The sequence below is a fragment of the Geobacter grbiciae genome (genome assembly GCF_018531165.1).
GTDB classification, from domain to species: domain Bacteria; phylum Desulfobacterota; class Desulfuromonadia; order Geobacterales; family Geobacteraceae; genus Geobacter; species Geobacter metallireducens.
On record NZ_JAHDIW010000012.1, the window covers coordinates 57,672 to 142,710 of the forward strand.

The window sequence follows — 85,039 nt, forward strand, 5'->3', positions numbered from 1 at the left end:
GTTACCGAGGTGGTGAATCCCGAGACGGCGGATCTCGTGGCCGAGTACTCTGACATCCTCCAGATCGGCGCCCGCAATGCCCAGAACTTCGCCCTGCTCAAGAAGGTCGGGCAGCTCCGGCGGCCGGTGCTCCTCAAGCGGGGCATGTCCATGACCATCCAGGAGTTCCTCATGAGCGCCGAGTACGTCTTGAGCGAGGGAAACCAGTCGGTGATCCTCTGCGAGCGGGGAATCCGCACCTTCGAGACGGCAACTCGCAATACCCTTGACCTCTCCGCCATCCCGGTCCTCAAGGGGATGACGCACCTGCCGGTCATTGCCGATCCCTCCCACGGTACCGGTAACTACCACTACGTGGCCCCCATGGCGCTGGCCGCCGTTGCCGCCGGGGCCGACGGGCTAATGATCGAGGTGCATCCCGATCCGGAACGGGCCTCGTCGGACGGTCCCCAGTCCCTCAAGCCCAAGAAGTTCGATGCCCTTATGACGAAGCTCAGGCTTGTTGCCGAGTCGGTGGACCGGGCGATATAGGACGTCAGGTACTGAGCAAAACCCTTGCGCCCTTCCCGATGCTGCGCTAGGATTGAGTTTTTTTAACCATAATGGATAGCTCAAGCTGAGGGAGGGGTATATGCATATCATTCGTCGTATGGTGGCGGTCGCGGTCGTCATGCTTGCCGTTGCCGGTCCGGTCCATGCCCGCACGGCACGGACCGCCGATCCGGGGGTGGCTGCCGAGGCCCGGCAAAGCCTGGAGGAGATTCTCGATACCTGGCGCGACGGCAACTACGAGCTTCTCTATGACCGGACGAGCGTGAGCGGTCGGGAAAGCCGGGAGGGGTTTGCCCGCAAGCTGGCCAAAGCCTCTCGCCGCCCCGCCTGCTGCTGGGAGAAGCTCCAGGAGGTGACGGTATCGGCCCGCAGCGGCGATGCCGTCACGGTTCGGGGTCGTTTCGGGCTGGACGGGGGGCCGGGAGGGACCGAGTATGCAACCAGATCGGTTCGCCTCGTGCGGGAGGATGGGGTGTGGAAGGCGTCCCGGGCAGATATCCTCTCCCTTGCCGGCGAGAAGCGCAGACGGTAGCGCCACGGGGGAGGAGCTTTCAGTGGGGCGTTTCGGTGATATAGTTGTATCCCATGAAGGCGCTCGTTTTCTTCCTGATAGTGCTCGTCTCGCCGCTGGTGCTCTTTTCCGCCTGCACGGCCCGGGGCGAGGTCCGGTTGCTTCGCCAGGAGATAACGGTCCGCCTGGAACCGGAGCGCCATCTCCTTCTCGGCACGACCGTTCTGGAGCTACCCCGGGGCGCTTCCGGGCGGCTCACCGTCTCCCTCAACCAGAGGGCTGCGGTGGACGGGGTGACCGTCGACGGGCGGAAAGCGGATTTTAGCCGGGCCGGCGAAGCCGTTGCCGTGGCGCTTCCCAGAGAGAGCGGTACCTCGCCCCGTCGGGTCTTGATCCGCTACCAATGCACCTTCAACGATCCGGCGCCGGAGCGGCCGGTTGATAGCGAAGACCCCTCCTACGGCGTGAGCGGCGCCATAACCGCCAGGGGAACCTATCTCGGCAGCGACGCCGGTTGGTACCCGGCTCCGCAGACTCTGCCGGAGAGCCGGCGCGTGACGGTTACGGCCCCTGCCGGGATCGAGGCCATTACTGCCGGTCGGCGTATTGCCCGTTCCACGGCCAAGGGAACCACCTCCTCCACCTGGGAGGAGGCCCGGCCCGTGGAGGGACTCTCCCTCTCGGCCGGCCCCTACGTCATCGGAGAGCGGAGTCTTGACGGCATCCCCCTCTATTCTTACTTCTATCCGGAGAACGCCAGCCTTGCGGCGCGCTACCTGGAGGCGTCCGCCGGCTATATCCGCTTCTATGTCGGAAAATTCGGTCCCTACCCCTTCGAGAAATTTGCCGTGGTGGAGAACTTCTTTCCCACGGGCTACGGCTTTCCCTCCTATACACTCATCGGCGGCACGGTGATCCGCCTTCCCTTTATCGTTCACACGAGCCTCCCCCACGAGATTGCCCACTGCTGGTGGGGAAACGGTGTTCTCGTCGACTACCGGCAGGGGAACTGGTCCGAGGGGCTCGTGACCTACCTGGCCGACTACCTCTTGGAGGAGCGGAAATCGGGCCGGGATGGGCGTGATTACCGCTTCCGCATTCTGGCCGATTACGCTTCCCTGGTGAAAAAGGGGGAAGATTTCCCCCTGACGCGGTTCCGCGGCCGGATGGACCCGGCTTCCCGGTCCATCGGCTACGGCAAGGGGGCGATGCTCTTTCACATGGTCCGGAAGCGGATTGGCGACGAGGCCTTCTTCGGGGCGCTTCGGGAACTCTTCCGTGAGAAGCGCTTTTCAGTGGCTACCTGGGACGATTTTGTGCGGGCTTTTTCCCGTGCCTCGGGGGAGGAACTCACATCTTTCGTGACCCCCTGGCTCCACCAGCCGGGTGGGCCGCGCCTGGCACTGTCAGGGGTGACGCAGCAGCGAAACGGCGCCGGCTGGCTCGTGACCGGAGCGGTCCGCCGTGACGGCGAGGGATATGACCTTGGGGTGACGGTGCGGGTGGAGGCAGGGGGGAGGGGGTATGACCGGACCGTGGCGCTGACAGGAGAGGAGACCCCGTTTGCGGTGCCGGTACCGACGAACCCTGAGGAGGTGGTGCTCGACCCCGAGGTGGATCTCTTCCGGATTCTGTCCCGGGACGAACTCCCCCTTACCGTGAACCGGATCAAGGGGAGCCGGACCCTTGCGGCGGTCGTGACCCGTACGTGCGGTGCCGACGACAAGACGCTGGGGCTTTTCCTTCGCTCCCTGGGCCAGGGTGACGCGCCGCTGCTCAGCGAAGAGACCGCTGGGGAGATCTCTCTGGCAGACCGCGACCTCCTGTTCTGCGGAATGCCGACGCGGCCCGGGCTTCTGCCGCCGCTGTTGCCGGGGGTGACAGCGGCGGCCGGCGGATTTGCCGTGAACGGTATGGAGTACCAAGGGTCCGGCGACCTCGTGTTCATGGTGCTGAATCGCCCTGAAGCATCCGGCCGGGTGATGGCGCTGCTCCTTGCCAACGCGCCGGCCGGGGCCGAGGCGGCGGCCCTCAAGATCACCCACTACGGCCGTTACGGGCTCCTGGTCTTTTCCGGAGGGGAGAACCGGGTCAAGGAGACCTCGCGTCCTCCGGGCGGCGGGAGCATCGTGAGATTCGCCCGGTGAGAGGCAACGGTGCCGGCGTTGGGGGAGGAGTCATGAAGCGTTTCGGTAAGTTCGCCGGCATCGCCCTCGTTTTGGTTGTGGCTGCCCTGACGGCTCGGAGCTGCTTCAGCCACGACCTCATCGTGCGGCTGTCGGACCGCAAAGAGATCAGCTTTAAGCAGATGATGGGGGATTTGCGGAAGGTTGCGGTGATTTACGTGGGAGAGGTTCACGACAATCCCGATCACCACGTGCTGCAGCTGCGGATCATCCGGGGACTGCACCGGGCCGGGGTTCCGCTGGCCATCGGCATGGAGATGTTTACCGCCGGGAGCCAGCAGGAGCTCGACCGGTGGGTGGCGGGGCAGACCGGCACGGCCGCGTTTCAGCGGATCTACCGCAGGGAGTGGAACCTGCCGTGGTCCCTCTATGGCGACATCCTTCTCTTTGCCCGTGACAAGCGGATTCCCCTCATCGGTCTCAACGTCCCCCGGGACATTACCCGCAAGGTGGGCCGGGAGGGATTCGCTTCCCTGACGGAGGATGAGCGGCGGAAGCTTCCCCCCAACATCACCTGCGACGTGGATGAGAGCTACATGGCCATGATTCACCGCTCCTACTCAAGCCACGGCCTCAGCGCCAACACCTTCAGGAACTTCTGCGAAGCCCAGATGCTCTGGAACAAGTCCATGGCCTACCACATGGTGGAATATCTCAGGAAGAATCCGGGGCGGACCGTGGTGGTCATCACGGGAGGAGGCCATGCCATCAGGGGGGGAATGCCGGTTCAGGTGGACCGGGAGAGGCCCGGCCTCTCCAGCCGGGTGGTTCTGCCCGACCCGGTGGTCCGCAACGGCCGGATTACGGCGGAGGAAGCCGATTACCTCTGGCTTTCCCACTGAAGGGATTACTTCATTCTCGGCAGGGAGACGAAGAAGGTGCTTCCGGCGTTGGGAGTGCTCTCCACCCACACCCGCCCGCCGTGGGCCGCCACGATTTCCCGCACGAGGGTGAGCCCCAGCCCGGCCCCTCCCACCTTGCGCCGGTCGCTGTTGTCGACCCGGAAGAACCGCTCGAAGACCCGTTCCTGGAATTCGGGGGAGATGCCGACCCCGTTGTCCTTCACCCAGAAGACGACCATGTCGTCATCGGCCCTCCCGCCGAGGGTGACGGTCCCTCCGGCCGGTGAGTATTTGATGGCGTTGGAGATGAGGTTGCCGGCCACCTGGTAGAGCTGTTCCTCGTTGCCGCGCACCGGCGGAAGATTCGGAGGGCACTCCACAACGATGGTGTGCTTCCTGGATGCCGCAGTGTAGAGGGCCGCGGCGTCGGCCAGCAGAAGCCCCACCGACACCGGCATGATCCGGAATTTGACCATGCTTGCCTTGAGCCGCTGGAGTTGGAGAAAGTTGTTGATCAGCTCGCTCAGCCGCTCGGTTTCCTTGTGGATGGTCTGGAGGCAGTTTTTCTGCTGCTCCCGGTCCACCTCGTTTTCCAGCAGAAATTCGGTGAAGCCGATCATGGCCGTGAGGGGGGTGTGCATCTCGTGGCTCACGGCGGAAATCATCTCGTCCTTCATCCGCTCCATCTCTTTGCGTTCGGTGATGTCGATGGCGATCTCCATCCGGACGAGCCGGTCGTCGGTCCAGCGGATCGCCTTGTCGATGCACTGGTACCAACGGCCGGTGGTCATGTTCTTGTATTCCCAGATGTAGGGGGGGAGCGCCTTGCCGTCCAGCAGGAGCTTCTCGTTGGTGCAGAAGTCGCATGGCAGCGTCTTTCCCCCCTGGATCACCTCGTGGCAGGGGCGCCCCTCCCAGTTCTCGCCGAAAAGCTGGGCGCCGTACTTGTTCAGGTAGAGGAGCCGGTAGCTGTCCATGTCAACCACGTAGACCAGGGCGTTGAGAGAGTCGAAGATGGTGCTGATCTGGTTGAACTGGTTCCGCATGGCCTCTTCGGCCTGGCGCCGGCGCCGGCGTTCGCCGGCCTCTCTCACTTCGCGCTCGATGGCCGGCACCAGGCGCGAGAGGTTGCCCTTCATGAGATAATCGTGGGCGCCGGCCTTCATGGCTGCCACCGCCAGGTCTTCGCCGATCTTGCCTGAAACGATGATGAACGGTATGTCGAGTTCCCGTTCCTTGACGATCTCCAGCCCCACCATGGCGCCGAACCGGGGCATGGTGTAGTCGGCTATGATTACGTCCCATTCCCGTTCGTCCAGGAGGGCGCGCATGCCGGCGTCCGTTTCGGTCCGCTCGTAGACGGGGTCGATACCGCCACGGCGCAGTTCTCGAAGCAAGAGAAGTAGATCGTCTTCGGAGTCTTCCAGGATAAGCATGCGCAACTGGTGATCCATGGGGAGTCCTGTTCTCGGGACGGTGTCCGGCGATGGTTGTGTGGTGGTGAGATGACGGACTGACGTGCCGGTCATATGGCCATTTCGCATGACAATTCTAACCTCCCTCACCCTTTGGGTCAATGGGTGCTTGTCGACCCTTTAACCTTGACTTTTCAACGGCATACCGGTAACGTTAAGCGTTTTTTCGACCTTTGCCCTGCAGTTTTTCTTGTCGATTACCCCGTAGTGGAGGACGTCCATGGAATATAAGAATACCCTCAATCTGCCGGTCACCGATTTTCCCATGAAGGCCAATCTTCCCCAGCGGGAACCGGAGATCCTCGCCGGCTGGCAGAAGAACGGTCTCTACGGCAAGCTCACCGCGGCAGGGGAGGGGAAGCCCCGCTACGTCCTCCACGACGGCCCCCCCTACGCCAATGGCCACATCCACATCGGCCATGCCCTCAACAAGATCCTCAAGGACATCATCCTCAAGAGCAAGCGGATGCAGGGGTTTGACGCCCCCTACGTGCCGGGGTGGGACTGCCACGGCCTCCCCATCGAGCTCCAGGTGGAGAAAAATCTGGGGTCCAAGAAGCATGAGACCACCAAGCTCCAGATGCGAAAACAGTGCCGGGAATACGCCGAAAAATTCGTGAAGATCCAGCGGGATGAATTCGAGCGGCTGGGGGTCATCGGTGACTGGGACCGTCCCTACCTCACCATGACCCATGACTACGAGGGGATCACCGCCCGGGAGCTGGCCCGCTTTGCCGACAACGGCGGCCTCTACAAGGGGAAGAAGCCGGTTCACTGGTGCTCCTCCTGCGTCACCGCCCTGGCGGAAGCCGAGGTGGAGTACGCTGACAAGACCTCCCCCTCCATCTACGTGAAATTCCTCCTCCAGGACGACATCAGCGCTGTGGTACCGGCTCTGGCCGGGAAGAAGGTGTCACTGGTTATCTGGACCACCACCCCCTGGACGATTCCGGCCAACCTGGCCGTGGCCCTCCATCCGGAGCTGGATTACGTGGCCTTGGAGACCGGCGGCGAGGTGCTCGTGGTGGCCGAGGGGCTCAAGGACGCCTTCATGGCGGCCACCGGCGTTCAAGGGAGCGTCATTGCCACCTTCCGGGCCGACATCCTCTACCGGAAGCGCTGCAGGCACCCCTTCTACGACCGGGATTCCCTTGTCCTCCTGGGTGAGCACGTGACCCTGGACGCCGGTACCGGCTGCGTCCACACCGCCCCGGGCCACGGTCAGGAAGACTATGAACTGGCCCTGGTGGAAGGGCTCGACATCTACAACCCGGTGGACAATCGGGGGCGCTACATCCAGAGCCTGGAATTCTTCGGCGGCCAGTTCGTCTTCGACGCCAACGCCACGGTCATCGAGAAGCTTCAGGAGGTGGGGGCGCTGGTAGGTCAGGGGAGCGTGGAGCACTCCTACCCCCACTGCTGGCGTTGCAAGAAGCCGATCATCTTCCGGGCCACGGAGCAGTGGTTCATCTCCATGGAGAAAAACGACCTGCGGAAGAAGGCCCTGGAGGAGATCGACCGGGTCTCCTGGGTGCCGAAATGGGGGCGCGAGCGGATCCACGGCATGATCGAAAACCGTCCCGACTGGTGCATCTCCCGGCAGCGCTCCTGGGGGGTTCCCATCACCGCCTTCTACTGCACCGAGTGCGGCGAAATCCTGGCCGACGGCACGATCATGCACCACGTGGCCGACCTCTTCATGGAGGGGGGGGCCGACCTCTGGTACGAGAAAGAGGCTGCCGAGCTCCTCCCGCCGGGGACCGTCTGCCCGCAGTGCGGCAAGAGCGCCTTCGAGAAGGAGATGGATATTCTGGACGTCTGGTTCGATTCCGGGGTTTCCCACGCCGCGGTCCTGGAAAACCGCCCCGAGCTCGGCTCGCCGGCCAACATGTACCTTGAGGGGAGCGACCAGCACCGGGGGTGGTTCCACTCGTCACTCCTGGCCTCCGTGGGCACCCGCGGCACCGCACCGTACAAGGAGGTCCTCACCCACGGCTTTGTGGTGGACGGCTCCGGCCGCAAGATGAGCAAGTCGGTGGGGAACGTGGTGGCCCCCGAAGAGGTGATCAAAAAGTACGGCGCCGAGATCCTCCGCCTCTGGGTGGCGGCCCAGGACTACCGGGACGACGTCCGGATTTCCCAGGAGATCCTCACCCGCCTGGCCGAGGCCTACCGCCGGATCCGCAACACCTGCCGCTACCTCCTCGGGAACCTCTACGACTTCGACCCGGCCACCGACATGGTCCCCTTCGGGGAAATGACGGAACTGGACCGCTGGGCACTGCACCAGTTGGAGGTGCTCAAGGAGAAGGTTTTCACCGCCTACAACGAGTACGAGTTTCACATCCTCTACCACGCCGTGAACGGCTTCTGCACCGTGGAGATGAGCGCCTTCTACCTCGACATCATCAAGGAGCGCTACACGAGCCGGAAAGACTCTCCGGAGCGCCGCAGCGCCCAGACCGTCATGTATCTCGTGCTGGAATCCCTGGTGCGACTCATGGCGCCGGTCCTCTCTTTCACCGCCGACGAGGTCTGGGGATACCTGCCGAAGCGGGCCGAGGCGAGTGTCCACCTGGCGTCCTTCCCGGAGCTCTGTCCCGAGCGGAAAGACGAGGCCCTGGTGGAGCGGTGGGCGCGGATCATGGCGGTGCGGGGCGATGTCTCCAAGGCCCTGGAACAGGCCCGGGTGCAGAAAACCATCGGCCACTCCCTCGACGCGGCAGTGACCCTGTCCGCCGAGCCCGAACTGCTTGGGTTCCTGAAGGAGTACGCCGGGGAACTGGCCACGGTTTTCATTGTCTCGAAGGTGGAGCTGGTGGGGGAGATCGCCGGCGAGTTCGTGGAGGCTGAGGGGGTGAAGGGGCTGAAGATCGGCGTCACCGCGGCCCCGGGTGACAAGTGCGAGCGGTGCTGGCACTATGACGAGGAAATCGGTGGCGATGCCGAGCATCCGACCCTCTGCCCCAAGTGCGTTGCGGCGGTCAAATAGGACCATGAAGCCCAACTACCGCATTTTCTCAATCGTCACGGCGGTGTCCCTGGTAATCGACCAGGCGACCAAGATTCTCGTGGACCGGACCCTGGAGCTCTACCAGTCCATTCCGGTGGTCCCCGGGCTCTTCAGCATCACCTACATGCGGAACAAGGGGGCGGCGTTCAGCTTCCTCTCGAACTTCGATTATCGCCGCCCCTTTTTCATCGCAGTCACGCTGGTGGCCATGGCGGCCATCGCCATCACCTTCCGCAAGCTCCGGGACGACCAGCGACTGGCGGCAGTTTCCCTTTCCCTCATCTTCTCCGGTGCTGTCGGCAATCTCATCGACCGGGTGCGGCTCGGCGAGGTGATCGACTTCCTCGACGTCTACTGGAAAACCCACCACTGGCCCGCCTTCAACGTGGCCGACTCCGCCATCTGCGTTGGCGTGGCGCTCCTCGCCCTCGACATGATCCGCGACGAGCGGCGCCAGTCCAAAGATAATTAAAACCGCTGCCGTAGCGCCAGGTGGAAGTTCACGTCCGGCGAGGTTTTCACGTTCAGATCCTCGGAAAGAGCGATGTCGAAGAAGGTCCGCTCCGTGAAGGCGAAGGAAAACCCTCCCGTCATGAGAAGGGAGTTGGTGCTGATTTCCCTCAGGTCGCTCCCCTCGTAGAGGGAGGAATGCCACGTGGTCTGAACCGTAAGTGCCATCCAGTCGAGGGGGCTCCAGCCGAAGCCGAACGTCCCCATGGCCGCCAGGTTCCGCTGCTGGTCCCCGAGCACATCGCCATCCCCCATCACTGTGCCGCCGGCGTTGGCAAAGAGGGTCAGGTGCCCCCAGTCGCCGAGCCGGTAATCGTCGCTGGCGGCGAGCCAGAGGGCGAAGTCGACGCTGCCGCTTCCCCGCAGTTTGTCGCTGTCGCCGGTGGGGAGTTTCAGGGCACTCCGCAGGGCAACGCGGCGGGGGGCCGTCGCCCCGTCATCGTAGAGTTGGATTCCCCCCGTCAGGCGGATATCGCCGATACCTGCATTGCTGTCGTCGATTCTGAACCGATCGGTGCCGTTCGTGTCGTACCGGTAGCGGAGCCGGTCCCGGGGAGCGTACTCCCTCCCGCCGTTGGTGAAGCCGAAGGCCTTGTGAAACCATTCGATGAAGCCGTCGAGGAATCCTCCCGACTGAACGATGAAGGGAATCTCGATGCCTGCCTCCACGCCGGGAACAAGGCCGTAGCGCAGATCGAGGGCGAACCGGTATGTCTCGCCGTCGAGGATGATGTGCTCGTTCCCCTTGGAATCCACGGCGTAGTTGTTGGACAGATCGGCCACGGCGGAAACCTCGCCTTCCCTCGACGCCAGGATCCTGGCGCTGTCCGGCACCGGCAGACCGTGGATTTGCACGAGTGGCGCCATGTTCCCTGTCCGGAAGGGTGTGACTTCCATGCCGCGGGCAACCGTACCCGTGAGCAGCAGTGCCAGCCCGGCCATGGCCGCTCCTGCCCGTATCCGCCACGTCCCTGTCCGTTTCCCCGAACTACTGTTCATTGCCATACCAGGCCCCCCCCTGCGGAACAATGGCATATCCACGGCTGCCCTGTCCCTGAGATTCAATAACTATCTTGAACTGAAATGCGCATCTGCGCTAAGGTGAAACGTTATCGCCATCGTAGTATACCAGATTTGGAGACGCTCATGACGCCTGCCAGCGGCAGACAGAACATTGACCCCCGGAATGTAAACCGGCGGAGAGACAAAAATCCATGGAAAGTTGTCGTCATAACGCTCGTTACCCTTGGTGTTGTGGCCCTTCTCGCTGTGTTCGGCTATTTCACCTATCTTTACGCCTCCCTGCCGAAGGTCGACCGTCTTGCCGACTACCGGCCTCCCATTGTTTCCCAGGTCTTTGGCGATGATGGCAGCCTTGTTGGGGAGTTTTACCTGGAGCGGCGCATCGTCGTGCCGGTGGAGAAAATTCCCCGGAAGCTGATCCAGGCTTTCGTGGCGGCCGAGGATTCCAACTTCTACCAGCACAAGGGGCTCGATTACCTGGGGATCGCCCGGGCCGCGGTGAAAAACCTCCTTGCTATGCGGAAGAAGGAGGGGGCGTCCACCATTACCCAGCAGGTGGCGAAGTCGATGCTTCTCACCTCCGAGAAGAGTTTTGCCCGCAAGTTCAAGGAGGCGATTCTTGCCACTCGCATGGAGAAGATGCTCTCCAAGGACGACATCCTCTACATCTACCTGAACCAGATCTATCTGGGGGGAGGCGCCTACGGGGTCCAGGTGGCTGCCGAGACTTACTTCGGCAAGAACGTGGAGCAGCTGAACCTGGCCGAGATGGCCATGCTCGCCGGGCTCCCCAAGGCCCCCAACTCCTACTCTCCCATCAAGCACCTGGACCGGGCCCGGGAACGGCAGGCCTACGTCCTTGAGCGGATGGTGAGGGAGGGGTATGTGACCCAAGCCGAGGCGGACCACGCCCGGGCGACCCCCATCGTGGTCAGGTCCATGAAGAAGGTAAACAGCGAGCAGTCGGCCTATTTCCTTGAGCACATCCGGATCAAGCTGGAGGAGACCTATGGGATGGACCGGCTCTACAAGGAAGGGCTGAAGATCTACACCACCATGAATGCCGAGATGCAGAAGGGGGCCTTTGATGCGGTGGTGAACGGCCTGAAAAACGTGGACAAGCGCCAGGGGTTCCGGGGAGCGGTCAAGTACCTTGGGGAAACCGAGGTGGATAACTTCAGCAAGAAAGTGGAAGACGGGATCGATACCGCGTCCCTCAAGCAGGGGAGCACCTACCAGGGGGTCGTCACCGCCGTGGATCCGGCAAAGGGGGATGCAACCGTGCGGGTTGGAGACCGGATCGGCACCATCTCCCGCAAGAACATGGCCTGGGCCGGCAAGGTGCAGCTTGTGAACGCCTGGGGCAAGCAGGACGGGAAAGGGAAGTCGCTCCCCTTGGGGAGCGTTGTCTTCGTTTCGGTGCTCACCCCTGATGTGAACAAGCAGGGGGCCATCTTCTCCCTGGACCAGGAGCCCGAGGCCCAGGCGGCGGTGGTGGCCCTTGATCCCCTGACCGGTGCCGTGAAGGCCATGGTTGGCGGGTATGATTTCCGCAGGAGCCAGTTCAACCGGGCCGTCCAGGCAAAGCGGAATCCCGGCTCTGCCTTCAAGCCGATCATCTACGCCGCCGCCCTCGACAAGGGGCTCACGGCGGCAACAACCTTCGACGACTCCCCCGTCGAATACGAGGGGGGCGGGGACAAGGCCTGGAAACCGAAAAACTACGACAACATCTATCGGGGCATCGTGACCATGCGCGAAGCCCTCACCAATTCCATCAACGTGGTGAGCGTCAAGATTCTGGAACAGATCGGCGTCGGCGCTGCCATCGACTATGCCAAAAAACTCGGCATCACCTCCCCCCTGGCCGCCAACCTTACCCTGGCCCTCGGTTCGTCCAGCGTGACCCCCCTTGAATTGACCTCCGCCTACGCCGTATTCGCCTCGGGAGGGTACCGGACAACGCCTTACTTCATCACCAAAGTGGAGGATGCCGACGGCAAGGTTTTGGAGGAGACGGCGCCGCCGGTCATTCCGACCTTCACCAACCAGAGTACGGCCACCCTTACCAATGCCGACCTCCCACCCGCAACGGGCGCCGTTCCCGGGGGGGGAGCGGTACCGGCCATTGCGCCCGAAACCGCCTACATCATCACCAATCTCATGGAGAGCGTCGTCACGAGCGGCACCGGCCAGCGGGCCCGGGCCCTGGGCCGCCCCGTGGCGGGAAAGACCGGTACCACCAACGACATGAAGGACGCCTGGTTCGTGGGCTATGTGCCGCAGCTGGTGGCCGGGGTCTGGGTGGGGTACGATCAGGAGCGCTCCCTTGGCGCCGGAGGGTCGGGCGGGCAGGCCGCGGCACCCATCTGGACCGAGTTCATGCAGCGGGCCCTGGCGGGTATCCCCGTGAAGAACTTTATCCAGCCGGCGGACATCACGTTTGCCACCATCAATGTCCGCACCGGACGCCTGGCCCGGGAAGGAAGTCCGGGGGCGACTCAGGAGTGCTTTGTCGCCGGTACCGAGCCCACGGCGTACGATGGCGAGCAGGATACACCCACCACCGAAGAAAATGCCAGCGATTCCGATGGGTTGCCGGAATGGGTGCGCGCCGGGCGTCTGCCGCGCCGGTCCGAAAGTCGCTAATCCCTTGCGGGGCAACGGTTTACGACCCATGAAAAAATTATTTTTCTCCAAATAATCCCTTGCAATGTGGAAATTTCTGTCTATAGTATTCGCCAGAATTACCTTAACAAGGAGGGTTGATCATGACCAAAGCTGAACTTGTGGATGCCGTAGCGAAATCTGCCAACCTCACCAAGGCTGCCGCCGACAAGGCGGTGGGCGCCGTAATCAGTGCCGTGAGCGATGCCCTCAAGAAGGGCGACAAAGTGACCCTGGTTGGATTCGGGAGCTTCGAGGTGTCCACCCGCAAGGCCCGTACCGGCCGTAACCCCCAAACCGGCAAAGAGATCAAGATCGCTGCTGCCAAGGTTCCCAAGTTCCGCCCGGGCAAGGCTCTCAAGGACGCCGTTGCCGCCAAGAAAAAATAATTTCCGCGCGTCCCCCCATGGGGAGACGTTGCTGATATAATTATCCATGTGATAAGAAACCCCGCCGGTGCGGGGTTTTTTCATTTCTGAACCCCTTGGCGGAAAGCTTCGGGGGGCTCTCCTTTCAGGCCGAACGACCATGTGCCCTTGTCAACGGCCCCTATCCCGGTTACAGTCTCGTCTCAGGAGGAAGATGCCGCGATGACCCCTGCCCTGGAGCCAGCACCGACTCAACCGGTACGACGCCGTACCCTTGCGTGCATCCTGGCATGCGTTGCGCTCTTCATCCTCTTCATTCCCGTCGCCTTCAAGCTCTATCTGACCTCGCCCCAGGCGGCCAGCCATCTCTCCCGCCTTCTCACGGACTCCTTGCGCTCCCCCGTGACCGTTGCCGCCCTGGAAACCCGCGGCGGTACGGTCGTTATCCGGGGTCTTTCAGTGGCCAATCCCCCCGGTTTCTCCGCCGCCCCTCTGGCTGTCGTCGACACCCTTGCCATCACTCCCCGCTGGTTTGGTCTCCTCTGGGGTGACCGCAGGTTCAGGCGCATCGAAATCCGCGGAGCGAGGGTTGCCGCGGAAAAAAACAGGGGCGGGGTTTGGAACGTGGTGGAGCTGCAGCGTCGGTTGCCGAAGAAGAGAGCTCCCGCCAGGGAGACGCGGATCGACGAACTGATACTCCGTTCCTGGTCGGTGACTGTGGAGGGCCGGAGCGTTGCGGGCATTGCATTCCGGATCAGGGACCTCGCCACGCGGGGGTCGACCGATTCACGTCTGGATCTGGCCTTCGCAGACGGCGCAGGCAACCGGTACCGGATCGAGGGGAGCGCCCGTCCCGGTCCGGCGTCCGCCTTTGACCTGGTGCTCACGGCCCCTTCCCTGACCCTCGCCCCCCTTGCTGATGTGATCAAGCGCCATGAGCTGTTCCTGGAGCAGGGGACCGGTGCCCTGCGGCTCAGGGTAGCGCTTGAGGGGGGAGTACTCAGGGCGGACGGGACCATGGACTTTGGCAAGATCGCTGTCAGGGGTAGAAAAGGGATCCTCCCCCTTGCCGGTCGCGTGGACCTTCGGGGGGACTATGATTTCCGGCGGGACGAGGCCCACGTTACAAGCCTCGCCATAACCCTCGCGGATCTCGCAACGGCCCGGGTTGCAGCTAAGGTGAACCGGGTGCGGAAGGAGCGGGCTTTCTCTGCCGATGTCAGCCTGGACGAGGTGGATCTGAAGCGCCTTTCCCCCCTGGTCGCAGCCGTGACAGGGCGCCCACTTTCCCTGGCCGGGCAGGTGGGAAGCCGGAATCTCCATGTCGCCGGTGACGGTGCCCGGGGGATGACCGCCATTGAGGGGGGTGTCGTTGCCCGGGACGTGGTGGTTTCCCTTGGCGGCCGCCTCCTTGTCAAGGGGGGGGAAGGGATAGTTTCCCTGGCGTCGGCCCACGGGGGGATCCTTGCCACGGGAACATTCTCCACCCCGCGAAATACGGAAGATGCCCTTGTCGAGAAGATTGAACTTCCCTTCGCCCTGCTCCTGACACCACGTTTCAAGCCCCTGGATGTCCAGGTGCCGTCACTGGCGGCCCGCATCATGGGGGTGCCGCTCACCGGCCATCTCAGTTTCAGGCCTGGTTCGCAACGCCCCTTGCTTGCGTCGCTCCATGTTCCATCAACGTCCCTCGTGCTCTTTTCGCCCTATCTGTCGCGCTACGGCCTTCGCCCCACCAGCGGCACAACCTCTCTGGCTCTCGACCTCCAGGGGAAGGGGGCGGCGGATTTCGATGGTGAAGCTGCCATCCGGGTTGATTCCCTGGCGGCTGAAGTGCAGGGGAAGCGGGCCATCCTCGGCACAGGGGAGGTTCACTCCCGCTTCAAACGGAGCGGAGAGCATCTGTCAGCCACGGGTACGGCTCGGCTCGACGGGGCGGAATTCAACGGGAACGGGGGGGGAATCAGCACCACCTTCTCCTTTGCAGACCGGACCCTTACCCTGGAAGATGTCAGGGGGAGTCTCGCCGCAACGATGGTCTCAGCCGGCCGCGCGACCCTGACGCTTCCGGCCGTGAAGGCGGGAGCTGCTCCGGAGCCTCGTCCCCTCTTGCTCCAGTTGGCGGGCGGAGCAGTTCGTCGCGGCGATGTCGAGGCAACGGGCCTTTCGGCCTCGCTCCGGGGCAGTCTCCATGCCGATCCCAAGGGCCGCTGGTTCGAGGGGGAGGGAGCCGTTTTCGCTGAACGGCTAGCCCTCCGGGGAGCCCCGGTGGGGGCGCCGTCGCTTCGGTTCACCCTGTCGCGGAGTGCTGGGGAGGTAGGCCTTGGCGGGAAGCTCCTGGACGGAGCCCTGAGCGGTCGGGCATCCTTCGATCCCCGCTCGCCTGCAACGGGCGCATCCTTTTCCCTGGGGGTTAAGGACGGGAAGCTGGCGCTCGCGAGGACGCTCCTTCCCGGAAAGCAGCTGGTAGTCCCGGCCGATGGTTTGGTATCCGGGACGGTCGCCGGTTCATTCGACCGCGCCGGCGGGCTGTCGGCCCGGATCGATCTCCGTGCCGACGGCGTCGCCCTGGCAGGGGAGGGGGGGAAGCGCCTTCTCTCAGGCGGGGGAGCACGTATCGCCGGGCGGGTGGAGGGGGCGCGGGTCGTGCTGCAGGAGAGTTCCGCCACCTTCGGAGAGGGGGCCACCCTTCGGCTGCAGGGGGAGATGGAGCGGGTTCTCTCGCCCCAGCGGGCCGGGCGTCTTGCCTTCTCCCTCCCCGCAACTCCCCTTGACCGCCTCATTGATCCGGTAGTGAATGCACTTCCCCGCTTCATCCAGGAGGCGACCGTCGCGGGGAGCGTGGCAGCCGAGGGGACCGCCGTGCTGAAAGGGAAGGAAGGGAGCGTCGACGGTACTCTCACCTTCGACGGGGTGAGCCTCGACGTCCCGTCCCAGAAGCTCCTGGTGAGCGGCGTGCACGGCACCGTCCCCTTCTCCCTTGAGTCCTCTCCTGGCACGTACCGGCGAGCCCGGGACGAAGTGAGCTTCAGCAAGGAGAATTTTACGCGACTTCTGGAGCGGTTCCGACAGACACCGACGGCTGATCAGACCCTGACGGTCGGCAAACTCCGATTCGGCCCCCTGGAACTGGGAGAGACAACGGCATTCCTGCGGAGCGCCAATGGAGTCGTGGAGCTGACCTCCCTGCGTTCGGGCCTTTCGGGCGGGGAAGTGCTCGGCAGGGGGTTCGTTGCCATGAAGGGGGGGCTTGCCTATGGCTGCGATATCCTGGTGTACGACCTGAGCCTGCGGCGTTTCTGCGATGCCATCCCGAAAATCAAGGGGTATGTCTCGGGCCGCCTTGACGGAATCGCGAGCCTCAAGGGCGCGGGAAAAGGGATAGCAGGGCTCGACGGCATTACCGATCTCTGGGTGCGGAATACGAAGGGAGAGAAGATGCTCCTCTCCAAGGAGTTTCTCCAGCGGCTCGCCGGCAAGAAGCTGAAAGGCTTCTTCTTCCGGGACGATCGCCCGTTCGACCGTGGAGAGGTGAGCGCCTACCTGGAAGAGGGCTATCTTACCTTCACGACCCTGGACATTTCCCATACGAACCTGCTGGGAATGCGGGATCTAAGCGTCACCGTGGCGCCGGTTCAGAACCGGATCGCCATTGATCACCTCTTCAACGCCTTGAAAGAGGCGGCGACCAGGGGGAAGGCGGTCTCGCGGGGTGACGAGGCTCCAGCGGCCGAGCCCCCTGTCCAGACCGACTTCCAGTGGCGTGACTGAGGAACACGCGCTTGCGCTCCCATCTCCGGGCAGATGTGCTATAGTACCGGCTGTACCTTGCAAAAACGAGGAGGAATCCATGAAACGAACAATCATGAAAGCCCTGCTGGCAGGACTCTTCGGCATGCTTGCCGCCTGCGCCATCATCACCGTCAATGTCTATTTTCCCGAAAAGGCGGTGAAGGAGGCCTACAAATCCCTCGACGAGATGCTCCTGAAGCCGGGGGAAGAGAAGCCTGCCCCGGACGGGCAGAAGCCAGCCGAAGAAAAACCGGCGCCTGCGCCAGGGCCCCAGAGCAAACTCCTGAAGGGGTTCTCCTCCTTTGCCCTGGTTGGGGAGGCCTTTGCCGCCGATAACTATGCGGATCAACTGGCTATCGAGATTTCCGGCATGCCTGAGGTGTTGAAGGCCTATGACGAGATGAAGGCGCGGCTTCCGCAGCTGGACCTCCTGCGGGACCAGGGGGTGGTTGGGGAGACCAACCAGGGGCTCGTGACGATCCGCGACAAGGGGAAGGCCACGCCCCAGGACGAGGCCTTGGTCAAGGCGGAGGTGGCGAACCGCAAGACGGTCATCACTGCCATGGCGCGGGCGATCCTGAAACTCAACAAGCAGCCCGAGTCCAAGGCGGCCATCGGCCAGGTGCTCCCCAAGGCGGCTGCCACCTATGCCGATGCCAAGCGGGAGGCGGCAAAGCCGGGGTGGTGGACTCAGCTGGCTAACGGGAGATGGGTCCAGAAATAGGAAGAGATCGACATGCGTCGGACGAGAAAGGGAGGGGACGATATCCCCGCCTTTTCTGTGTCAGATGACTACTGCGTGGAGGTCCCGCTGCCGGTACCGCCACCAAAAGGCGACGGCCCTCGCGTACCAGTCGATGACGAAGACCCCCCAGACGGCGTAGAGTGAGAGGTGGAGCCAGTCGGCCGCCACCCATGAGAGGAAGACCCGCACCCCCCACATGGTACCGAGGGTCACCAGGAAGACGTAGAAGGTGTCGCCGGTCCCCCGCAGACTCCCGGCGTAGACGAAGGAAAGGGCCAGGGGGACCTGGGCGAAGGCCACCAGCCGCAGGAAGACGATTCCTTTCTCGATGACCGCCGGGTCGTGGGTGAAGAGTCCGATGAGGGGCCCGGGCAGCGTCAGGAAGACGGCCGCCATGGTCCCCATCACCATGACCGCCAGACGCAGCGCCTCACGGTGGCTGATCCGCGCCCGGCGGTACTTTTTAGCCCCGAGGGCCTGCCCCATGAGGGTGGCTGCGGCGATCCCCATGCCGGCCCCGGGCATGAAGGAGAGGGACTCGATGGAGAGCCCGATCTGGTGGGCCGCGTAGGCGGCGGTGCCGTAGCTGATGATGAATTTCGAGTAGAAGAGCTGCCCTCCCTGCTGGGCGACCCGCTCCAGGGCCACGGGCCACCCCACTCGCCAGATGCGCTGGAAGAGCCCCGTGTCGGGGCGTCCCACCCGGATATAGCGGAGCCTCATGGCCTGGATCAGGAGGTAGAAAAAGCCGATGGCCTCGGAGGCGTTGATGGCGATGGCCGCGCCGGTCACCCCCATGGCGGGGAGACCCAGCTTGCCGTAGATGAGGGGCCAGGCCATGAGCACGTGGAGGACATTCACGAGGAGAATGGCGGTCATGGGGGTCCGGGTGTTGCCGGTGCCGTGCATGATGGCCGAGAGGATGTTGAGTCCCGTGGTGAAGGCCAGATAGAGGAAGACCAGCCGGGTATAGCCGGCAGCCAGGTGGAGGACGTCATCCTTCGCGCCGAGAAAGGCGGCCAGATCGCCGCTGAAGAACCACCCCAGGGTCGAGGCCGCCGCCGTCATGGCGGCGCAGGCGAGGCAGGCGGCAAAGGCGGCCCGGCGGGCTTCCCGGCGCTGTCCCGCTCCCCAGAGGTGAGCGATCACCACCGTTGTGCCAGTGGCAAGCCCCCAGAAGACCGTCATGGTCACGAAGACGAGGAGCTGACCGAGCCCCGTGGCCGCGATGGCCGCTGCGCCGAGTCCTCCCACGAGGAAGATGTCGACGATGGCCACGAGCCGCTGGAAGAGGGACGAGAGGAGGACCGGAAGAGACAGGTTCATGACATTGCGGCGGATGGAGATCCTCTTTTTCCGCTCCCTGAAGTGTCGTGTCGTAAATCCTCTTCCCGTCATCCCGTATCCCCTAACCCCCCTGCCGGTCACGGAGTTCCCGTCTTCCGGCCCATGTCATCAGATCATTGTCCCTTTCCGTGAACGTCATGCTTTCGCCTGGAAACTATGCGGTTCCCCCCCCGTGATTTGCAAGCGCTTTTTGCGTGGGACCCGGGCTGGTTGTCCCAACATGGTCGACGCGGAGTGCAGAGTGTACCAGCAGGAAAATAAATTGTGAACAAATAAATAGTATGCTATTTATATTGCATGAACCTGTCTGATGAAAAAATCGGCCGCAGCAACCTCTTTTATCGGCTCGGTCTCCTGACACGGCACTGGCGCCAGGTCCTGGATACCGACTTCCAGTTTGCCGGCTTGACCGACGCCACCTGGCGTCCCCTCCTGCACCTCCATCTCCTCGGTGATGGGACTCGGCAGAAGGATTTGGCGGCGTCGATCGGCATCGAGGGGCCCTCACTCGTCCGTCTCCTCGATACCCTTATCGCCAAAGGGCTGATAGAGCGTTCGGAAGATGTCACGGACCGCCGGGCGAAGCTGCTCAACCTGACACCCGAGGGCCGCGTGATCGTGGCTCGGATCCAGGAAACGGTGACGGCCCTGGAAAACGATCTCCTCAGCCCCTTCAACGACGACGAGATTGCCCGGGTGGCGGAATTCATCGGACGGCTTGAATCCACCGTGAACGAGGCCCGGCGGAGGGGAAAGAGATGATGCGTCGCGCAGTCCTGCCGATCCTGTGGCCAAGCCTCGCGCCGTGGCGGGACATCAGGGGAGCATCATGCCCTATCTGAGATTCAAGGGATTCGACGAGGGCTTTCTGCGGAAGCTTGGTCCCCTGGTCGTGGAGGAGTTCTCCCGCGTGGCGGTCGTCCCGCCGGAAGTGGTCAAGATCGAGCTGCTGAACATCGTGCAGATAACGGCCACCCCCCGCTCGCTGGAGATATTCATTTTTCCGCGGGAACAGAAAAAACATGACGCCATCGCGGCAACCCTCGCCGGCATCCTTGGCCGGTATGGCTACGATGATGTGCATATCTTCTTTGTCCTTCTCTCCCCCTCCCTCTACTACAAGGAAGGGATCCCGCTCAATAACGTCAGCTGGCTTCCCTGATGAAAAGCATGCCATGAAGGCATTTTCACTGCTCACCGCGAAAGGAGTCATTATGGATCTCAAGAGTAAAACCGTTTTGGTTACCGGTGCCAACGGCGGCATCGGCGGCGCCCTGGTCAGGGCATTGCTGGACAAGGGAGTTGCCAAGGTCTACGCCGCTGCCCGGAGTATCGACGCCGTGGCTGATTTGGCCCACGGTGGTGACGACAGGGTTGTCGCGCTTCGCCTTGACGTGACCCAAGCCGCCAGCGTGGCTGGTACGGCGGAGCAGTGCCGGGACGTGGACATTCTCATCAATAACGCTGGCGTCAACCGCTGTGTGGGGTTCATGGGCGCCACCGCCCTGGAGGACGCCCGGCAGGAGATGGAAGTCAACTACTTCGGCACCCTGGCCATGTGCCGGGCCTTTGCGCCGATACTGACCTCCCGGGGGAGCGGGGCCATCGTGAATGTCTGCTCCATCATCGGTATGGTCAATCTTCCCGTCAACGGAACCTATTGCGCATCCAAGGCCGCGGGGCATTCGCTGCTGCAGGGGCTCCGCGCCGAACTGACACCGCGGGGAATCCGGGTGATCGGCGTCTATCCCGGCCCGGTGGACACGAAGATGACGGCGGGGCAGGAGATGCCCAAAGCGACAACGGACCAGGTTGCCGCCGCGATTCTGGCAGGGATAGAGAAGGGGGATGAGTACATTTTCCCCGATCCCATGTCGCAGCATGTCCATGCCATGCTTGAAAAGGACCCCCGTCAGGTGGAGAGGGATTTCGGGGCCATGGCCGGCTGATAATCCTGGACTATCCCCCTGAACGCATGAAAGCCGCAGTTTCGGTGAACTGCGGCTTTCATGCGTTCAAGGTTTCAGGCTACCTAGGTTAGAACGGAATATCATCATCCGGATTGAAGGCCGGCTCGTCGTAGGCCGGGCCGCCGCCGAAGCCGCCTTCCTGGCCGCCCCGTCCGCCGGAGCGCCCGCCGCCCCCCTCGCCTTTGCCGCCGAGCATCTGCATCCGCTCCCCCACCACCTCGGTGGACCAGCGGTCGCGGCCTTCCTTGTCCTGCCACTTGCGGGTCTGGAGCCGCCCCTCGATGAAGACGGTCCGTCCCTTTGCCAGGTATTCGCCGGCGATCTCCGCCTGGCGCCCCCAGAGGACCACGTTGTGCCACTCGGTCTTCTCCTCGAACTCGCCGTTCCTGTTCTTGAACTTCTCGCTGGTGGCGAGGGAGAAGCTGGCCACCGCCGTACCGCCCGGGGTGTAGCGGACTTCGGGGTCCTTGCCGAGATTGCCGATGAGCATTACCTTGTTGAGACTTGCCATGGGAGCCCTCCTTCGGGGCGTTGATGTATGCCGAAAACCGCTGCAGTGTATAGGAATTGGGGGGATTCTGGCAAGCTATATTTGGTTTGACGAAGGATGGAAAAAGTCGTAAGGTTAACCGGATTTACACCCGGAGTCGTGAATGCTTAACGGTTTGATTTATTTGCTCTTTTTTGTGCCGCTCACCGCCTTTTTCAGCGTGCTTGCCATGCTCGGCGGACTCGTCGATTCCCGGGGGGGATTGGCCCACCGGTGCGCCCTTGCCTGGAGCCGCGCCGGCCTCATACTGGCCGGGGTCCGTCTGAGGGTGAGCGGCGCGGAGCAGGTGCCGGCAGGGGAACCGGTGATTTTCATGGGGAACCACCAGGGGAACTTCGATATCCTCGTACTTTCCCGGGCCGTCCCGCGCCGGTTTTCGTGGCTGGCCAAGGAGGAGCTTTTCCGCATTCCGCTGTTCGGGTCCGCCATGCGGCGGGCCGGCTACATTCCCGTGGACCGGAGCGACGGCCGCAAGGCCCTGCGGAGCCTCGACGCCGCGGCAAAGAGGATCAGGGCCGGGGCCAGCGTCATCGTCTTCCCCGAGGGGACCCGGACCCTCGACGGTTCGCTCCTCCCCTTCAAGAAGGGGGGCTTCATCCTGGCGGAGCGGGCAGGAGTGCCGATTGTTCCCTTCACCATCAACGGCAGCATGCGGGTGAACCCCCGCAATACCTGCAATCTTGTTCGCGGCGCGGAGATCTCCGTCCGGTTTGGCGCGCCGATCCCCACCTCCGGAAGCAAAGCCCTCAAGGGGCAGCCCCTCATGGACCGGGTGCGGGACTCCATCCAGGCCGGGTTGGAACGTTAGGATGCAACTTCTTTCCCTCGCACTCATCGCCATAGGGGTCGCGGCCATGGCCTGGGGACTGCCGGCGGCCCACCGGCTGGCAAAACCGTGGGATGTTCTGGCGGCCGTTGCTGCACTCTGCGGGCTGGTTGCCGTGTTGGTGGGGGCTCTTCTTGCCGTTGTGCCGGGATTTTTCGGATAGGAACCAGTGATCGAACGGACCAAGAACATCATTGCCAACGTGACGGTGATCGCCGTCATTTCCCTCCTCCTCATCGGGGGTAATACCTGGTGGCGGCAGCGGACCCAGTTCCAGCGGGGGGAGGCGGCCCTGGCGGCCCGGGATTACCTGGCCGCCATTGCCGGGTACGAGGCTGCAATTCACATGTACACCCCGGGGAGCTCCCTGGTGGAGAACTCGGCCCGGCGCCTCTGGGATATGGGGGGGGAATTCGAACGGGCCGGCGACCTGGAGCGCGCCCTCATCGCCTACCGGTCCCTCCGGAGCTCCTTCTACGCGGCCAAGTGGCTTGCGCAGCCAGGCCGGGAGTGGATTGAGGGGTGCGACCGGAAGATTGCGGAGATTCTCGGACGGCAGGGGTACCCCCCTCCCGTCCCGAGGTAGGTGCCATGGAAACTGATCAGAACCAGCCCGCCGGCCTGCGCGTCATCCCCCTGGGGGGGGTGGGGGAGATCGGCCTCAACATGATGGTCTACGAGTACGGCGACGACATCATCGTGGCCGACTGCGGCCTCATGTTCCCCGAACCCCACATGCTCGGCATCGATATCGTCATCCCCGACATCACCTACCTGCGTGAGCGGGCCGACCGGGTGCGGGGGATCTTCCTGACCCATGGCCATGAAGACCACATCGGCGCCCTTCCCTACGTCCTTCCCGAGCTTCCCGTCCCCATTTTCGGCACAGCCCTCACTCTCGGCTTCGTGCGGGAGAAACTGAAGGAGTTCGACCTCGACAGCTCCACGGACCTGAGCGTGGTGAAGCCTCGGGAGTCGGTAACCGTCGGCCCCTTCAAGGTGGAGTTCATCCGGGTCTCCCACTCCATTGTTGACGGCTGCGCCCTGGCGATCCGCACCCCCGAGGGGGTGGTGATCCACACCGGCGACTTCAAGATCGACCAGACCCCCGTGGACGGCGAGCTGACCGACCTGGCCTCCTTTGCCCGTTACGGCTCCGAGGGGGTCCTGGCGCTCTTCTCCGACTCCACCAACGTGGAGCGGCAGGGGTACACCCTGTCGGAGCGGCTGGTGGGGGAGGCCTTTGACGAGATCTTCCCCCGCTGTCCGGGGCGGATCATCGTGGCGGCCTTCTCCAGCAATATCCACCGGGTGCAGCAGGCGGTGGAGTCAGCGGCCCGCTGCGGTCGCAAGGTGCTCCTGAACGGCCGCTCCATGATCGCCAACGTGGCCATTGCCCGGCAGCTGGGGTACCTGCGTATCCCCGACGATGTGCTGATCGACCTCCGGGAGATGCCGCGCCTGCCGCCGGAGCAGGTCTGCATGATCACCACCGGTTCCCAGGGAGAGCCCATGAGCGCCCTGACCCGCATCGCCATGGACGACCACAAGCAGATCAAGCTGGAGAAGGGGGACACGGTGATCCTCTCCTCCCGCTTCATCCCCGGGAACGAGAAGACCATCTCCGACCTCATCAACCACCTTTACCGCCGGGGGGCCGAGGTCTTTCACGAGAAGGTGTCCGAGGTGCACGTGTCGGGCCATGCCTCCCGGGAGGAGCTGAAGTTGATGATCAACCTGGTGCGGCCCAAATTTTTCGTGCCGGTCCACGGCGAGTACCGGCACCTGGTGAAGCATGCCCGGCTGGCCCAGCGGGTGGGGGTTCCGGAGGAGCGCTGCCTCGTGGTTGAGAACGGTGCAGTGATCCGCTTCGCCGACGGAGCGGCCGAGGTGGCCGGCAGCGTCGCGAACGGCCGGGTATTCATCGACGGCAAGGGGATCGGCGACGTGGGGGCGGTGGTCCTCAAGGACCGCAAGCACCTTTCCGAGGACGGAATGGTGGTGGTCATCATCTCCATCAACCCCCAGACGGGCGAGATCCTCTATGGTCCCGACATCGTCTCCCGCGGGTTCGTTTTCGAGGACGAGAGCCAGGAGTACCTGGATGAAACGAAGAAGATAGTCCTGGACCTCCTGGCCGGGATGTCGCCGGAAGTCCTCAAGGACTGGAACGAGGTGAAGCAGGAAGTGCGGCGCATCCTGAGACGTTTCTTCAACAAGACCATTGAGCGGCGGCCAGTGATCCTGCCGTTGATTATAGAGATGTAGGAATGGACGAACAGATCGACAAGAAAGAAAAACTGAAAAAGGAGATCCAGGGGATGGCCCTCGGCGCGCTGGGGCTCTTCATCCTCATTGCCCTTGTGTCGTTCAATGCCGGCGACCCCTCATCAAATACGTACAATTCTGAAACAGGGGTTCGCAATTTCGGCGGTAGATTGGGAGCGGAGCTTTCCGACCTTCTCATCCAGATCGTTGGACTTGCCTCTTATGCCGTCCCAACGGGTCTGCTGTATCTTTCGTACAAACTTCTCCGCTTTAAGGAGTTGCGTTGGAAAAATTATAAAGCGTTTGCCTTTATTACGCTGTTGATCTCATTGTCGTCGTTGTTCGGATTTTTTAAGCCCGACACGGTCTTTCTTGGTCAAAAAGTCCTCACCGGCGGTGCCGTTGGGACTAAGACGGCAACGTTCCTCAAGACCTACTTCGGCATCCCCGGAGCCATCCTTATCATCCTCCCCCTCCTGGCCGCTTCGGCCATGGTCCTGTCCCGCTTCTCCTTCGTCCTCTTCGCCGACTGGTGGTTCGCGAACCTGAAGGAGCGCTGGGCCCGACGTCGGGAGCGGCAGGAACTGAACCGCCAGCTCCTCGATACGGGAGAGAAGGCCGAGAAGAAAAAATCGCCGGAAATCATGCCGGTCCACGTGGCGGTTCCTCCTCCGCCGCCGGTCCAGAAGAAAGAGGAGAAGAAGGAAAAGGCCAAGACCGCCCCACTCCAGGAGGCCTTCGACTTCATCAAGTCGGAAGGGGACCACCGCACTCCGCCGCTGTCGCTCCTCGATACCCCTCCCCAGACCGAGAAGCGCCTCGACCGCGACATCCTCACCATGAACGCCCGGCTCCTGGAGAAGAAGTTCAAGGATTTCGGCATCGACGGCGAGGTTGTGGAGATCTGCCCCGGCCCGGTCATTACCATGTTCGAGTTCGCCCCGGGCCCCGGCATCAAGGTGAGCCGGATCGCTTCGCTCTCCGATGACCTCTCCATGGCGCTCCAGTCCATGTCGATCCGGATCGTGGCCCCCATTCCCGGCAAGGGGGTGGTCGGCATCGAAATCCCGAACCGGGAACGGGAGACGGTCTATCTCAAGGAGATTTTCAACGGCGAGGAGTTCCACGGCAGCAAGATGAAGCTCCCCCTGGCCCTGGGAAAGGACATCGCCGGCGCACCGGTCGTGACCGATCTGGCCAAGATGCCCCACCTCCTGGTGGCCGGCGCCACCGGTTCGGGAAAGTCCGTATCCATCAACACCATGATCCTGTCGCTCCTCTATACCGCTACCCCCAAGGATGTGCGGGTCATCATGGTTGATCCGAAGATGCTGGAGCTCTCCATCTACGAGGGGATTCCCCACCTTCTCCTTCCTGTTGTCACCAACCCCAAGAAGGCATCCCTGGCGCTGAAGTGGGCCGTGGAGGAGATGGGGCGTCGCTACCGCCTCATGGCCGATAAGGGGGTGCGGAACATCGGCTCCTACAACCAGTGCCTCGAAAAGGAGGAGAAGGAGGCCGAAGAGCTCAAGGCCCAGGGGACCGTGGTGCTGGACGAGGTGGTGGACGAGCCCGTGGACGATGAGGAGGCGATCCAGCAGTTCCTGGCCAAGCAGGAGGAGCTGGAGCATGGCCATCTGCCGTACATCGTCGTCGTCGTGGACGAACTGGCCGACCTCATGATGGTGGCCGGCCGGGAGATCGAGGAGTCCATCGCACGCCTGGCCCAGATGGCCCGGGCCGCCGGCATCCACCTGATCCTCGCCACCCAGAGGCCGTCGGTGGACGTCATCACCGGCCTCATCAAGGCCAACTTCCCGGCCCGGATTTCCTTCCAGGTCTCATCAAAGATCGACTCCCGGACCATCCTCGACACCAACGGCGCCGAGTCGCTCCTGGGGGCCGGCGACATGCTCTTCCTTCCCCCGGGAACCGCCAAGATGCAGCGGGTCCACGGGGCCTTCGTCTCCGACGCCGAGGTGCAACGGGTGGTGGATTTCCTCAAGAAGCAGGGGAAGCCGGTCTACGACAAGTCGATCCTGGAGATGAAGGAAGAGAGCGGCTCCGGCAGCGGCGACGACGAGGACATGGTGGACGAGCGGTACGACGATGCCGTTGCCCTGGTGGCCGAGACGCGCCAGGCCTCCATCTCCATGGTCCAGCGGCGCCTGCGGATTGGCTACAACCGTGCCGCCCGCATCATCGAGCGGATGGAGCAGGAGGGGATCGTCGGGCCGTCCGACGGGACCAGCAAGCCCCGGGAAGTGTTTATCAACAAGATATGAACGACTATCTCCTTCCTCTTTTCATCCTCAATCTCCTCCTCACCCTTGCCGACGCCGCCATCGGCTACCACGTGGCCCCGGCGTTGATGCGGCGGTTTACTCCCGATCCGGAAACGGCGGAGCTGTCGGTTCGGGGGATGCGGACCATGCTCGGGGGGGTGGTGGCTCTCTACATGTTTTTCAACTGTCTCGGGTACTTCCGGCAGAACGGCGTCATGCTTATGGTAGTGACCGCCGTCGTGGTGGTGGATATGGTGGCGCAGTTGGTGGTGCGGCGAAAGATCGTGAAGGGGTAGGGGTAGGGGCAGGAATACGGGAAAAGATTCGAATACTTGAACGCGGCGGGATTCCCCGTCGCGTTTTTTATGCTGGCAGCCGGATAGATGCTACTCCTCCAGCCTCCCCAGGAGCCGCAGGAGACCGTCGAGGATGGTGAGGGGGTGGGGTGGACAGCCAGGGATGTAAAGGTCGATGGGGATGAGACCGTCGGCGCCGTTATGAACATCGGGGGAGTCAATGAAGGGGCCGCCGTTGATGGCGCAGGCCCCGGCGGCGATGGCGATTTTCGGCTCGGGGATCGCCTCCCAGGCCTTGAGGAGGGCGAGGTGCATGTTCTCGGTAACCGGTCCGGTGATGAAGATGCCGTCGGCATGGCGGGGGGAGGCAACGAACTGGATGCCGAAGCGCCCCAGGTCAAAGCCGACTGTGGAGAGGACGTTGGTGTCGGCCTCGCAGGCGTTGCACCCCCCTGCCGAGACCTCCCGGAGCTTGAGGGATCGCTCGAAGAGAGATTGTCGCTTCTCGTCCAGGGGGGCGGCGAGCCGGCGGATCTCCCCGGACCGGACGATGAGGTCCTCCCGCCGGTTAACGGCCAGCCGGTGATCGCCAGTGAAAGAGATGGCGCCGTGGGGGCAGGCGCCGGCGCATTCAGGGCAGAAGAGGCATTTCCCCATGTCGAGGGCGAGGGTTTTCCCGGTCCCCGGTCCCCGATCCCCGGTCCCGGCCGTTATGGCGCCATGAGGACAGGCGTTGGCGCAGTCGGCGCACCCGACAGGACACTTTTCCGGATCCAGGAGAGGTGCCCCCCGGAAGAGTTCCGGCAGTTGCGCCGGCCCGGCAGGGTAGGCGATGGTTCGGTGTCCCTGGTGACGTCTGGCAAAGAGTGCCTTGAGCATGGTGCGCTTCCCCTGTGGGGGACCTATTCCGCGGCGGCCCCGCTATAGCCGAGTTTTACGGAGATGGTTTCGGCGGCTTTCTGGGCCAGGGGGACCAGTTCTGCGGCGACGCGCTCGTCGGAGAACCTCATGGTCGGCCCTGAGATGATGACCGCCCCGACCGTTTCAGTTCGGTAGTCGCAAATGGGGGCAGCCACCCCCCGGACTCCGATTTCAAGCTCCTCGTCGTCGATGGCGTAGCCGGCGGCGGCGATTTCCTTCAGGTGCTCCCGGAGCCGGGTGGCGTCGGTGATGGTGTTGGGAGTGAAGGGGACCAGTTCTTTGCGGGCCAGGTAGCGCTCAAGCTTCGGTTCGGAGAGGGAGGCGAGCATCACCTTCCCGGCGGCGGTGCAGTAAGCGGGAAGCCGGGAACCGAGTCGGGAGACGACCCTGACCGTGGCACGGCTTTCGACCCCGTAGAGGTAGATGCTCAGGTTTTCCTTAAGGATGGAAACGTAAGCGGTTTCATCGCATTCCCTGACCAATTCCTCAAGAACCGGTTTTGCGTAGGGAAGGAGCGCCATCTGGCGGATCATGGTCTGGCGGATCTCAAGGGTTTTGAGTCCGAGCCGGTAGTTGCCGGTGACCCGGTTCTGTTCCACGTACCCCCGGGCCTCCAGGGTGGCTAGGAGCCGGAATACGTTGTTCTTGTGGAGCCTGAGCCGCTTTGCCAGTTCGGTTACGCCGAGCTCGGACACCTCTTCTCCGTGGAACTGCTCCAGGAGATCGAGGGCGTGGGAGACGGCAAGAATCATGTAATCGGATTTGTCTTTTTTCTGCACGGTGAGCCTCTGTCGGGTGGAGTGAAAAAGCAAACCCGTCTCTTATATCACAAATCGAACCCGCAGTAGGAGAGATTAAAACTCTTGTTGCAGAGGGGGAAGTCGGAAATCTGCTGATTCCGCAGGGCCAGGGCGAGTCCGGTCCAGTTGTGGAACGACGGGTCGACCACCTTGTAGCGGGCGAAACGGCCGGTGCCGTCGGTGATGGCAACGTGGCAGATCTCACCCCGCCACCCCTCGGTGAGAGCCACGGCCACGCTGTCCGGCGCAGGGGTGGCGGTATTCGTCACGGGAGGGCCGGCCGGCAACTGGCGGAGTTGCTCCGCTACGAAGTGGAGGGAGGCCTCCGCCTCGCGCCAGCGGACATGGGCCCGGGCAAAGACGTCACCGTTTTCCTCAACAGCTACGGCCACCGGACTCACGCCGTAGATGCCGAAGGGGGTATCCCGCCGCACGTCCCGGTCGATACCGCATGCCCGGGCCGCCGGCCCCACAAGGCCGATCTCCCGGGCCGTCTCCTGACTCACCTTTCCCGTTCCCTCGAAGCGGGCCATGACCGATTGGGTATCCCAGAGGAGTCCCACCGCATTTTCCAGATCATCGCTCGCGGCGGTAAGCCGATCGAGAATTTCACCCGCCTGCCGCTCGCTCACGTCGAAACCGATGCCGCCGGGACGCACGATTCCCCTGCCAAAGCGGCTTCCGCAAAGGTGTGCCGTCATGTTGAGAAAATCCCCCCTGATCCGGCCGCAGAAGGAGGCGGTGGGAAGATAGGCCACATCCCCGGCCAGGGCACCCAGGTCGCCGGTGTGGTTGGCGAGCCGTTCCAGTTCCAGGGCGATGGCCCGGATGATTTCGGCCCGGGCCGATGGAACCGTCCCCCCGAGGGCCTCCATGACCATGGCATAGGCCAGGGCGTGGCCGATGGTGGTGTCGCCGGCGATGGTCTCCATCTGGAAGAGGGTTTTCGGATGGGGGCCCTTCAGGAAGCCCTCCTCCACCCCCCGGTGCTGGTAGCCGAGGGCAATCTCCAGGCTGAAGACCTCTTCGCCGTGGCACTGGAAGCGGAAATGCCCCGGCTCGATGATCCCTGCGTGGACCGGTCCCACCGCCACCTCGTGGATCTCCTCCCCCTCCACCCGGTAGTAGTCGGTGTCACCCGCCACTTTCCCGCCTAAACCTTTACGTGACGGCATGAAGGGGTGGTGGAACCGGACCGGCTTGGGCCAGGGGTGGGCCTCGGGGGTGATGCCGCATTGTTCGGCGATCTCCCGCTCGAAGAGGTGGAGTTGGGGGACGAGACGGCAGATGGAGGGAAAGGCCATTCCCGCCTCGGTTCGCATGAGCCCCAGAAGCCCGTCGTTGGGGGCGGCCATGAGGCACCAGAGGGTGGCGCCGGCGTCGGTGGGGACCCCGAAACAGGAGGCGACCCGCCATCCCCGGTCGGAGGCGTCGATGATATCCTGGAGGAACTGTTCGAGGGGAAGGAGCGGCACCGAGGCCACCGGCACCGCCTCTCCGTTGCGCAGGCAGGTGAGGGAGAAGGTGCGGGTCACGGCACGTTTCCTCCTAATAGGGCCGCTCCTTCCGTAATGAGGCGGCTGAGTGGTGCCGGTATCCAGAGGCCGAGCATGAGGACGACTCCCATAAGAATGAGCGGCGGCACCACCGTGAGGAAGCGGTCCCGGTAACCGGTATGTTCGATGCGGCTCGATTCCCCCATCACCACCGGCAGGACCGTGCGCGCCATGCCGAGGAAGATGGCGGCCAGAAAAAAGAGGATGAGGCCGCCGATCCACTCTCCTCCCTGGGTCATGGCGCTGGAGATGATGGAGAATTCGCTCACGAAGAGGCCGAAGGGGGGAGAGCCGGTGACAGCGAAGAACCCGGCCAGGAAGAGCCCTCCCGACCAGGGGAGACGCCGCAGTGCTCCCCGCACCTGCTCGCACCGCTTGCTGTTGTAGGAGCGGTGGATGTTGGCGGCGGCAAGGAAGAGGACCCCCTTGGTGAGGCTGTTGTTCACCAGATGGAGGAGTGCCCCGGCCAAGGCTCCTTTGCCGAGCCCCAGGGCCACGGCCAGGATCCCCACATGCTCCACGCTGGAGTAGGCGAGCATCCGCTTGAAGTCAGCCTGGCGTGCCATGAAGATGGCAGCCGTGGCCATGGAGAGGAGGCCCATGAGGACGAGGGCGTCCCGGTGGAAGGTCGTCCCGCTGGCTGCCACGCAGACCTGGTAGACCCTGAGGAGCCCCACGAAGGAGCAGGTCACGAGTCCTCCGGCCAGGAGCCCCCCCACGAGTCCGGGCGCTTCGCCGTAAGCGTCGGGCTTCCAGGTGTGGAGCGGCGTGAGCCCCATCTTGGTCCCGTAGCCCACGAGGAGAAACACGAAGGCCGCCTTGAGCCAGGCGGGGGAAAGGAGCCGCGCGTTCGCCACCAGGGGTTCCAGGAGAAGCGTCGGTTCGATCCGGGCCACCACGGTGGAGTAGGCCAGGAAGAGGAGCCCCAGGAGCGCCAGGGCGATCCCCACGGAGCAGATGAGCATGTACTTCCAGGTGGCCTCGATGGAGCGGGCGTTGCGGTTGAAGTAGAGGAGGGGGGTCATGGTGAGGGTGGTCGTCTCGATGGCCACCCAGAGGAGCCCCAGGTGGTGGGCAAAAGCCACGAGCGTCATGGCTGAAAGGCAGACCAGCAGCATGGCGCAGAGGATGCGGTTCGGCCGTTCCCGCCGGTAAGCGAGATATCCCACGGCATAGAGCCCTGATGCGAAAAAGAGAAGGCTCACGGAGAGGAGCACGAGCTTTCCGATGGCGTCCAAGTGGAGCCACATCCCCGCCGGAGCGGCCGTGGGGGAGAGTGTCGCTTCGACTGTCAAGGCCAGGTGGATTGCCCCGGTGACGGGGAGGGCCCAGGGACGGCCCCTGTCCGACGGAATAAACCAGGCCGTGAGGGCGCCCAGAAGCGGTATGAGGAGGAGGCCGGTGATCATTCCCTAGTCCCTGAGCGTGGTGAGTCGCGACGTGTCGATGGATGAGAACTCGCGGCTGATCTGGTTGATGATGATCCCCATGACGAAGATGCCGACGATGAGGTCCAGCAGGACCCCCGCCTCCACCATGACCGGCATCGCCTCGGTCAGGAGGAGTCCAAAGAGGAAGATGCCGTTTTCCAGCATCAGGTAACCGATTACCTGGGAGATGGCTTTACGCCGGGTCACCAGCACGATGAAGCCGGTCAGGAGCGTGGCGATGGCCGCCGGCACGAAGAGGAGCCCCTGGTGCTCCGGAGCCAGGGGGAGGCGGGCGGCGAAGACAAAGGAGAGCCCCGTCGTGATGGCGCCGATGAGAAGCGTCGGCACATACCCCAGGTAGGGCTCCATCTCCCGTGATATCCGGGCTCGGACGATGGCGCCGGTCAGAAGCCACGGGATGATGATCCCCTTTGCCAGGATGAGGCCGCCGGTAATGACCACCAGGTGCCAGGAGAACGAGTGGACGAGGATCGGGAGGATGCCGAGGATGACCCCCTGGATGGCCACGGCACGGATCGCCACGGCCAGGCGCCCCGAACCGAGGGCCGCGAAGTTGATGAGCATCACGAGGACGATGAGCTGGTCCACCAGGGAAGTCATGGTCTACCTCAGCACCAGGAGCAGCGAGAACGCCGCCAGGATGCAGGCCGCCGCCAGCATCTGGGGGACCTTGGGGAGCCGCAGCCGTGCCATGACCGATTCCACCATGCCGATCCCCACGGCCAGCATCATCATGGCGATCACGAAGAGGACCCAGTCCACCACGGGGATGCCGGTGGCATAGGGGAGGGCGATGTCGGTGAACAGGGCACCCAGCACGAAGAGCTTCAGGGCCGCCCCGTAGAGGATGGCGCCGAAGAGGGGGCCGCTGTGGTCGAGCACCATCACCTCGTGGATCATGGTCAGTTCCAGGTGGGTGGTGGGGTCGTCGAAAGGGACCCGGCAGTTCTCGGCCAGGAGCACGATGAAGAGGCTTCCCACCAGCAGGAGGAGCGATGCGCCGGCCGAAAGCCAGGAGGTGGCGGCGGTCCCGGTCAGCATGGGGGTCAGGGAGAGGGAGCCGGAGAGCCGTGCCAGCACCGCCAGGGAGAAGAAGAGGGCCGGCTCGGCCAGGCAGGCGAAGGTGGCCTCCCGGGCCGCCCCCATCCCCTCGAAGCTGGAACCGGTATCCAGGGCCGCCGCCGTGGTGCAGAAGCGGGCCAGCCCGAAGAGATAGGCGAAGAGGATCATGTCGCCGCTGAAAGAGAGAGGGGGGCGGTGCTCCCCGAGGGGGATCAGGAGCGAGGCCACAAGCGTTGCCGCCAGGCCCGCCACTGGTCCCGCCCGGAAGACCCAGCTCGTGGTTTCGCTGAAGACCGACCCCTTGCGCACGAGCTTTGCCAGGTCGTAGTACGCTTGAACAAGCGGTGGACCGGTGCGGCCTGCAAAGATGGCCTTGGTCCGGTTGATCACCCCGAGCAGCAGCGGCGGCATGAGCAGGGTAATCAGGATATGGATAACGGTGTCGACCATTCCCTTCCTGCTCCTTTAATAGGCCCACGCCAGCAAGAGCGCCAGCGTCACGAAGATGTAGAGGATATAGAGGTGGAGCCGGCCGTGCTGGAGCTTGCGGGCGAGAGAGAACCTCCGGTCCATGGCCGAGAGGAGCGGCGTGATGACCAGTTCCAGTACCGCTTCGGGAACATGGCTCGAAAAGGCGCTCTTCCCCGGGAAGAGGCCCTGAACCTTGGGCGGGTGGACCCGGGGGCGGAGCACCGCGGCGAAGAGGCTCACGAACATCTCGGCAAAGGAAGAGGCGGTGTACTGCATCCGGACAGTGGGACGGGCAAAGCCGCAGTCCCAGGTGCCGGCCGTACCCTGTGGTTCGGCTGTTACCCGCTTCCAGAGCCAGGCGCCGATGCCGAGAATCGCCAGAAGGAGGATGAGCCCCATGAGGGTAATCCAGCCAAAGGGCGCCGCATCCGCCAGCCGGACGCCGGCAAAGGGGAGCTGGGGGCTCCAGGCAAAGAGGGCCGGCTCCAGAAAGCGTGGGAGTGCCACAGGGAGGAGGCCGATGGCTGCGCAGAGTATGGCAAGGAGCATCATGGGGCCCCGCATGGCCCACCCCGGTTCGTGGCACCCGGCCGCGTCGGTCGACCGGGGGAGCCCCAGGAAGACCGTGCCGAATACCTTCACGAAGCAGAGGACCGCCATCCCCCCCACCATGGCCAGGGCCGGCGCCGCCAGCCCCAGCAGGGGGGCCGCGGCCCCCTTTTCCTGCACGAGGCCGGAGAAGAAGCCGAGATAGACGAGAAGCTCACTCACAAAGCCGTTCAGGGGGGGAAGTCCGCAAATGGCCACGGCGCCGGTGAGAAAGAGGGCCGCGGTCCAGGGCATCCGTCGGCCCAGCCCGCCGAGGCTGTCGATCTCCCGGGTCCCAGCCTCGTGAATTACCGCACCGGCCCCGAGGAAGAGGAGGGACTTGAAAAGGGAGTGATTCAGGACATGGAGAAGCGCCCCCCCGAACCCGAGGACCACCAGGAGCGGCAGTCCCGCTCCCCTGCCGATGAGGGCAACGCCGAGCCCCATGATGATGATGCCGATGTTTTCGATGCTGTGGTAGGCCAGGAGCCGCTTCAGGTCGTGCTGCCCCACGGCAAAGGCAACCCCGAGGATTCCCGACACAATTCCCGCCATAAGAAGAACCATCCCCCACCAGGGCGGGACCACTCCGAAGAAGGAGAGGATGCGGACTATGCCGTAGATTCCCATCTTGATGAGGACCCCCGACATGAGGGCCGACACGTGGCTCGGTGCGCTGGCATGGGCGCCCGGGAGCCAGACGTGAAGCGGCATCACCCCTGCCTTGAGGCCAAAACCCAAGAGAGCGGTCACGAAAATGGCGGCCCCAAGGGGAGTTGTTCCGTCCAGTGCCGTTGCAGCAGGAAATGAAAAGGAACCGGCAGTCGCTTTCAGCAGGGAGAAACAGGCGAAGAGGGTGAGGGTGCTTGCGTGGGTTGCCACGAGATAGATGAGGGATGCGTCGCGAACCTCCTGCTCCAGATCGTCGGTGGCGAGGGCAAAGTAGGCGGAAAGGGCCATGATCTCCCAGAAGATAAGAAAAAGGACTCCGTTCCGGGCTAGGGGGACCAACGCCAGGGAGGCGGCGAGGACGCCGAAGAAGAAGGTGAGCCGCGGTGCCGTGCGGGGGTGGTGGCTGGCGGGCCAGTAGCCGATGCCGTACACGGCGCAGCAGGCGCTGACGATGAAGACGGGGAGGAGGAAGAAGGCGGAGAGCGGGTCGATGCCGGCCTCAAGGGGGCCGAAAGGAAGCGAGATTTCGAGGGTGTAGGAGACGGTCCGTTCAGTGAAGAGTGCTGCCAGGGCACCGATGATTCCCAGGATGGAGCCGAGAACGACGGCGAGAGAGGCGCATTTCTGCCCCCCGTCCAGCTTCTTGGGGACAAAAAGGCCCGGAATGCCCGACGCGCCGATCAGGAGCGCGCCGGCTATGACCAGGCTGACAGGATTGTCAGGCCCTGCCGTTGATGCTTCCATGGATGGTCTCCGGGAGAGGCGGCAGCGCTGTGTGTGGTCGCAGCGCTCGCGGTGTGACGCCATTTTACTGGTGCGTACCTTTGCGGACTATACGTCCTCAGGGGAAATGCGTCAATAGTCAAGTGGAGCCTGCCGCTGACAAGGGTGGCGCGCAATGGCGGGTGAGACAAGGTTTTGCTTAGCGGGTTTCGTTGAGATGGATTTGCGATAATTCCTGTTGACAAGAGAGGAGGAATCGGATTACTTATAGAGCTGTACGACCTCATTTTTGTCCATTGGAAATACCCCCGGCGTTCTTTCATTCCTTTACAAATCAGGCGCTCCACTCAACACCATAATCAACGTGCGTCGCTACGCTATTCGGAAAAGTTACGACATTCGATTACATAAGAGCACAGATTCCACGTATCCACAAATAGGTGCGTTTCCCGCTTTCGTTACGCTCAGTTATCCGATGAATAACCCCGACAATGAGCCCGCCATCATTCAGCAGCTATCCCGTTGCGCCCGTCCACAGGAGAACCGATGAATCTTCAGGAACTTAAAGGCAAAAAAATCAATGAGCTTGCGGCAATCGCCAAGGGCCTCAACATCGAGGGTGCCTCAAGCCTGCGCAAGCAGGATCTGATTTTTGCCATCCTCAACGCCCAGACCGAGAAAAACGGCATGATCTTCGGCGAGGGGGTCCTGGAATGTCTTCCCGACGGCTTCGGCTTTCTCCGGGCGCCCGACTACAACTATCTGCCGGGGCCTGACGATATCTATGTTTCTCCTTCTCAGATTCGCCGGTTCAACCTCCATACCGGCGACACCGTGTCGGGCCAGATCCGCCCTCCCAAGGAGGGGGAGCGCTACTTTGCCCTCCTCAAGGTGGAGACGGTCAACTTCGAGCCACCCGAGGTGGCCCGGGATAAGATCCTCTTCGACAACCTCACTCCCCTTTATCCCGACGAAAAGCTGAAGCTGGAGACCGCGCCGGATAATATGCCGATGCGGGTCCTGGAGCTCGTCTCTCCTATCGGCAAGGGGCAACGGGGACTCATCGTGGCGCCGCCCCGCACCGGCAAGACGATGCTCATCCAGAACATCGCCAACTCCATTGCGGAGAACCATCCCGAGGTCTACCTGATCGTCCTTCTCATCGACGAGCGTCCCGAAGAGGTTACCGATATGCAGCGTTCGGTCCGGGGGGAGGTGGTTTCCTCCACCTTCGACGAGCCCGCCACCCGCCACGTGCAGGTAGCCGAGATGGTCATCGAGAAGGCGAAGCGCCTCGTGGAGCACAAGCGGGATGTGGTGATCCTTCTGGACTCCATCACGCGCCTCGCCCGGGCCTATAACACGGTGCTCCCCCCCTCCGGCAAGATCCTCACCGGCGGCGTGGACGCCAACGCCCTCCAGAAGCCGAAGCGCTTCTTCGGCGCGGCCCGCAATATCGAGGAAGGTGGCTCCCTCACCATCATTGCCTCGGCCCTGGTGGACACCGGGAGCAAGATGGATGAAGTCATCTTCGAGGAGTTCAAGGGGACCGGCAACATGGAAGTCCACCTGGACCGCAAGCTCGTGGAGAAGCGGACCTTTCCGGCCATCGACATCAACAAATCGGGGACCCGCAAAGAGGAACTTCTCGTGGAAAAGGGCTCCCTCAACCGTACCTGGATTCTCCGCAAGGTCCTCCATCCCATGAACGTGGTGGACAGCATGGAGTTCCTCCTGGAGAAGCTTTCCGAGACCAAGAGCAACCAGGAATTCCTCGATTCCATGAGCAAGTAGGCGTCCCGTCTCCCTCTATGGGGTGGCGGAAAAAAGTCTTGAAAAAAAATAGCCCGTTTGTTAACGTTTTAACTTTCCGACAGATCACATGGCACCGGGGCAAAGGCCCCCAAGGAGGACGATATGAAAGAAGGGATTCATCCCAAGTACAACGAGGTTACCGTGAAGTGCGCCTGCGGCAACAGCTTCCAGACCCGTTCCACCAGAACCGAGATCTCCACCGAAATCTGCTCTGCCTGCCATCCGTTTTTCACCGGCAAGCAGAAGCTCGTGGACACCGCCGGCCGCGTCGAGCGCTTCCGGAAGAAGTACGGCATGCAGTAACAGGCCCCCGGCCTTGCGGATTTGAGCGGAAGGGGATTTTGTCCATGGCGAAATCCCCTTATCTGTTTCTTGAAGCGCTGTATCCAAATCGCCTCGTGAAGGGACTTCATGAAGGTTACCCTACTCCAGCACACCCCTGATCCCGAAATGGCCGTTGCCCTCGCCGCGCGGCTCTGCTACTCCCCCATCGGCATTGATGAGCTGAAGGAGCGTCTGTCGCGTTCCGACATTTCCGCGTTTCTCGACAAGATCATGTCGCTGGGGCACCAGTCGGTGCTGGAGCATGCCTCCTTCACCTTCGGCATCGAGGGGATATCACGGGCCACGAGTCATCAGCTCGTTCGGCATCGGATCGCCTCCTACTCCCAGCAGTCCCAGCGCTACGTGACCCATACGGAGCAATTCTCTGCCGTGATTCCCCCCTCCATCGCGGGGCGTCCCGATCTTGCTGCCCGCTTCAAATCGCAGCTGAAGGCGCTCCACGATACCTATGCCGAACTCTTTGAGGCCGGCATCCCGGCCGAGGACGCCCGCTACATCCTCCCCAACGCCGCGGAGACGAAGATCATCATGACCATGAACGCCCGGGAGCTTCTCCACTTCTTCGGCCTCCGCTGCTGCGAGCGGGCCCAGTGGGAGATCCGGGCCATGGCCGTGGAGATGCTGCGGCTTGTGAAGGGGGTTGCCCCCACCATCTTCCGGGATGCCGGACCCGGCTGCGTTGCCGGCCCCTGTCCGGAAGGGACCATGACCTGCGGCAAGATCGTCGAGGTCAGGAAGAGATTCAAGGAGATGTACGTATGACGAGGTGGTTCCGGTTGCTGCTGGTGCAGTTGCTCATCCTTGCGGAGCGGATCAATGTAGGTGGGCAGGCTGTTCTCGAAGGGGTCATGATGCGAGCGCCCCGTTCCATGGCCATCGCGGTCCGACGCCCTTCGGGCGAGATAGCCGTCAAGCGGGAGGAGGTCCCCCCACTCTCGGAGCGCTTTCCCATTGTGAAGCTCCCGATCCTCCGGGGAGCGGTTGCCCTCTTTTCCTCTCTCATTATAGGACTCAAGGCACTCAACTTTTCCGCCAACGAGGCGCTGGCCGAAGAGGAAGAGAAGGAGGAACTCTCCTCCTGGGCCATGGGTGGGACCATGGCCGTTGCCCTCGGGTTCGGCGTCCTCCTCTTTTTTGTCCTTCCCCTTTACCTTACCAAACTCCTCGTCCCGGTTATCGGTCAGTCCAACATCATGTTCAACCTGGTGGACGGCATCATCCGCGTGGCGGTTTTTCTCCTCTATATCGTATCCATTTCCCGCATGAAGGACATTCAGCGGGTTTTTGAGTACCACGGCGCCGAGCACAAAACCATCTTTGCCTTCGAAGCAGGAGAGGAGCTTTCGGCCGCCACGGTTCAGAAGTACAGCCGCCTCCATCCCCGTTGCGGCACGAGCTTTCTCCTCATTGTCATGCTGGTGAGTATCGTCATCTTCTCGCTCATCCCCAAGCTCTGGCCCTTCTGGATGAAGGCCGGGGCCCGGGTGGTGCTCCTGCCGGTCATCGCCGGGGTTTCCTACGAGTTCCTCAAGTGGAGCGCCAAGAACGACCGGAATCCTCTGGTGCGGCTCATCATCGCCCCCGGCCTGGCGCTCCAGCGGCTCACCACCCGGGAGCCCGACGACAGCCAGGTGGAGGTGGCGATTCGCTCCATGACCGAGGCCCTGGAAGAGAATGGCGGCTACAAGGACGACCGGCTGGTGGTGTGATGTCCCGCCGGCCCTGATTTTCGTTTCTGAAGGATTGCGTTGATGTTTGACAAGATAGAAGAACTTGAAATCCGATACCAGGAGCTTGAATCGCTTCTGGCCGACCCGACGGTGATCGCTAACCAGCCCGAGTTCCGCAAACTCTCCCGGGAGCACAACGACCTGACCGGCCTGATCGAGGCCTATCGTCGCTACAAGAAGGTTCTTGCCGAGATCGAAGGGAACCGGGAGCTTCTGGCCGACCCCGAGATGAAGGAGATGGCCCAGGCGGAACTGGAGGATCTGGAGCGACAGAAGGAGGAACTGGAGGGGGAGATCAAGCTGCTGCTCCTCCCCAAGGATCCCAACGACGACCGCAACGTCATCCTGGAGATCCGTGCCGGTACCGGCGGCGACGAGTCGGCCCTCTTTGCCGGCGACCTCTTTCGCATGTACTCCCGCTTTGCCGAGCGCAACCGCTGGAAAGTGGAGATCCTGTCTGCCTCCGAGTCGGAGCGGGGGGGCTTCAAGGAGGTCGTGGCCCTCATTGAAGGGCAGGGGGTCTTTGCCAAGCTCAAATACGAGTCGGGAACCCATCGGGTCCAGCGGGTGCCGGAGACCGAGGCCCAGGGGCGGATCCACACCAGCGCCTGCACCGTGGCGGTTCTCCCCGAGGCCGAGGATATCGAGGTGGACATCAATCCCGTGGATCTTAAGATCGACGTTTATCGGGCCTCCGGGGCCGGCGGCCAGCACGTCAACAAGACCGAGTCGGCGGTCCGGATCACCCACCTCCCCACCGGCATCGTGGTGGAGTGCCAGGACGAGCGGAGCCAGATCAAGAACCGGTCAAAGGCCATGAAGGTCCTCAAATCGAGGATCCTAGACGGCCTCCAGCAGGAACAGAACGCCCGCATCGCCGCCGACCGCAAACAGCAGGTGGGAAGCGGCGACCGGAGCGAGCGGATACGCACCTACAACTTCCCCCAGGGGCGAATGACCGACCACCGGATCGGTCTTACCCTCTACCGGCTCGACGCCCTCATGGAAGGGGACATCGCCGAAGTAGTGGATACGCTCCGGGCGCACTACCAGATGGAGGCCCTCAAGGCCCAGGCCGAAGCGGCCTGACCCGCTCGGACCGGAAAGGGTTCCATGACGGAAAAGCCTGAAACCTGGACCATCCGCAGGGTCCTTGACTGGACCAGGGGATACCTGGCCGAGAAGGGGGTCGAGAACGCCCGGTTGGAGACTGAGTGGCTTCTTTCCGCAGCCTTGGGGCTTGACCGGGTGGGGCTCTACGTCAACTTCGACAAGCCCCTGAACGCCGAAGAACTGTCGGCGGTCCGGGGGCTCGTGGCGCGACGGGCCAAGCGGGAACCACTCCAGTACGTCCTCGGTACCCAGGAGTTCTGCGGCCTCGACTTCGCCGTGACGCCGGCGGTGCTCATCCCCCGGCACGACACCGAGGCGCTCGTGGAGGAGGCGCTCCTCCGTGCCCCCCACGCCGCCACGGTCCTCGACATCGGCGTCGGGAGCGGCTGCATCGCCGTGGCTCTGGCAAAGAACCTTCCCGATGCCCAGGTGTGGGGGGTGGAGCAGTCCGCCGGAGCCATCACCCTGGCCCGGCAAAACGTTGAGCGCCACGGCGTCCGGGTGATCCTTTGCGAAGGGTCCCTCTTCGAGCCCTTCGCAGACCAGCGGTTCGATCTGATCGTCTCTAATCCCCCCTACATCCCCACTGCCGACCTGGATACGCTCCAGCCGGAGGTGCGGGAGTACGAGCCCCGCGCGGCTCTTGACGGTGGCGCCGACGGTCTCGATTTCTACCGGATCATCGTCCCGGCCGCTTTGGAGCATTTGAACGCGGGCGGGTGGCTCATGGTCGAACTGGGTATCGGCCAGGCAGAGGCGGTGCTCGGGATGTTTGAGCAGGCCGGTTTCACCGACTGCTTTACGGCCAAGGATCTCAACGGCATCGACCGGGTGGTCGGCGGACGGATTCCGTAGTGGCGTGATTCATCACGTCCCGGGCGCAACGAATTGCACCCCCACATCAATTTCAGAGGCATTCCATTGGACAAGCTGATCATCAAAGGGGGAAAGAAACTGACCGGTGACGTATCGGTCAGCGGCTCCAAGAACGCGGCCCTCCCCGTCTTCATTTCCACCATCCTCGCTCCCGGACTCAACGAAATCCGCAATGTCCCGTTCCTGCGCGATATCAACACCACCATCAAGGTCCTGGAATCTCTGGGCGCCGTGGTGGAGGGAAACGGCAACATCGTCAAAATCGACACGACCCACGTGAACGACGTGGAGGCCACCTACGATCTGGTAAAGACCATGCGGGCCTCGGTCCTGGTCCTGGGGCCGCTTTTGGCGCGCCACGGCCGGGCGCGGGTCTCCCTCCCCGGCGGCTGCGCCATCGGCGCCCGCCCCATCAACCTCCACCTTAAGGGGCTTGCGGCCCTTGGGGCCGACATCCGGCTGGAGCACGGCTATGTAGAGGCCAAGGCGAAAAAGCTGAAAGGGGCGCGGATTAACTTCGACATCGCCACCGTCGGGGGTACTGAGCAGCTCATGATGGCGGCGGCCCTGGCCAAGGGTGAGACGATTCTGGAGAACGCTGCCCGGGAGCCGGAGATCATCGACCTGGCCGATATCCTGAACAGGATGGGGGCCAGGATCGACGGGGCCGGCACCGACACCATCCGGATCACCGGGGTGAAGGAGCTGGCGCCGGTTGCCCACGACGTCATGCCCGACCGGATCGAGGCCGGCACCTTCATGGTGGCGGCGGCCATTACCGGCGGCGACATCAAGATTCACAACATGAAGCTGGAGCACCTGGACGCCCTCGTCTTCAAGCTCCAGGATGCCGGCGTGGAGATCATCAATCGTGACAACGTGGTGCGGGTCAAGGGTCCCCGTCGCCCCAGGGCCATCAACATCAAGACCCGTCCCTATCCCGGCTTCCCCACCGACATGCAGGCCCAGTTCATGGCCCTCATGTGCGTGGCCGACGGGGCGAGCGTCATCAGCGAGAACATCTTCGAGAACCGCTTCATGCACGTTTCGGAGTTGCTCCGCTTCGGGGCCGACATCACCGTTGCGGGGAACACCGCCACCGTGAAGGGGGTGAAGAAGCTCTCCGGCGCGCCGGTCATGGCCACGGATCTGCGGGCATCGGCCTCGCTGATCCTGGCCGGGCTTGCCGCCGACAACACCACGGAGATCTCCCGTATCTACCACCTGGACCGGGGGTATGATTCCATCGAGAAGAAGCTGGCCGGCCTCGGGGCCGACATCAAACGTGTAAAGGAGTGAGCCGGCGGCGGGAGCGGGTGCCATTGCTGGTCCCCGGTCCCTGGTCCCCGGTCCCTTAGTTTTATGAGCGACTTTCTTACCATCGCCATCCCCAAGGGGCGGATTCTCGAAGAGTCCGTTGCCCTGTTCGGCAAAATCGGAATCCACTGCGACGAGCTTCTCTCCAACACCCGCAAGCTCATCTTCGAGAACCGCGAGCAGCGGATGCGGTACATGATTGTCCGGGCCACCGACGTCCCCACCTACGTGGAGTATGGTTGCGCCGATCTCGGCATCGTGGGGAAGGACACCCTCATGGAGCAGGAGAAGGACCTCTACGAGCCCCTGGACCTCAAGTTCGGTTACTGCCGGATGATGGTTGCGGAGCCAGCGGGGCTTGCCAGGGACGACGACCCATCCAGTTGGAGCAACATCCGGATCGCCACCAAGTACCCCAACGTGACTGAGAAGTACTTTGCCGGCAAGGGGGTACAGGTGGAGATCATCAAGCTCTATGGCTCCATCGAGCTGGCGCCGCTGGTGGGGCTCTCCGAGCGGATCGTGGACCTGGTCTCCACCGGCGAGACCCTGCGGCAGAACGGCCTTGTGGAGGTGGAGACCATTGCCGAGATCACCACGCGCCTCATCGTCAACCGGGCGAGCCTCAAGACCAAGCACCCCCGGATCACCGAGATCATCGAAGGGTTGGAGAAGCACGTATGAAATTCCTCGATATCAGGGATACGAACTTCGACATGGGATTCGCTGCCATCCTCGCCCGGGGCGAGGAGACCGGCCGCGAGGTGGAACAGGTGGTTCTCGACATCATCGCCGATGTCCGTGCGCGGGGTGACGAGGCGCTCCTGGAGTACACCCGGCGCTTCGACCGGCTTGAGGCCGATTCCGTCGCCTCGCTTCAGGTAACCGAGGACGAGATCGACTACGCCTTTGCCCGGGTGATGGACGAGGAGATCGCGGCCCTCAAGCTGGCAGTGGAGCGGGTGGCCCGCTTCCACGAGAAGCAGAAGCAGGAGACCTGGCTCTCCACCGGCGAGCCCGACATCCTTCTCGGCCAGATGGTGACTCCCCTGGAGCGGGTCGGGATCTATGTCCCCGGCGGCAAGGCGAGCTATCCCTCCAGCGTCATCATGAACGCGGTACCGGCCCGGGTGGCGGGCGTCGACGAGGTCGTCATGGTGGCCCCGACTCCCGGCGGCGAGATCAATCCCCATGTCCTGGTTGCGGCGCGGCTCTCCGGCGTGGACCGGATCTTCCGGCTCGGCGGCGCCCAGGCCGTGGCGGCCCTGGCCTACGGAACCGCGACGGTGCCCAAGGTGGACAAAATCACCGGCCCGGGGAACATCTACGTGGCCACGGCCAAGAAGCTGGTCTTCGGCCAGGTGGGGATCGACATGATCGCCGGCCCCAGCGAGATCCTCGTCATCAACGACGGAAGCGGCATCCCGGCCCACATCGCCGCAGACCTCCTCTCCCAGGCGGAGCACGACGAACTCGCTTCGTCCATCCTCATCACCACCGACCGCGGCTTCGGCGAGCGGGTGGCGGCGGAGGTGAAGCGGCAACTGGCGGAGCTCTCCCGGGAGACCATTGCCCGGAGATCGTGGGAAACCTACGGCGCCGTCATCGTGGCAGGAAGCCTCGACGAGGCCATCGCGTTCAGCAACCGGATCGCCCCGGAGCACCTGGAGCTGGCCGTGACGAACCCCTTCGATGTCCTGCCGAAAATCAGGAACGCCGGCGCCATCTTCCTCGGTCACTTTACTCCCGAGGCTGCGGGGGATTATCTGGCCGGCCCGAACCACACCCTTCCCACCGGCGGCACGGCCCGGTTCTTCTCACCCCTGTCGGTGGACGATTTCGTGAAGAAGTCCTCCATCGTCTACTTTAGCGAGAGCGGGTTGAATCGTCTGGGGGGGGACATCGTCCGGATCGCCGAACTGGAGGGGCTGGAAGCCCACGGTAGGTCGGTGAGCGTGAGACTGAAGGGGGAAGGAGGGGCCCGGAAATGATTCCACTTCGACAGAACATCGCCTCCATGAAGGGGTACATTCCCGGTTACCAGCCGCCCGATATCGCCTCGTGGATCAAGCTGAACACGAACGAAAACCCGTATCCGCCGTCGCCGGAAGTGGTAAAGGCCATTCTCGAGGAACTTGGACCGGACGGGGCTACCCTGCGCATCTACCCCAGTGCCTCCAGCCAGAAGCTGCGCGAAGTGGCCGGAGAATTGTACGGCTTCGACCCCTCCTGGATCATCATGGCCAACGGCTCCGACGAGGTGCTGAACAACCTGATCCGGGCCTTTGCCGCCGAAGGGGAGGAGATCGGCTACGTTCACCCCTCATACTCCTACTACGGCACGCTTGCCGAGGTCCAGGGGGCCCGGGTACGCACGTTCGGCCTGACCGACGACTTTCGGATCGCCGATTTTCCGGAGCGCTATGAAGGGAAAGTATTCTTCCTCACCACCCCCAACGCACCGCTTGGCCCCAGTTTCCCGGTCGAGTACATCGACGAGCTGGCCCGGCGTTGCGCCGGCATGCTGGTACTGGACGAAACCTATGCCGAATTTGCCGAATCCAATGCCTTGGAGCTGGTGAGAAGACACGAGAATGTGGTGGTGACGCGCACCCTTTCCAAGAGCTATTCCCTGGCCGGCATGCGTATCGGCCTCGCCATTGCCCGTCCGGAGGTGATTGCGGCCCTGGACAAGATCCGCGACCACTACAATCTCGACCGCCTGGCCCAGGCGGCCTGCGTGGCCGCACTCCGCGATCAGGCATATCTGTCGGAATGCTGCCGGAGGATCCGCGAGACGCGGGAATGGTTCACCACTGAACTGCGCTCCCTTGGCTATGACGTTATCCCTTCCCAGGGGAACTACCTGTTTGCCACTCCCCCTGATCGCGACGGCAAGCGGGTTTACGACGGGCTCTACGCCCGCAAGGTCCTGGTCCGTCACTTCTCTGACCCGCTCCTGGCCCATGGGATGAGGATCTCCATTGGCACTCGGGAGGAGATGGAGAGGACCCTCGCCGCCCTGAAAGAGATTGGCTAACTTCTATACCCACGAGGAGGGTTCCATGTCCCGGAAAGCCAGCATCGAACGCGTCACCAAGGAAACCCAGATCAAGCTCTCCCTGGAGATCGACGGCACGGGCGAGGCGAAGATCTGCACCTCGGTGCCGTTTCTCGACCACATGCTCGACCTCTTCGCCCGCCATGGCCTCTTCAACCTCCAGGTGGACGCCAGGGGGGACATCGACATCGACTTCCACCACACGGTGGAGGATATCGGCATCGTCCTCGGCCAGGCGCTGAAGGAAGCCCTGGGCGACAAGAAGGGAATCCGGCGCTACGGCCAGGCCAGCGTCCCCATGGACGAGACCCTTGCCAGCGTGGCGGTGGACATCTCGGGGCGTCCCTATCTCGTCTACCACGTCGCGCTTCCCAAGGTGAAGATCGGTGAGTTTGACGTGGAGCTGGTGCGAGAGTTTTTCCAGGCGGTGGTCAACAACCTGGGCGCCAATATCCACGTGAACGTCATGTACGGCGACAACGTCCACCACATGGTCGAGGCCTGCTTCAAGGCCTTTGCCCGGGCCATGGACCAGGCGACCCAGGTGGATCCCCGGATCGAAGGGGTCATGTCGACGAAGGGCAAGCTCTGATATGGCAACAATCGCAATCATCGACTACGGCATGGGTAATCTCCGCTCCGTCCAGAAGGGGTTCGAAAAGGTGGGGTTCGAGGCGGTGGTGACCGCCGACCCGAAGGTGGTCCTGGAGGCGGAGAAGGTGGTCCTCCCCGGCGTGGGGGCGTTCCGGGACTGTATGCGCAACCTGGAGCAGGGTGGGTTCGTGGAGCCGATTCTCTCGGTGATCCAGGATGGACGCCCCTTCCTCGGCATCTGCGTCGGGATGCAGCTCCTCTTCACCGATAGCGTGGAGTTCGGCCTCTACCAGGGGCTGAACGTCATCCCCGGCCACGTCCTCCGCTTCCCCGAGGGGATGCGCGAAGGAGGCGAGGATCTCAAGGTCCCCCACATGGGGTGGAACCAGCTTTCCATCAAACGTCGCCCTTCGGCTTTCTCCGATGTTGAGGATGGAGCGAACGTTTATTTCGTTCACTCGTTCTACGCAAAGCCCGATGAAGAGGGTGTCGTTGCCGCTACGAGCAGTTACGGTATTGATTTCTGCGCCGCCGTCTGGAAGGACAACATCGTCGCCACCCAGTTCCACCCCGAGAAGTCCCAGGCGGTGGGTTTAAGTATTTTGAAAAATTTCGCGCTTTCAAAAGCATAAAATCCACCATGGAGACACGGAGGCACGGAGTAATTCTCCTATGGGCCTTTCTCCGTGTCTCCGTGCCTCCGTGGTGAAAGGTTTTTTTGAATGATTGTCATACCTGCCATCGACCTCAAGGGAGGAAAGTGCGTCCGCCTCGAACAGGGGCTCATGGAGAAGGACACTGTCTTCTGCGACAATCCGGCCGACCAGGCCCGGGCGTGGGAGCGCCAGGGGGCGGAACTGCTCCACATCGTTGACCTGGACGGCGCCTTTGCCGGTGAGCCGAAAAACCGGGCCTCCATCGAAGCGATTGTCAAGGCCATTGCCATTCCGACCCAACTAGGGGGGGGCATCCGGGACATCCCCACCATTGAGGCGTACCTATCGCTTGGCATCGGCCGGGTGATCCTCGGCACTGCGGCCCAGCGCAACCCGGAACTGGTGGAGGAGGCGTGCCGCCTCTTTCCCGGACGGATCGTTGTGGGGATCGACGCCAAGGACGGCATGGTGGCGGTCCAGGGGTGGGCCGAGGTGACCGGCGTCACGGCGGTGGATCTGGCGAAGCGGTTCGAGGGGTACGGCGTCTCTGCAATCATCTACACCGACATCGCCCGTGACGGCATGATGCAGGGGCCGAACATCGGGGCGACCAGAGCCCTGGCCGAGGCGATCTCGATTCCGGTCATCGCTTCCGGCGGGGTGTCGTCCCTGAAGGACATCGAGAACCTCATGGCTATTGAGGCGAGCGGCATCGCCGGCGCCATTACGGGCAAGGCAGTCTACACCGGGGCCATCAACCTGGCCGAGGCCGTGGCCCTCACGAAGCGGGGAGGGGCGTAACATGCTGACCAAGCGGATTATTCCGTGCCTCGACGTGAAGGGGGGGCGGGTCGTCAAGGGGGTCCAGTTCTTGGAGCTGCGGGACGCTGGCGACCCGGTGGAGATCGCGGAAGCCTATGACCGCCAAGGGGCCGACGAGCTCACGTTCCTCGACATCACCGCCTCGTCCGACGAGCGGAACATCATCATCGACGTGGTGCGCCGCACCGCCGAGCGGGTCTTCATGCCGCTCACTGTGGGAGGCGGCGTCCGAACCGTGGACGATATCCGCAATCTCCTGAACGCCGGTGCCGACAAGGTCTCCATCAATACGGCGGCGGTCCATCGCCCTGAGTTCGTCCGGGAGGCGGCGGAGCGCTTCGGTTCCCAGTGCACCGTGGTGGCCATCGACGCCCGGCAGGTCCCGGGCGAAAACCGCTGGGAGGTCTACACCCATGGCGGTCGCAACCCCACCGGCATCGACGCGGTGGAGTGGGCCCGGCGGATGGAGGAGTACGGCGCCGGCGAGATCCTCCTCACCAGCATGGACCGGGACGGCACCAAGGACGGCTACGACATCTCTCTGACTCGCGCCATTGTCGATGCGGTCTCCATCCCGGTCATCGCCTCCGGCGGGGTGGGGAACCTGGAGCATCTCCACGACGGCTTCGTAAAGGCGGGAGCCTCGGCATGTCTTGCCGCCTCCATCTTTCACTACAAGGAGTACACCATCGGCGAGGCGAAGGAGTATCTCCGTGGGCGGGGGGTCCCGGTCCGGTTATGAACGAACGTGACGATATTCTGCAGGCTGTTTATCGGGTGATCCAGGAGCGCAAGGGTGCTTCCGCTGATTCTTCCTACACCGCATCGCTCCTCCAGAAGGGGGTCGACAAGATCCTCAAGAAGCTCGGCGAGGAGGCCACTGAAGTGGTCATCGCCGGCAAGGGGGGGAAGCGGGAGGAGATTGTCTACGAGACCGCCGACCTCTTTTTTCATACTCTCGTGCTCCTGGGCTACTACGACATCGACCCCGAAGAGATCTATGCGGAACTGCGCCGTCGCTTCGGTACTTCCGGCATCGCCGAGAAGGCGTCGCGGCCCAAGGAATGAAAACCTCCTGAATATCTGTAAAAAATTGTTGACACAAATACGGTAGCCGCATATTATGCGTGGTCTGTGAAAAAATATCCGGCCCATGAGTAATTTCTTCTATAAGCCCAAGTGGCCACTTTACATAGAGGAGGGAGGGGAATATGCATGCCGGGTGTCAAGGTAAAAGAAGCTGAGCCTTTTGAGCTTGCGCTGAAGAAGTTCAAAAAACAGTGTGAGAAGGCGGGGATCCTCTCCGAGGTCCGCAAGCGCGAGCATTACGAGAAGCCGAGCATCAAGAAGAAGAAAAAGGCTATCGCCGCGCGTAAGCGTGCCATGAAAAAACAGCGTAAGATGATGGACTAATCAGGGATATTCATGCTGCGGGACAGACTGAACGATGAGATGAAGCAGGCCATGAAGGCCCGGGATGAGATACGGCTCTCCGTAATCCGTCTCATTCGCTCGTCGGTCAAAAATCGTGAAATCGAGTTGCGGCACGAGCTTGCCGATGGGGAGATAACGGAGGTTCTCTCCACCTTGGTCAAGCAACGCCGGGAGTCGATCCGGATGTTTGGCGAGGCAGGTCGGACCGACCTCGTCGAGAAGGAGGAGAAAGAGTTGGCAGTGCTTCTCACCTTCCTCCCGCAGCAGCTTTCCCGTGAAGAGGTTGAGGCGCTGGTCGTGCAGGCCATCGCAGACAGTGGAGCCCAGGGCCCGAAGGATATGGGGAAGGTGATGAAAGCCATCATGCCTCACGTGACCGGCAGGGCTGACGGTTCCCTGGTCAGTGTAGTGGTTAAGGAAAAGCTTGCGTAGCGTTGCGCTCTTTTTCTGACATCACAATACTAATATGAGCTATGGGGGCGATTCTCTGGATTGCCCCCTTCTTCTTTTGCCCGTTGTTAAGGTTACGAGTTCGGCATGAGCCTCCTCGATATACTGCTCTGGGCCGTTTTGCTGGGGTTTGCGGCAAAGGGGTTCATGAAGGGTTTTGTCCGCGAGGTCTGCTCACTCCTCGGGTTGGTGACCGGAGGGTGGGCGGCCTTTACCTATTACCAGACCGCTGGCGCGTTCCTGGGGAATCTTATTCATCTTCCCCCCCGGGTGGCGTCCGCAGTGGCGTTCCTCTGCATCCTCCTGGCGATCGGCCTCCTCTTCTTTCTCGTCGGACACCTTCTCACCGTAATCTTGAAAATTGTCCTCCTCGGAGGGGTCAACCGCGTCGGGGGAATTGTCTTCGGCCTTTTGCAGGGAGGGCTTCTTCTCAGTATTGTTCTTTATCTGGCCAGTTCCCCTCCCGTTCCCCAGGGGGTACGGTGCAGGATAGCCGCATCCGGCTCTGCCCGGGCCCTCGCCGACTGCGGGAAGGACATTGTGACTGGTTGGCGAAAAAATGCTGTTGAGAAACGGCCTGCTGGAGAAAATCGGACTAAAGATGTCACTGATCCCCGACGATAAGATCAGGGAGGTCCGGGAGCGGGCCTCGATTCTGGACGTGGTGTCCGACTACGTGAGCCTCCGGAAGTCGGGAGCCAACTACCAGGGGCTTTGCCCCTTCCATGGCGAGAAGACCCCTTCCTTCAACGTGAATCCGGCCCGGGGGATCTTCCACTGCTTCGGTTGTGGCGTGGGGGGGAATGCGATTACGTTCATCGCCAGGATGGAGGGGCTCTCGTTCCCCGAGGCGGTGAAGTTCCTTGCCAAGCGGGTGGGGGTTGAGATCGAGGATCGTCCCGTATCCGCTGCGGAAAAGCGGCGCCTGGACGAACGGGAGGAACTCCACGGTATCATGGATCTGGCCGTGGGGTTCTACCGCGAGGCCCTCGAACGGAGCGAGGAGGGGGGGGCGGCGCGTCGCTATCTGGAAGGACGTGGTGTGGATCGGGCCACGGCAGAGGCGTACCGCCTCGGCTTTGCCCCGGACCGCTGGGACTTCCTGGCCCGTCATCTCCAGCATCGCTCGGTGCCGCTGGAACTGGCGGAGAAGCTAGGTCTGGTGAGACGTCGGGACGGAGGCGGGTTCTATGACACCTTCCGAAACCGGCTTCTCTTTACCATCACCGACATCCATGGCCGTGCCATCGGGTTCGGCGGCAGGGTTCTCGACGACTCGCTACCCAAATACATCAATTCTCCCGAATCGCCCATCTATCACAAGAGCGAGGTCCTCTTCGGCGTTTCCCTCGCCAAGGGAGCCATGCGGGAGACGGGAAGCGCCATCGTGGTGGAGGGGTATTTTGACCATTTGGCCCTCTACCAGGCGGGGGTGAAAAATGTTGTTGCCACCTGTGGCACTGCGTTGACCGAGGGGCACACAAAGCTCCTGAAGCGGTACGCTACTAAGAAGGCTTATACTCTGTTTGACTCTGACAAGGCTGGTAACAATGCAACCTTGAAGGCTTTTGAATTATTTTTTTTAGAACAAGATGTCTTCTCTCAAGGGCAATTTCCGTCATATGTAATTGAATTGCCTAAAGGTGATGATCCAGACAGCTTTATCAGGAGAGAGGGTTCTGACGCTTTTGCTGTCAGGGTAGCTAAGGCTAAACCTGTTTTTGAGTTCTTTATTCACAATTTACTTAAGCAAACAAGAATAGGGAACGTTGAGGGAAAAGCTGAAATTATTAACGTGTTGGTGCCTCGTCTAAGACAAATAGAAGACACCAATAAGCGTGTCCTCTATGCACATGAGGTTTCTCGACTCATTGATGTTGATGTATCGCTGATTTTGAAACAAATAACTACAAAAGGAGTTGTGACTCCTAATCTTAACGACGGAAAAAAGAGCACTCGCCGTGGAGGACCGCAGGAGATGCTCCTGTCCCTCATGGTGCGCTACCCCGAAATTGCAACTCGAGTCAGGAATCACGGCCCCGGCCTGCTATTTGGAGAGAAGCTTCTTCCTGTAGCGGAAGCCATTCTTGGCCAGTTGGAGGAGGGGGAGGCGGTAGACTGGTCCGAAACTCTCGATTTGGTTGAAGGAGAGGACCGGGGCCGTATCGCCGCATTTCTTGTCAACGACGACCATCTGGCCGACGTTGATGTCCACAAGGCCTTTGACCAGTGCCGTGCGGCTCTGGAGCGGAACTCCCTCGGCCGGATGAAGGAGTTGGCTCGGGAACTGGCGGCGACCGACCCCGATAGTCCTCGCTACCGGGATCTCCTGGCTGAGATTGATGCCTTGCGAAACCGTAAATCGCAGTTATCTTAATAAGAACAGCGTGCAATGAGGTGAATTTGATGGCCAAGAAAAGTTCGGACGAAGTTAAGCAGCAGCTGGTGGACATCGGCAAGGAGAAGGGATTCCTTACCTATGACGAAGTCAACGACGTGCTGCCTCCCGACTTCTCAACGGAGCAGATTGACGATGTAATGAGCATGTTCGGTGAGATGGACATCGACCTCGTCGATTCATCCCAGAAGGTCAAAATCCCCAAGATGAAGCTCGACCTCGAAGAGGAAGAGGAGATGGAGGGGGAGCAGGAGGAGATGGAGTACGAGCCGGGGGTCCTGGGGCGCACGAGCGATCCTGTCCGGATGTACCTGCGGGAAATGGGTTCCGTGTCGCTTCTCACGCGCGAAGGCGAGGTTGAGATCGCCAAGCGGATCGAGGAAGGGGAACGCGACATCGCCCGTGTCATCCTTACCACTCCCATTACCGTCAAGGAGATAATCGCCCTTGGCGACAAACTCCGCAAGTTCCAGATAAGCGCGGCCGAGATCAGCAAGGAAGTTGAAGAAGAGGAACTGGAAGAGGACGAGGAAGACGTCCAGGCAAATCGCGTCCTCTCCATCATCGATGAGATCCGGGATCTTGACGTGAGGATGGAGGCCATTGCCGAAGAGCTCGACGCTGAGGGCGCTGCTGCGAAACGCCAAAAAGAGCTCCACGCCGAGCAGCACGAGATCAGGGAAAAGTTCGCCGATCTCGTGAAGTCCCTTCGGCTCAAGGACCGCCACATCACCAAGATTGCCCAGCGCCTCAAGGAACTTTCGGGCAAAGTGGAAGCCATTCTGACAGAGATTGCGGCGGTTGAAACCGAAGCAGGCATCAACGGCGAACGCCTCAAGGAGATTGTTGCCAAGGGCGACGAAAAGGCCAAGGGACTCAAGGTAAACCTTGAGGATGCCCAAAAGCTCGACAAGAAGATCCGCGCCGCTGAGAAAAAACTCAAGAAGCTGGAGCATGAGTCGGGCTTCAAGGCCCAGGAACTTTCCGACGCCCTCCACGCCATCGACCGGGGCGAGGCCAAGGCGAAGCTGGCCAAGTCCGAGCTGGTTGAAGCGAACCTGCGGCTGGTGGTTTCCATCGCCAAGAAGTACACGAACCGGGGTCTCCAGTTCCTGGACCTGATCCAGGAGGGGAACATCGGCCTCATGAAGGCAGTGGACAAGTTCGAGTACCAGCGGGGGTACAAGTTTTCCACCTACGCCACCTGGTGGATCCGTCAGGCCATCACCCGCGCCATCGCCGATCAGGCGAGGACCATCCGGATTCCGGTCCACATGATCGAGACCATCAATAAGCTGATCCGGACCAGCCGCCAACTGGTGCAGGAAATCGGCCGGGAGCCGTCGCCCGAGGAGATCGCCGAACGGATGAATCTCCCCCTCGACAAGGTGCGCAAGGTTCTCAAGATTGCCAAGGAACCCATCTCCCTCGAAACACCCATCGGGGAGGAGGAAGATTCGCATCTGGGGGATTTCATCGAGGACAAGGGGGTCGTTTCGCCCCTGGAGGCAGTCATCAAGGCCAACCTCTCGGAGCAGACCTCCCGGGTCCTCTCCACCCTCACCCCCCGGGAGGAGAAGGTGCTCCGGATGCGCTTCGGCATTGGCGAGAAGAGCGACCACACCCTGGAGGAAGTGGGACAGGATTTCGAGGTTACCCGCGAGCGGATCCGGCAGATCGAGGCCAAGGCCCTGCGGAAACTCCGGCACCCGAGCCGGGCCAAGAAGCTCAAAAGCTTCGTGGAATAGCGCCCGCGAATCCCAACCATGAAAGCCGCGTCGGTATCCGGCGCGGCTTTCGCATTGCTGGACCAGTTAGTAGTGTGAGGAGCTATGGCTAAGGAGAGCAAAGCGCCGGTCACAGCTGCGGTGCGGGCGTTGCGCGCCGCGAAGGTCCCATTCACCGACCACCTCTATGCCTATGAGGACAAGGGGGGGACCGCCGTCTCCTCCCGGGAACTGGAGGTGGACGAGCACGCCGTGGTGAAGACCCTCATCATGGAGGATGAGACAAAAAATCCGCTAATCGTCCTGATGCACGGGGACCGCCAGGTTTCCACCAAGGAGCTGGCCCGGATTCTGGGGGTGAAGGGGGTTTCTCCCTGCTCCCCCGACACGGCCCAGAAGCATACGGGATACCTCGTGGGGGGGACCTCTCCTTTCGGGACCCGCCGGCAGATGCCGGTCTGCATGGAAGAGACGATCCTTGACTTGCCCTGTATCTACATAAACGGCGGCAAGCGGGGATATCTCGTGGGGATTGATCCCCGTGACGTGGTGAAGCTTCTCAATCCGATCCTCGTGCGGGTAGCCATCTGAGGGGGAACCCATGGACCTTCAGGAGAAAGTTCGCGTTGCCGCCGAGGCGGTGAAGCACGCCGATGCCATCGTCATGACCGCCGGTGCCGGCATGGGGGTTGATTCGGGGTTGCCCGATTTTCGTGGAGACGCCGGGTTCTGGAAGGCGTATCCCCCTTACCAGAAGCTCGGCATTACCTTCGTTGGGGCCGCGAATCCCGACCACTTCGAGCGGGACCCGTCCTTCGGCTGGGGATTCTACGGCCATCGGACCAACCTTTACCGGGCCACGATCCCCCATGCCGGCTTCGACATCCTGCGGGAATGGGTCCAGCGGTTCGGCCTTGATTATTTCGTGGTCACCTCCAATGTGGACGGCCAGTTTCAGAAGGCCGGGTTTGCCGACGATCGTATCTTGGAAGTCCACGGCTCCATCCACCACCTCCAGTGCACGACGCCCTGCACCATGGCCATCTGGGAGAACCGGGAGACCATTCCCGTGGACGAGGTGACCATGCGGGCGGAGCACGTCCCCCGCTGCATCCACTGCGGCGCCGTGGCTCGCCCCAATATCCTCATGTTTGGCGACTACGGCTGGGTGAGCGACCGCTCGGCCCGGCAGCAGCGGAACTTTGACGAGTTCCTCGCCGACACCCGGGGGGGCCGCCTGGTGGTGGTCGAGATGGGGGCCGGCACCGCCATCCCGACTATTCGTTATCTGACCGAGGAACTTGGTTCCCGTTCCGAGGCGCTGGCCGTGCGGATCAATCCGCGGGAGCCCCAGATTCGCGCGCCTCACCTCTCTCTCCCCTGCGGCGCCCGGGAGGGAGTTGTCGCCATCAATGCCGTTCTTGCGGAGGAATCCCCTTGACGATCATCAGGAGAAAAGCAGCGGCCGGACCCTTCGTCGGCGAGCAGTCATTCTTTGCCACCACCGCCAAGGGGGTGGAGGAGGTGCTGGCTCGGGAGATGACTGGCCTCGGCCTCGGCGGAGTGACCATGGAGAAGGGGGGAGTCCGTTTCACGGGGGATCTTTCCGCCTGCTACCGGGCCAATCTCTGGCTCAGGACCGCGAGCCGCATCCTTATCACCCTGACCGAATTTCCGTGCCACTCGCCTCAGGATCTCTACGACGGGGTCCGTGCCCTCCCCTGGGACCGCTATCTCACCCCTGACACGACCCTTGCCGTGGAATGCGTGCTGCGCGATTCGGCCCTCACCCACTCGGGGTTTGTGGCCCTCAAGACCAAGGATGCCATTGTTGATACCCTCCGGGACAGGTTCGGACGCCGCCCCAGCGTGAATCCCAAGGATCCCGATCTCCTGGTGAATGTCCATTTAGTCCGCAACCGTTGCACCATCAGTCTCGACAGCTCCGGCACCGGACTTGACCGTCGCGGGTACCGGGCCGAGGCCGGCGAGGCTCCTTTGCGGGAGACCTTGGCCGCGGCCCTCGTGCTTCTCACCGATTGGGATGGGACGGTTCCCTTGGTCGACCCCCTCTGCGGCTCCGGGACGATTCTCATAGAGGCGGCCCTCATGGCTTTGAACCGAGCGCCCGGGCTTGTCCGGGAGCGCTTCGGGTTCCAGCGTTGGCCAGCCTTTGATGCCCCCCGTTGGCGGCGTCTCCTTGAGGAGGCGCGGCAGACGGAGCGGACAACACTTGCCGTGCCCATTCTCGGCAGCGACCGTCTGGAGGATGTTCTTGCCGTGGCCCGTGGCAACAGTCGTCGCGCCGGCGTCGAGAAGTTCATCTCCTTTGAGGCGCGGGACCTGCGAGATCTCGTTTCGCCTCCTGCGCCGGGAGTCATCCTTACGAATCCTCCCTACGGCCGGCGTCTGGGTGATGAGGAACAACTGAAATCTTTTTATCGCCAGATCGGTGATGTCTTCAAGCAGCGCTGCGCCGGGTACACTGCCTGGCTGTTCACGGGGAACCTTGACCTCGCCAAGGAGGTAGGACTCAAGGCCTCCCGCAGGATTGCTCTTTTCAACGGCCCCCTCGACTGCCGACTCTTGAAGTATGATCTGTACTGAATGTCCCGATTGGGAAACGGAGCGAATTTATTGGTTTCATCTCCCTGCTCTCCTGCCGGTCGATTCGGAAAAAACCTTGACACGTCGTGCCCCTTTGCGTAGTATCAAATCTTCGTTTTCGGGCCTATAGCTCAGTTGGCTAGAGCAACCGGCTCATAACCGGTCGGTCCCAGGTTCGAGTCCTGGTGGGCCCACCACCCGAAATTTGTCAGGATGAAGCAGGGGATGCCCCGAAATCACCGGTCAATAACGACCACTCATACTGTTTCAAAAAAGAGTGCGGCCCGAAGGGCGGCACTCTTTTTCTTTCGCCACGAATGATTACGCCAAAAGTCTCGGACATAGTTGGAATTGTTAATAAAATAGCTCCGCATGGCCTCGCCGAAGAGTGGGACAACGTGGGGCTCATGGTGGGGGATCCGTCGACGCCCGCTACCCGGATCATGGTGGCCCTCGACGGCACTCCGGACACAATCGATGCGGCAATCGCCGACCGATGTCAGCTTCTCCTCACTCATCACCCCTTCATTTTTCGTCCCCTCAAGCATATCTCCTCCGCAGACCCCACCGGACGTCTCGTTCTGAAAGCCGCAAGCCACGCCCTGGCAGTTATCTCTCTCCACACCAACTTCGACATCGCCTCTGGCGGTATGAATGATCTCCTGGCTGAGCGCCTCGGCGTCCGCAACTGCCGGCCGTTAAAAGTGACGACCTCTGAAAGTCTCGTGAAGCTTGTCGTGTTTGTGCCAACAGGGCACGAGGAACAGGTGCGGGATGCCCTCTTTCGCTTCAGTGGCGTCGTCGGCGCCTACAGTGACTGTTCCTTTCAGTGTGCCGGTACCGGCACCTTCAAGCCCCTGGCGGGCGCGCAACCGTTCATCGGCCAGGTGGGAAGGCGTGAATATGTGGAGGAGTCGCGAGTCGAGGTGCTTCTTGAGAAGCGGAACCTTCCGGCAGCCGTGACCGCCCTGGTTAAGGCGCATCCCTACGAGGAGCCCGCTTTTGATCTCTTCCCGCTCCTGAACCGGGGGCCCGAGCAGGGACTAGGCAGAATTGGCGTCCTTGCGGAGGAGACTACGGTCAGTGCCTTCGCCGACGAAGTCAAAGAGCGCCTCGGCCTTGCCGGCGTGCGGTTTGTCGGAGATGGCGCCCGTCCGGTCAGGAAGGTGGCACTCTGCGGCGGGAGCGGCATGTCGCTGCTGCGTGACGCCCAGCGACAGGGCGCGGATGTGCTGGTGACGGGTGATGTGAAGTACCACGAGGCCCGCGATGCCGAAGCCCTTGGCGTGGCCCTTGTCGATGGGGGACACTTCGGCACGGAGGTACTCATGGTGGAGAGTGTAGCGAATCGGATGGCGGCGGAACTCGCGTCGCGCCGTTTCGAGGCAGAGGTTATTCCCTTCAGGGTGGAGCGTGATCCGTTCACGTGGCGATAACGGTATCGCTCTGACTGTGAAGGTAACATACTGGATTAAGGGAGGTTGATTGGTGCGCAAGAATCTGTTTATGCTTGAGGAGTTGCAGGAGCTCGACTTGAAAATCGACGGCCGTCAGGGAGAGCGGCAGACGCTGCTCGATCAGATGGTGGAGCTGGATCAGCAGGTGGAAGAGACCCGGCTTGCGGTCGATGCGAAGCGGGGCGAGCTGGCGCTTCTCGAAGAGGAGAAGGAGGGGCTTGAGGCGAATCTGGTCACGGAGGACGAGAATATCGCCCGTTCCGAGGTCCGCCAGAAGGAGATCAAGACCCAGAAGGAGTACCAGGCGGTGGTCAAGGAGATCACGGCTGCGCGCAAGCTTAAGGCTGAACTGGAGGAGCAGATCCTTCAGAAATCGGCCCAGGCCGAGGAGCTCACCGCCGATATCGCTGCCCGTGAAGCCGACCTGGCCTCTCTTGAGGAAAATATGGCGAGCCGCAAAGCGGAGATCCAGGAGGGGCTTGACCGGATCGACCGGGAGCTCGCCGCCGATGCGGCTGCCAAGGAGGCAACGGTAAAGGCGATCCCCGCCTCCCTCGTCAAGCGTTACCTGGCCCTGCGTGAGCGGCGCCAGGGGATTGCCATCGTGGAGGCGCGGGCAGGCAACTGCTCCGGGTGCAACATGAATCTCCCTCCGCAGCTCTACAATAGCCTCTTCCGGGGGGATGACCTGGTGCTCTGTCCCCACTGCCAGCGGATGCTGTTTCTGCGTCAGGACGCTCAATAGTCCTGGCTGAGTTCAAGGTTTGGCCGAAGCAGAACAGATGACCGCTCTCCGTTCGCGGAGGGAGGAAAGTCCGGGCTCCACAGGGCATGGTGCTGGATAACGTCCAGCGGGGGCGACCCCAGGGATAGTGCCACAGAGAGAAGTCCGCCTGCCGGAGCGTTAGCGAAGGCGGGTAAGGGTGAAAGGGTGAGGTAAGAGCTCACCGGGTCCGGTGGTGACGTCGGATGCCAGGTAAACCCCACCAGGAGCAAGGCCGAATAGGGAAGCGTTAAGGACGGCCCGTCCGAGCTTCCGGGTTGGCTGCTTGAGGCCGTCGGTAACGGCGGTCCCAGAGGAATGGTCATCGCCCGCCAAGGGGTAACCCGCGGCGGGAACAGAACCCGGCTTATGGGCTGCTTCGGCCAATTATTTTTTTAAAGAGTATTCCATGAACGATCGTGAGCGCTGGGATTGTGCCATCGCCGCCGTCTCTGCCGACTATGCCGCCTTGCCGTCGGCCCTGCAGGGAGAGGTGAAGGCGCTGGCCACGGCGATCAGGGAGGCCAGACGGGAGCTTCATTCCCTCGCCCAGGAGATGGGTAGCGGGGCTATCTGCGCATCCTGCGGTGGCCAATGCTGTCTGCGGGGAAAGTATCACGTCACCGTGGCCGACATCCTGGTTTTTCTGGCAGAAGGAGAACTCCTCTTTACCCCACGCTTTAACCGCGATGTCTGCCCCTATCTCGATGACTACGGCTGCATGATGGCGCCATCCCTCCGCCCTTTTCCCTGTATTACCTTCAATTGCGAGCGGATCGAAGAGCTGTGGGAACCGGAACGGATTGCGGCTTTCTATCGAAGGGAGCGGCAACTCAGGGCTCTTTATGGGAAGCTGGAGCAGCTTTTTGCCCACCGTGCCGGTGCGGCGCGAAGGATGGCGATCCTGGGATACAACCATAATCTGGAAAGGTGTGCCAATGGCGACAACGATCAATGATCTTGTGTTGGTTCATATCGACAGCAAGCCCGGCTTCTACGCCCGGATCGAGGATATTTCGCCGGATGTCAAGGCTGGTTGGTGGCGAGTCAGGCTCCTGGTGTTGACGGTGCCGCTGGAGATCTATACCTGGATTCTTGAGGAGGCACAGATCAACGGAGCCCCCTTCACCATGGGAGGAACTCCTATCCGTATGGAGAAAGTGGTCTCTCCGGTCCTGGGAGATTCTGCTTCGGCCCCTTCTCCTCCGCAACCTTTCCCCACTCCCCAGGAAGAAAAAGATCAGGGTAAGGGGGGGAAAGTTGTTTCTCTTCTTGATCGAAAAAAAGACAAGTGATTCATGGGGGGCTTGGCCCCCTCTTTCCCTCCCAGTTCATTCCTCCCTTTTCCACGTTGTATCATTCCCTTCCCGAATTATTCGTTTAAGTGTTGTTAATTGTTGGTTTTTTTGTCGCCGAGGCTGTTGCTGCCGACAGGGGATCCGGTGTCTCGGTTCATCATTGTCATGTTTGTGGTAACGTATTGAAAAATATGGATAAAAAAACACACGGCGCGGACCGGTTTTGCCTTGACAACCCCCGGGGGGGTCGGTATGATTTGTGCCACGAAGTGGTAAATTGTGGTAAAGTGTGGCAAGGAGTGAGCGGGAATGTTCCGGGGGATCTACGAGACAACCATCGACGCCAAGGGGCGGACGAGCCTGCCGGCCAGGTTCAGGGATGTGCTCGTGGAGAGCTTTGGCGATGAGCGCTTTTTTGTCACGAATTCGGTTCCCGTGGATCTCGGGGGCGGGGTTTATAGCTCGGGGCTCCTTATATTCCCCTATCAGGAATGGTTTATCTTTGAGGAGTCGTTTCTGAACGGCAAGGGGCTTACCTCGGCCCAGCGCAACAGCATCATGCGCACTATCGTTGCGCCAGCGGTCGAATGTTCGGCCGATAAGCTGGGAAGGGTGCTGGTGCCCCCGCACCTTCGCAAGAATGCGGTTCTGGAGCGGGAAATCCTGTTTGTGGGAGCCATGAAAAAAGTGGAAATCTGGAGCCAGTCCGAATGGGATAAGGTGCGTGCCCATGATATGAAGGCGTTCCCCTCGGACTCCGAGGCGGTGGCGGAGCTGGGTCTCTAGTGGCCGAGTTTGGCCATCTGTCGGTCATGCCGGCGGAAGTGCTTGCCCTGCTCTCCCCCCGGCCGGGCGGAGTTTATGTGGATGGGACCCTGGGAGGCGCCGGTCATGCCCGGATGATTCTTGAGGTGTCTTCGCCCGATGGCGTTCTGGTTGGGTTCGACCGGGATCCGGAGGCGTTGGCCGCGGCCAGCAAGCGGCTCGCCTCCTACGGGGACCGGGTAAGGCTCGTTCGATCAAATTTTGCAGCCATGGACGAGTCGCTTGCCACGCTGGGGATTGATACCATTGACGGCTTCCTCCTGGATCTTGGTGTTTCATCCCACCAGCTTGATACGGCGGAGCGGGGGTTCAGTTTTCAGGTGGATGCACCCCTTGATATGAGGATGGACCCGGGAACCGGCGAGACTGCTGCCGATCTGGTGAATGAACTTTCTGCAGACGAGCTGGCTCGAATAATCCGAGAGTACGGAGAAGAACGGTGGGCGAAGCGGATCGCCTCGTTCGTCGTCAAGGCGAGGGAGCAGCACGGGCCCATAGAGAGTACGCTTCAGCTGGTTGATTGTGTGAAGGGGGCGATTCCCCGGGCAGCGTGGGAAGAGCGAATCCATCCGGCCACGCGGACGTTCCAGGCGCTCCGCATTGCTGTGAACGACGAACTCGGAAGCCTGGAGCGGGGCCTTGTGGCCGGTATCGAACGTTTGGCCCCGGGGGGGAGGGGGGTGGTGATTTCGTTCCACTCCCTTGAGGATCGGATCGTCAAGACCGTTTTCCGCCGCTATGCCCAGGGATGCACCTGCCCGAAAATGCTCCCCCGATGTGTATGCGGCAACAAACCTCGCGTCCGCATCCTTACCGGAAAGCCGGTAATGGCGGGAGGGGACGAGGTGGCGACAAACCCTAGGGCGCGGAGCGCCAAGGTGCGGGCAGTGGAAAAGCTGTGAGAGTTATTGGAGGGAGTATGGCGCAGGCGAGAACCGATTTTACCAAGGTGGCGGCACCGAAAAAGCTTGAGGCGATGTACGCCCAGAGGGGGGAGATGTTTCCTTTTCTTCTGGCGGTCATGGTTTTGCTGACACTCGTTTCGGTTTTCCATGTGTGGTCCCGGGTGCGGGTCATTGACTTGAACCTGGAGATCGCCGAGGCCAACCGGTTTCTTAAGGAAGCCCAGGAAGAGCAGAACAGGCTGCGGCTCGAGGTTGCATCCCTGAAAACTCCGGCCCGGATCGAGGCCCTTGCCAAGGGGGACCTCGGCATGGCGCTCCCCACTGACCAGCAGGTGGTGGTAGTGAAATGAGGTACGACGCGGAGAAATGGATAACTCTCCGTATCCGCTTCATCGGGGGGTTCTTCGTTCTCCTCTTTGCGTTGACGTTTTGCCGAGCTTTTTACCTTCAGGTGATCAAGCGCGACTACCTTCTCAAGCTCGCCGATCGGCAGCACCAGAAGATTATTCCCCTTACGCCGGTTCGCGGGACGATCTACGATGCGAATGGCGCCGCCTTGGCCGTTTCGGTTGAGATGGATTCCTGTTATGCCGAGCCAAAGTCCATGGAGGACTTGGGCGAGGCTTCGGCGCAGTTGGCGCCAGTCCTTGGCATGCCAAAGGAGTCGATCCTGAAGAAGCTCCAGGGGAACAAGAACTTCGTCTGGCTCCAACGGCGGCTTACCCCCGATGTGGTGAAGCGAATCCGGGGCCTGGATCTCGAGGGGATCGGTTTCGTCAAGGAGACAAAGCGCTTTTATCCCAACTCAGAGGTGGCTGCCCACGTGATCGGGTTCACCGGCCTGGACCCCGAGGGACTGGAGGGAGTAGAGCGACGCTATGACTCTACGATCCTTGGTGGAACCGGCTATCTGGTGACCGAGCGGGACGCCCTGGGACGCAACGTGGCCCTCAAGGGGACGGTGATCCAGAATGGGGCCATGGGGCACGACGTCACCCTTACCCTGGACAAGAACATCCAGTATATCGCCGAGAAGGAACTGGCCCAGGCGGTGGAAAAAAGCGGAGCCCGCGCCGGTACCGCGCTCGTGATGGATCCCCACACCGGCAAGGTGCTGGCTATGGCAAATTATCCGACCTTCAATCTGAACTCCCATGCCTCCTACTCTCCGCAGGTATGGCGTAACCGCGCCGTTGCCGACAGCTATGAGCCCGGTTCCACCTTCAAGACCTTCCTGGTTGCCGCCGCGTTGGAGGAAAAGGTGATCCGGCCCGGCGACGGCATAAATTGCGAGGGAGGAAGCTACGCGATCGGCGGAAGGACGATCCACGACACGCACAAGTACGGCCGGCTCAGTATCGCCGAGGTCCTCAAGTATTCCAGCAATATCGGCGCCGCCAAAATCGGGAGCCGCCTGGGACCGTCACGCTTGTACACCTACCTGAAGAATTTTGGAATCGGCGACAGGAGTGGGGTTGATCTGCCCGGTGAAGTGGGGGGAAGTCTGCGGCCATGGAGCCAGTGGTACGGCATCGATCTCGCCACTATTTCGTTTGGTCAGGGTGTGACGACATCGTCGCTGCAACTGGCCTCCGCCGTATCGGCCATTGCCAACGGCGGTGTTCTCATGAAACCCTATCTGGTCGAGAAGATCACCGACAGCGAAGGGAATGTAGTCACGTCTTTCGAGCCACAGGTGCGCCGACGGGTCATTTCCCCTGAAACGGCCAAAACGGTTTCCCGGATGATGGAAGGGGTTGCCGCCGAGGGGGGGACCGGAACCAATGCCTCGGTTGAAGGCTACCGGGTTGCCGGCAAGACCGGCACTGCGCAGAAGGTGGACCCGGTCACCCACGGGTACTCCGCCACGAAACGGACCGCGTCCTTCATCGGATTTGTCCCCGCAGACCGTCCCCGAATCACCATTCTTGTGGTGATTGATGAGCCGAAGACAAGCCCCTATGGCGGTGTGGTGGCCGCTCCAGCTTTCAGCAGCATCGCGTTGCAGACCCTCTGCTACCTTAAAGTTCCGCCCGACACCGTCGTCAGGAGCAAGCCGAAGACAGTGGAAGCCAAGGCAATTCCGGAGGCCGCGGAGGCCACCGAGGCCGCCGAAGGGGCGATCGTCGAGGAGGGGGAGGGGATTGTGATGCCCAACTTCCGGGGGATGAGCATGCGCCAGACGCTCAAGGTTATGGAAGAGAAGGGGCTCAATGTACGTCTTCACGGAAGCGGGCGCGCCATTGAGCAGAGCCCCCTTCCCGGGCACCGGATCAAGCCCAGCGACCAGGTTTGGGTCAAGTTCACGCCGACGGCGTAACAAGGCTGGCTGAAGAAAGATGAAAATGAGCACAAGTAAATTCTATGGCGAGGGAACATGAGACTGGAAGATCTGGCACGGGTCATTAATCCCTCTGAAGCAGAAGGATTTCTGGCGCTGGAGATCGAAGGGCTCTACTGCGATTCACGGCAGGTGCGGTCCGGCGGTCTCTTTTTCGCGTTGAGGGGCGTGGCGACAGACGGCCATGATTACATTGTCGCCTCCCGCGACCGTGGCGCGGTTGCCGTGGTGGTGGAGGATTCGTCGCGGGTCCCCGAAGGGATGACCTGGCTGAAGGTCGATGACGCGCGTCTTGCCATGTCCCGTGCTGCCGCAGCCTTCTACGGCAACCCCACCGATGGTATTCCCGTGGTCGGTATCACGGGGACCAACGGAAAGACGACCACTACGTATCTGGTGGAGGCCGTCATGGCCCGAGCCGGCATCCCTGTGGCGGTTCTCGGGACTATCAGTTACCGCTTCGGTGACAAGACTATCCCGGCTCCCCACACGACTCCCGAGTCGGTAGATCTGCAGCGGACCATACGCGATCTGGTGGACCGGGGCGCCCAAGGTGTGGTCATGGAGGTTTCTTCCCATGCCCTTGAGCAGCGACGGGTGGATGGATGCCGCTTCGATGTCGGCGTCTTCACCAATCTCACCCGTGACCACCTGGACTATCATCGGGACATGGAGTCGTACTTTGAAAGCAAGGCGCGGCTTTTTGCCGAGCTTCTGGCAGCGGACGACACGAAACCCCGACGTGCCGCGGTCATTAACGTGGACGACCCCTATGGCGCCCGACTCGCCAGTGACGCCGTTGCGCCGGTGGTGAGCTACGGGCTGTCTCCTTCAGCCATTGTCCGGGCCGAGATGGTCACCTTTTCTGTCGATGGAATCTCCGGTACCCTCGTTACCCCGCTTGGTGCGATACCGTTTCACTCGCGGCTTCTGGGGCGGTTCAACCTCTACAACATCCTGGCGGCTGTGGCGGCTGGCGTGGCCTTGGGACTCACCCCGGATGCAATTCGCGGGGGAATCGAGGGGGATGTCCGGGTCCCTGGACGCCTTGAGCGGGTTGATAACGACCATGGGATCACGGTGCTGGTCGATTATGCCCACACGGGCGACGCTCTGGAGAATGTCCTGAAGACCGTTGCCGAGATCGCCACCGGCCGGATCATCACTGTATTCGGTTGCGGCGGAGACCGGGATCGGGGAAAACGGCCCGTCATGGGGGAGATTGCAGGGCGTTTCAGCGATCTATCCATCGTCACCTCCGACAACCCGCGAACCGAGAATGCCGGAGCGATTATTGGCGAGATTCTCGGCGGCATCCGTTCTCTGGGGCTCCGGGAGTATGGGGCGGAAGAACTCACCACCGGTTTCGATGCCAAAGGGTTTGTTGCGGTGGAGTCGAGACGCGAGGCAATCAGGCTGGCCGCTCGCGTGGCACGTCCTGGGGATGTTCTGCTCCTCGCTGGCAAGGGACACGAGGACTACCAGATTATCGGGACGATGAAGCACCACTTCGACGATCGGGAAGAGGTTGCTGCCGCTTTTCGGGAACTGTCATCCAAAGGACAGGGATAGCGTGTTATTCTCTCTGGCAGACATACGTGAGGCAACGGGAGGCACCCTCGTCGGCGAAGGGAAGACTGCCGGCGTGGTGGGGGTGTCAACCGACTCCCGAACGGTTCAGCCCGGCGAGCTGTTCGTGCCGTTGCGAGGTGAACGGTTTGACGGCCACGATTACCTCGGCGCTGCATGCGATCGCGGGGTACAGGTTGTGCTTGCGGAGCACCAGTGGCTGGAGAAGAACGAACTCCCGCCCGGTGTCTCCGCCGTCGCCGTCGACGATACCCTGGAGGCCCTTGGCGATTTGGCCTGTTTTCATCGGCAGCGCTTTGCCATTCCAGTGGTGGCCGTGACCGGGAGCAACGGCAAGACAACCACCAAGGAGATGCTGGCCGCCATCCTGGGGCAGACCGGCCCCGGGCTCAAGACAGAGGGGAACCTCAATAACCTGATCGGGCTTCCCCAGATGCTTCTTCGCCTCGATAACTCCCATCGTTGGGCTGTCCTGGAGATGGGGATGAGCGCCTTTGGCGAGATCGACCGTCTGGCTGAGATTGCCCGTCCGGATGTGGGGATCATCACCAACGCCTATCCAGCCCACCTGGAGACCCTGGGAAGTGTCGAAGGGGTGGCACGGGCCAAAGGAGAGCTCTTCCTGCGGCTCCCTGCAGAGGGGTGCGCCGTGTTCAACGCCGACGATCCCCTCATCGCCCGTTGTCCCTCCCCCGACGGAGTCCGTCGTGTTTCCTTCGGGCTCCACAACGCCGATGTCACTGCCGAGGCGGTCGAGAATCTTGGACGCAATGGCCAGCGTTTCATCCTCCGGTTTCCTACGGAATCGGTTCCGGTCACCCTGCGGGCCTTCGGCCGTCACAATGTCTCCAATGCCCTTGCCGCTGCCGCGGCTGCCCATGTCCTTGGTGTTCCCACCGAGACCATAGCCCGGGGTCTGGGAGAATTTTCACCCTATGCCAGGAGGTTCAATCTGGAGGAGGTGGGGGACGTCATCCTCATCGACGACAGCTACAATGCTAACCCCGCCTCCATGGCGGCAGCCCTCACCACACTGCGGGAGATCCGCGCAGGACGCAGGGCGGTGGCGGTTCTTGGCGACATGCTCGAGCTGGGCGAAGGGGCCGAGGAGGCCCACCGCCAGCTGGGACTTCTGGCAGCCACCTGCGTCGATCGTCTCTACGTGATGGGGGGAATGGCCGGCATTGTTGCTGCTGGGGCACTCGAGGGAGGGCTCGCGGACGATGCAGTTACGGTTGCCACGAGCCATGACGCCATTGTGGCGGACCTGCGGCGAACCACCGCGGCGGGCGATTTCATCCTCGTGAAAGGATCCCGGGGATTGGCCATGGATCGGGTCGCGGAAAAGATGCGTGAAGTCTTTGCCGCGTCCCTCGGGAAGGGGGCCTCGGCCTAATGCTCTACCATCTCCTTTATCCGCTGGCGAGCGACTTCAGGATCTTCAACGTCTTTAAGTACCTGACGTTCAGGACCATCTACGCCGTCATCACCGCCCTGCTGGTGTCGTTCATTCTCGGCCCCTGGGTCATCCGGAAGCTGGAGGCGCTCCAGGCCCGGCAGGTTATCCGCACCGACGGTCCCGAATCCCACCTGAAGAAGTCGGGTACCCCCACCATGGGCGGGATTCTCATCCTTGCATCCATCGTGATTCCGACGCTTCTGTGGGCCGACCTGACAAACCGCTACGTCTGGACAACTCTCTTTGTGATCGTGGGGTACGGACTTATCGGTTTCACCGACGACTACAAGAAAGTGGTGGAGAAAAACCCCAAGGGGCTCTCCCCCCGCCAGAAGATGGCCGGCCAGTTGCTGATCGCCGGCATGGCGGTCTGCTTCCTCGTTTTCGTGGTGAATATGTCGACCGAGCTCGCCTTCCCCTTTTTCAAGCGGCTCCACCCCGACCTTTCCTGGTTTTACATCCCCTTTGCCATGCTGGTCATCGTGGGGGCGAGCAATGCCGTGAACCTGACCGACGGCCTCGACGGTCTGGCCATCGGTCCCGTGGCCATCAACGCAGCAACCTATCTGCTGTTTACTTACATAGCCGGCAATGCTAAGCTGTCCAGCTATTTACAGACTCCCTATGTCCCCGGCGCCGGCGAGTTGGCTGTCCTCTGCGGAGCCATGGTGGGCGCGGGAATAGGCTTTCTCTGGTACAACGCCTACCCAGCCGAGGTTTTCATGGGTGACGTGGGATCCCTCTCCCTCGGCGGCGGGCTCGGGACCCTGGCGGTCATCACCAAGCAGGAGATCCTCCTCGTCATCGTCGGCGGGGTGTTCGTCGTTGAGGCCCTGTCGGTCATCTTCCAGGTGGGGTCCTATAAGTACAGGGGGAAGCGGATCTTCCGCATGGCCCCCATCCACCACCACTTCGAGCTTAAGGGTGTGGCGGAGCCGAAGATCATCGTGCGGTTCTGGATCATCACCATTATCCTGGCCCTGGTGGCGATCTCGACCTTGAAGCTGAGATAGCATGGAAATTTCGGGAAAGAACATACTGGTCGTAGGCCTTGCCCGCACGGGCGTGGCGGTGGTCCGCTTTCTGGCGCGAAACGGGGCGCGGGTGACCGTGACCGACCTTCGCGACGAGTCCGCCCTGGCCGGTCCCCTCCGGGAGCTGGCAGGACTTTCCGTGCGGTACGTGCTAGGCCACCACGATGAGGCTGATTTTGCTGCTGCCGACGTAGTGGTGGTGAGTCCCGGCGTCCCCCAGGAGAGCCCCTATCTCCAGGCGGCCCGCAGGGCCGGACGTGAGGTGATTACCGAGATCGAACTGGCGTCCCGGTTCGTTACTGCCCCCATGGTGGCCATCACCGGGACCAACGGCAAGACCACCACCACGACCCTGACAGGGGAGATCTTCAGCGCCTGCGGGTTCCGGACCTTCGTGGGGGGGAACATCGGCAATCCTCTCATCGAGCTTGTAGAGGGAGGCGAGGCGGTGGAACGGGTGGCGGTGGAGATCAGTTCCTTCCAGCTGGAATGGATCAGCTCCTTCCGTCCGCGGGTGGCGGTGCTCCTCAATATCACCGAGGACCACCTGGACCGCTATGCTACGTTCCAGGAGTACATTGACGCCAAGGTGCGGATCTTCGAAAACCAGGAAGCGTCGGATTTCGCCGTGCTGAACGTGGATGATCCCATCGTGGCCGGCATTGCCGGGCGGGTAGCCGCGACGGTATTCCCCATGAGCCAACAGCGGGAGCTTGCCGAGGGGGTCTTCCACCGGGACGGCGTCATCACCTTCCGGCACCAGGGGCGTGAGGAACGCTTCCCCACCGCCCGATTCCGGATCACCGGAGTCCACAATATCGAAAACATCATGGCCTCCCTCGCCGCGACCCTCCTCCTGGGGTGCGACGCAAAACAGGCCCTTGCGGCCGTTGAAGGGTTCGGCGGGCTCCCCCACCGGATGGAGCTGGTGCGGGAGTTGGCGGGCGTCCGTTACTACGAGGACAGCAAAGCCACCAACGTGGGAAGTGTGGAGAAGGCCCTCGCCAGTTTCAATGACATCACCCTCATTGCCGGAGGGAAGGACAAGGGGGGATCGTACGCGCCCCTGGCCCCCCTGGTGACGGAGCGGGTGCGGCACATGGTCCTCATCGGCGAGGCAAAGGAACGGATGGCCCGGGAACTGGGGAGCCTTACCGATACCCGCATGGCCACGACCCTTGAGGAAGCGATCGAGCTGGCAGCGAGCCTCACGGAGCCGGGAGGGGTAGTCCTTTTCTCGCCGGCCTGCTCCAGTTTCGATATGTTCCGCGACTACGAGGAACGGGCCCAGCGTTTCCGCGCGGCCGTAAACGCCCTCGGCACGGGAGAGCGCCCGTGAACCTGAACTTCAAACTGAACCTGAAAGAGATCGAGCGTTACGACCTGGTCATCCTCCTGATGGCGGTAGCCCTAACCTGCTTCGGAGTGGTGATGGTCTACTCGGCATCGTCGGTCATGGCCACCAAGAAGTTTCACGACGGCTTCTACTTCCTGAAGCGTCAGGGGATCTACGCGGTGATGGGCTTCGCGGGTATGGTGCTCGCCATGCGGATAGACTACCGGCAGTGGCGGGAGTATGCCGTTCCGATTCTCCTCGGTTGCCTGCTGCTTCTCTTTCTGGTCTTCATTCCGGGAATCGGCGGCGCTGCCAAGGGTGCCTCCCGCTGGATCAGGTTTCCGGGCTTCAACTTCCAGCCGTCGGAGCTGGCCAAGATGGCGCTGATCATGTACATGGCCTACTCCCTCGACAAGAAACAGGAAAAGGTGAAGTTCTTCTCCACCGGCTTCGCCCCCTACATGGTACTCCTTGCCATCCTGCTGGCGATCCTCCTTAAGCAGCATGACCTGGGGGCTGCCCTCACCATGGGGGGGGTCGCCATTCTCATGCTCTTCGCCGCCGGCACCAGGCCCCGCTACATCCTCGGAATGGTGGTGCTGGCTCTGCCGTTTCTCTACTTCCTCGTCATGAACGTGGACTATCGGCGCCGTCGCATCCTGGCATACCTGAATCCCTGGGAGGATCCCACCAACACCGGTTTCCAGATCATCCAGTCCTGGCTCGCCTTCGGCAACGGCGGCATCATCGGCCAGGGACTCGGCGAGGGGAAGCAGAAGATGTTCTTCCTCCCCGAGGCCCACACCGATTTCATCCTCTCGGTAATTGGGGAGGAACTGGGGCTCATCGGCGTCATCGTTATCGCGGCCATGTTCCTGATGCTCGTGCTTCGAGGGGTGAGGGTGGCTCTCATGGCCCAGGACCCCTTCGGGCGCTTTCTGGCCTTCGGGATTGTGACGCTGCTCGGCATTCAGGCCTTCGTCAACATGGGGGTTGTCACGGGGCTTCTCCCCACCAAGGGATTGGCGCTGCCGTTCATCAGCTATGGCGGCAGTTCCCTCATTGTAACGCTCTTCGCGGTGGGGATTCTCCTCAACGTGTCAACCCGGATGAAGGGGACGCCATGAGACTTCTGATCGCAGGCGGCGGAACCGGGGGGCATCTCTTCCCCGGCATTGCGGTGGCCGAGGAGTTCCTCGCTCGCAAGAAAGGGAACGAGGTGCTCTTTGTGGGGACCTGGCGGGGAATCGAGGCACGGGTATTGCCGAAGCTGGGGTACCGGCTCGAATGCATCACCGCTGCCGGTATCCGTGGCAAGGGGAGCGTCGCCCGGGCCAAGGGGCTTGCCAAGTTCCTCTACGGCTATGCCCAGTCCCGGAAGATTCTCAAGGAGTTCAAGCCCGATCTGGTCCTGGGCGTGGGGGGGTACGCGTCGGCGCCGGCGCTGCTTGCGGCCCGGGGGATGCATATCCCGCGCTTCATTCATGAGCAGAATGCAATCCCCGGCTTCACCAACAAGATGCTTGCCACGGTGGCCGAGCGGGTTTTTATCTCTTTGGAAGAGTCACGGAAGTTTTTCCCCGAGGAGCGGACGCTGCTCACCGGGAACCCGCTCCGTCGCCAGATACTGGAGCAGGTTGCCCTTGCCCCTCAGGAAGACCGGGCCGATGATGCCTTTCACCTCCTGGTCTTTGGCGGAAGCGCCGGGGCTCACCGGATCAACCTTATCATGGGAGAAGTTCTGCCCTATCTGGAGGACGTGAAGGAGAGGCTGCGGATCACCCACCAGACCGGCGAGAATGATCTGGAAGATGTGACCTCGGTCTATGAGGAGCAGGAAGTTGCCGCCGACGTGGTAGCGTTCATCGATTCCATGGCCGATGCCTACCGTTGGGCCGACCTGGTGGTCTGCCGGGCAGGTGCCACCACCATCGCCGAGATCACCGCCTGCGGCAAGCCGTGCATTTTTATCCCGTATCCCCACGCCGTGGACGACCACCAGCGTCGTAACGCCGAGGCGCTCCTCAAACGGGGGGCCGGGTTCGTGATTATCGAGCAGGAGCTTTCTGGCGAGGTGCTGGCGAAAACCATCCGTGACCTCATGGCCGACCCGGCGCGGCTGAAAAGTGTCGGAGAGGCAGCCCAGGGGCTTGCACGGCTCGATGCGGCCCAGGTGATCGTTGACGAAATGATGACAAGTAAAAGGAAAGAAAAATAGATATGTACGGAAAGATCGAAAAAATACACTTCGTCGGCATCGGCGGCATCGGCATGAGCGGCATCGCCGAGGTGCTCCTGAACCTGGGGTACAAGGTGTCCGGCTCCGACCTGAAGCAATCGGAAACCACCGACCGCCTTGCCTCCCTCGGCGGGGACATCCGTTTCGGCCACGCTCGGGAGAACCTGGCCGATGTGGACGTGGTGGTGACTTCCACAGCGGTCCACGACGACAATCCCGAGGTGGTGGAGGCCAAGCGGCGCATGATCCCGGTGATCCCCCGGGCAGAGATGCTGGCTGAGCTGATGCGGATGAAGTACGGGATCGCCATCGCCGGCACCCACGGCAAGACCACCACCACCTCCATGGTGGCCACGGTTCTCACCCACGGCGGCATTGACCCCACCATCGTCATCGGCGGCAAGCTCAACACCCTCGGCACCAACGCCAAGCTCGGCCAGGGGCAGTTCCTGGTGGCCGAGGCCGACGAATCCGACGGCTCGTTCCTGAAGCTCTCCCCCACCATCGCGGTGGTGACCAATATCGACGCTGATCACCTGGACTTCTACACCGGCGGCATCGAGCAGATCAAGGATACCTTCGTTGATTTCATCAACAAGATACCCTTCTACGGCCTGGCGGTCCTCTGTCTGGAAGACCGGAACATCGCCGAGATACTCCCGCGGGTGAAGAAGCGGTTCGTCACCTATGGCCTTTCGTCCCAGGCTGACATCCGCGCTACCCACATCCGCCTCGAAGGGGGAACCACCTCCTTTGTGGCCCACTACAAGGGATACCGGATGGGGGAGGTTTCGTTCGCTATGCCCGGTGCCCACAACGTGCTGAACGCCCTCGCGTGCATCGCCGTGGCCATGGAGCTCGATGTTCCCTTCGCCCAGATCCAGGAGGGGTTTGCCAAGTTCGGCGGCGTTGGGCGGCGCTTTCAGGTAAAGGGTGAGGTGAACGGCATTACGGTGGTTGACGACTATGGGCACCATCCGGCGGAAATCCGGGCGACCCTGGCCGCGGGCAAGAGCGGCTGGCCCGACCGGCGGCTCGTGGTGGCCTTCCAGCCCCACCGCTTCAGCCGCACGAAGGAGCTCTTTGCCGAATTCGTCACCTGCTTCTACGATGCCGATGTGCTGGTGCTCACCGACATCTACTCGGCCGGCGAGGCCCCCATCGAGGGGGTGACGGCGGAGCGTCTGGCGGAGAATATCCGCAAGCACGGACAGCGGGATGTGACGTACATCGCCGACCGGGAGGCGCTCCCCGACCACCTGCTCCAGATCGTGAGGCCCGGGGACATCGTCCTGACCCTCGGCGCCGGCAACATCTGGCAGACCGGAGAGGCCCTGCTCCGAAAGCTGGAGACGACAGAAGGATAGTTCTTTGAATAACGATCTGTACGCCCGCCTCCATGCAGAGTTGAGGGGGGAGATCCTGCGGGATGAGCCGATGTCGCGCCACACCTCGCTCAAGGTGGGGGGCGCCGCCGACTTCTTCGTCACCCCGGCTGACCGGGATGATCTTACGGCGCTCCTGGCGCTTCTGGCTGAAACCGGTACCCCCTACCTGGTGGTCGGCGGGGGATACAACCTCCTGGTACGGGACGGCGGCATTCGTGGCGTGGTCATTTCCCTCGCGCGCCTGGATGAGATGACACTGCTCGCCGGGGAGAGGGTGATGGCCGGGGCTGGAGTGACCAACCGGCAACTCGTGCAGCTGCTGCGGGACAGGGGGCTTGGGGGGCTTGAGTTTCTCTGCGGCATTCCCGGCACGGTTGGCGGCGCCCTGGCCATGAACGCCGGAGCCCACGGTGGAGCAGTGGTTGACCGAGTGGAGGAACTCCTCACTATCCGGGACGGGGAGATGCTGCAAACCGGCCACAACGGCCTCGATTACGGCTACCGGTTCCTGAGGCTCGCGCCTGGCGAGATTATTGTTGGGGCAACCTTTCGCCTGGATCCGGCCGATCCCGATCAGATCGGGTCACGGATCGCCGGTTACCTGGAACACCGGGCCGCGAGTCAAAAAGTCGGCTTTCCCAACGCCGGGTCCTTCTTCAAAAATCCGGAGGGGACCGCTGCTTGGCGGCTGATTGACGAAACTGGGCTTCGGGGAGAGCGGGTGGGGGGCGCCCAGGTGTCGGAGGCCCACGCTAACTTCCTGATAAATCGGGGGGGAGCGACGGCTGCCGATTTTCTTGCCCTGGTTACCCGAATTAATGAGGCAGTAAAACAACGTACCGGCATAACTCTTGAAGAAGAGGTCAGGATTGTCGGTGAAGAGTGATTAAAGAACCGCTTCCAAGAAGCGCTCAGGCGAAAACGCGATGACCCGTGATGAACTGAAAACCAAGAAGATCGGCGTGCTTATGGGGGGGCTCTCGGCGGAACGGGAGGTCTCTCTCTCCAGCGGAGGAGCGGTGCACAAGGCGCTTCTGGCCCGGGGATATGACGCCGTTGCCATTGACGTGGACCGCGATCTGCCCCAGGTCCTCGTCAGAGAGTGGATCGACGTGGCCTTCATCTGCCTCCACGGCCGCTACGGCGAAGACGGGGCGGTCCAGGGGGTGCTGGAACTCATGGGAATCCCCTACACCGGCTCGGGGGTCCTTGCGAGCGCCCTGGCCATGAACAAGATTTTCGCCAAGCAGGCCTTTGCCGCCGCAGGCCTCACGATAACCCCCCACCGGGTGCTCGTGCGGGACGAAACCTTCGACCCCGTTCCGGTCGGCATTGATCTTCCCGTCGTGGTGAAGCCCTCCCAGGAGGGATCGTCGATGGGGGTAAGCATCGTGAAGAAGGCGGAGGAGCTTGCCGCCGCTCTGGAGAACGCGTTCCGCTACGACAACGAAATCCTCGTGGAGAAGTTCGTCAAGGGGCGGGAGATTCAAGTGGGGATTCTCGACGACCGGGCCATGGGAGCCATCGAGATTGTACCGAAGAAGGAGTTCTACGACTTTGAGGCCAAGTACACCGACGGCATGGCGGAGCACATCTGCCCGCCGGTTCTTCCCGCCGACCTGTACCGCAAGCTCCTCGCCGAAGGGGAGAAGGCCCATCGGGCCCTGGGGTGCGGCGGGTACAGCCGGGTAGACTTCCTGGTGACCGAGGGGGGTGGCTGTTTTCTCCTCGAAGTGAATACCCTGCCGGGGATGACGGCCCTGAGCCTCCTGCCGGAGATCGCCCAGAAGGAGGCAGGGATTGATTTCGAGGAGCTTGTTGAGCGGATTCTGGTCTCGGCTTCGCTGAAAATTCAGGGACCAGGGACCGGGGACCAGGGACCGGGATCAGAATCATAATAGGAACTGCAGGGGGATCGTTGGACGTGGAACTGGTCGTTTGCTTTTGCCGGTCCCTGGTCCCTGGTCCCCGATCACCGAATTCATGCGCGATTTACACGTAAAAACACGAATCCAGCCGGCCAACAAGAGCCGCAACCGGGTAAAGAAAGAGCGGAAGCCGATCAACTGGCGCCCCCTCATCACCTGGGGGAGCCGGGCTGTGCTCGGCGCGTTGGCCGTGGCGGTCGTGGGGGGCGCAGGCTACAAGGGGTACGCGTTCGCCTCCCGGTACGAGATTGCGGTACTGCAGGTGGAGGCCATTGAGGTGTCGAAGTTGAGGCACCTGACTCGTGACGAAGTTCTTGGACAGGCCGGGGTGAGAAGGGGCGATTCCATGCTGGGGCTGCGGTTACGCCGCATCGGCGAACAACTGGCCAAGAATCCCTGGATCGAGAAGGTGCAGGTGCGCCGCTACTTCCCCCACACCATCCGCATCGAGGTGGTGGAGCGGGAACCGGTAGCTGTGGTGAACATGGGGTTCCTCTACTACCTGGATGCCAAGGGGGAGGTCTTTAAGCCTCTTACCCAGGGTGACAGCCTCAATTTTCCGGTCATAACCGGCATCACCGAGGATGATCTGGCCCGGGATCCCAAGGGAGCCAGGGAGATGCTCACCGGCGCCGTGGCCCTCATGGATATGCTGAAGAAGGGGAGCGCCTTTACCCTGGCCGATGTTTCGGAGATTCACATCGACAAGGGATTCGGCCTCACTCTCTTCACCGCCGGTGGCGGCGTGCCGGTACGGCTCGGCAAGGATGGGTACGAGACCAAGCTGGCCCGTTTCGCCACGGTCTACGGGGAACTGAAGACGCAGATGACGGCAGTTGAGTACATCGATTGCGACTACCAGGACAAGATCATCGTCAAAAAAGGATAAAGTGGGGGAGGGGGAAACACTATGTCGGCACGAAGGGATAACCTGATCGTCGGGCTCGATATCGGCACAACCAAGATTTGTGCCATCGTCGGCAACGTCACGGAGGACGGCATCGACATCGTCGGGATCGGCAGCAGCCCGTCGCGGGGAATGCGCAAGGGTGTCGTGATCAATATCGAGAGCACGGTCGAGTCCATCAAGAAGGCGGTCTCCGAGGCGGAACTCATGGCCGGCTGCGAGATCCGCTCCGTCTATGCGGGGATTGCCGGGGGCCACATCAAGGGATTCAACTCCCAGGGGGTGATCGCCATCAAGAACCGCGAGGTGACCTCTGAAGATGTGAAGCGGGTCATCGATGCGGCCAAGGCCATCGCCATCCCCATGGACCGGGAGGTGATCCACATCCTTCCCCAGGAATTCATCATCGACGACCAGGATGGCATCCGCGAGCCCCTCGGCATGAGCGGGGTGCGGCTCGAAGCCAAGGTCCACATCGTTACCGGCGCCGTGGCCAGCGCCCAGAACATCGTGAAGGCGTGCAACCGGGCAGGCCTCGACGTGGCCGACATCGTCCTGGAGCAGCTGGCCTCCTCCGAGGCTGTTCTCTCCGCCGACGAGAAGGAGCTGGGGGTGGCGCTGGTCGACATCGGCGGCGGCACCACCGACATCGCCATCTTCGTGGACGGCGCCATCAAGCACACTTCGGTCCTCTCCCTGGGGGGGAACCACCTGACCAACGATATCGCCGTTGGGCTTCGGACCCCCATGGCCGAGGCGGAGAAGATCAAGCAGAAGTACGGCTGCTGCATGGCGTCCCTGGTGGGGAAGGAAGAGACCATCGAGGTGCCGAGCGTGGGGGGGCGCAAGCCGCGGGTTCTCTCCCGGCAGCTTCTGGCCGAGATCCTGGAGCCGCGGGTGGAGGAGATCTTCACCCTGGTCAACCGCGAGCTCATGAAGTCGGGCTTCGAGGACCTCATCGCCTCCGGCGTGGTCATCACCGGCGGCACCACCATCCTGGAGGGGATGCCGGAACTGGCCGAGCAGGTCTTCAACCTGCCGGTGCGCCGCGGCATGCCGCAGCAGATCGGCGGCCTCGTGGACGTGGTCAACTCGCCGGTCTACGCAACAGGGGTCGGGCTTGTGGTCTACGGGAGCAAGAACGTTGGCATCCGTGAGTTCCCCACGGCCCAGACCGACGAGAACCTTTTCCGGCGGGTTTCCCGGCGGATGAAGGAGTGGTTCGGGGAGTTTTTCTAGTAACCGGAGCGTATTGTTCGCATTCATGTTTTGTTCTGTATTGCAATGACAACCAAACACATCATGAAAGGAAAAAGGGGGTAGGGTATGTTCGAATTCGACGAAAGCATCGATCAATGTGCCAGGATCAAGGTCATCGGCGTAGGCGGCAGCGGGGGGAATGCGGTCAACACCATGATCGAGAGCCAGGTCAGCGGGGTTGACTTCGCCGTGGCCAACACCGATGTGCAGGCCCTGCGCATCTCCAAGGCGCCCATCAAGATCCAGATCGGACGGCAGCTCACCAAAGGGCTCGGGGCCGGGGCCGATCCGTCCCGGGGGCGCGAGGCGGCCCTGGAGGACCGGGAGCAGCTGGCGGAAACCCTAAAGGGTGCGGATATGATCTTCATCGCCGCCGGCATGGGAGGCGGCACCGGCACCGGCGCGGCCCCCATCATCGCCGAAGTGGCCAAGGAGGCGGGCGCCCTCACCGTCGGCGTGGTCACCAAGCCCTTCTCCCGCGAGGGGAAGCAGCGCCTGGCCAAGGCCGATGACGGTGTCCGGGAGTTGAAAAAGCACGTGGATTCCCTCATTGTCATCCCCAACGACCGGCTCATCGGGCTCGCCGGCAAGTCCATGTCGATCCTCGACGCCTTTAAGCCCTCCGACGACGTGCTCCGCCAGGCGGTCCAGGGTATTTCCGACCTCATCACCACGAGCGGCTTCATCAACGTGGACTTCGCCGACGTGAAGGCGATCATGAGCGAGCGGGGCATGGCCATGATGGGAATCGGCATCGCCGCCGGCGAGAACCGGGCGGTGGAAGCTGCCCTGCGCGCCATCTCCAGCCCTCTCCTGGAGGATGTGGACATCTCCGGCGCCAAGGGGGTTCTGGTGAACATCTCTGGCTCCTCTTCCATGACCATGGACGAGTTCGAGGCGGTGAATCGGACCATCCACGAGAAGGTCCACGAGGACGCCAACATCATCATCGGCGTCACCATCGACGAGAACCTGGGTGAGGAGCTCAAGGTGACCGCCATCGCCACCGGGTTCGGCGACCGCTTCGATGTGGAGAAGCAGCGCCAGGAGCTGAAGACCGTCACCCCCCTCGGCGGCCGCCAGGAAGTGAACCGGGAGATCCCCACCTTTATCCGGGAAAAGCAGCAGCGGGAACCTTCCTACAGCCGCCAGAAGGGGTTCTTCTCCGATGAAGAGGACCAGTACGACATTCCGACGTTCCTGAGGAAGTCGGTCGATTAGTTGAATGCGGGGCGTGCCGTGGAGCCCGTAGCCCTGCGGCGCGCCCTTTCCCCCTTTGTTTCAGTCATTGCTTTCAATTTCCCGGCTCCCCACTTACCCCCTCCAGGGGGGCCGGGCCTTTTTTCTCCTTTCTGAAACCTCCTTCCCCGTGGTACCTTTTGACAATGTCGTGGAAAATCATTGAAAAATACCGCCGTATCCTTGTCCAGGAAGAGGGGAATTCACCCAAGCGGCGTGGCGGAAAACTGACCGTCTGCCTCGTCTATCCCAACCGCTATGCCGTGGCCATGAGCAACCTCGGCTTCCAGGCGGTCCATGCGCTGCTGAACGCCGAGTCCGACATCCTCTGTGAACGGGCTTTCCTCCCCGACCCGGACGATCTGCGGGAATACCGCCGCAGCGGCACCCGGCTCCTCTCCCTGGAGTCCCAGGAACCACTTTCCTCTTTTGATATTATTGCTTTTTCGGTTTCTTTCGAGAGCGACTACCTGAACATCCCCGTCATCTTCGACCTGGCCGGGATCCCGGCCCTGGCGGCTGAACGGACGGGGTCCCATCCCCTCGTCATGGGGGGCGGGGCGGCCCTCTTTCTGAATCCGGAGCCGGTGGCGGATTTCCTGGACCTCATTGTTGTGGGGGAGGGGGAGGCGATCCTGCCGGTGCTTCTGGACCACATCCGCGCCGACGGGATTGGGGACCGCGCAACGTTTCTTGCGGGAGTCGTGGGACTTCCCGGCATCTACGTGCCGGCTCTCTACGCGATGGAGTACGACGGCGCCTGCCTGGTGTCGCGGGAGGCGAAGGACGGTGCGCCGGAGCAGGTGAAGCGTATCTGGATGGCCGAGCCCGACGGGCGGGCCACCGTGTCCGAGATTTTGACGCCCGGCACCGAGTTTTCCGACATGTATCTGGTTGAGGTCTCCCGGGGGTGCGGGCGGGGGTGCCGCTTCTGTGCCGCCGGCTTCATCTACCATCCCTACCGGCAGCGCTCACTCGACGCGGTCAAGGCCGCCGTCGCCGAAGGACTCAGCCACCGGCGCAAGATCGGGCTCGTGGGGGCGGCCGTGTCGGATTTTCGGGAGATCGGTGAACTCTGCCGGCACATCCTGGCGGAGGGGGGAACGGTGTCAGTGTCGTCGCTGCGAATCGACCGTCTCGACGAGGGAATGATCGAGGTGCTCAAGGCGAGCGGCCACAAGACCGTGGCCCTGGCCCCCGAGGGGGGGAGCCAGCGGATACGGGACCTCATCAACAAGAACCTGACCGAGGAGCAGATTCTGGCCGCCTGCGATCTCCTTATCGGCCATGATATCCTGAACCTGAAGCTCTATTTCATTATCGGCCTCCCCACCGAGACCATGGAGGATCTGGAGGAGATGGCCCTCCTCGTGGGGAAGATCCGCGAGCGGGTCATTGCCGCGGCGCGGAAAAACAAGCGGCTCGGTGAGATCATCCTCTCCGTGAACCCCTTTGTCCCCAAGCCGTTCACACCGTTCCAGTGGTGCGGCATGGAAGATACCCCCTCCCTGGAGAAAAAGCTCAAGTACCTCCAGCAGGCGGTGGGGAAACTGCCGAACGTCCGGCTCATTGCCGAAAGCCCCAAGGATGCCTGGCTCCAGGCCCTCCTCTCCCGAGGGGACCGGCGGTTCTCGGGGTTCCTCCTCCGCGCCGCGGAGCTGGGGAACTGGAAGCGGGCGGCCCGGGAATTTCCCGTCGACACTGACCTCCTGGTCCATCGGACCATCCCCCTCGACGAGATGCTGCCGTGGGATGTCATAGCCAGCGCCGATGCCGAGCGGCTCAGGCGGGAGTATCTGAAGGCGACCCCTCCCCGGTGAGACCGCTATCGTCTTCCGATTCTCTCCAGCCAAGGGAGATGGAGATCGCCGGGCGATGAATGGCGGCGTTCTTCCTGGCGGGTCTTTTGTCCCGAGCTGAGCCGTGAATAGACGCCGAGCGCCCACAGGGGGAAGTAGTGACGGTACCCGTGGTAGCGCAGGTAAAAGACCCTCGGGAACCCGGTGCCGGTAAAATGTTTCTCCTCCCAGGTTCCCCATTGATTCTGGTGGTCGAGCAGGTAGCGCACGCCACGCCGGACGGCCAGGCTGTGTACATCTCCGGCGGCCATGAGCCCCAGGAGACTCCAGGCTGTCTGAGACGGGGTGCTCTCCCCTTGGCCGGCCAGCGAAGGATCGTCGTAGGAATAGCAGGTTTCTCCCCATCCCCCGTCGTGGTTCTGACATGACGTCAGCCATCCCATTGCCCTGCGGACATAGGGCTGCTGCATATCTTCCCCTGCCTGCCTGAGGCCGGACAGCACCGACCACGTACCGTAGATGTAGTTTACCCCCCATCGGCCGAACCAGGCGCCGCTCTCTTCCTGCTCCGAGCGCAGGAAATCGATCCCCCGTGCGATGGGGGGAAACGTCCTGTCGAAACCGACCATGGAGAGAAGCTCGATGCAGCGTCCCGTCAGGTCCGAGGTGCTCGGGTCGAGGAGCGCCCCGTGGTCGGCGAACGGGATATCGTTCAGGTAGTGGTAGTTGTTGTCGATGTCGAAAGCTGCCCACCCTCCGTCACGGCTCTGCATCCCGAGTACCCAATTCACACCGCGGGCCACCCGGTCGCGGTAGAGCCCATTCTCCAGCGCTCCGGCACGGAGAAGCGACATGATGACTTTCGAGGTGTCGTCCAGATCGGGATAGAGGGTGTTTTCGAACTGGAAAGCCCATCCGCCCCCCTCCAGATCAGGAGCCTTCAACGACCAGTCTCCTGGTGAGAAAATCTGCTGGGATAACAGCCATTCAACGGCCTGTTTCGCCGCGGGGTGGCTCGCTGGCATGCCTGCTTCCATGAGCGCCGAAAGGCTTAGGCAGGTGTCCCAGATCGGGGAATTGCATGGCTGGCAGATGCTGCTGTTCCCTCTGCCGTCCGCTGCCGCGTGGGGAGAGGGATCGAAGGCAAAAGCCGCCGACGTGCCGCTGTCGATGCACGGTCCGCCCGTGCGGGGAGAATCTGCTTCCTGGGGAGTGCGATGCTGGAGCAGGTCGTCGATGGCCTGCATCCCACGTACATAGTCGGGGTCGTCTTCCCCGCAACCAAGCACGCGGAGGGCCATGACCGCATAGGCCATGGCCGGGAAAATGGCGCCGATCCCGCCGTTTCCCTGCATGCGGGATCTTGTCCAATGCTCTGCTTCGGCCATGGCCTTCCGATGAATGGCGGAAGGGATGAAACGGTTGAAACGCTTGAGCAGGCGGTCAATGATGATGAAGGCATTTTTCCGCCAGCGCTCCGACTGAAAGCCATCCAGGTTGCGCAGCTTGTCGGGCGGCGTGCTGAACAGTTCGGGAATTCCCTCCTCGGGCCGCAACCGGCACACGGGCTGCTTGGCGTAGAGCAGCAGCAGGGGGACGATGACAGTTCTCGACCAGTAGGAGACTTTGCTCAAATGAAAGAAAAACCACTGGGGGAGAAGGACGATCTCCACGGGCATTGCCGGCGGGGTATGCCAGGGGATCTGGCCGAACAGGGCCAGCAGGATACGCGTGAACACATTGCACCTGGCTGCGCCGCCGAGGCTGAGGACCATGATGCGCGCGCGTATCATGTGGGGTGCCTGGGGTGAGTGCCCCAGCACCTTGAGGGCGAGATAGGCCTTGACCGTGGCGCTGATATTGGCAGACCCGTCCACGGCGTAGAGGGGCCAGCCGCCGTCGGGCAATTGCCTGTCCAGGAGGTAATTCTCCAGCCGCCTCCTCAGTTCCGGGGAAATCTCCCTGCCGAGAAACCGCTGAAGCATGATGTACTCCGACGGTATCGTGACGTCCGCCTCCAGTTCAAAGACCCAGTACCCCTCTGGATTCTGAAGCGCCAGCAGATACTCCTCCGCCATTTTGACGGCCTGACGGCAGTGGACGGCCTTTCCCGAGACCTCTTTTATGGGTGCGACGACGGTGCATTCTTCCTCGGCCGTCAGACCGGCGTTCTTGTTGCCGGCGATCACGGCAAATTTGTTGAGAATTCCCTTTGCCATTCGTGCATCCTTTCCCTTGAGTGGCGAAATATTAACTATGGTATCTTTGGTTAACAGTGTAAATAGTATGGCAAAAAAATTTTACGCGCCGAAACCGGCGAGCAGCCCATCCACCAGCGTCTCTGCCTGGAGGACGGCGTCCACCATGGGGAAATCGGCGGTGTAAATTCGCGAGGTCACGACTCCGTGGACAGCGACCCATAATGTCTGCGCGAGAAGGTCCGCGTCCATGGGGCGAAGCATGCCGGCCGCCATGGCCTCTTCTACGGTCCGGAGGATATGAAAGTAGGTGCGCCGTCCCATGCTGTCCTTTTGCAGGAATTCCGTCGGCGACCCATAGACGACGGGACTCGTGAAAAAGGCGACCTTGTAGTGGCCGGGATTCGCCAGCCCGAACTCGATATACCTCAGGAGGCAAAGACGCAACACCTGCCGCGGGTCGTTCTCTCCCCGCGAGATGTCCTGGTAGCTCTGGAACAGCTTGGCGAACAGCTCTTCGCAGAGAGAATAGAGGAGATCATCCTTGTCGCGGAAATAGAGGTAGATGGTTGTGGGAGAGTGCTCGATTTTGGCCGCAAGCTTGCGCATGGAGAACCGCTCGTACCCGATCTGGGAGAAAAGCTCCCTGGAGGCGTCGAGAATCTCCTGGCGGAACTGCGCCTTGTGTTTTTGTCTGCGTTCGCGCAATGTCATGATACTTAACAGTGTTAACTGAATTTTTTCACAGATTAGTGAATCGAGGTCATGCTGTCAAGCCTTGATTGGAAGGCGGGAGCGGCGGAGGCTGCGCGGCCCTGGCAAACGTGCCGTCTGGCCCTTGGCGGCTAGGAGCCTTATTCCCGCACCTCCAGCCTGTTCATCACCCGGTCGACCCCGAAGACGTACCACGCATCGGCCTCGGCCATCTCCTTCTCTTTCGGCTTGGGCACCACCCCTTCCAGGGTGACGACGCAGTCGCGGCAGCTTACCCGGATCTGGGATGCGTTGACGAAGGGATCCTTCTCCAGGACAAGACGGACGGCGTCGATTACCTCGTCGTCGTTGTCCTCTTCGGGTGGGGAGACCTCCAGCCCATTCACCACGTCGCGGCTTCCCGGCACCCACCACGCCAGGACCCCGGCCAGGCGCTTGTGGGAGAGGCTGCCGACGGTGCCGTTCAGGGTGACAATGCCATCGGCCACCTCCACCTCCATGACCCCGGTCGGCTCCCGCGGGGCGCTGCGCACCGTCTCCCAGGCGCCGAAGGAAAAGGCGCGGATGGCGTAGTCGGCGAAGGCCGGCTCCTGGATGAAGGCGTCGCAGACGTGGTTGCGGATATCCTCGTCCTCCATGGCCTCGGCAGGCTCCACCCGCAGCCGGTCCACGATCCCTGCCACGCCCGGCTCCGCGGCGGCCAGTTCCAGGGCGAGCTTTTTGGCCGCCACGCTCTCAGTCACCCCCTCAAGGGTCAATATCCCGTCGTCGATCTCCATCTGGAAGGGGTAGGCGTGGAGATTGATCCGGGGCTCCCGTTCAAAGGCGGCTTCTATTCTTCTCAGCGTCTCTTCGGTCGGTTTCATGGGCTACACCTCCTGTGTGGACGTTCCCGCATCGCGATCACTTCATTCCTATGTCTAATAGTGGTAGCCGAAGGTGCGGAAATGGCTCTCGGTCCCGTTTTCTCCCGTTACCCGGTCAGACTCTTCGGAGGCGAGGAAGACCGCCAACCGCGCCACCCGTTCGGGCGGGAGGAGTTCCTTCCGATCCCTCATGGCCGTGAAGTCGGCGAAGACATCGGGACCAAGAACCGCCGGTCCGAGGCCGCGGATATCCTCCTGCATCCGGGTGTCCATCACCGCCGGGTTGAGACCGTTCACCTGGATGTTGTGGACCTTCAACTCCTCGGCCAGGTAGCGCGTCATGTGAATGAGCCCCGCCTTGGCAATGGCGTAGGCCCCGAAGGGGGAGATGACGATTTCGCCCAGCCCCGAGATGACGTTGATGATTTTCCCCCCCTTCTGGCGGATCATGTGAGGGATGACCTCCCGAGCAAAGAGCCAGGGGGCGGTGAGGTTAACGGCCATGGCGTACGCCCACTCCTCCGGGGCCACCTGATGGAGGGAGCGGACCGGGCCGATGACTGCCGCATTGTTCATGAGGATGTCGACCGATTCGAACGTCTCGACCGCGGTCTCCACCACCCGCCGGACGTCTGCTGGGTTCGCCACGTCACCCTCCTGGATCACCACCGTTCCCCCCGCTTCCATGACGAGCGTCGCGGTCTCCTCCAGTTCCTTGGGGGTCCTGCTCATGATCACCAGATCGGCCCCCTCCCGCGCCAGTGCCATGGCGGAAGCGCGGCCGAGACCTCGGCCGGCGCCCGTTACGATCGCTGTCTTTCCCTTGAGACTCATCGCCACCTCCCTGCAGTGACCGGCAACCGATTGTTCCTTGCCGGTTTTAACTACCATTTTACCCAATTTCGCTGGAGATGCTGGGGGGTACCTCCCAAAATTGAGATTGACTGCGCTCGACTTGACGGTTGATTCATCCACGCGTCAAGGGTAAGATGCTCGAACTTTGAGGTGTCCTGTCAATAGTAGACACTCCCAACTCAAGCGGCGGCCGTGTTTGCGGAGAAGTTCATGGCAAATACGG

At 62.1% G+C, this 85,039-nt stretch carries 78 protein-coding genes, 1 tRNA gene and 1 other RNA gene (1 of these 80 running past the window's edge); 65 read left to right on the top strand and 15 right to left on the bottom strand.

Annotation, left to right across the window (positions count from 1 at the left end; genetic code table 11):
* From aroF to KJB29_RS14100, 4 genes are all read left to right on the top strand, one after another.
* Positions 1 to 531, top strand: partial view of a 3-deoxy-7-phosphoheptulonate synthase gene (gene aroF / locus KJB29_RS14085; RefSeq protein ID WP_215735070.1) — the 3' portion only. 489 nt of this gene lie to the left of the window's left edge; the window shows 531 of its 1,020 coding nt (coding positions 490-1,020); the start codon falls outside the window, past its left edge; its stop codon occupies positions 529 to 531.
* A 100-nt stretch (positions 532 to 631) separates the two neighbouring features.
* Complete coding sequence (locus KJB29_RS14090; RefSeq protein WP_215735071.1) at positions 632 to 1,084, top strand: hypothetical protein; 453 nt, start codon at positions 632 to 634, stop codon at positions 1,082 to 1,084.
* A gap of 53 nt (positions 1,085 to 1,137) precedes the next feature.
* Complete coding sequence (locus tag KJB29_RS14095; protein WP_215735072.1) at positions 1,138 to 3,210, top strand: M1 family metallopeptidase; 2,073 nt, start codon at positions 1,138 to 1,140, stop codon at positions 3,208 to 3,210.
* Positions 3,211 to 3,242: 32 nt separating this feature from the next.
* On the top strand, positions 3,243 to 4,091 hold the full coding sequence (locus KJB29_RS14100; RefSeq protein ID WP_215735073.1) for a ChaN family lipoprotein: 849 nt from the start codon (positions 3,243 to 3,245) through the stop codon (positions 4,089 to 4,091).
* 5 nt (positions 4,092 to 4,096) lie between these two features.
* On the opposite strand, the gene KJB29_RS14105 is transcribed toward KJB29_RS14100, so the two are convergent.
* Entirely contained in the window at positions 4,097 to 5,635 is a 1,539-nt protein-coding gene (locus KJB29_RS14105) for a PAS domain-containing sensor histidine kinase (protein WP_246561511.1), read from the bottom strand.
* Positions 5,636 to 5,786: 151 nt separating this feature from the next.
* Here KJB29_RS14105 and ileS point away from each other — a divergent pair, with 151 nt between their 5' ends.
* Together ileS and lspA are read left to right on the top strand one after the other, a co-directional pair.
* Positions 5,787 to 8,558, top strand: coding sequence for an isoleucine--tRNA ligase (gene ileS / locus KJB29_RS14110; RefSeq protein WP_215735074.1), 2,772 nt, complete (start codon positions 5,787 to 5,789; stop codon positions 8,556 to 8,558).
* A 4-nt stretch (positions 8,559 to 8,562) separates the two neighbouring features.
* The gene (gene lspA, locus KJB29_RS14115) at positions 8,563 to 9,051 is read left to right on the top strand and encodes a signal peptidase II (protein ID WP_004512323.1); all 489 of its coding nucleotides are present in this window, start codon (positions 8,563 to 8,565) and stop codon (positions 9,049 to 9,051) included.
* Here the strand turns inward: lspA and KJB29_RS14120 are convergent.
* The gene (locus KJB29_RS14120) at positions 9,048 to 10,094 is read right to left on the bottom strand and encodes a DUF3187 family protein (RefSeq protein ID WP_215735075.1); all 1,047 of its coding nucleotides are present in this window, start codon (positions 10,092 to 10,094) and stop codon (positions 9,048 to 9,050) included. The genes lspA and KJB29_RS14120 overlap by 4 nt on opposite strands.
* A gap of 141 nt (positions 10,095 to 10,235) precedes the next feature.
* On the opposite strand from KJB29_RS14120, the gene KJB29_RS14125 reads away from it, so the two are divergent.
* From KJB29_RS14125 to KJB29_RS14140, 4 genes are all read left to right on the top strand, one after another.
* The gene (locus tag KJB29_RS14125; RefSeq protein ID WP_215735076.1) at positions 10,236 to 12,761 is read left to right on the top strand and encodes a penicillin-binding protein 1A; all 2,526 of its coding nucleotides are present in this window, start codon (positions 10,236 to 10,238) and stop codon (positions 12,759 to 12,761) included.
* 122 nt (positions 12,762 to 12,883) lie between these two features.
* Positions 12,884 to 13,168, top strand: a complete 285-nt coding sequence (locus tag KJB29_RS14130; protein WP_004512326.1) for an HU family DNA-binding protein — start codon at positions 12,884 to 12,886, stop codon at positions 13,166 to 13,168.
* Positions 13,169 to 13,369: 201 nt separating this feature from the next.
* A complete protein-coding gene (locus KJB29_RS14135; protein WP_215735077.1) occupies positions 13,370 to 16,918 on the top strand; it encodes an AsmA family protein in 3,549 nt (1,182 codons plus the stop codon).
* Between the two features lie 79 nt (positions 16,919 to 16,997).
* Positions 16,998 to 17,663, top strand: a complete 666-nt coding sequence (locus KJB29_RS14140; RefSeq protein ID WP_215735078.1) for a DUF1318 domain-containing protein — start codon at positions 16,998 to 17,000, stop codon at positions 17,661 to 17,663.
* Positions 17,664 to 17,723: 60 nt separating this feature from the next.
* Here KJB29_RS14140 and KJB29_RS14145 read toward each other — a convergent pair whose 3' ends face one another.
* A complete protein-coding gene (locus tag KJB29_RS14145; protein ID WP_011365660.1) occupies positions 17,724 to 19,082 on the bottom strand; it encodes an MATE family efflux transporter in 1,359 nt (452 codons plus the stop codon).
* Between the two features lie 246 nt (positions 19,083 to 19,328).
* Here KJB29_RS14145 and KJB29_RS14150 point away from each other — a divergent pair, with 246 nt between their 5' ends.
* The 3 genes from KJB29_RS14150 (at position 19,329) to KJB29_RS14160 (ending at position 20,980) form a co-directional block, all read left to right on the top strand.
* A complete protein-coding gene (locus tag KJB29_RS14150) occupies positions 19,329 to 19,793 on the top strand; it encodes a MarR family winged helix-turn-helix transcriptional regulator (protein ID WP_215735079.1) in 465 nt (154 codons plus the stop codon).
* A 67-nt stretch (positions 19,794 to 19,860) separates the two neighbouring features.
* Positions 19,861 to 20,193: a DUF1904 domain-containing protein gene (locus KJB29_RS14155; protein WP_215735080.1), complete on the top strand. Its 333-nt coding sequence runs from the start codon at positions 19,861 to 19,863 to the stop codon at positions 20,191 to 20,193.
* Between the two features lie 52 nt (positions 20,194 to 20,245).
* On the top strand, positions 20,246 to 20,980 hold the full coding sequence (locus tag KJB29_RS14160; RefSeq protein WP_215735081.1) for an SDR family oxidoreductase: 735 nt from the start codon (positions 20,246 to 20,248) through the stop codon (positions 20,978 to 20,980).
* Positions 20,981 to 21,068: 88 nt separating this feature from the next.
* Here the strand turns inward: KJB29_RS14160 and KJB29_RS14165 are convergent, their stop codons facing one another.
* Complete coding sequence (locus KJB29_RS14165; protein ID WP_004512334.1) at positions 21,069 to 21,512, bottom strand: single-stranded DNA-binding protein; 444 nt, start codon at positions 21,510 to 21,512, stop codon at positions 21,069 to 21,071.
* A 142-nt stretch (positions 21,513 to 21,654) separates the two neighbouring features.
* Between KJB29_RS14165 and KJB29_RS14170 the strand changes: the two genes are divergently transcribed.
* From KJB29_RS14170 to KJB29_RS14195, 6 genes are read left to right on the top strand one after another with little or no spacing between them, the layout of a single operon-like run.
* Complete coding sequence (locus tag KJB29_RS14170) at positions 21,655 to 22,359, top strand: lysophospholipid acyltransferase family protein (RefSeq protein ID WP_215735082.1); 705 nt, start codon at positions 21,655 to 21,657, stop codon at positions 22,357 to 22,359.
* Position 22,360: 1 nt separating this feature from the next.
* Positions 22,361 to 22,540 carry a hypothetical protein gene (locus KJB29_RS14175; protein WP_215735083.1) on the top strand — a complete coding sequence of 60 codons (180 nt, stop codon included), beginning with the start codon at positions 22,361 to 22,363 and terminating at the stop codon, positions 22,538 to 22,540.
* Between the two features lie 6 nt (positions 22,541 to 22,546).
* Entirely contained in the window at positions 22,547 to 22,963 is a 417-nt protein-coding gene (locus KJB29_RS14180) for a tetratricopeptide repeat protein (RefSeq protein ID WP_215735084.1), read from the top strand.
* Between the two features lie 5 nt (positions 22,964 to 22,968).
* Positions 22,969 to 24,645 (top strand): ribonuclease J, encoded by a 1,677-nt coding sequence (locus KJB29_RS14185; protein ID WP_215735085.1) that lies wholly within the window; start codon positions 22,969 to 22,971, stop codon positions 24,643 to 24,645.
* Positions 24,646 to 24,647: 2 nt separating this feature from the next.
* Complete coding sequence (locus tag KJB29_RS14190) at positions 24,648 to 26,930, top strand: DNA translocase FtsK (protein WP_215735086.1); 2,283 nt, start codon at positions 24,648 to 24,650, stop codon at positions 26,928 to 26,930.
* Positions 26,927 to 27,226 carry an MATE family efflux transporter gene (locus KJB29_RS14195; protein ID WP_215735087.1) on the top strand — a complete coding sequence of 100 codons (300 nt, stop codon included), beginning with the start codon at positions 26,927 to 26,929 and terminating at the stop codon, positions 27,224 to 27,226. The genes KJB29_RS14190 and KJB29_RS14195 overlap by 4 nt, the downstream gene beginning before the upstream one ends.
* Before the next feature lie 90 nt (positions 27,227 to 27,316).
* Here KJB29_RS14195 and KJB29_RS14200 read toward each other — a convergent pair whose 3' ends face one another.
* The 7 genes from KJB29_RS14200 to KJB29_RS14230 are packed head-to-tail and all read right to left on the bottom strand — an operon-like array spanning position 27,317 to position 35,491.
* Positions 27,317 to 28,105 carry an NADH-quinone oxidoreductase subunit B family protein gene (locus tag KJB29_RS14200; protein WP_215735088.1) on the bottom strand — a complete coding sequence of 263 codons (789 nt, stop codon included), beginning with the start codon at positions 28,103 to 28,105 and terminating at the stop codon, positions 27,317 to 27,319.
* Between the two features lie 23 nt (positions 28,106 to 28,128).
* On the bottom strand, positions 28,129 to 28,926 hold the full coding sequence (locus KJB29_RS14205; RefSeq protein ID WP_215735089.1) for an IclR family transcriptional regulator: 798 nt from the start codon (positions 28,924 to 28,926) through the stop codon (positions 28,129 to 28,131).
* A 47-nt stretch (positions 28,927 to 28,973) separates the two neighbouring features.
* Positions 28,974 to 30,482 (bottom strand): hydrogenase large subunit, encoded by a 1,509-nt coding sequence (locus KJB29_RS14210; RefSeq protein ID WP_215735090.1) that lies wholly within the window; start codon positions 30,480 to 30,482, stop codon positions 28,974 to 28,976.
* Positions 30,479 to 31,912 carry a proton-conducting transporter transmembrane domain-containing protein gene (locus tag KJB29_RS14215; RefSeq protein ID WP_215735091.1) on the bottom strand — a complete coding sequence of 478 codons (1,434 nt, stop codon included), beginning with the start codon at positions 31,910 to 31,912 and terminating at the stop codon, positions 30,479 to 30,481. The genes KJB29_RS14210 and KJB29_RS14215 overlap by 4 nt, the downstream gene beginning before the upstream one ends.
* A 3-nt stretch (positions 31,913 to 31,915) precedes the next feature.
* Positions 31,916 to 32,554 carry a hypothetical protein gene (locus tag KJB29_RS14220; RefSeq protein WP_004512345.1) on the bottom strand — a complete coding sequence of 213 codons (639 nt, stop codon included), beginning with the start codon at positions 32,552 to 32,554 and terminating at the stop codon, positions 31,916 to 31,918.
* Positions 32,555 to 32,557: 3 nt separating this feature from the next.
* Positions 32,558 to 33,466, bottom strand: coding sequence for a respiratory chain complex I subunit 1 family protein (locus tag KJB29_RS14225; RefSeq protein WP_215735092.1), 909 nt, complete (start codon positions 33,464 to 33,466; stop codon positions 32,558 to 32,560).
* A gap of 15 nt (positions 33,467 to 33,481) precedes the next feature.
* Positions 33,482 to 35,491, bottom strand: a complete 2,010-nt coding sequence (locus tag KJB29_RS14230) for a proton-conducting transporter transmembrane domain-containing protein (protein ID WP_215735093.1) — start codon at positions 35,489 to 35,491, stop codon at positions 33,482 to 33,484.
* A gap of 525 nt (positions 35,492 to 36,016) precedes the next feature.
* Between KJB29_RS14230 and rho the strand changes: the two genes are divergently transcribed.
* The 46 genes from rho (at position 36,017) to KJB29_RS14460 (ending at position 80,204) form a co-directional block, all read left to right on the top strand.
* The gene (gene rho / locus KJB29_RS14235) at positions 36,017 to 37,264 is read left to right on the top strand and encodes a transcription termination factor Rho (RefSeq protein ID WP_215735094.1); all 1,248 of its coding nucleotides are present in this window, start codon (positions 36,017 to 36,019) and stop codon (positions 37,262 to 37,264) included.
* 123 nt (positions 37,265 to 37,387) lie between these two features.
* Positions 37,388 to 37,588, top strand: a complete 201-nt coding sequence (gene rpmE / locus KJB29_RS14240; RefSeq protein WP_004512349.1) for a 50S ribosomal protein L31 — start codon at positions 37,388 to 37,390, stop codon at positions 37,586 to 37,588.
* Between the two features lie 108 nt (positions 37,589 to 37,696).
* Positions 37,697 to 38,392 (top strand): FAD-dependent thymidylate synthase, encoded by a 696-nt coding sequence (thyX, locus tag KJB29_RS14245; RefSeq protein ID WP_214186478.1) that lies wholly within the window; start codon positions 37,697 to 37,699, stop codon positions 38,390 to 38,392.
* On the top strand, positions 38,389 to 39,339 hold the full coding sequence (locus tag KJB29_RS14250; RefSeq protein ID WP_215735095.1) for a DUF1385 domain-containing protein: 951 nt from the start codon (positions 38,389 to 38,391) through the stop codon (positions 39,337 to 39,339). The genes thyX and KJB29_RS14250 overlap by 4 nt, the downstream gene beginning before the upstream one ends.
* Positions 39,340 to 39,381: 42 nt before the next feature.
* Positions 39,382 to 40,449, top strand: coding sequence for a peptide chain release factor 1 (gene prfA / locus KJB29_RS14255; RefSeq protein ID WP_215735096.1), 1,068 nt, complete (start codon positions 39,382 to 39,384; stop codon positions 40,447 to 40,449).
* A gap of 24 nt (positions 40,450 to 40,473) precedes the next feature.
* The gene (gene prmC / locus KJB29_RS14260; RefSeq protein ID WP_215735097.1) at positions 40,474 to 41,328 is read left to right on the top strand and encodes a peptide chain release factor N(5)-glutamine methyltransferase; all 855 of its coding nucleotides are present in this window, start codon (positions 40,474 to 40,476) and stop codon (positions 41,326 to 41,328) included.
* 66 nt (positions 41,329 to 41,394) lie between these two features.
* On the top strand, positions 41,395 to 42,648 hold the full coding sequence (gene murA, locus KJB29_RS14265) for a UDP-N-acetylglucosamine 1-carboxyvinyltransferase (RefSeq protein WP_215735098.1): 1,254 nt from the start codon (positions 41,395 to 41,397) through the stop codon (positions 42,646 to 42,648).
* A gap of 63 nt (positions 42,649 to 42,711) precedes the next feature.
* On the top strand, positions 42,712 to 43,350 hold the full coding sequence (gene hisG, locus KJB29_RS14270; RefSeq protein ID WP_215735099.1) for an ATP phosphoribosyltransferase: 639 nt from the start codon (positions 42,712 to 42,714) through the stop codon (positions 43,348 to 43,350).
* Positions 43,347 to 44,657: a histidinol dehydrogenase gene (gene hisD / locus KJB29_RS14275; protein WP_215735100.1), complete on the top strand. Its 1,311-nt coding sequence runs from the start codon at positions 43,347 to 43,349 to the stop codon at positions 44,655 to 44,657. Before hisG ends, hisD begins: the two co-directional genes overlap by 4 nt.
* A complete protein-coding gene (hisC, locus tag KJB29_RS14280; protein WP_215735101.1) occupies positions 44,654 to 45,706 on the top strand; it encodes a histidinol-phosphate transaminase in 1,053 nt (350 codons plus the stop codon). Before hisD ends, hisC begins: the two co-directional genes overlap by 4 nt.
* A 25-nt stretch (positions 45,707 to 45,731) precedes the next feature.
* On the top strand, positions 45,732 to 46,319 hold the full coding sequence (gene hisB / locus KJB29_RS14285) for an imidazoleglycerol-phosphate dehydratase HisB (protein ID WP_215735102.1): 588 nt from the start codon (positions 45,732 to 45,734) through the stop codon (positions 46,317 to 46,319).
* Position 46,320: 1 nt separating this feature from the next.
* Entirely contained in the window at positions 46,321 to 46,953 is a 633-nt protein-coding gene (hisH, locus tag KJB29_RS14290; protein ID WP_215735103.1) for an imidazole glycerol phosphate synthase subunit HisH, read from the top strand.
* Between the two features lie 90 nt (positions 46,954 to 47,043).
* The gene (gene hisA / locus KJB29_RS14295) at positions 47,044 to 47,778 is read left to right on the top strand and encodes a 1-(5-phosphoribosyl)-5-[(5-phosphoribosylamino)methylideneamino]imidazole-4-carboxamide isomerase (protein ID WP_215735104.1); all 735 of its coding nucleotides are present in this window, start codon (positions 47,044 to 47,046) and stop codon (positions 47,776 to 47,778) included.
* Between the two features lies 1 nt (position 47,779).
* Complete coding sequence (hisF, locus tag KJB29_RS14300; RefSeq protein ID WP_215735105.1) at positions 47,780 to 48,541, top strand: imidazole glycerol phosphate synthase subunit HisF; 762 nt, start codon at positions 47,780 to 47,782, stop codon at positions 48,539 to 48,541.
* Positions 48,538 to 48,867 (top strand): phosphoribosyl-ATP diphosphatase, encoded by a 330-nt coding sequence (locus KJB29_RS14305; RefSeq protein WP_215735106.1) that lies wholly within the window; start codon positions 48,538 to 48,540, stop codon positions 48,865 to 48,867. Before hisF ends, KJB29_RS14305 begins: the two co-directional genes overlap by 4 nt.
* Positions 48,868 to 49,014: 147 nt before the next feature.
* Positions 49,015 to 49,212, top strand: coding sequence for a 30S ribosomal protein S21 (gene rpsU, locus KJB29_RS14310; RefSeq protein WP_004512363.1), 198 nt, complete (start codon positions 49,015 to 49,017; stop codon positions 49,210 to 49,212).
* A gap of 12 nt (positions 49,213 to 49,224) precedes the next feature.
* Positions 49,225 to 49,665 carry a GatB/YqeY domain-containing protein gene (locus KJB29_RS14315; RefSeq protein ID WP_215735107.1) on the top strand — a complete coding sequence of 147 codons (441 nt, stop codon included), beginning with the start codon at positions 49,225 to 49,227 and terminating at the stop codon, positions 49,663 to 49,665.
* Positions 49,666 to 49,770: 105 nt separating this feature from the next.
* Entirely contained in the window at positions 49,771 to 50,307 is a 537-nt protein-coding gene (locus tag KJB29_RS14320) for a CvpA family protein (RefSeq protein WP_215735108.1), read from the top strand.
* Entirely contained in the window at positions 50,285 to 52,060 is a 1,776-nt protein-coding gene (gene dnaG, locus KJB29_RS14325; RefSeq protein ID WP_215735109.1) for a DNA primase, read from the top strand. Before KJB29_RS14320 ends, dnaG begins: the two co-directional genes overlap by 23 nt.
* A 29-nt stretch (positions 52,061 to 52,089) precedes the next feature.
* Complete coding sequence (gene rpoD, locus KJB29_RS14330) at positions 52,090 to 53,829, top strand: RNA polymerase sigma factor RpoD (protein ID WP_004512367.1); 1,740 nt, start codon at positions 52,090 to 52,092, stop codon at positions 53,827 to 53,829.
* An 84-nt stretch (positions 53,830 to 53,913) separates the two neighbouring features.
* Positions 53,914 to 54,399, top strand: coding sequence for a Cys-tRNA(Pro) deacylase (ybaK, locus tag KJB29_RS14335; RefSeq protein ID WP_215735110.1), 486 nt, complete (start codon positions 53,914 to 53,916; stop codon positions 54,397 to 54,399).
* A gap of 10 nt (positions 54,400 to 54,409) precedes the next feature.
* Positions 54,410 to 55,249 carry an SIR2 family NAD-dependent protein deacylase gene (locus KJB29_RS14340; RefSeq protein ID WP_215735111.1) on the top strand — a complete coding sequence of 280 codons (840 nt, stop codon included), beginning with the start codon at positions 54,410 to 54,412 and terminating at the stop codon, positions 55,247 to 55,249.
* Positions 55,246 to 56,415, top strand: coding sequence for a THUMP domain-containing class I SAM-dependent RNA methyltransferase (locus KJB29_RS14345; protein WP_215735112.1), 1,170 nt, complete (start codon positions 55,246 to 55,248; stop codon positions 56,413 to 56,415). Before KJB29_RS14340 ends, KJB29_RS14345 begins: the two co-directional genes overlap by 4 nt.
* Positions 56,416 to 56,535: 120 nt before the next feature.
* Positions 56,536 to 56,612 (top strand) — tRNA-Ile (locus KJB29_RS14350).
* A gap of 120 nt (positions 56,613 to 56,732) precedes the next feature.
* Complete coding sequence (locus KJB29_RS14355) at positions 56,733 to 57,851, top strand: Nif3-like dinuclear metal center hexameric protein (RefSeq protein WP_215735113.1); 1,119 nt, start codon at positions 56,733 to 56,735, stop codon at positions 57,849 to 57,851.
* 52 nt (positions 57,852 to 57,903) lie between these two features.
* The gene (locus KJB29_RS14360; RefSeq protein WP_215735114.1) at positions 57,904 to 58,617 is read left to right on the top strand and encodes a zinc ribbon domain-containing protein; all 714 of its coding nucleotides are present in this window, start codon (positions 57,904 to 57,906) and stop codon (positions 58,615 to 58,617) included.
* A 24-nt stretch (positions 58,618 to 58,641) separates the two neighbouring features.
* Positions 58,642 to 59,021: RNase P RNA component class A (rnpB, locus tag KJB29_RS14365), an RNA gene on the top strand.
* Positions 59,022 to 59,044: 23 nt separating this feature from the next.
* The gene (locus tag KJB29_RS14370) at positions 59,045 to 59,593 is read left to right on the top strand and encodes a hypothetical protein (RefSeq protein ID WP_215735115.1); all 549 of its coding nucleotides are present in this window, start codon (positions 59,045 to 59,047) and stop codon (positions 59,591 to 59,593) included.
* The gene (locus KJB29_RS14375; RefSeq protein ID WP_004512374.1) at positions 59,574 to 59,930 is read left to right on the top strand and encodes a hypothetical protein; all 357 of its coding nucleotides are present in this window, start codon (positions 59,574 to 59,576) and stop codon (positions 59,928 to 59,930) included. Before KJB29_RS14370 ends, KJB29_RS14375 begins: the two co-directional genes overlap by 20 nt.
* 312 nt (positions 59,931 to 60,242) lie before the next feature.
* Positions 60,243 to 60,719 (top strand): division/cell wall cluster transcriptional repressor MraZ, encoded by a 477-nt coding sequence (gene mraZ, locus KJB29_RS14380; protein ID WP_011365663.1) that lies wholly within the window; start codon positions 60,243 to 60,245, stop codon positions 60,717 to 60,719.
* Positions 60,719 to 61,660: a 16S rRNA (cytosine(1402)-N(4))-methyltransferase RsmH gene (gene rsmH, locus KJB29_RS14385; RefSeq protein ID WP_215735116.1), complete on the top strand. Its 942-nt coding sequence runs from the start codon at positions 60,719 to 60,721 to the stop codon at positions 61,658 to 61,660. The genes mraZ and rsmH overlap by 1 nt, the downstream gene beginning before the upstream one ends.
* A 17-nt stretch (positions 61,661 to 61,677) precedes the next feature.
* Complete coding sequence (ftsL, locus tag KJB29_RS14390) at positions 61,678 to 62,013, top strand: cell division protein FtsL (RefSeq protein WP_004512377.1); 336 nt, start codon at positions 61,678 to 61,680, stop codon at positions 62,011 to 62,013.
* Entirely contained in the window at positions 62,010 to 63,983 is a 1,974-nt protein-coding gene (locus KJB29_RS14395; RefSeq protein WP_215735117.1) for a penicillin-binding protein, read from the top strand. Before ftsL ends, KJB29_RS14395 begins: the two co-directional genes overlap by 4 nt.
* A 57-nt stretch (positions 63,984 to 64,040) precedes the next feature.
* Positions 64,041 to 65,576 carry a UDP-N-acetylmuramoyl-L-alanyl-D-glutamate--2,6-diaminopimelate ligase gene (locus KJB29_RS14400; protein ID WP_215735118.1) on the top strand — a complete coding sequence of 512 codons (1,536 nt, stop codon included), beginning with the start codon at positions 64,041 to 64,043 and terminating at the stop codon, positions 65,574 to 65,576.
* 1 nt (position 65,577) lies between these two features.
* Positions 65,578 to 66,990 carry a UDP-N-acetylmuramoyl-tripeptide--D-alanyl-D-alanine ligase gene (locus KJB29_RS14405; protein ID WP_215735119.1) on the top strand — a complete coding sequence of 471 codons (1,413 nt, stop codon included), beginning with the start codon at positions 65,578 to 65,580 and terminating at the stop codon, positions 66,988 to 66,990.
* The gene (gene mraY, locus KJB29_RS14410) at positions 66,990 to 68,066 is read left to right on the top strand and encodes a phospho-N-acetylmuramoyl-pentapeptide-transferase (RefSeq protein ID WP_004512381.1); all 1,077 of its coding nucleotides are present in this window, start codon (positions 66,990 to 66,992) and stop codon (positions 68,064 to 68,066) included. The genes KJB29_RS14405 and mraY overlap by 1 nt, the downstream gene beginning before the upstream one ends.
* 1 nt (position 68,067) lies before the next feature.
* On the top strand, positions 68,068 to 69,426 hold the full coding sequence (gene murD / locus KJB29_RS14415) for a UDP-N-acetylmuramoyl-L-alanine--D-glutamate ligase (protein ID WP_215735120.1): 1,359 nt from the start codon (positions 68,068 to 68,070) through the stop codon (positions 69,424 to 69,426).
* Positions 69,423 to 70,550 (top strand): putative lipid II flippase FtsW, encoded by a 1,128-nt coding sequence (gene ftsW / locus KJB29_RS14420; protein WP_343213570.1) that lies wholly within the window; start codon positions 69,423 to 69,425, stop codon positions 70,548 to 70,550. Before murD ends, ftsW begins: the two co-directional genes overlap by 4 nt.
* A complete protein-coding gene (murG, locus tag KJB29_RS14425; RefSeq protein WP_215735121.1) occupies positions 70,547 to 71,641 on the top strand; it encodes an undecaprenyldiphospho-muramoylpentapeptide beta-N-acetylglucosaminyltransferase in 1,095 nt (364 codons plus the stop codon). The genes ftsW and murG overlap by 4 nt, the downstream gene beginning before the upstream one ends.
* A gap of 2 nt (positions 71,642 to 71,643) precedes the next feature.
* On the top strand, positions 71,644 to 73,029 hold the full coding sequence (gene murC, locus KJB29_RS14430) for a UDP-N-acetylmuramate--L-alanine ligase (RefSeq protein ID WP_215735122.1): 1,386 nt from the start codon (positions 71,644 to 71,646) through the stop codon (positions 73,027 to 73,029).
* Positions 73,030 to 73,033: 4 nt separating this feature from the next.
* A complete protein-coding gene (gene murB, locus KJB29_RS14435) occupies positions 73,034 to 73,936 on the top strand; it encodes a UDP-N-acetylmuramate dehydrogenase (RefSeq protein ID WP_215735123.1) in 903 nt (300 codons plus the stop codon).
* A gap of 40 nt (positions 73,937 to 73,976) precedes the next feature.
* Positions 73,977 to 74,948 (top strand): D-alanine--D-alanine ligase, encoded by a 972-nt coding sequence (locus KJB29_RS14440; RefSeq protein WP_215735124.1) that lies wholly within the window; start codon positions 73,977 to 73,979, stop codon positions 74,946 to 74,948.
* Positions 74,949 to 75,033: 85 nt separating this feature from the next.
* Positions 75,034 to 75,867 (top strand): cell division protein FtsQ/DivIB, encoded by an 834-nt coding sequence (locus tag KJB29_RS14445; RefSeq protein ID WP_215735125.1) that lies wholly within the window; start codon positions 75,034 to 75,036, stop codon positions 75,865 to 75,867.
* Positions 75,868 to 75,888: 21 nt separating this feature from the next.
* Positions 75,889 to 77,124, top strand: coding sequence for a cell division protein FtsA (gene ftsA, locus KJB29_RS14450; protein ID WP_215735126.1), 1,236 nt, complete (start codon positions 75,889 to 75,891; stop codon positions 77,122 to 77,124).
* 87 nt (positions 77,125 to 77,211) lie between these two features.
* Positions 77,212 to 78,366: a cell division protein FtsZ gene (gene ftsZ, locus KJB29_RS14455; protein WP_215735127.1), complete on the top strand. Its 1,155-nt coding sequence runs from the start codon at positions 77,212 to 77,214 to the stop codon at positions 78,364 to 78,366.
* A gap of 164 nt (positions 78,367 to 78,530) precedes the next feature.
* Complete coding sequence (locus KJB29_RS14460; RefSeq protein ID WP_215735128.1) at positions 78,531 to 80,204, top strand: radical SAM protein; 1,674 nt, start codon at positions 78,531 to 78,533, stop codon at positions 80,202 to 80,204.
* Positions 80,205 to 80,209: 5 nt separating this feature from the next.
* Here the strand turns inward: KJB29_RS14460 and shc are convergent, their stop codons facing one another.
* The 4 genes from shc to KJB29_RS14480 all read right to left on the bottom strand — a co-directional run bounded on the left by shc (position 80,210) and on the right by KJB29_RS14480 (position 84,795).
* A complete protein-coding gene (shc, locus tag KJB29_RS14465) occupies positions 80,210 to 82,402 on the bottom strand; it encodes a squalene--hopene cyclase (RefSeq protein ID WP_215735129.1) in 2,193 nt (730 codons plus the stop codon).
* Positions 82,403 to 82,483: 81 nt separating this feature from the next.
* Entirely contained in the window at positions 82,484 to 83,095 is a 612-nt protein-coding gene (locus tag KJB29_RS14470) for a TetR/AcrR family transcriptional regulator (RefSeq protein WP_215735130.1), read from the bottom strand.
* Between the two features lie 140 nt (positions 83,096 to 83,235).
* Positions 83,236 to 83,961, bottom strand: a complete 726-nt coding sequence (locus KJB29_RS14475; RefSeq protein ID WP_215735131.1) for a BON domain-containing protein — start codon at positions 83,959 to 83,961, stop codon at positions 83,236 to 83,238.
* 54 nt (positions 83,962 to 84,015) lie between these two features.
* Positions 84,016 to 84,795, bottom strand: coding sequence for an SDR family NAD(P)-dependent oxidoreductase (locus KJB29_RS14480; protein ID WP_215735132.1), 780 nt, complete (start codon positions 84,793 to 84,795; stop codon positions 84,016 to 84,018).
* Positions 84,796 to 85,039 lie beyond the last annotated feature (244 nt).

Bases quoted from the DNA above. Each gene is read 5' to 3' on its own strand.
- KJB29_RS14090 (WP_215735071.1), top strand. From the start codon at position 632: ATGCATATCATTCGTCGTATGGTGGCGGTCGCGGTCGTCATGCTTGCC.
- KJB29_RS14095 (WP_215735072.1), top strand. From the start codon at position 1,138: ATGAAGGCGCTCGTTTTCTTCCTGATAGTGCTCGTCTCGCCGCTGGTG.
- KJB29_RS14100 (WP_215735073.1), top strand. From the start codon at position 3,243: ATGAAGCGTTTCGGTAAGTTCGCCGGCATCGCCCTCGTTTTGGTTGTG.
- KJB29_RS14105 (WP_246561511.1), bottom strand. From the start codon at position 5,635: ATGCGAAATGGCCATATGACCGGCACGTCAGTCCGTCATCTCACCACC.
- ileS (WP_215735074.1), top strand. From the start codon at position 5,787: ATGGAATATAAGAATACCCTCAATCTGCCGGTCACCGATTTTCCCATG.
- lspA (WP_004512323.1), top strand. From the start codon at position 8,563: ATGAAGCCCAACTACCGCATTTTCTCAATCGTCACGGCGGTGTCCCTG.
- KJB29_RS14120 (WP_215735075.1), bottom strand. From the start codon at position 10,094: ATGGCAATGAACAGTAGTTCGGGGAAACGGACAGGGACGTGGCGGATA.
- KJB29_RS14125 (WP_215735076.1), top strand. From the start codon at position 10,236: ATGACGCCTGCCAGCGGCAGACAGAACATTGACCCCCGGAATGTAAAC.
- KJB29_RS14130 (WP_004512326.1), top strand. From the start codon at position 12,884: ATGACCAAAGCTGAACTTGTGGATGCCGTAGCGAAATCTGCCAACCTC.
- KJB29_RS14135 (WP_215735077.1), top strand. From the start codon at position 13,370: ATGACCCCTGCCCTGGAGCCAGCACCGACTCAACCGGTACGACGCCGT.
- KJB29_RS14140 (WP_215735078.1), top strand. From the start codon at position 16,998: ATGAAACGAACAATCATGAAAGCCCTGCTGGCAGGACTCTTCGGCATG.
- KJB29_RS14145 (WP_011365660.1), bottom strand. From the start codon at position 19,082: ATGACGGGAAGAGGATTTACGACACGACACTTCAGGGAGCGGAAAAAG.
- KJB29_RS14150 (WP_215735079.1), top strand. From the start codon at position 19,329: ATGAACCTGTCTGATGAAAAAATCGGCCGCAGCAACCTCTTTTATCGG.
- KJB29_RS14155 (WP_215735080.1), top strand. From the start codon at position 19,861: ATGCCCTATCTGAGATTCAAGGGATTCGACGAGGGCTTTCTGCGGAAG.
- KJB29_RS14160 (WP_215735081.1), top strand. From the start codon at position 20,246: ATGGATCTCAAGAGTAAAACCGTTTTGGTTACCGGTGCCAACGGCGGC.
- KJB29_RS14165 (WP_004512334.1), bottom strand. From the start codon at position 21,512: ATGGCAAGTCTCAACAAGGTAATGCTCATCGGCAATCTCGGCAAGGAC.
- KJB29_RS14170 (WP_215735082.1), top strand. From the start codon at position 21,655: ATGCTTAACGGTTTGATTTATTTGCTCTTTTTTGTGCCGCTCACCGCC.
- KJB29_RS14175 (WP_215735083.1), top strand. From the start codon at position 22,361: ATGCAACTTCTTTCCCTCGCACTCATCGCCATAGGGGTCGCGGCCATG.
- KJB29_RS14185 (WP_215735085.1), top strand. From the start codon at position 22,969: ATGGAAACTGATCAGAACCAGCCCGCCGGCCTGCGCGTCATCCCCCTG.
- KJB29_RS14190 (WP_215735086.1), top strand. From the start codon at position 24,648: ATGGACGAACAGATCGACAAGAAAGAAAAACTGAAAAAGGAGATCCAG.
- KJB29_RS14195 (WP_215735087.1), top strand. From the start codon at position 26,927: ATGAACGACTATCTCCTTCCTCTTTTCATCCTCAATCTCCTCCTCACC.
- KJB29_RS14200 (WP_215735088.1), bottom strand. From the start codon at position 28,105: ATGCTCAAGGCACTCTTTGCCAGACGTCACCAGGGACACCGAACCATC.
- KJB29_RS14215 (WP_215735091.1), bottom strand. From the start codon at position 31,912: ATGATCACCGGCCTCCTCCTCATACCGCTTCTGGGCGCCCTCACGGCC.
- KJB29_RS14220 (WP_004512345.1), bottom strand. From the start codon at position 32,554: ATGACTTCCCTGGTGGACCAGCTCATCGTCCTCGTGATGCTCATCAAC.
- KJB29_RS14225 (WP_215735092.1), bottom strand. From the start codon at position 33,466: ATGGTCGACACCGTTATCCATATCCTGATTACCCTGCTCATGCCGCCG.
- KJB29_RS14230 (WP_215735093.1), bottom strand. From the start codon at position 35,491: ATGGAAGCATCAACGGCAGGGCCTGACAATCCTGTCAGCCTGGTCATA.
- rho (WP_215735094.1), top strand. From the start codon at position 36,017: ATGAATCTTCAGGAACTTAAAGGCAAAAAAATCAATGAGCTTGCGGCA.
- rpmE (WP_004512349.1), top strand. From the start codon at position 37,388: ATGAAAGAAGGGATTCATCCCAAGTACAACGAGGTTACCGTGAAGTGC.
- thyX (WP_214186478.1), top strand. From the start codon at position 37,697: ATGAAGGTTACCCTACTCCAGCACACCCCTGATCCCGAAATGGCCGTT.
- KJB29_RS14250 (WP_215735095.1), top strand. From the start codon at position 38,389: ATGACGAGGTGGTTCCGGTTGCTGCTGGTGCAGTTGCTCATCCTTGCG.
- prfA (WP_215735096.1), top strand. From the start codon at position 39,382: ATGTTTGACAAGATAGAAGAACTTGAAATCCGATACCAGGAGCTTGAA.
- prmC (WP_215735097.1), top strand. From the start codon at position 40,474: ATGACGGAAAAGCCTGAAACCTGGACCATCCGCAGGGTCCTTGACTGG.
- hisG (WP_215735099.1), top strand. From the start codon at position 42,712: ATGAGCGACTTTCTTACCATCGCCATCCCCAAGGGGCGGATTCTCGAA.
- hisD (WP_215735100.1), top strand. From the start codon at position 43,347: ATGAAATTCCTCGATATCAGGGATACGAACTTCGACATGGGATTCGCT.
- hisC (WP_215735101.1), top strand. From the start codon at position 44,654: ATGATTCCACTTCGACAGAACATCGCCTCCATGAAGGGGTACATTCCC.
- hisB (WP_215735102.1), top strand. From the start codon at position 45,732: ATGTCCCGGAAAGCCAGCATCGAACGCGTCACCAAGGAAACCCAGATC.
- hisH (WP_215735103.1), top strand. From the start codon at position 46,321: ATGGCAACAATCGCAATCATCGACTACGGCATGGGTAATCTCCGCTCC.
- hisA (WP_215735104.1), top strand. From the start codon at position 47,044: ATGATTGTCATACCTGCCATCGACCTCAAGGGAGGAAAGTGCGTCCGC.
- hisF (WP_215735105.1), top strand. From the start codon at position 47,780: ATGCTGACCAAGCGGATTATTCCGTGCCTCGACGTGAAGGGGGGGCGG.
- KJB29_RS14305 (WP_215735106.1), top strand. From the start codon at position 48,538: ATGAACGAACGTGACGATATTCTGCAGGCTGTTTATCGGGTGATCCAG.
- rpsU (WP_004512363.1), top strand. From the start codon at position 49,015: ATGCCGGGTGTCAAGGTAAAAGAAGCTGAGCCTTTTGAGCTTGCGCTG.
- KJB29_RS14315 (WP_215735107.1), top strand. From the start codon at position 49,225: ATGCTGCGGGACAGACTGAACGATGAGATGAAGCAGGCCATGAAGGCC.
- KJB29_RS14320 (WP_215735108.1), top strand. From the start codon at position 49,771: ATGAGCCTCCTCGATATACTGCTCTGGGCCGTTTTGCTGGGGTTTGCG.
- dnaG (WP_215735109.1), top strand. From the start codon at position 50,285: ATGTCACTGATCCCCGACGATAAGATCAGGGAGGTCCGGGAGCGGGCC.
- rpoD (WP_004512367.1), top strand. From the start codon at position 52,090: ATGGCCAAGAAAAGTTCGGACGAAGTTAAGCAGCAGCTGGTGGACATC.
- ybaK (WP_215735110.1), top strand. From the start codon at position 53,914: ATGGCTAAGGAGAGCAAAGCGCCGGTCACAGCTGCGGTGCGGGCGTTG.
- KJB29_RS14340 (WP_215735111.1), top strand. From the start codon at position 54,410: ATGGACCTTCAGGAGAAAGTTCGCGTTGCCGCCGAGGCGGTGAAGCAC.
- KJB29_RS14355 (WP_215735113.1), top strand. From the start codon at position 56,733: ATGATTACGCCAAAAGTCTCGGACATAGTTGGAATTGTTAATAAAATA.
- KJB29_RS14370 (WP_215735115.1), top strand. From the start codon at position 59,045: ATGAACGATCGTGAGCGCTGGGATTGTGCCATCGCCGCCGTCTCTGCC.
- KJB29_RS14375 (WP_004512374.1), top strand. From the start codon at position 59,574: ATGGCGACAACGATCAATGATCTTGTGTTGGTTCATATCGACAGCAAG.
- mraZ (WP_011365663.1), top strand. From the start codon at position 60,243: ATGTTCCGGGGGATCTACGAGACAACCATCGACGCCAAGGGGCGGACG.
- ftsL (WP_004512377.1), top strand. From the start codon at position 61,678: ATGGCGCAGGCGAGAACCGATTTTACCAAGGTGGCGGCACCGAAAAAG.
- KJB29_RS14395 (WP_215735117.1), top strand. From the start codon at position 62,010: ATGAGGTACGACGCGGAGAAATGGATAACTCTCCGTATCCGCTTCATC.
- KJB29_RS14400 (WP_215735118.1), top strand. From the start codon at position 64,041: ATGAGACTGGAAGATCTGGCACGGGTCATTAATCCCTCTGAAGCAGAA.
- mraY (WP_004512381.1), top strand. From the start codon at position 66,990: ATGCTCTACCATCTCCTTTATCCGCTGGCGAGCGACTTCAGGATCTTC.
- murD (WP_215735120.1), top strand. From the start codon at position 68,068: ATGGAAATTTCGGGAAAGAACATACTGGTCGTAGGCCTTGCCCGCACG.
- murG (WP_215735121.1), top strand. From the start codon at position 70,547: ATGAGACTTCTGATCGCAGGCGGCGGAACCGGGGGGCATCTCTTCCCC.
- murC (WP_215735122.1), top strand. From the start codon at position 71,644: ATGTACGGAAAGATCGAAAAAATACACTTCGTCGGCATCGGCGGCATC.
- KJB29_RS14440 (WP_215735124.1), top strand. From the start codon at position 73,977: ATGACCCGTGATGAACTGAAAACCAAGAAGATCGGCGTGCTTATGGGG.
- KJB29_RS14445 (WP_215735125.1), top strand. From the start codon at position 75,034: ATGCGCGATTTACACGTAAAAACACGAATCCAGCCGGCCAACAAGAGC.
- ftsA (WP_215735126.1), top strand. From the start codon at position 75,889: ATGTCGGCACGAAGGGATAACCTGATCGTCGGGCTCGATATCGGCACA.
- ftsZ (WP_215735127.1), top strand. From the start codon at position 77,212: ATGTTCGAATTCGACGAAAGCATCGATCAATGTGCCAGGATCAAGGTC.
- KJB29_RS14460 (WP_215735128.1), top strand. From the start codon at position 78,531: ATGTCGTGGAAAATCATTGAAAAATACCGCCGTATCCTTGTCCAGGAA.
- shc (WP_215735129.1), bottom strand. From the start codon at position 82,402: ATGGCAAAGGGAATTCTCAACAAATTTGCCGTGATCGCCGGCAACAAG.
- KJB29_RS14470 (WP_215735130.1), bottom strand. From the start codon at position 83,095: ATGACATTGCGCGAACGCAGACAAAAACACAAGGCGCAGTTCCGCCAG.
- KJB29_RS14475 (WP_215735131.1), bottom strand. From the start codon at position 83,961: ATGAAACCGACCGAAGAGACGCTGAGAAGAATAGAAGCCGCCTTTGAA.
- KJB29_RS14480 (WP_215735132.1), bottom strand. From the start codon at position 84,795: ATGAGTCTCAAGGGAAAGACAGCGATCGTAACGGGCGCCGGCCGAGGT.